The sequence below is a fragment of the Leptolyngbya sp. PL-A3 genome, from assembly GCF_039962325.1.
In the GTDB taxonomy this organism is placed as follows: Bacteria; Cyanobacteriota; Cyanobacteriia; order Elainellales; family Elainellaceae; genus Vacuolonema.
Map to the genome: position 1 here is coordinate 115,344 of NZ_JAMPLB010000009.1, position 82,003 is coordinate 197,346.

An 82,003-nucleotide genomic window follows, 5' to 3' on the forward strand; every position below is an offset into this window, starting at 1 on the left:
AACTTCATTGGTGCAGTGTAAAACACTACACCAATGAAAGTTGCAGACTTAGACAATCGGAAGTGGTAATACTGTCTAAACCTGTGTTTTGCAGCTATTGAGGGAAATAAGAGTACTAAGAAATGCTCGGGCCTGCTCTAAAGGCAAATGCCTGGGTTTTCCCTGGTAAACAATTTGATATTGGTCGGCATATTCCCCATCCCCATAGCCAGAGATTAAGTGCCGATGGAATGCTTCATTAGCCAAGACGTGGACCTGACTTCGAAGCAACCTATCCGTGATATCCATCACTTGCTCCTTAAACTCATCTACTATTTATTTAACCAAACTTGTATGCTTGTTTCACCCTGCCAAAGTTGTAACTTGCTCGGTAATTTTAAGACCAAAGCCCTATGCAGATTAGGAGTGCACAACGTAATCAATCCATTATTTTGAAAGGGTAAAGCTTTTATTAAGGCAATAGTTTCATGTCAGAATCCTTGCATGAAATATATCTGGTCTTTTGTAATCTGTATGTATAGTAGAGCTTGATTTATAGACATTTAACTAAATAGAAGAAATTACGTTTTTATATAGAAGACCATCACTTGGGTAGAGGAATTATAGGTTCTAATACGTTTCAATCGGTCCTGTATGATTTATTGCTGATTGTGCTTCCTCCAACACGGGACTGAGACATGGTAGTAGAGCAGGGTTCCGATACCATTCGCGTCAATGCTAGAAAAACGGACGCTTTTGACCTTTTTAACTTCCACCATTACGATGGGCCAAATCCCTACTTGAACACAGCGGCCTACGTGTTTGACTTGACGATGACGGGGCACACAACCCCGTTGCCCATTGAGGAGTACGTGGAGGTCATTAGCGATCGCTACCCTCACATGGCCGAAGAGACGTACGAAGACTATGCTCACCTATTTGCTCGCACAGTAGCCGAGGTGAGCAAGTTAGATATGGAGTTGTATGGTCATTGCTGGAGTGTTCATTCTGGCCCCAATGAACACTTTCGTGTCGCGGTGCAGTCCATTCATCCACGCACCAGCCGCAACGTCATTTATACCGTCTGGGACTGGATCGAAGCTATTACTGATGACCGTAGCTTTGCCTTAACAGAACAAATTACCCTTTTGCAGGATCTCTTTCGAGACTCAGTCTATGGTGGCCCCACGGTCTATGCCTTAATGAAGACCGCCGCCGACCAGGGCATCCCTGCCTTTTATCTGTGGGATGAGGGACTGATGCAGTATGGCTATGGCCGCAAACAAGTGCGGGGGCAGGCTACAACCTTTGATCCTGATAGCCATCTTGATTCGGATTTTACGACCCGTAAGGATGATTGCAAGGCATTTCTCCACACCCTCGGATTTCCCATTCCTCAGGGTGATATTGTTCGTACGCTGGAGGATGCCCTACTGACGGCACGGCAGATTGGTTATCCCGTAGCTGTGAAACCCGTAGTGGGTCACAAAGGGATTGGGGTTACCGCCAATGTCCGCACGTCTGATGAGCTAGAGCAAGCCTATGAGCGGGCATTAGAGGCGATCGCCCCCGACCAGGCCATTCGCATCATTATTGAGCAAAGCATTTCTGGGAAGGATTATCGCTTGCTGTGTGTGAATGGCAAGTTTGTTGCAGCGACCGAGCGGCGTCCTGCTTCGGTGACAGGGGATGGTGAGTCAACCATTGAAGAATTGATTGACCGAGAAAACCAGATGCCTGCGCGATCGGATACACCGACCTCGCCCATGGGTAAGATCAAAACCGATGATGCCATGCGGTTTTATCTAAAGGAACAGGGCCTGTCCCTGGACAGCGTTTTAGATGCAGGCGAAACGGTGTTCCTGCGTAAGGTGGCGAACCTGTCTGCTGGGGGTTTGAGTATTGATGCAACGCCTAATGTTCATTCCGATAATGTGATTTTGGCGCAGGATATTGCTCAGCATTTCCGGTTAACCTGTCTAGGCATCGATGTGATTGCCTCTGATCTGTCAAAATCCTGGCGCGATGGGAACTTCGGCATTCTGGAAATCAATGCGGCTCCCGGCATTTTTATGCATCTAAAGCCTGCAGTTGGGGATAGTGTTGATGTTCCCTCCCACATCTTAAAAACGTTTTTTGCGTCTAGTCAGGATGCACGGATTCCGATCATCAGTGTGAACCGGATTGATGAGAGAGATTTGTTGGAGCTGATTGACCATATTTTGTTTCAACATCCTAACTGTTCGGTTGGGGCTGTATGCCGTCAGGGAGTTTTCGTTAACCGATCGCGCAAAGTTTTTCATTCCAATTACAACGTGAATGTGCAAAACCTGTTGCGTAATCCGAAGTTAGATCTGTTGATTGTGGAGTATCCAGAGGATGTTCTTGAACGGGAAGGGATGTTCTACTACGGTAGCGATCTCGTCGTTTTAGACAATCCCACGGATATTGAAAACGTTCTCACCCGTGATGTCTTTGATACATCAACGGTGGTGGTCAGACAGCACGAGACAATCTCCATTCAGCGGAAGGGATTGATGGAACGGTATCAGCTAGGACCTGATGAACCCTTTAGCCGGGTTTATCTGAAGGAATTGTCTACAGTTCTGTAGTCTGTTTATATGCATTTCAAACGAGGATGAGTGCTTTGCGCTCATCCTCTGGTGCATTATTGTTAACCTCAGTTCGGGTTAAGGGCTTTTTCGAGTGCCGCGCTTCGCGCGGCACTCGAAAAAGCCCATTATTGCGTGCGCGTCGCGCACGCGATATAGCAATGTGCAAGTGCGTGAAGTACAGCAACGGTGGTGTGGGGCACGAAGTGCCCCACACCACCGTACTTAATCAACCCGCACAGCGCTATAATAGACGGTTCGGCTTATCCCGAACTGACGTTATTGTTATGTGTGGCGAAGCCCACTACACACAACAATAAGGAGATTTCCAGTAATGAAATTACCCCCAGGATGTTGGTGCTTTGCCCGCTTCGCGGGCAAAGCACCAACATCCTGGGTAAATTCTTATGCAGAAACCTCCTAAATGTATAAGTCCTGTTGAAATAGCGTTGTTATTGGGGGAGCGATCGCACCAGGCTAAACCGATAGGGCTCTTCGGTCAGTACCTGAGTGTAGTCCTGTTGCAACAGGGTGCGGTAACGCTCATCTTCTCGAATGTAAGTCTCAAAGAAGGCGATCGCCATAGCCTCCTGATAGGTCTGGGTGACATCGCGCAAGCGAGGCCACTCATCCGGGATGGGGGTCAATTGACGTAGTACATCCAGGGTTAGACGAGCGTGAGGTAACCCTCGGGAAATGGCAAGATAGCGATCCTCAGCGGTGATCCATCCGTAGGTAGGGAGGTGTTCCTCTAACAGGGGTGTCAGGATATCGAGATCGGTTGCCTGCCAGAATAGAGGAATTTGTACCTTGGCCATTCCGTCGGGGCCAAACAGGCTACGACCGAACGGAAAAAACAGATAAATGGCTGTGACGCGTTCATCGGCTAAGGGCATGGCCAATTGCTCAGGGGAGAGTTCTAGAGCACGACACTGATAGAGCAATGAGATATTGAAGATGGCGCTACGAGTATCGCAATCCCTTTGCAAATGCACGGGGTCGATGGTGGCTCCGGCCAGAGAGAGGGCTGTAACGCCGCCAAAGGAGTAGCCAAAAACGCCAACCTGGGAGAGATTGAGGCGATCGCCATAGCCCTGCCGTTGCAACTCGTCCAGCAAAAAGCTGAGGTCGTGGGGCCGTTCGATGAAATCCGCCGAGTCAAAGTTTTCTCGATAAAGCCCGGCATTGAAATCCTGCAGACGCTGGCGATCGCTTCCGGGATGATCGGGAATCACCACAGCAAACCCGTGGGATGCCAGGTGAGCGCCCAGGTCTGCAAAACGAGTACGCCTTGCTCCCAGTCCATTGGAGACGAGAATGACCGGGATGGGGCCAGCACCCTCAGGAAGGTAGAGATCGGTAAGGAGAGTGCGATCGCGACGCGCATCATAAAACTGAATGGTTTGCTTCGTAAAGGAAGTGCTGCCTTCGGCCCGAGGGTCGGGAAGGGCCTCTAACGATAAGGGTATTCCCGGCGTGCTGGTTTTCGCCTGGGTTTCGATGGCTGAGACGGCAGTATCAGTTTCCTGTAAGAATTGACGGACTCGCTGCCCCTGGCTGAGCAATGCTGCCAGATCAATGCGCATGTCAGTAGGCAGGTTTTTCAGAAAGTTTAGGGGAGTTACTCCATCGGGACTCGTGGCGGTGAGCAACATGGCCGCTCGCAAGCTCTGAAAGCCATTTTGCCCAGACTCCGTGCGAATTAACTCGCCGACTTCCGTCAGTAGTTGTTCACCGGGGCGAGTGTAGGTGAACTGAGAAAGCACGATTGGGTCGATTCCCTCTAACTTCCCTATTAGGGCTTGTTGGGCCTTTTGCTGCTGCTCAGGGCTGAATCGTTGCAACACAAAACCGGCTTCATTTTGCAACTCCCCTTTTTCGGCAAAGGCTTCCAGATCGGCTACGGCAATACGGCGCTCTATGGGGCCGAACGTGACAACCAGATTTTCGGCTGCGACAGCAGGCAAGGCATTGCAAAGGACGCTGGTGGCTACTACCCCACAGAGCCGCAGAATAAAGGTTTTTACAGGAACGCGAGGCATACAGAAGAAACGTATGAAATAGTGACGATACTGGATGATTGAACGTAACGTTTGAGTCTGAGGAGGATGGTAACGGCGTACTAGGCTATCTCAGAGGCTGAAAAGCCAGACAGCAGCCGCCTCAGCCGCCCAGCCGCAGTGCTGGAGAAGCGGCGCAGGTGCGTCATCGGGTTGAGGTAGCGTTCGAGCATGCCTGTCATATCGCTGCGCTCGTCTTTGGGCGATCGCCACTCCCCCAGGGTTTCCCACTCCCCTTTTAAGAAAAGCTCTCGACACCGACGCCGCTGAATCTTACCGCTGGAGGTCAGTGGTAGATCGCCCGGTTTCAGCAGCACAATACCATAGACATCAATAAAATGCTCCTGAAACACCTCCCACCGGATAGGTTCAATGACTTCGTCCAGGGTGAGCTGTTTGATGAACTGCCGCTCCACTTCCTGAGCGATCACCAGGCGGGGAACGCCGTCTACCTCGACCGAAAATGCCGCAGCACGGTTGGGGCGGAAAGCGGGATGGCACGCTGTCACCGTGGCTTCAATGTGGTGAGGATAGTGATTCAGTCCCCAAAACACCAGGACATCGTGAAGCCGCCCTGTAATGTAGAGCTGGCCATCTTGCAAAAAGCCCAGGTCACCCGTTCGTAGAAAGGGACCTTCTCCAGTGTCCTTCAGATGGGCGTTGAAGGTGCGATCGCTCATTTCTTCCATATTCCAGTATCCAACCCCCAGGCCGGAGCCCGATACCCAAATTTCGCCGACTTGGTTGGGCGCACAACGGGCCAGATTCTCTGGGTCAGCAATGACAATTTGTCCATCTAGCCAGGGGGTGCCGCAGCTAATCAGGGTGCGAGCCCGCTCGGACAATGGTTCAGTCGGGACAACACGATTTTCCTCCAGGGCATCATCGGCCACGGTAGAGAATCGGGGCGCTTGGCCTGATCGCCCACCTGCGATAAATAAGGTCGCTTCAGCCATGCCGTAGCAAGGGTAAAAAGCGGAGGAACGAAAGCCACAATCGGCAAAAGTCCTCGTGAATCGCTCCAGAGTATCGGTCAACACGGGTTCTGCACCAGAAAAAGCAACCTGCCAGCAGCTCAGGTCGAGCTCGGCCCGTTGGGCCTCGGTGACGCGGTTACATAAGAGGTCATAAGCGAAGTTGGGGCCACCGCTGGTGGTGCCCCGATAGTGAGAAATCATTTGTAACCAACGCACCGGCTTCTGCACAAAATCGATGGGAGACATCAGCACGCTGTAGCTGCCCAGGTAGAGAACCTGTAGCACGTTGCCAATGAGACCCATATCGTGAAATAGGGGTAGCCAGCCAACGCCAATGGTGCGATCGCTATGCCCAAAAGCCGCTTCAATCATCTGCTGGTTTTGCAGAATGGAACGGTGGGTGACCATCACGCCTTTAGGTTTTCCGGTGGAGCCGGAGGTGTACTGCAAAAACGCTAGAGTCTCAGGCTGGAGGGACGGAGCGATCCAGGCGGTAGGGTCAGTGGCCACTGGAGTATCGGTTGCCAAACCCGGTAGTGAGGCCGCCAGGCTTGCAGCGTCGGTGTTTTGAAGCTGAGGCTTGAGTTTGGGGAGGAGATTGGCGGTACTGAGCAGAATTTTGGCACCGGAGGAAGCGAGGCGATCGCCCAGATCAATCCAACCTGAGCGGTTGCGTGGTGCGGCGCAGGGAACAGCAACCACCCCAGCATATAAGCAGCCCAAGAACCCCGTAATAAAGGCTTGTGCAGCTTCATAAGGATAGACAAGCAAGGCCCGTTCTCCGGGGGCAAGGAAGGCCTGGAGTTGGACGGCGATCGCCTTAGCCCGTTGCTCTAGTTCTCCGTAGCTCAGGCGGCCAGATTCTGTCTCGCCATTCTTGAGGAAAACAAAAGCCGTCTGCTCTGGCTGTTGTTGGACGCGCTCCTGCAATAGTTCAACAAAGGCCTGAAAGCGGGTTTTTGGCAGGGGCATGGATCTATCCATCAACCGTTAGAGAACTCTGCTTCATCTAACGGCTTTGCGTAATTCCTGTCAAGTCAATATTATTTCTTTGGATATATAGTATTTTTCCATCCGATGAGGTAAGAGAGGGAACGTGAAACGAAGCCCCACAGCCTCTCTCGTACCTCATCAAATAGGAAAGGGGTTAAGAAATCTCCTTAACTGAGATGGCTATGCGTATAGAATTGTCTGCGTTGGTTCTTGTTCTGGTACATTGCTTTGTCAGCTTGCTCCAATGCTTCCTGTAATCGGGCTGTGGGCGATCGCATAGCCCAACCCAGAGAAGCGCTGATTTGAGCGCGGGCAAGGTTATGTTGAATTCGTTGTACAACCCTCTCGCTGTCTTCGCGGGATGATTCCACAATGAGAATGGCAAACTCATCCCCGCCGATGCGAGAGACAATATCGCAGGGGCGAACGTTGGTCTGGAGAGTGTAGGCAGTGCGTTGCAAAAGGCGATCGCCTGCGGCGTGCCCCTGTTGATCGTTCGTTTGTTTCAAATTGTCCAGGTCGATGACGACAATCCCGGCGGTCAGGCCATAGCGCGAACAGCGCATTTCTTCAGCTTCTAATAAGTAATGCCAGCCTCGACGGTTATAAATCCCGGTTAGAATATCTAGTTGCGCCTCAGCTTCGGCCTTTTGTTTAAGGCGTAAGTTTTCCTGAGCTTGTAACTCCTGGTGTAACAAACTGGAGAGGAGCAATACCAGAAGTTCCAGCATGGCGAGCTCGGTTTGCAGGTGTTCTGACTGCGGGTTGGGGTCAATGGCGCACAGCGTGCCAAATAACGACCCATCGGGAGAGTAAAGGGGAAGTCCAACATAAGCTCCGATAGGAATTTTTCTACCAATAGGAGCCGATGCATAAGCTGGAATTAATTGACAACGGGGGGCAATGTTAGGGCCATTGCCTTCCACCATCCGAGAACAGAAAGAATCAGACCACTGAAACACGTCGCCAGGCTTAACATCATAACCATGGTCGTTGGCAGACAGCACAATCCAATCATTGCCCTGGGTACGGGTCAGCATCCATAATTGAAAGCCCATACGCCTATGCAGAAACTGCAGGACGCGCTGTACTGCTGACTCAAAACTGGAAGATGCGATCGCGTTAATAGAAACCAGATCCAGATCACTCATAGCCCACAGGAACCCACAAGGAAGCACACAACGAACCCGAAAGCAATGTGCCCTTGAAGGTGACAATTTAAGCCATGTAGTGTGAGCGAGGTGATCAAACTTTACATGGGATGCAAGTGTGCAACAGGACTGTTAACTTTCGGAAGAGACATTATTACAAGAGTTTTTTACCGTTAAAATCTACAGGAATCGACTCAGTTAATACCTTCTGACAGGGAAATCAAGATAGGTTTAAATGCCAAGGGATTGCCTGCAAGATAAGTATTGTGAGTGCTTCTTCCTCCGTTTACACACGCTCCATAAGATGAGATTAACCTTGAAGGAAAAGGCAGTCTACCGGGTAAATTCGGTATTTTGACCCTGGTTAATTTCGCAAGAACTCGTTCCAAATAACATTTCTTATGCTCGGTACGCTGTACGTTGTTGCTACCCCTATTGGGAACCTGGAAGATATGACCTTCCGGGCAATTCGGGTGTTGCAAACGGTTGATGTGATTGCTGCTGAAGACACGCGACATACGGGTAAGCTGCTGCAACACTTTCAAATTAAGACACCTCAAGTGAGCTACCACGAGCACAATCGGACGCAACGTTTACCCGAATTGTTGGCACAGTTGCAACGAGGGCAGTCAGTTGCTGTGGTTACCGATGCTGGAGTGCCGGGGATTTCCGATCCCGGATACGAGCTGGTTAGTGCTTGTGCGGATGCAGGAATTACAGTGGTGCCGGTGCCAGGAGCCAGTGCAGTAATTACGGCTCTGATTGCTTCAGGACTACCGAGCGATCGCTTTACCTTTGAAGGCTTCCTGCCAACTAAGGGGAAGGAGCGGCGCGATCGCTTAGAAGCTCTTGCTTTGGAAAGCCGAACCATGGTGCTATATGAAGCTCCCCATCGGGTCCTGCAAACCTTAGAGGATTTGTCTCAGACCCTATCACCGGAGCGATCGATTGTGGCGGCGCGCGAACTTACCAAGATGCATGAGGAGTTTTGGCGTGGGACGATTGCGGAGGCGATGAAGGAGTTTGGCGATCGCCAACCCCAGGGAGAATTTACCCTGGTGGTTGCAGGGGCCCATGTAGAGCAACCGATTCTTTCCGAAACCGCTATTCTGGCGGAGTTGACGGATTTATTACGTCAGGGGCTTTCGCGATCGAGTGCCAGTCGTCAGTTGGCGGAGCGTACGGCATTGCCCCGTCGTCAAATCTATCAATTGGCTCTGAGTATTCCTGAGCAGGAGACTTAGTTCAGGCCTTACGCAAGTCCGCCAGCTGTAGTGCATTGTTGTGGGTGGGGTGCGGAGCATCCCACCCACAACAACACGTAAGTCCTATTAATTGCTAGGCGAAATAGAATTCTCAGCGTACTAGTTTTTTGAGGACAGCGATGACACCCGCACGAATTGTGGCATTTGAATTTTCTAGGGCACTCTGTAATGTTTTAAAGCTGATAGTGTTTTGAAGTAGGCGGGGAGAGGCTTTGGTGATGTCAAACGTTTCCAAAGCAGCGGCGGCAGCAGCTCCCAGCTCCTCACGGGGCCATTCGTCGTATAGATACACAAGTTGTACCAATCGAGGAATGGCCTCAACACCGCCTAATTTTCCTAGCGCCTGTCCTACACTCATGATGACAGAGGGATCTCGGATTTCAAGCGCTTTGACCAAACTCGGAATCGCTTCGGTCTGGCCCAACTCCCCCAATACCTGAGCTGACTCAACCGTGAATGGTCTCGATTCAAGTGCTGTGGTTAGGTGAGGAAGCGCTTCAACACGCCCCATTTTCCCTAATGCAAGAGCTGCATTCCAGCGTGCAGATTGGATGGGGTCTTCAAGAACGGCCAGTAACTCGGGAATCGCTTCAATGCAACCCAAGTTTCCTAATATTCGTGCAACATAGCTCCGCACAGCAGGATTCTCATGATGAAGTGCTTGCAGGAGAATAGGCGAAACAGTCTCACGGTTTAATGCCTCCAGCGCAGATGCAGCACTGCGACAGATATGGGGATTTTGATCTGCCAAAACTTGAAGCAGGTCAGAAATTGCTTCGACACAGCCCAACGCCCCCAACGCCCAAACTGCTGCCTCACGGACAGAAAAGGCTGGATCTTCCAGGGCACAGCGTAACCCCGGAATTGCCTCGACACTGCCCAAAGCTTTTAAGGCTCGGATTGTGCTCCTGCGTACCCTCTCATTTGGATCCTCCAGGGCAGTTAATAGCCCTGGAATTGCTTTGCGGCTGTCCAATTGTCCTAGAACCTCAGCGGCTTGAACCCTTACGAGGAAATTGGGATGGGTCAGGGCCTGTAGCAAGCCCGGAACGGCTTCGGTACTCCCCAGTTTCACTAAAGCCTCCAAAGCAAATCGTCGAATGCGCGATCGCTCATCTACAAAGGCTTTCAGTAAACCCGGGATGACTTCAACTCCCCCCAATTGCCCTAAAGCTTCAGTGGCTTTCATTCGGCTAGAGGCATCTGGGGACTCAAGAGCGCGAAGCAGTTCGGCGATCGGCTCTCCAGCGTAACTTTGCTGCCCAGAGGATGTTTCCATGGAGGATTTAGGACTTACGTATTTATGTTGTGTGTAGGATGCGAAGCACCCCACACATAACATAAATACTCTAGACAGGGCGGAATTGCCCCAGCCCTGTTGCTATTAATGGTAAGCCCCTGATTTACGGTGCTGAACCGCTGTGACCCCGACAGGTTCGAGGACTTTACCATTTTCTACAGTGGCGTAGACAATCCAGTGGTCGTTGCATTCCATCCGGTTCTGGACACGGCATTCCAGGTAGGCCAGGGCATCGTCCAACACCAAACAGCCGTTGCTCGCTTCGTGGGTGGGAAGTTCGGCAAAGCGATTTTCGCCGGGGGCGATCGCCCGCTGGAATACCCGCCGCACGTTCCGTCCCTCCTTCAGAATATTGAGGACAAAAGGAGCGTCGTTGTGGGGGAGCAATTCCTCGGCCTGCTCGCGGCTCAGGGCGATGGTAAGGCCGGGAGGGTTGAAGGTCGCCTGGGAGACCCAGGAGGTGAGCAGACCCGTATGGGTGTTGTCATTGTTAAGAGCCATGACACAGAGAGAGCCCACAATACGCCCAACGGCCTGTTCAGTGCGATCGCTCTGGGAATCCATCCCCGGTTGACGTGATGCGCGGGTTTTCTTCATCTTCCGTAGATTTTGGGCGAATTCTGCGCCTGCCGCTTCGCATTGCTCCAAAACTTCATCGGAAGGGGTGAACTTGACGCGCAGGGTGTCAAACCCGAGGGCAAAGCCTGCATCCTGTAAGCGGCTTTCCAGCAGATCCACCGCTTCACCGCTCCAGCCATAGGAGCCGAACACTCCGGCTAGCTTGGTTTTGGCAGCAGAAGAGAGCACCAGTCCCAGGGCTGTTTGAATCTGCGTAGGTGGGTGTCCAGCCAGGGTAGGCGAGCCAAGGATGAAGCCGTCGCTTTTTTCAACCGCCTGGGTGATTTCAGTGGAGTCAGCAAATTCGCAGTTGATGGACTCTACCGCGACCCCGGCTTTTGTGAGGCCCCGGGCGATCGCTCCTGCCATTGCCGCTGTATTGCCATAGGCCGAGGCATACAACAGCGTTACGTTCGCTTCCTGGGTCTTTTGCTGCTCACACCATTCACGGTAGTCAAAGGTAAAGCGGCTGAGGCTGAAGCGTACCAGAGGACCGTGGCCCGGTGCATAGATCTTGGGTTTGAAGACTGAGAGGCGATCCAGCGCAGTTTCAACCTGCTTCGACTGCGAGGCATGGATGCAATCGAAGTAGTAGCGGCGGTCTTCTGCTAAGGCTTTCCAGTTTTCGTCGAATATAGGGTCATCGCATAGATGAGTACTGAAGAGCTTGTCGGTGTAGAGAATTCGGGTGACCGGGTCAAATGTGACCAGGGCGTCGGGGTGGCGGGGAGTGGGCACGAAAGCGAATTGCAGAGTATGCCCCTCGCCCAGATCCAACACTTCTTCAACCCGTACGGCCAGGATGCGAATGTCCTGGTTGGGGAAGAGGGATTTGAGGGCGATCGCCCCCGTTTTCGAGCATACAAAGGTAATTTGTGGTGCCCTTTCCAGCAATGCTTTTAATGTCGCGGCCCGGTTGGGGTTAACGTGACCCAGGATGACGTAGTTAATTTTTTGCAGATAGGCCTGCTGTGCCAATTGCTCTAGAAAAATCTGTGTGAAGGATTCTCCCGGCGGATCAATCAGGGCAATTTTTTCGGCTTGAATTAGATAGGTGTTGGCGGTGGTCCCCTTCTGACGGGCGTATTCCACCTCAAACTTGAGCCGATCCCAGGTGCGCGATCGCAGCACTAATGTAGCGGCGCCTACTTCCGCCACCTGCACATCCCGTGGCCTGCTATCCGCCATAACGTTACTCCTAGATGAATTGAGGTATCAATGGTTTGATGGGCAAACCATGAGCCGGGTTAAAGGTTTAAGTTGCAGTTCGAGGATTTGCGAATACAAACCCTGAACCGAGTTTAAGGATGAATGGGGTCGTTCAAGGTTTGCAGCAACAATCTGCAAACCTTGAACGAGGTTTAGTAGTGGTTCCCAACTTTGCGGTGGTGTACGGCCGTCAGGGCATCAGGGTTAGACACCCGTCCAGCATCCACGATGCTATACACGATCCAGTGGTCACTGCATTCCATCCGACTGACTACTTCGCACTCCAGATAGGCCAGGGCGTCACCCAGAATGGGGGAACCATTGCTAGCGGAGTAAGTTTTGATGCCCGCAAAGCGATCGGCCCCCGGTGCGAACCGCTTCAGGAAGTGCTTCATCAAAGGCTGGTAGTTGCCTTCTTCCAGCACATTCAGAACGAAGTGATCGCCTGCGTGCATAAATGACTCAATGGCCCGGTCTTTCGCGACCGCAATGGTGATGCCCAACGGCTCAAGGCTGGCCTGAGTGACCCAGGAGGCTAACATCGCGCTAGAGGTTTCCCCTTTGCGAGCGGTGATAATGTAAAGCCCGCCGCTGATACGACCCAGGGCTTTGTCCAGGTCGCTGTTGAGGGCCTTCATTTGCTTGACCGTGCGATCGCGGGTCAGCCACTGCCCCAGGTCGGTACCCGCCTCATCACACAGCTGGTAGATAGAATCTTCAGGGGTTTGCTTGATCAGAATGGGCGGGAAGGATTCTACTGCGCCCAATTCTTGCATCTGGTTGCGGAGGGGATAGACGGATTCGTCGTCGCCGCCGCCGCTCTCAAACAGGCCTACCGCTTGCTTCGCGTGAACGGAGGCCAGGATCGTGCTGAGGGCGGTGTGAGTTTGATTGGCGCGATCGCCCGTCTGCGGCGGCATCCCAATGACAACTCCAGAGGACAGGACAACGGCTTCTCGAATCTCCTGAGGGTCAGCGGTGAACAGGTCTACCAGATCAACCTGCACATCGGTTTTGCGGATGCCTCGGGCGATCGCCTCTGCCAGGTGGTCACTGTAGCCGTAGCCTGCGGCATAGAACACTGCAACAATTTTCTCGGTTTTGACCTGATCTTCACTCCAGGTGCGGTACCGTCCTACGAGTTCCGGCAGGTTGAACCGCAACAGGGGGCCGTGGCCGGTGGCAATGGTACTAGGAGCCGTGGGCAGTGCTTCCATCCGCTTCAGGGCAGACAAGACCGAGCGGGCATTTGGCCCCATCAAGCAGTCGTAGTAAAGCTTATAGTCGGGCTCGATCAGCTCCAGGTCTTCGTCGTACACGGACTCATCGCAGTAGTGCATGCCGAAGGCATCGCAGGTGAACAGCGTATTCGTGCCGTGGTCGTAGGTGAAGATGGTGTCAGGCCAGTGAAGGTTGGGAGCCGAAAGGAATTCCAGCTCATGACCGTTGCCCAGATCAAGCTTGTCTCCCTGCTTCACCTGCAAGCGATTGTAGGGCTGATGCACCAACTCATCAAGGAATTGCAAGGCAACCTTAGCGGCCACAACAGTGATGTTGGGGTTAAGGGCCAGGACATCCTTGACCAGCCCACTGTGGTCGGGCTCGGTGTGGCTGACGATGAGGTAATCAATTTCCTGAGGGTCGATGAGGTCGGTTAACTCAGCCAGATAGAGATCCTGAAACTTTGCGTGGGAGGTATCGATCAGGGCAACTTTCTCGCCACGAATCAGGAAGGAGTTGTAAGTGGTGCCGTTCTGGAGTTCAAATTCGATGTCGAAGCGATCGCGATCCCAATCTTGAGATCGAATGGTAGTGGTATCGGGGGCGATTTCGGCTTGCTGTAGTGTCAGCCGTTTCTGAGTGCGCTCTGTCAGGGCAACCATTACCACACCTCCTAAAGCCATGAATGGTTTCTATGCTTTATTATCGCCCTAAAGAAGGGTATTTTGTAAAGTTTTGATAAGTAAAGTTACCTATTAGCCAGAATTATAGGTTCTGCCTTTTTACTTAGGTCAGACAAATAGAAGATTTTCTAGTAAAAGCATCGAAAATAACAGACCTATAACTCACGCTTACCGGATGAAGGTTTCTCAGCGTCAGATTTCTCAAAAAACTGAATTACAAAAACTAGAAAGTCTATCAAACCACGAACACGACCTCTATAGGCCAATGTTCGGAGTTTGATAGGCAAAATTAGCCTGAAGGCCAATTAAAAGAAGAGGGGCTTTCCACCCCTGGAAGGCCCCATCCCGCACTCAATTGACGTTTCTCTTCTCTAGGAGGTTGTCTTGTAGCTATTAGCTATCGAAGACGGAGACTTTAGTGTTAGTCGAGGGGAACAGCCTTGACTTCTACTTCTTCAGCAACAGTGGTATCGGCTTTGTCGTCCGTACGGTTCACTTTCTTGTTCGAGACGCGATCGATCAGAACTTGTGATACTTCAGCAACGAGCAAGGAAACCAGCAGGGCATCATCCAACTGACCAAAGAGGGGCAGGAAATCGGGAACTACATCGAAGGGCATGACTAGATAGGCCAGGGTTCCCAAAATAACCCACCAGCGGTATTTCGGATTGCGAAGCGTTTGACGATACCAGTTGTAGAGACCTTGCAGTGGAGATGTCATGGCGGTTCCTTCACTCAACATCCCTATTGTTCCAAATCTGCCCTGGGTTGGTCAGAGGCGAAAACCGTCAGATTTTAGGGGTGTAAACCTCACTGTAAATTACCGCATTAAGACTCCCTGCCTATGTGATGAATGTTTCGCTTGCGATACGCACAAAACATTGGGTGCAGCCCACTTTTGCAAATCTAGAAACCCACTTTTGAAAATGGGATGCACCCCAAAACATTAGCTTCATAAGTACCTAAGGAGATTTCTGAGAAACAATATCCCCATTATTTGGAAAAAAGGCGCGGCGAAGCCGCGCCTTTTTTCCAAATAATGGGGAAGTTCTTATCTGGAAATCTCCTAAGAGGCTGATTTTCTATGTCCAAAAGCACGAATATGTCCGAGGGGCACAGAAAATCAACCTTTTCAAGCGAGTTCTAACGGCTCGGCCTCTTAATTTGCTATAAAGAATCGAGTTCTCAGCGGGGCGGGGGGTATGAGCCGCGTCTTTTCATTCGAAAAAATGTCACTTAAAGGAGCGTTTCCCTGGTTTGGTGCGGGGATGGCGTTGCTGTTTTTCATTTCCCTAGGATTGCGGTTTTGGGGATTGGGCCGGTTTAATGCCCTGGTCTTTGATGAGGTCTATTACGCCAACTTTGCCAGAGGTTTTTTGCAGGGTAAGCAGGAATTTGGCGGTCACCCGCCCCTCAGTAGCTATTTCATTGCTTTTGGCATTTGGGTGGGTGAGCGTATGGGTTGGGGCGCTGACAACACCCGTAATACGCTGACAGGGATGTTTCTCTCGACCGTGAGTTACCGTTGGATGAATGCCCTGATAGGGGCGTTTTTCCCGCTCGTGGTGGGGGCGATCGCCCTACAACTGACCCATCGCCGCCTTTATGCCATCATTGCGACGTTCCTGGCAGCCCTGGATGGTCTGTTCCTGGTGGAATCGCGTTATGCCCTCAACAACATTTACCTGGTGTTGCTCGGCTTGCTGGGACAGTTGTTTCTGTTGCTAGCGTTGAACCACTTGAGGCAAAGGGCTTTAGCCCGAGAATCAGGGCTGCCACGGCCACAATCATTATTCCTGTGGTTGTGGCTCGTGTTAGCGGGCGTGGGGTTTGGTGGAGCGATCGCTATTAAATGGAACGGTGCAGCGTTTTTGCTGGGAGCGATCGCCCTCTGGGTTCTGGCCTGGGCAGTTGCATTGTTGAACCGGATATTATCCCCCGCTCGGCAAATTAACCTGGGTTCTGCCTCGCCTCTTGCTTATTTGAGCCGGCTGCATTTAGGACATGGGGCGATCGCCTTTGGGCTCATTCCTGCCCTCACCTATTGGATGAGTTGGTGGCCTTACCTGAATCTGGGGCCAAACTATAGCTTTTGGTCTTGGCAAAAGGAAATCTTGAGCTACCACAGCCGGGTTGGTGGCTTTGATGCTCATCAATATTGCTCTCACTGGTACACCTGGCCTTTGATGCAGCGTCCGGTTGCCTATTTTTATCAAACCGTTACTGTCGGGCAAACACCTCCACCGGAATTGAACGTAGTCCCCCCACCGCAATTAGCGGAGGCTATTTATGATGTTCATGCGATGGGGAATCCAATTCTCTGGTGGTTTGCAACGTTGGGAATCGTCTTATCCATAGGGGCGTTGGTGTATTTCTTGTGGCAACAGGTGCGGGTTTCTGCCAGGGAGCCCGGTGAAACTTTGGTGATGAATCCCTGGCAGTTGGATGCATGGCCGTTGCTATTTCTGGTGGTGAACTGGGGGGCTAATTTGCTGCCCTGGGTTAAGGTGACCCGTTGTACGTTCATCTATCACTACATGGGGGCGTTGGTGTTTACACTGCTGGCCATCGCCCTATGGATTGAGCGCGCCTTCTACAGCCCTTCGGTCTGGCATCGACGGTTTGCGATCGCCACTTTGATATTGATAGGGATGGGCTTCCTTTTCTGGTTGCCGCTATTTCTGGGGTTGCCCCTATCCCCCGCAGAAATCCAGATGCGTCGCTGGTTCATGAGTTGGATCTAAGAAATCTTGGCTCTGATGGGCGATCGCCTCAGTTTGTCGAAGTTAGGAGGTGGGGGTGAATTCTCCCTCACCTTGAAACACTACTGTGTATACGCAAGTTAGTAAGTTAGTCGCTCTGGCGATCAGCCTCTAACCCACACCCTAGTACGCTGAGGCGGAAATCCATCACCTATGTTTTTGTGTGGGGTGCTTCGCACCCCACACAAAAACATAGTATGTAAACTTAGGAGGTTTCTGCATAAGAATTTACCCAGAATGTTAGTGCTTTGCCCGCGAAGCGGGCAAAGCACTAACATTCTGGGGGTAATTTCATTACTGGAAATCTCCTTAGGCCGCAGCCTACTAGCCCCTTTCCAGGGAAAGGGGGAGACTGAGCCAGAGAGCCGGTTTTTGCCTAGAGTAGGCCCATTTTCCAGTTCCCCCTCGTTTGAAAAAGGAGGTTGGGAGACTTTTCCGTACAGCCAGGCACTTGTGTATGTACAATGGACCCTTAAACATAGAGTAATTTCTATTGCTTAACGCTAAGTTTGTGTATACAAGTTACACACAAACTTAAGGTTTTTAAAAATCACCTCGTATATTCTTCTGCAATAATTCTAAATAATCTAAAGATATTTCTAAAGTCTAATTTTTCAGAGCTAAAGCAAAGACAAGTTAGCAGAATTTCTATAAGAAACTCAAGTTAATACTTAAGGAATTCAAAAGAATAACAGATTGATATTTACCGGTCTTTCAATTGATAGAGGCGGGAAATTTTAGTTGACTTGTATAATGCTGCTTGATTTTTGCCGTTGCCTATGATCCCCATTTCTCATGCCTCGGAGCGATTTGATTCGTTAAATTTGTAAAAAATTAAAGATCTATCATTGGGCAGGTTTAGTATTCGGTAGCACTGGCAATTCCTTCGAAATCGGCTTAGATTGTCACCAGAAAACCCGGGTTTTTGCCCTGGCTGATGCTTCATGAGATTCTATTCTCTCTGTTCGGCATAATTGCGCCGTCATCTCCCATAAAATCCTCAAATTTCGACTTGCGATTTCAATGGATTCACACGATTAAGTCCGGCCAGATCTTTCGAACCGATGTGGCTATTGGGTAAGTGTTCATCCAGGGAAGTCGGTTTTACACACCGTCAGTCCCTTGCCTGATAGCCATGACATCGATATTCACAGCACAGTTGTCGTTGAGAGCAAACAGAATATGGTAGCTACTCCTGAGAGACCTACTCTTACTGGAAATCCTCTTTCTGAGGAAGAATTGCGCAAGACCCATGCCTACTGGCGAGCCTGCAATTACCTGGCCCTGGGCATGATCTATCTGAAAGGTAACCCGTTGCTGCGGGAGCCGTTGAAGGCTGAGCATGTGAAGAAGCGGTTGTTGGGACACTGGGGATCGAGCCCAGGCCTCAGCTTTATCTATGTCCATGCCAATCGCTTGATCAAAAAGTATGACCAGAACATGGTCTATGTGGCTGGTCCGGGGCACGGTGCTCCTGGATTTCTAGCTCCGGTTTATATGGAAGGCTCCTACTCGGAGATTTACCCGGATAAGAGCGAAGATATTGAAGGCATGTACAAGTTCTTCAAACAGTTCTCGTTCCCCGGTGGAATTGGAAGCCATGCTACTCCTGAAACTCCGGGCTCAATTCACGAAGGGGGGGAACTGGGGTACAGCCTCTCCCATTCCTATGGGATTGCGCTTGATAACCCCGATCTCATTGTTCTGGGGGTTGTTGGAGATGGGGAAGCCGAAACGGGGCCGCTAGCAACCTCCTGGCATTCCAACAAGTTTATTAACCCAGCTCGGGATGGGGCTGTATTGCCGATCCTGCACTTAAACGGTTACAAGATTGCGAACCCCACGATCCTGGCGCGAATTAGCCATGATGAACTGGAGAGCTTGTTCCGGGGCTATGGCTACAAGCCTTATTTTGTAGAAGGTTCAGATCCGCAATACATGCACCAGGCAATGGCTGCGGCGATGGAATCGGCGGTGCAGGATATTCATGCTATTTGGCGTGAGGCTCGTTCTGAAGGGGTAACGCGTCGTCCTGAGTGGCCGATGATTATTCTGCGATCGCCCAAGGGCTGGACGGCTCCTGCTGAAATTGATGGACGGAAAGTGGAAGGGTTCTGGCGATCGCACCAGGTGCCCATGGCGGATCTGCAAACCAACCCGGCCCATGTGCAGGTATTGGAACAATGGTTACGCAGTTACGGACCGGAGGAACTGTTTGACCAGAACGGGACACTCATTCCGGAATTGAAGGATTTGGCTCCCGTAGGTCATCGCCGCATGGGCTCCAACCCCATTACCAATGGCGGCCTGGTGCGCAAAGAGCTACGAATGCCGAACTTCCGTGACTATGCCGTGGATGTGCCGAGCCCTGGCACCGTCGAGGCGGAGAATACAAAGCCTCTGGGGATCTTCCTGCGTGACATCATGAAGAACAACCCCACTAATTTCCGGATGATGGGGCCGGATGAAACGGCGTCGAATCGCCTGACAGCACCCTATGAGGTGACGAAGAAGACGTGGATGGCGGAGATGCTGCCGGAAGATTTGGATGGCAGTGAGCTAGCTCAAGATGGCCGCGTGATGGAGATGTTGAGTGAGCATACCCTGGTGGGGTGGCTGGAAGGCTATCTGCTGTCAGGACGGCATGGCTTCTTCCATACCTACGAGGCGTTTGCCCATGTAATTAGTTCAATGTTCAACCAGCATGCGAAGTGGTTGGATATTTGCAAGCACCATGTGCCCTGGCGAGCTCCGGTGTCATCGTGGAACGTGTTGTTGTCGTCGACGGTGTGGCGGCAGGATCACAACGGTTTCTCGCACCAGGATCCAGGTTTTGTGGATGTGGTGACGAATAAGGATCCCAGTGTGGTGCGGATCTATTTCCCGCCGGATGCGAACTGCTTGCTGTCGGTTGCTGATCACTGTTTCCGCAGTACCAATTACACAAATGTGATCGTGTCGGATAAGCAGAAGCACATGCAGTACCTCGATATTGAGCAGGCAATCAAGCACTGCACGAAGGGTGTGGGTATATGGGACTGGGCCTGCAATGATGATTGTGGAACTGAGCCTGATGAACCTGAGGTAGTAATGGCTTGCTGCGGAGATGTGCCGACTCGTGAGTCTCTTGCTGCGACAGGAATTTTGCGGGACGAGTTTCCTTACTTGAAGGTGCGATTTATTAATGTGGTGGATTTGCTCACGTTGATGCCACAGGAGGAGCATCCGCACGGAATGTCGGAGCGGGAGTTTGATGCGTTGTTTACGCCGGATAAGCCGGTTATCTTTAACTTCCACGGGTACCCCTGGTTAATCCACAAGCTGACGTATCGGCGCACAAATCAGGATCGAATTCATGTGCGCGGTTATAAGGAGAAGGGGAATATCAACACGCCGTTGGAGTTGGCGATTCGGAATAATGTCGATCGCTTTAGCCTGGTGATTGATGTGATCGATCGGGTGCCGAGTCTGGGATCGCGGGCGGCCCATGTGCGGGAACGCATGAAGAATGAGATCATCGATAACCTGAACTACGCCCATGAGTATGGGGCAGATAAGGATGAGATCACGCATTGGACGTGGCCGCATGGCTCGTCGGCTTGCCCATAGGGTGGGTTTAGGCACCCGGTGTTTCTAAAAACACCGGGTGCCTGGAGTTTAGATAAGGGTTTTTTGATGCCCTGCTTGGGGGTGCGTCGCCCCTCACCCCCCTGACTAGGGGACGGGGTGACCCTCCCCTAGATCCCTTAGGTAAAAGGGGTTCTGCATGGGATGCGTTAGACCGCTTCGCATCGGTGGGGTTTTTGATCAGGTTTGGGTGGGGTAGGTGGGTGGCGATGATGGGGTGCCGTCTGGAAATGATGCATGGCAGAGGCACGCTAATTTCCGGAGAGGTGGCAATTTTGATGTAGGGGTGGGTTTAGCAGAGGTTCTTGGGTCACAGCAGCTATCTTTTGGCAAAACCCGCCCTTTTAGCCCGCCCTTTTAGATTTAGGCAGTAACAACAAAATTCCTACAAAGCGCTCTGTAGGATGCTTTTAGAAAGTGTTTAGAGATCTATTTACTTATACTTGGAGGTATTTTTATGCGGGTCGCGTTCTTTAGTACTAAGCGGTACGATCGCATCTCTTTTGAATCTGCAAATACTAACCTCGGCCATGAGTTCACCTTTTTTGAACCCCGTTTAACGAGCCAAACCGCTGCACTGGCGGCAGGCTTTCCCTGTGTCTGTGTCTTTATTAATGATGTGTTGGATGCCGAGGTGCTACGCATTCTGGCAGCGAATGGGACAAAGTTGATTGCGCTGCGGTCGGCGGGTTTTAATCACGTTGACCTGGAGGTAGCGGGGGAGTTGGGGCTTCATGTGGTGCGGGTACCGGCCTATTCACCCTATGCGGTGGCGGAACATGCCGCAGGCTTGGTGCTAATGCTGAACCGTAAGCTGTATCGGGCTTATAACCGGGTGCGAGAGGATAATTTTTCACTGGATGGGTTATTAGGATTTGATTTGAATGGCAGCACCGTTGGGGTGATTGGTACGGGCAAAATTGGTCAGATTTTTGCTCGCATTATGCATGGGTTTGGTTGCCATTTGCTGGGCTATGATGCCTATCCTACAGACGCATTTAGTTCAATTGGAGATGCCCGGTATGTAGATCTGCCGGAGTTACTGGCAAATTCAGATATCATTTCTCTGCATTGTCCACTGTTGCCGTCTACGCATCACATCATTCGGGCGGAGACGATCGCCCAAATGAAGCCAGGTATGATGCTGATCAACACGAGTCGGGGAGCGCTGGTCAACACGCGGGATGTGATTGATGGGATTAAGTCGGGGCAAATTGGCTACCTGGGTACCGATGTGTACGAGGAGGAAGCTGAATTATTTTTTGAAGATTTGTCCGATACAGTTATCAAGGATGATACTTTCCAGTTGTTGCAGTCCTATTCCAATGTGGTGATTACGGCCCACCAGGCCTTTTTTACCCGGAATGCGGTGGAGGCGATCGCCAATACCACTCTGCAAAATGTCACCGATATCGAACAGGGTCGCTCCTGTGCGAATGAGGTGAAGGCTGAGATGATCCCGGTTCCCATTTCAGCTTCCAAAGGGTAAGGGTCTACAACGTTATCTTTAATCTCCTCGACGGGTACGTGTCATGCTTTCATTGCCCCCTCTTCTGCTTGTCCTGCTGGCGCTTTTGCTCGCAGGAATTGTGGCGATCGCCCCCTTTTCCCCTGCTGCTGCTCAGGAAGAGCTCGCTGAACCGCCTACAGTGATTTTCCCGATGCCCTCGGCGGTGACGAATAGCACCACTGTGCGCATCGGCGGTTCGCCTCTGATGGCTCCTATCAATAAATCCTTAAAGCGCCAGTTTGAGGAGCAGTTTCCTGGCACGGAAGTGCAGATAGAGGACGGCCCCGACACAAGTACGGCCCTGCAGGCTGTACTCAATGGCGACCTGGATCTGGCGGCCATTAGTCGCCCGCTGACGGCTGAGGAGAAGGCTCAGGGGTTGCGCGTGATCCCGGTGAGCCAGGATAAAGTTGCCATTCTGATCAGCCAGGACAACCCTTTTAACGGCAGCCTGACCCTGGAGCAACTGGCCCAGGTTTTTCGGGGTGAGATTACAGATTGGGCGGAACTGGGCCGAGAACCGGGGTTGATTCGCATTGTGGATCGTCCTCCCATTAGCGAGACCCGTCTTGCTCTGGAGCGCTACAAGCTGTTTCCGGAGGGTGAGCTGCCCATAACTCTTAACCGGGTGCAGCTTGAACAAGATGACACTCAGGAGATGATCCGGGAGTTGGGGCGGAATGACATTGGCTATGCGATCGCCAATCAGGTTCGCAACCAACCCGCCGTTAAACCCATCAAAATTGCCATTCTGCAAACGACGCTTCCGGGCGATGCCCTTTACCCCTACTCTCAAGTGCGGGGCTATGCCTATCGCGATGAGACCGATTCCAATGTGAAGTCGTTCCTGGGCTTCACCTCGACAGATGTGGGGCGAGATGCGATCGCCACGGCCCGTAAAGAAGAGGCCCGTGTGGCAACCCGTCCGGTGGTTGCTCCGGTAGCGGAAGCTCCTAACGAAGACGTAGCCACGCTTCCCCCGAGCGAACCGGCACCCGGCTTTTCTTTAGAAAAGGTTCCCGTGTGGGTCTGGTTCCTGGTTCCCGTTTTTCCACTCTTCCTTTTCCTGGCAGGTCTGTTACGGAGGCGGCCCCGTCGCACGCCCCAGCGGCCTCCAATAACCCGAAGAGCGGCCCAGGAGCGCACCCCTGTAGCAACCCCCGTTGAAGACGACGACATTCTGGACAACTGGGAAGAAGACGAGGCTCCTGCTACGGCTGAGGCTGTAGTGGATGAGGATTTAGAAGACTGGGAAGAAGCCCAAATGGAGCCTTCGACCTCGGTTGAGGCTGCCGTAGATGAGGATTGGGAAAATTGGGAGGAATCCGAGGTTTTGGAACCTTCGGTTACGGTTGAGGCTGCCGTGGATGAGGGTTCAGGCGGTCGGGAGGATGAAGAAGCTCCGGAACCTGTTGTCGTGCTGGAAGATATGCCGGCGGCCCCAGGTTTATCTGTAACGTCAGAAACTCCATCGGTAGCAGAGGTAATGGGAGCTATTCCGGGCCTTTTCTCGCAGGGGATGGAGCTGTTTGAGGGCGATCGCTTTGAAGAAGCCCTGCCCTATTTCCAGCAAATCACTGAGCAGCAGCCCGATCGATCTGATGCCTGGGTGCTTCAGGGTCAAATTCTCCTGGCCCTGGAGCGGCTACCCGAAGCTCTCGATGCCTTTGAGCAAAGCCTGGGGTTAGATCTGTCTCTGGAAGCTGCCTGGATTGGCAAGGGAGATGTCCTGACGCGCCTGGGTCGGACTGAAGAAGCTCAGGCCAGTTATCAGCAAGCTGCAGAATTGGAAGCCGTACTGACGGAACCCAGCGAAGGGGAAGCTGTGGAGGCGATCGCCCCAACTCCCGAAGCTCCAGCTTCGCCTGTTCTCCACGACGCGATTGAAACAGCCGAACCCGCGTTGGCTCCCTCTGCTAAGGTGACAGAATTACTGACCGAAGAACCATCCCCAAGCACTGAATCATTAACAGAACCAGTGGATGGCGTCTCAGAGCCAGCCATTCCTGAAGCGGTTGTTGAAGAACTCGTATCGACAATTGAATCAACGACGGTCGAGGAATCATTGCCGACCCCCGACCCCATCGTGGTGGAGGCGAGCCAGCCTGAGGGGACGCCCATGATTTCGGAGCCTATGGCTGCCCCGAAAATTCCTGAACCTGTAGTTGAGGAGCCTGCTGCTGAGCCTGTAACCCTTTTACCGGTTGATTCAGAAGTGATCGCGGCGTCTGAAATCCCAGAGTCTGGGGTTGAAGAAGCAACTCCTGAAGCGGTTGTCGAAGAACTGGTATCGACGATTGAGTCAACGACGGTCGAAGAACCATTGCCGATCCCTGAACCCATTGTGGTAGAGGCGAGCCAACCAGAAGGGACGCCCATTATTTCGGAGCCCATGGCTGCCCCAGAAATTCCTGAACCTGTGGTCGAGGAGCCTGCTGCTGAGCCTGTAACCCTTTTACCCATTGATTCAGAAGTGATCGCGGCGTCTGAGATCTCAGAGCCTGGGGTTGAAGAAGCCGTTCCTGTGTGGGCGGCTGAAGCGATCGCCCCAGTTGCCCCAGCACCCCTAGAAGCAACCACGCTGCCCTCGCCAATCACAGCCGATGCGCTCAAACAGGCATTTCAGGAGCGGTTAAGAACCTATGGCAAAACCGTTCAGGGGGCTACTCCCAATGAGGCGTACCTGGCTCTGGCATCGGTTCTTTGCGATCACTTGCTAGAGCGCCGTACCCCTGAGGCTACGTTAATAGCGACCGATGGACGGCTGATTGCTCAACTCTCGGCAGAATACTTGCCCGGTCCTCATTTAAGAAATGCTCTCGTTAGTCTGGAATGTCTGGAAACCACCGAGCACGTTCTGGAAGACCTGGGGCTGCATCTAACCTCCCTGCTGCAACAGGAAGAAGAACCTGGCTTGGGGCGTGGCAACTTGGGACGGCTGATGATGGATTACCTGGATTCTCTGGCAACTCAGGACGTTCCTGCCATTGGTTATGGCCTGCGCTACGAGTACGGCATTTTTGACCAGGAAATCCGGGATGGTTGGCAGGTTGAGGTGCCGGACAACTGGCTGCTATACGGCAACCCCTGGGAGGTGGAGCGGGGCGATCGCACCCTTACCATCCAATTCGGGGGCTACACCCAGTCCTACACCGATGAACAGGGCCGTTATCGCGTCCGTTGGGTGGCCGCTCAGACGGTACAGGCCCAATGCTTCGATACGCCTGTTCCTGGTTATGCGACCGATACCGTAAACCTGCTGCGTCTATGGCGAGCCAACACCGACGATAGCCTCTGCAAAGTTCTCTATCCTGTGAATGGAGAGGATCATGGTGCAAATTTGCGCTTGCGGCAGCAGTTCTTCCTGGTGTCCTGTGCAGTGCAGGATTTGCTGCGGATGCATCAGGAGAGCGGCCAACCCTGGGATGCATTACCCGATCGCCTTGCACTTCATTTGAACGACACCGATACGTTGCTGGCGATTGCTGAACTGATGCGCCTCCTGGTGGACGTGCATGAGCTGGAGTGGGAGGCTGCCTGGGATCTCACTCAACGTACCCTGACCTACAGCAACCACAGCCTCTTGCCCGAAGCTCTGGATGATTTCTGGTCGGTGGCGTTGTTTGAGGCGGAGTTACCCCGGCACTTGCAAATTATTTATGAGATCAATGCACGCTTTCTGGATGGGCTGCGATCGCAATTCTTCGATAATGCAAAAATTCAGCGCATGTCTTTGATTGGGGATGGGGCTGAACAACGGATTCGTCTCACTAATTTGGCCTGTATCGGTACGCATGCCGTCAATGGCGTCTCTCGTTTCCACACCCAGTTGTTAGAGCAACGGATCCTACCAGATTTTTACAGTTACACCCCCGATCGCTTCCACACCATCACCAATGGCATGAGTCAACGGCGATTTTTGGCCGTAACCAACCCGCTGCTTGCGGAGCTGATTACGCGGGCGATCGGTCAGGATTGGTTGCGCAACCCTGAAGCATTGAGCCAGTTGGAGCCTCTGGCCAATGACGATGCTTTTTGTGCCCAGTGGCAACAGGTGAAACGAACCGGTAAGGAGAACCTGGCCGGTTGGATTCAGGAGCGTCTGGGACAGACCGTGAATCCAGATACTCTGTTTGATGGGCAGGCTACGGTGATTCACGAATATAAGCGGCAACATCTGAATGTGCTGCATATCCTGACCCTCTACCATCGGCTCAAGACGGACCCTAATTTAGACATTCTGCCGCGCACATTCCTGTTCAGTGGAAAAGCTTCCCCGGACTACACCATTGCCAAGTTGATGATCAAACTGATCACCACCGTGGCCGAGCGGATCAATACAGATCCAGATGTAGCGGGACGGCTAACAGTACTATTCCTGCCCGACTTTACCCAAAAACTGGTTGAGGTCATTTATCCAGCGCTGGATCTATCCGAGCATCTCTCCCTGGCGGGAACAGAAGCGGCAGATACGGCCAACATGGCAGCGGTTCTTAATGGGGCATTGCTTATTGGTACCCCCGACGGCTCCAACCTGGAGCTTCAGGAGATCCTGGGAGAAGGCAGTTTCTTCCCATTCGGTCTAACGGAGCCGGAAGCCCAGATGTTACAGGAGGAGGGCTATCGACCCTGGGAGATTTATGAGCGCAATACCGAACTGAAAGCCGCAATTGATGCCTTTGTAGATGGCTCGCTAACGCCCTCTGATCCGCAACTATTCCGCCCTCTGGTAAGTCAGCTCCTGTCTCAAGATCCCTATCGGGTACTGGCAGACTACACCGCCTATACCGCTGCTCAAGAGCAGGTTGGCGATCTCTACCGCCAGCCCCTGACCTGGACTCGCCAATCGATTCGAGCCGTGGCACGGATGGGTCGCTTCTCCAGCGATCGCGCCATCCAAACTTACCAACAAACCCTGTGGCAGGTGCAGCCTCGGGGCGATCGCCTGCACCTGCTTACCTCCCCCCCTTATGGCTGACTGGCAGAACCCCCCGCCCCCAAGGCACAACCGGCAGACGTTGCTGATACTCCCCTGCCCCTGCTCGAACCCCTTCCAGTAGAACCAACCCCGGCTTCTCCACCCTCTACACGCCTGACGATTAACAGTCAACAAAACTGCTACGTTCTAGAACCTGACCTGATGCAGCAGTTAGAACAAACTGCTGTATCCAAAAACCTATCTTCGGGCCGTTACCAAATCCGCATTCATGGTGGAGGGTTTGGGTATCGGGCTGGGGAAGCAAGCGAACCCATCGTGATGCTCTGGATCTATGGGGGGCGCTTTGTGAATCAGGATACGGGGGTTGAAGTGGAGGCTACCTGGGTTACCCTCAACGGCTATGACGATACACTTACCCTGGAGGTTCTGGAATCTATTACTGTCGCGGCCTTTTTCTTTGATGTTCATCGGGAGGATAATGAGGGCGAACTGACATTGGCCTTCACCCGGCTGTAGCGGTCTGTCAAGAATATTGGGTGGTCTTCGATCTACATGTTCTGAGAAGTTTGAGAAGGCGTTAGTCTTACCTGGGCACCCCTCGCGCTATGAAATCTCGTTCACTGATTGGTGTGTTTCCCCTGTTGATGACGTTGGCGATCGCCCCTGAACCGATGGGGTTTGCGCTGCAACGGGAATTCACCATTGCCCATGCCACCCGCAGTACCCCTGCTCCTGCACCCTTTCCGCCCCCCCAGGAGGTTCCCGAGGGGACAATCCTGGAAGTTGACGGCTCCCGCAGCCTGATTTTGCTGAACGAAACCTTGCGACGGCAGTTTGAAGAAGCATTTCCTGGCACAACTTTGAGGATGGCCGCTGACGGAACCCCGGATGCCCTGAATCGATTGCAGCAGGGAGGCGTAGATCTGGTGGCGATTGGACGGCCTCTGTCTTCGCAAGAAAAGGCCGAGGGATTGGCGGAAGTGCCCCTACGGCGAGAAAAGATTGCTCTGATTGTGAGTAAAGACAATCCGTTTCAGGGGCAGATTAGCTTTGATCAATTCGCCCGTATTGTTTGGGGTGAAATTACGAACTGGGAGCAACTGGGTGGCTCCGATCGCCCTGTACGCTTTATCGATCGCCCGGAAACTAGCGATACCCGTCAATCTCTCCGCTATTACGATATTTTCGCGGGCAAGGTGAGAACTGGGAAAACGGCGGTTCCGGTTGATGGGGATGAAACGGCCGGGGTGATCGAGGCCTTGGGGAAAGATGGCATCGGGTACGCCCTTTATAGCCAGGTGAAGGACAACCCGGATGTCCGAATTGTGAAGATGCATGGGGTTTCTGCCGATAGTTCCCTCTACCCCTATTCGCAGTCTCAGGGATATGTGTATCGCAAAGAGAATGTGAGCGAGGGGGCTCAGGCGTTTTTGGGATGGGCCACCTCAGATCCTGGGAAGGCAGCGGTGACAGCGGCACGGAATGTGACCTGGAGTCAGCTTCCGGCTGAGGTACTGGCGGCGAATGCGGCCCAGTCTTCGGGTGGCCCCAGAACCGCTGGCACAACAACGGCTAATTCTCCTCAGGGCACCGGCAGCGAGCCTGCCGTTACTGGTGCAGCCTCTTCCTCAGACCGCCCCGCCGAACCGTCTGGGGCTTTCACTACCACCGCCCCTAGAGGAGCGACCACAACCGAGCCTACAGCTCCCTCCTCCAACACTGAGGGGCCGGATGCGGCTTTCCCCTGGTGGATTTTCCTGATTCCGCTGTTGCTGGCCGGTGTGTTGTTGTTACTGCGCCGTCGCCATGAAGCCAGTGCACCGCCACCTCGCTCGCGGGCGATCGCCTCTCCACCTCCACCCGAAGCTTTGCCGGGCGCAACGGAGCCTGCTGTTAGCTTTGCTCCCAAGTCTGAGCCGCAGCCCTTGCCAGAAGTCAATCCATCAGCAGGAAATACCTTAAATACAGCAGAGCCACCTCTCCACAATAATGGGGCCGCTTTGCCAGGGGCGGCGATCGCCGGGCTGGCGGGAACGGCTATTCCCCGAAAGGCTCCCAAACCAGTTACTCCCTCCCCTCGGCGTTCCAACCCTGTCATTCCAGATCCCTGGGAAACGCCTTCATCGGTTGCCGCTGATGCTTCAGCCCCTGTGGCGGAGTCATCGGCTGCTGAGACGGGGCCTCCCGTTGAGGCAGGAGACGCAACGGCGGATCCGGCAGAGTCTGTGCGTGAGCAACCCGCAGCAGTTGTTCCAGATTCGGTCGATGCTGATCCCGCAGTGGAAGGCCCTCCGGTGGAGGCTGCACCATCTGAATTCATGGATGATGCCGCCGTTTTAACGGGAGCAGGAGCGATCGCTGCAGCCGTCATTGCAACTTCCCTTGCCTCTCAAGCGGGTACCCCTCGAACCCCTGGGGAGGGATCTGGTGCTCCCCTGTCAGAACCCAGCGAGGAGGCCGGAGGAGAGGAGCCGGAGGTGGTTCCTGCTGAAGTAGTACCTTCTATAGAAGCTTCGACTGAGAGCCCTTTGCCTGCTCCTGAGGCTGAAGTTGTGACAGCCGTGGCTGATGTGGCTGGCTACGAGGAAAACCACCTTCCTGTCGATGGGGATGCACTTGATGCCGCTGAACCCGTTCCAGAACCGTTGGATGATGCAGCCGATTTGACAGAAACCGCTGCCCTGGCTGGAGCGGCGATCGCCGCAAATGCGACAGAACCGACACCCGAAACGATGGTAGAGTTGCCATCGGAAGAGGAGGCGATCGCCCATCCCTCCCATGAAGAATTACCGCTCGTTCCGGCTGATGAGTCTGGTAATCCTATGGAGGAGCAGGATGCAAACCCAGCGCTTGCAACGGGTGCTACTGCGGCTGCATTAGCGGGGCTGGCAATTGCGGCTCAGTCCTCCGATGAAACTGAGACGGAGCCCTCTCACTCGGTTGAAGTGGCAGCAGAACGGCAGCGGGATGAGGACAGCTCGACGGAGGCCGATTTCATTCCCATGGATGAGGCACCCGAACCGCTAGAGCATGAGGATAGACTGCATCTGGTTCCGCTAGAAGCGGATGCTTCTGGTATACCAGAGCCCGCGACCGAATACCTCACCGTTGATAACCGGGCCCACTCCTTTGTGCTGGATCCTTTGCGGATGCAGCAGATGCAAGAGGTGGCCGTTCGGTACCCATTAGACTCTGGCCATTACAAAATCTTCATTGAAAGCGGAAACTTTCATTATCAGGCCGCTTCAGGTCATCCAGGTGAACCCTGGGTACTGCTATGGATTTATGGTGGAAGATTTATCAACCAGAAAACCCGTGTGCCAGTGTCGGCTACGTGGTCTACTTTGAATGGTTATCACGACAGCCTGACCCTGGAAGTGTTAGAGCCGACTACGCTCGCTGCGTTGTTCATCGACACTTATAAGGGAGACAACGAAGGAGAACTGACCCTGTCTATTGAGCAGCTCTCCCCTCCAGAAACCCCCTGAACAGCCGTCAGGCTCGCATACATGATGAGGTGACTTATGGACCCAACCCAACTGTGGCAACGTTACCAGGACTGGCTCTACTATCATTCCGGCCTGGGCATATACCTGGACATCAGCCGGATGCGGTTTGATGCCTCCCTGGTCGAGTCCCTCACGCCTAAATTTGAGAAAGCCTTCGCAGATATGGAGGCACTAGAGGCAGGGGCGATCGCCAACCCCGACGAAGAGCGTATGGTTGGTCACTACTGGCTGCGGGATTCTGACCGCGCCCCCTCTCCTGAGCTAAAGCAGGCGATTGAAGACGGCCTTATTCAAATCGAGGAATTTGCCCGCAAAGTTCACAGCGGCGAGATCAAGCCCCCCGAAGCCGATCGCTTCACCGATTTGCTCTCGGTGGGTATTGGTGGCTCGGCTCTGGGCCCTGAGTTCGTTGCGGAAGCCCTGGCTCCCCTGAACGCTCCCATGCGGGTTCACTTTATCGATAACACCGACCCCGCCGGGATCGATCGGGTCATGACCCTGTTAAAGGATCAGCTCAAGAGCACCCTGGTACTCGTAACCACCAAATCTGGCGGCACCCCCGAGACGCGGAACGGCATGTTGGAGGTCAAGAACGTCTTTGACCAGGCCGGGCTTAACTTCCCAGCCCATGCGATCGCCGTCACCATGCAGGGCAGCACGATGGACAAGTTCGCCAGCGATCAGCGCTGGTTGGCGGAGTTTCCCATGTTTGATTGGGTAGGCGGTCGCACCTCCGAAATGTCTGCTGTGGGTCTGCTTCCCGCCGTCCTCCAGGGTATCGACATCCGCACCATGCTGGCCGGGGCCGCCGAGATGGACGAAGCCACCCGCGCCAAAGACCTGAAGCAAAACCCTGCCGCTCTGCTGGCTTTGGCCTGGTATGCCTCCGGCAATGGCAAAGGGGAAAAGGACATGGTGATTCTGCCCTACAAAGACAGCTTGTTGCTCTTCAGCCGCTATCTCCAGCAGTTGATCATGGAATCCCTGGGCAAAGAGCTGGATCTGGACGGTAACAAGGTCTACCAGGGCATCGCCGTCTATGGCAACAAAGGCTCCACCGACCAACACGCCTACGTGCAGCAACTCCGGGAAGGCGTTCCTAACTTCTTCGCCACCTTCATCGAAGTGCTCGAAGACCGCGACGGCCCCTCCATCGAAGTGGAGACCGGAGCCACCTCCGGCGATTTCCTCTCTGGCTTCTATCAGGGCACGCGTCAAGCCCTCTACGAGAATGGCCGGGGCTCCGTCACCATCACCATTCCCACCGTCAACCCCCGCATCGTGGGCGCATTGATCGCTCTATACGAACGGGCCGTGGGCTTCTACGCTTCCCTGGTCAACATCAACGCCTACCACCAACCCGGTGTAGAAGCCGGCAAGAAAGCCGCTGCCTCTATCCTCGACTTACAGCGCAAAGTCGTAGACGTTGTGAAAGCGACTGGGCAACCCCTCGATCTGGCTACCCTGGCTGAGAAAGTGGGCGCAGGCGATCGCATCGAATCCATCTACCTGATTCTGCGACACCTGGAGGCTAACAAGCGCGGCGTGGTATTAGAGGGCGATCGCGCCAAACCCGCTACCCTAACCGTTAGTGCCGGTTAGCCGCACAGCCTACCTGCATCACCCAAACCTGATCCAAACCCCACCGATGCGAAGCGGCCTGACATCCTCATGCAAAACCCCTTATGCCCAAGGGGGTCTGGGGAAGGGGCAGCCCGTCCCCCAGTCGGGGGGTTTGGGGGCGACGTGCCTTCAATTCAAGCCTCCGCCAAAAACACTTTTCTCCAACCACCTCAACTTCCAGGGTTTACATAAACCCACTCTCACTGGAGTATTTGTGTTGTGGGGTGAGCAAAGCCTACCCCACAACACAAATGCGTAAGTTCTAATTCCCCTTTCGGATCGCAAAACAATCGAATTCGCTTTGGCTGACGGCCTTGCCCACGTCCATTCCAGAGGAACCCCCGATGACCGCATCCATCAACCCCTCCACCCTCACCACCGCTGGCATCCAAGACGATCGCACCGGCCTCCACACGGAAACCCTCAAACGCGCCTTTCTAGACAATCTTTACTACATCCAGGGCAAACTCTCCTCCGACGCCACCCCCATCGATCACTACTTGGCCCTCGCCTATACTGTGCGCGATCGCCTCATTCAACGCTGGCTCAGCACTGGCCAAACCATGTGCCGCTCCACTACCAAAATTGTTGGCTACCTCTCCGCTGAATTCCTCGTCGGCCCCCACCTCGCCAACAACCTGATCAACCTCGATATCTACGATCCCGTCAAGCAGGCGATCGAAGAACTGGGGCTAAGCCTGAAAGAAATCATCAACACCGAAGAAGAACCCGGCCTCGGCAACGGCGGATTGGGACGCCTCGCCGCCTGCTATATGGACTCCCTCTCCACCCTCCAAGTCCCCGCCATTGGCTATGGCATTCGCTACGAATTCGGCATCTTCGACCAGGAAATTAAGGACGGTTGGCAGGTCGAAATCACCGACAAGTGGTTGAAATACGGCAACCCCTGGGAGATCGCCCGCCCCCAGGAAGCCATTGAAGTTAAATTAGGCGGCTATACCGAAAGCTACACTGACGAGCAGCAACGCTACCGGGTGCGCTGGGTTCCAAAACTCACCGTCGCGGGCATTCCTTACGACACCCCCATTCTGGGCTACAAAGTCAACACCGCCAACACTCTGCGCCTCTGGAAAGCTGAATCTCCTGAAGCCTTTGACTTTAGAGCCTTTAACCAGGGAGATTACTGGGGAGCCGTTCACGCTAAAGTCATTTCAGAAAACATTACCAAGGTGCTGTACCCCAACGATGAGCAAATTCAGGGGAAACAACTGCGCCTGGAACAACAATTCTTCTTCGTCTCCTGCTCCCTGCAAGATGTAATCCGAAGGCATTTGAACTGTGGGCGCACCCTCGACACCCTGCCCGACAAATTTGCCTTGCAGATGAACGACACTCACCCGTCGATCGCCGTTGCCGAACTGATGCGGCTTCTGGTGGACGAGCACCTGATGAATTGGGACGCTGCCTGGGACATTACCACCCGTACCCTCGGCTTTACCAACCACACCCTGCTACCCGAAGCCCTGGAAAAGTGGCCCGTTGCCCTGTTTGGAGAAATGCTGCCCCGGCATCTGGAAATTATCTATGAAATTAACCGCCGCTTCCTGGATCAGGTGCGTATGAAGTATCCCGGCGACGTTGGGAAGGTCATGCACGTCTCCTTAATTGATGAAAGTGGCCCCCGTTACGTGCGTATGGCTAACCTCGCCTGTGTGGGCAGCCATGCTATCAACGGCGTTGCTGCCCTTCACTCGGAACTGCTCAAGAAAACGGTTCTGCACGACTTCTACGACCTGATGCCAGAGAAGTTTAGCAACAAAACCAATGGTGTCACCCCCCGTCGCTGGATTGCCGAGAGCAATCCCGGTCTGGCTCGTTTACTAACCCGTCAGATGGGGAGCGATCGCTGGCTCACCCATCTCAGCGACTTGCGCCAGATGGAGGGCTCTGCCGATGACCCTGGTTTTCGCAACGAATGGCGCGGAGTTAAACGTGACCTGAAGCAAAATCTGGCTGGCTACATTGCACAGCGTACTGGCATTGCCGTTAATCCTGACTCGATGTTCGACGTTCAGGTGAAACGCCTCCACGAGTACAAGCGGCAACACCTGAATGTGCTGCATATTATTACGCTCTATACCCGTCTCAAAGACAATCCCAATATGGAGATGACGCCGCGCACCTGTATTTTTGGTGGCAAAGCGGCTCCAGGTTATGCCATGGCAAAGCTGATCATCCGGCTTATTAATGCTGTTGGGGAAGTGGTGAATCGCGATCCGGATGTGGGCGATCGCCTCAAAGTCGTCTTCATTCCTGACTATAACGTCAGTTTAGGCCAACGTATTTATCCGGCTGCTGACCTCTCCGAACAAATCTCCCTGGCTGGTCTGGAGGCCTCTGGCACTGGCAACATGAAGTTCTCGATGAATGGCGCACTCACTATTGGCACTCTAGATGGAGCCAATGTAGAAATTCGCGAAGAAGTGGGCGAAGATAACTTCTTCTTGTTTGGCATGAAAATTGAGGAAGTCGCTGCTCTCCGGGCCCAGGGCTACCGTCCTCAGGACTATTACACCAGCAACCCTATACTGAAACGGGTTATTGATTTAATTGCCACTGGCCACTTCTCTCAGGGAGATAGCAGTCTGTTTCGTCCGCTAGTGGATAATTTACTCTCATCCGACCCTTATATGCTTTTGGCAGATTACCAGTCCTATATTGAGTGTCAGGATCGGGTTAGCGCCGCTTACTTGAATAACGACGACTGGACACGGATGTCAATCTTGAACACAACACGGATGGGTAAGTTTTCGAGCGATCGCTCCATCCAGGAATATTGTCATGACATCTGGAAAGCCTCTCCAGTCCCCGTCGAACTACACGACTGAACAAGTTCTACTCAACGTATCTACACGATAGCCCTCATAAACCAGATCCTTACCGACCGATGCGAAGCGCCACATTCACCTCCTACCGATAACCCCTTACGGAGGGTGCTGGGGACGCGTTTTGTCCTCAGTCAGGGGTTCTTGGGGCGCTTCGCCCCCAAGCAGAGCCTCCAAGACCCAACCCCAGAGCCAAAGGAACCCACCATGTCAACTCTCATCTTGACTCGTCATGGCCAAAGCTTGTGGAATGCCGCTAACAGATTCACTGGATGGGTTGATGTACCCCTGAGTGAACGTGGCCGTGCTGAAGCAACAATTGCCTCTACCAAGCTCCGGAACTATCGTGTCAACGTTTGTTTTACCAGTAAGTTGATAAGGGCGATCGAAACTGCGATCATCATCTTGACGGAATGTGATGACGTCTGTGGTGGCAAAATTCCTATTATCAAACATGAGGACGATGATTCTGATTGGCACGGCTGGGATAAATATGAAGGTGACCACCAACAAGAACTTCCCATCTATACCCATGCCTTTCTAGACGAGCGCTACTACGGCAAGCTACAAGGTAAAAACAAAGCTGAAACCGTTGCTATTTATGGTGCCGAACAGGTGCAACTCTGGCGTCGCTCCTATGATGAAGCTCCTCCCGGTGGCGAAAGCCTGGAAGATACCCAAGAACGGGTTGTTCCCTGTTTTAAGAGCCGCATTATGCCTCACCTGATGCAAGGCGATAATGTTTTAATTTCGGCTCATGGTAATTCCTTGCGAGCCATCATTATGCATCTAGATCAACTGACTCCAGAAGAAGTTGTTCAGCTTGAGCTCGGTACAGGAATTCCAATTGTTTATGAATTTAATCCTGACGGCTCTATTCAGGGCAAACAAATTTTGGTTGCCTAAAACATCCTCCTGCATAAATGGCAGCGCTGTGAAGCCAAATGCTGGATATTAACCTTGGGATATATGAAGTCGTTTGTCCTGTGATAGAACCTTAACAAATTTGAATCGCACACTATGGAGACAAGTTCTGCTTAAGCAAGGGAAAGCTAGGTGTGATTTGTAATGAAACGCCCAGAAGGATTTGAAACAAGATACATCGCCTTATTTACTGCCGATAGCAACGATGTTCGTGAACGGTTAAATAGCCTGAATCAGAAGCTTCAATCAGTTGTCGAAACGATTCCCCCTTCATGGCTTGAATCTTTCTCGATGCAGGCAATCGAGCCAAGCCAACAGACGATTGAGTAGCTATCATCTTGCACCTTTTTGGAGCCAAAACCCGGAAGGGCGATTTTTCTGTTTCTTCGCGACAGAAAAATCGCCCTTCCGGGTTTTGGCTCTAGAGCTGAGGATACGTGGAGACACGAAAAACTAATACTTCCAACAGTTATGGAGATCCCTCATCCAAAATTGTGCCCTCCGTATTAGCCTTCTCCAGGTTAGTACCGCTCAGATTTGCCTGGTTCAGTTCTGCTGCTTGTAGGTTGGCTTGGGAAAGATCGGCAATGGATAGGTTGGCGCCACTCAAGTCAGCGTGTTCTAGATTAGCTGCACGTAGATCGGCCTGGCTCAAATCGGCTTCATTCAGACTGGCTTCGGTTATATCAGCTAGAGCCATTTCGGAATGGCTCAGGTTGGTATTGTCCAATACGGCACCATGCAAAATAGCTCCATCTAAAATGGCGTCCTGTAAGTCTGCGCCCCGCAAATTGGCGTTGGTTAGATCAGCACCATTGAGGTCAGCATGGTGTAAACGAGCATTGCTGAGGTTGGCGTAACTCAAGTTGGCTCCATTCAAATCCGCCTCATCCAAGATGATGCCACTTAAATTGGCTCCTACTAAGCTGGCTTCGCTCAGGTTAATACCACTAAAGTCTCTTCTGCCTTTGGAATATTCATCCAGAATTTCTATGAGTTCCATGAATGAGTTTCCTTAATCTCTGTGCGTATAGCTCTATAGCAAAAACCTCTGGGCGTCTGTCCTTGTTTCGACTCCAGAGGTTTATGCATTTCGTACTCCTCACACCTCTTCATCATCCACCGAATTTCTTCCAAAAACCATATTCCTTGTGGCAGATCATAAACTGGTCGAGGCTTATCTCTCTCCCGCTTAAGGCTCATAAATAGGAAGTAACCACAGTAATCCTAAGTAATTTTTGAAAAGAAGGGTAAGCACAGCACTATTCCGATTTAATCTTTGCTTGGGCTGAGAGCACGAAGCACCTGCAGCTTGGATGCTTCAGCTTTGCAACTCATACAGGAATGCTGTCAAGCTCTACTATTGTTTATCTTCCAAAACTCAGGGGAGTGTTTTTTATTCCGCTATAGACAAAATAATTCTCTTCAAGTGGTGGACGGCAAGTTGGTTAAGTAAGTATTTGGCGGATGAGCTTGAGATTGGCGATCGCCACATTAACAGCCTTCCTAGGAAGACGGGGCTTTCGACGCGCCCAGGTTATGAGTAGGATACTATAACTTTCAGCGTTACCCATTACGTCCAATCGCGTGATTGTTGGCGATCCTGCAATGGGACAGCGATCGCTGTCCCATACTGCCGTTATTGCGGATTGGAGGGGTTATGTATGACTGTTACAACTGATAGTTTTACTTAAAGATGCCGAAGAGGCCGATAGTATCCCCTCGCAATTTTTTGAGTTAGTCACAGCGCACTGTCTTGCGCTGTTTGATAACAAGTAAGGTTAAATACCGATGATAAAAGTGGTACGACGATTTGCATCGCGCCACTTTTATCATCGGTATTTAATCCGGCATGCTATGAGGTGTTGATTGTGTCGATCTTGCTCCAAGTATTCGGTTTGGAGACGGCCTTAAGGTTTTGCTACAGGGTGTGCGTTTACTTGCAGTAAGCTAACCTACTTGTCAGTTTATATACATCGTCATTTGAATTGACTCAGTGTAGGAGTTGGTATGTGGCACCTGGCGCCATATACTAACTCCTACACTGAGTCAGTTTAGATACCAATATAGATAGAAATTAACGTTTAGATTGGCTCCATAAGAAGGTAAATAATGCAATTGTATAGTTTTGTATATATTTGCGTTCTAGATAGTTTTGTCTTTGAAGTATGTCCTATGAAACTGACATGAACTGATAACCGTTCTTGCACTTCATGCACGTCTAATTTTGTCGCTGTTTTAGTTGATTACTGGTGCTTAGTTGTAATTGAATCTAGCTGCTCTAATCGGCTCTATTACTGGCTTGCATCTAAAGGTAAACCTTAAATAGAGACTCAAGGATTCGTGCTGTCTGAATTTCTTTAGGTTACGTTTTCTCGGTTTTAAAGCTACTGAAAACTGTTTCTTCAGGGATGAAATCTATGACAGAACCTAATGACACCCTTCTTGAATCAAGTGCCGCTGAACTGACTTTGGAGACCCCCTTTGTCTCTATTACTGAAACTATTGGGGACAATGCCAATGCTGATCTTGATGTTGATATCTTTCAGGTTACTTTGAATGCAGGAGATCGGTTAACGATTGATATTGATACCTTTGGTTATCCAGAAGATCTAACCGATTCTGTTTTAAGGCTGTTTGATGAGAATGGAGTCGAAGTGGCATTCAGCGATGATGGCGCGGCTCCTGATGAGCTTTGGTCATATGATTCATTCATTAACTTTGTTGCCACTACATCAGGTACCTACTACATTGGCGTGAGTGGCTATGGCAATAGTTGGTATGACCCCGTTACTGGAGCAAGTGGTACAAGCGGTGCCACGGGTAATTACACCCTTGATATGACTCTCTCAGTCGATGCACCCATCATTGGTACGCCCGAAGCTGATAGCCTGACTGGAACAGAGTTTGATGACACAATTTCGGGTTTGGCTGGTGCTGACCTCATTGCCGCTCTCGGTGGCGGTGATGAGGTAAATGCGGGTGAAGGTAACGATGTAGTAAGTGGTGGGCTAGGAAACGATTCGATTGACGGTGGGCAAGGGAATGACCAACTCCTGGGAGAGAGCGGGGATGACACGATCTCCGGGGGAAGTGGTGCCGACCTGATCATCGGTGACGAAGACGAAAACTACGATTTTGGTTATGACCAATTATTTGGTGGAGGTGGTAGTGACACAATCTTTGGTGGAGACGCTGATGATTGGCTTACTGGCGGTGAAGGAGATGACCAGCTTGATGGAGGGTATGCCTCTGACTATCTCGAAGGGGGAAATGGAAATGACCTTCTACGGGGATGGGGGGGATATTACGAAATCGATTATTTAACCGGGGGGAACGGAAGAGATACGTTCATACTGGGAGACGAAGAAAGCGCTTTCTATGATGATGGAGATCCTTCCTCGACGGGCGATCTTGACTATGCTCTCATTACAGATTTCAACGTTTTGAGGGACACAATTCAACTACATGGCTCAGCCGATTCTTATACTCTGGATTACTTTGTTGATTACTCGGGAATCCAAAGCGCGGCTCTTGTTCTGGATGGGGCTAGCGGTAGAGCTGAAACGATCGCCATCCTCCAAAACGTTGTAGGTGCTCTTGATCTGACCAGCTCAGCGTTTCAGTACGTTTAGATATTCGTGATCATCTCTTGAACAAAAGAGAGCATTGGGCTAATCCCAATGCTCTCTTTTAAGCCAATGCGCTGTTTTCTGATTAACCGACTGGAACGGTTGGATCTGCTGGTTTTTCGCTGTTACTACCGTCAGGTTGAGCAGGAGCTACGGTGGCATTGACCGTTACATCCTTTACTCCCTTAATCTCTCGGGCCAGTGGATCAATGCGGTCGAACTGGGGCAGTGTCGGAACCGTTCCTGAAATCGTCACAATTCCATCCTGCGAGTCTACCGTTAACTGGCTGGCCGGCAAATTGGCTTCCAGTTTACTGCGAACCTCGCTCTCAAGATCTGCATCGGCCCGCTCGGTATCGCCGCCTGTGGCATTGTTCCGCTGCTCTCGGGCACGGATGTCAGACTCCAACTGCCGACGGCGGAGATCGCTCATGCCATCCCCTTCAATTTTCTGCGCTTCATTTGTTTCAGGTGGCTGACCAAGCTGGGAGGTTTGGTCAGGAGCATCCGGGGCTGTTTGAGCTGTGTTGCTACAGGCGACACCACCCAGTAGCAGGGTGCTACTTAATAACAACATCGGTAATGCTTTCATGGTGACTCCTTGAATGAATACGGATTGTTCAAATAACGCGATGGGCAACATTGCCGATCTTTCTGGGAGTAGCCTTTCCTGCCTGGCTCCAAGGCGGTAGCCTCATGCGTTGCCCATCGCGTTAATGAGAGTTGGGCTGAGCGGCTGCCCGAACACCGTTCTCCTATCCCTGCCGAGGATCCTGTCGGTTGTCCACAATGATCACCTCAGGATCTGTGTTGGGTCGGATGTTTTTCTGCTGTGTGCGATCGCGCCGTTCCGTAACGCTTCGTTCATCACGAATGCCCAACCGATCGCTTTCTCGGGCGGGAGGGCGCTCGACTACAGTACCGTCCCGGCGAACACCAGGGGTTGTTGCTCCATGGGTTTGCACTTTTGTAGCCTCAAAGCTTTCCCATTCGTGAATGTGGTGCCGCTTCAGAATCGGTTCTGCACGACGAATATCCGCCTCGTTACCATCGATGATGATCAGATCATCACCGCGATGAAATCGCTCATTGTAAATGCGAGCTCGATGTTCAGGAATACCCAGGCCAACCAGAGCCCCAACAATTCCCCCAGCGGCAGCACCAATTGCGCTGCCTGCCAGGGCAGTGACGATCGCCGTTGCGACAGCGCCCCCCTTAACAACCGGCCCGATGCCTGGAATGGCAAGGGCTCCCAGGCCCACTAGAAAACCTCCTAAGCCACCTACAGCAGCGCCCGTCGTGGCACCAGCCTTGGCACCTTCATCGGCTTTGTTGCCTGCGTGCTGGTTGATATCTACCCCGGCCACACTAGAGCCTCGGCCTGTATCCCGGGCCAGGATAGAAACCTGATCCATGGAGAAGCCGGAATTTTTCAGTTCAGAGAGGGCTGCTTCTGTATGTTGCCGTTTCGTAAATAGGCCAATAGCCCGGTAATGTTGGGACGGGCGAGCCGCAGCAGGCGACGGGTTCGCCGTAGAAGGTGGGGGTGGAACGGGTGCTGAGGATGACATAGCCGTTACGGGCGGCGGTGGAACGGGTGCTGAGGATGACATGGCCGTTACGGGCGGCGGCGGAACGGGTGCTGAGGATGATACAGGCGTAACTGGCGACGGTGGGACGGGCGAGGATGACACGGGTGCCGCAGGAGGTGGCGGGACAGGGGAGGATGACCTAACTGTTGGGGACGGCACAGGTGTCGAAGATGATGCCATCGCCGCGGGAGGTGGCGGAGGAGCAGGCTTACTAGCCGGTGGTAAGGGGCTAGTACCTGCCACACTGACAGGCGGCTGATCGACGACCGTATCTGGCTTGGATGGCCCTGTAGCCGGATGCTCAACGGTTGAGTCAAAAACATCCCAGGAGGTCATGCCACAGGTTGCCAGAATGGCGGCTGCACGGTGAATTTCTTCTTCAGTACCGCTGACAGCAACCAGATAATCTCCTCGATCTAATCGCTCATCATAGACGTGAGTGCGATTGCCTGGAATGTTGTAACGGGCTGCTTCTAAGCGATCGCGCAGATCCAACCCAGAAAATGCGTCTCGGTGCTCGATGCGTCGTGCAATCAAGGAAACACCGCTAAGGGGGAAGTTGGCATGACGCAGCCGAGTGATGGCCTCTTCTGCATTGTGGCGATTGGCGTAGCTGGCGATCGCGCGCTGCCTCACGCCAGTTCCTGAAGCCTCTGGCACTGGCACTGGCACTGGCACTGGTGCCCCAGTAACAACAGGTTGGTGAACCCCAGGGTGGCTATGGCGAGAACGCCGATAGAAGGGCTCCTCCAATGACCGGATTGGGAGAGACTCGTCATGAACATGAACGTCATGGGGGCCTGGTGTCTCATGCACAACCACAGAAGACCCAGCCATAGGATGATGGTTGGCGTGGTGATGGCGGGAGTGACGGTAGTATGGTTCCTCCAGAGTACGGGTTCCGGTATCGGGCGCGTCGTATACGTTGTAAGCATCAATCCTGCGATGGTGCAGAGCCTGCTCGACGCGGGCGATTTCGTCATCGGAACCATCTACGACCAGCAGGTATTCTCCCCGCATAATGCGATCGTGGTAGTGCCGCGCATCCCGTTCAGGAATACCTAAACCAATCAGAGCACCCAAGAGCCCGCCAGCAACGGCCCCAATTCCAGTGCCTGCGAGAGTGGTGGCGACAGCGGTTGCTATTGCCCCAGCCAACATGATCGGCCCTACCCCTGGAATGGCTAACGTGCCCAGGCCTACCAGTAACCCCGTTAGAGTTCCGAGTAGACCTCCGGTTATAGCGCCCGATATGGCTCCTTCATCCGATTTGTTGCCGACGTGGCTTGTATGGGCTCTCTCCTCCCGGGGCTGTGGACCTCGGGCAACGATAGAAACCCGCTCCATGGGAAAACCGGAAGCTCGCAGGTCGCTCAGAGCCTCCTCGGCCGCACGCTGGTTCGGAAATGCTCCAATCGCACGCCGATGTCTACCCATACCCGAATCAGAATGACCAAATACCATGTTTTCCACCTCTGCAATAACTACAAATTCATCTGGTGCTAAAAAATTAATGATTAACTTCTAAAATTGCTGTTCTGATGGGTTCGTGGGTCCAATCCATCGAGACGGGATAATGCTTGTTCAGCTTTTATGCGTTGTTTATAGCTATATGGAGTCTCCCCCTGCCGGTTTTCATTCCTGTAACCGATGTATGCAACCTGAGAGCCAACTTCTCGACCGCTACTGGCAAAAACGTCTGTAAGCCATAGAGGCCGATTGATGACATTGCATAACGCTTTGTTCAATAACAGCTCTTTTATGGCTGACCCTGCTTGTATTTTGTTGTACCTCTTTTAAGCTATCGGCTCAAATAGTTGTAATCCTCTATCTTTCGGGCTGTTTGGGGTGTTGGAGAGGTACGCCTCAAAAGGTGTTTAATAGAACAGTCCTTGAGAATCTGAACTATCTATTAGCCTTTCTGAGCTGGTGAGGTATGGGAAATGGATGTGGATTTTGTTCCACACCCATCCCTCACGGGAGCGGAAAATGCTGTATTTTCCCGTTTGTAAAGTGCTTGCAGAAACAAACGTTCTAAAGTGAACAAGCCAGATTTGCAACAGCCCTTATTGAGCTTGATTTCGATGATCAATCATGATTACTTCTGGCATAGGAGTAATCACTTTTTTGACTGTTTGAGGGCGATCGCCCTGATCATTCCAGTATGATTCACTCCCATCAATGCCCCGGACAGACTGAGCTCGTTCCTCAATACCGAGACGTTTATTACTATAGGGCTCAGGATGCTGGGGAAGCAGTCCATCTGGGTTTGCTTCCGAAGGTGGCATCACATTAGTACGAGGATAATTTGCGCCAAACGTTTCCCATGTATGAACATGGTGCTGTTTCAGAATGGCTTCTGCGCGCAGGATACTTGCATCACTTCCATCAATAATGACGAGAGCATTTCCTTTGTGGAAGCGATCGCCATACACCCGTGCAAAGTTCTCAGGGACCCCTTCCTGCATCAAGGCTTTAACCAAACTTTCATCCCCGTTGCCGATAGTACTGGTACTGACCAGAGTTGCAGCGATCGCCATAGCCGTCGCGCCTCCTGCAATAACAGGCCCGATTCCAGGAATGGTTAGAGTTCCCATTCCCACCAGAAGGGTGTCCAAACTTGGGGTTGCTGAATTTGTTCGAGTGTTTCTACTGGCTCTACTGCCTTTTTGGGGTTGAGAGTCAACATCGACACTCTGGGATGAACGGTTTTTCTCCTTCACAAGCAGAGAAACCTGTTCCATGGGAAAGCCTATAGTCCGCAGTTCTGACAAAGCGCTTTCCATTCCTCGCCGTTGATAAAAGACCCCCACAGCTCGATAGTGTTGCGGTTGTGTAGAGACTGGAGGTAGAACAACCCCAGCAGGAGGCGGAGGCGGAGCCGGTTTCGCGATAGCTGTATAGATGACTTCGATGGTTGGAATTGTGCGTTTTGAATGTACAGTTTCACTTTGAACTTCAGTAGGAGTTGGTAGCACTGGAGGCACTGGTGGGGGCACTGGTGGCACCGGGGGCATATTTGTAACAGGCTCTACCTCGGCAACAGCAGGTTGGGGGCGCTCAACCCTAGCATCTCCTCCCAGTGTTGCCGTTGAGTTAATCCGCATGGGGTCAAAGACCTGCCACGAAGTCACTCCATAGGCCGCCAAAACGTCGGCAGCATACTGGATCTCCTGCTCCCCTCCGCTGACAATCACCAGGCACTCTCCCCGCTCCAATTGCTCGTCATATTGTTGAGCGCGATCGGTAGGGACTCCGTAGCGAGCTGTTTCGAAGCGATCGCGCAAGTCAACTCCTACAAACAAATTGGGGTACTCTACCCGGCGTGTAATCACCGACAGGTTCGTTAGAGGAAACCCAGCTTGTCCCAGGGCTGCGATCGCTCCTCCCGCTATCTGATCATTTGGAAACGTGGTAATTCCATGCTTGCTACGGCCAACAGCAATGGTGCCATACCGCTGTATGGGTCTGGGCAGAAACGGTTGGGTTTGCATAGAGTGATGCTGTACCGGTGCTGTTACGGCGGGTGTGGTCGAGGCAGCCGCAGAGGCAGGCATGTCATAAATTCGATAGGCAGCTATCCCACGGCGATGCAGAATGTACTCGGCTTGGGCAATTTCGCGATCGGTTCCCTCTACCATGATGAGGTATTCGCCTCGCACGATGCGATCGTGATAGTCTTTCGCCTCTTCTTCCGGAATCCCTAAACCAACCAGTGCTCCCAACAAACTGCCGGTTACTGCTCCAATGGCCGTGCCTGCCAGAGTTGTGGCGATCGTCGTTGCTGTTGCCCCTGCCAGCATTACAGGGCCAATTCCCGGAATAGCTAGGCTACCCAGACCTACTAACAAGCCTGCAAGCGTTCCCAATGCACCACCGGCGGCAGCACCCAGAGCTGCGCCGTCATCCGCCTTCGTCTCGTGGGCAATTTCGCTGAGCTTTCCTTTGCGATCGCGATCGCGCGTAATGATGGAAACCCGCTCCATAGGAAAGCCGGAGTCTCGCAGTTCATGCAGAGCTTGCGTTGCTATGCGGCGGTTTGGAAACGTTCCAATGGCCCGACGATGTCTGTTACTAGTTGTATGGGAACGGCTGGCTACCATCGCGAATTACCTCTGCAATCACACCTAATTTCAAAAACTTAAAGGCTTTTCTATTACCTGTTTACCCAATAAGCCTGTTATCCGGGTTTACTTACAAGCTCAAACAAAATAAATTGAGGTAGTTATTTCAATCTGCTACGACCCAAAAATTACAGTAATAAACTGCAAAACAGAGCAAATCAGAAATAGAAAATACCTCTGATTGATAAACTCTCACAGAGTCGACACTATGACTTTTCCTTGCCCACTCTCTATTCCATAGACCTGTCCTGAATGGGATGATGCCTATTACTAGAAAACTTCAGTCTTTATAAATTATCGATTCAATCTGTTTTCATCCTCTACCTTTTGAGCCGTTTGCTAATTAGTAAATCTGTACCTGATGGATACACAGAATTTCGTACTCGACGGTTGAAGTTTGCCCATGAAGGTGTATGGGGCGAAGTATTTCCTACATGGGTAAACTTAAGCTGCTTATTGCTGAGTAAAGAGGGCATGACGATCGCCCATCCCGATGCCATAGTAGAAAAAACGTTGTGAGAGTCAGCAACAATGGTGGATTGGTTGGCGCTTTTGGGGATGAAGCGAACAGCAGAAGTGGTATTCCAACCAATCCCAGGAGACCTGGCAAAGGCATCTCCTCGACAGTTGCATCATGAGATTTTTGGTAAGCACTGGCAGGATGAAGCCTGGCATGACGCCCTGGGAGTTACCGCCGGTCTGATTGATGCCAGGTTGGCGGGAAAAATGATTGAGTTTCTGCTAACCCAAAACGTTAATAGAAGCCAGTTTTTAAAGCAACATGACTATTTGGAAAAAGCGGGACTTAGCCATCTGCTTCTAGCTGCAAGATGTTTTGCTGAAGTAAAGGATAAGACAGCGATCGCTCAGACCTCCATACGGTTGCGCAAAACCTTACAACGCGAAGTTGAACTAGAGTATCCCTACCCGTTCGATGCTGAGTTGGCGGCGACACTCGTAACAACCATTGCGGCCCTATGGAAGGATGATCCCGAAACATTACCCTGGCTGAAAGAGTGTTTCCGGTTTGATTATTTGTCATATATTCCGACAGCAGCGGTGCAGGCGATCGCTCAAACCTGGAAAGATGACCCACAGACCTTACCCTGGCTCAAAACCTGTGCCCAATTCCATGAGAGTTGGGCTGTGCAGAGTGCGGCAGTTCGGGAGTTAGCGCAAGGCTGGAGAGATGACCCAGACGTTTTACCCATTCTCGAAAGCTGCGTTCAATTCCATCAGAAGTGGGAAGTGCGAAGTGTAGCTGTGCAGGAGCTAGCGCGAGGCTGGAGAAATGACTTTCGCATCCTACTCTGGCTTAAGACTTATGCCCAAGCCCATGGTGAACCCAGGCTGCGGGGTACGGTGCTACAAGAGTTGGCCCAAGGTTGGAGAACTGACCTGGAGGTTTTAGCCATTCTCAAACGTGCCTGTTCTGATAGTGAACCCGTTGTGCGGGTTGTAGCAGTGCAGGAATTAGCACGAGGTTGGAGACACAGCCCGGAAGTTTTAGCCATGCTCAAAAGCTACGCTCAATCCAATGAGCATATGTATGTACGACTCGTGTTGCAGGAGCTAGCGCGAGGCTGGCAAGATGACCCAGAGGTTTTAGCCATTCTCAAAAAACACATCCAAACGGGTGAGGATGGAGCCGTTCGGATTGTGGCAATACAGGAGTTAGCACGAGGCTGGAGAAATGACCCAGAGACCCTAACCCTGATCAAAAACAGTATCCATACCGATGAGCGTGGTCTTCAGCATACCGTGGTGCAGGAGATCGTGCGAGGTTGGAAAGATGACCCAGATACGCTCCTCTGGCTCAAAAAACTGGCTCAATCCCATGAAGATAGGATTGCGCAGATTGAAGCAATCAAGGGTATAGCGCAAGGCTGGAGGAATGATCCAGAGATTTTATCCTGGCTCAAAAAACTGGTCCAACTGGACCAACGTGATTGGCAAAATGATTTCCCTTCAACCACTGTGGTGCAAGAGATAGCACGAGGCTGGGGAGACCGTTTGGAGACTTTATCCTGGCTTAAAAAGCTGACCCAGACCCGTTTCTGGACTGTGCGGTCTACCGCGATTCGGGAACTTGCTCAAGGCTGGAAAGACGACCCAAAAACCTTGGCTATTCTTAAAAGGTGTGTTCAGTTTGATGAAGATTCATTTGTACGGAATACAGCAGTGAGAGAGCTAGCGCGAGGCTGGAATGATGACCCAGAGGCCCTAGCAATTATCAAAAAACACGTTCAAGCCGATCAGGATAAGGTCATGCGGCATGTGGTTGTGGAGGGATTAGTACGAAGTAAGAGAAAAGACTTAGAAACCTTAGCAATCTTCAAAAACCTTGCTCAATCCGATGAAGATGTGTTTGTGAAATGCGAGGCACTTCAAGGAATGGCGCGAGGCTGGAGAGCCGATCCAGAAACCCTGGCGATTCTCAAAAAACTAGCCCAGTTTGATGAGCATGGGACTGTACGATGTGCGGCAATTGATGAGTTGGTGCGGGGTTGGAACACCGCCTCTGAGATGTTTGAGTTGTTATGCGATCGCGCCCAAGATGATCCCTTTGAGCCTAGACATAAGTGGCAAGAAAATCCTCGGAAAGCCGCCCTGAAAGCACTCGTCCATTATTACGTCAATCATCCTCAGACATGGGAATTATTGCGCGATCGCGCCCAGAATGATCCCCATGAACAAGTTCGAGAATACGCCACAAAACAATTAGCCGAGTTAGAACTAATACCTTCGCCATTCTTCTCAAGCCTTTGATTTTGCATGGGCGACGTGCACGCAAAATCAAAGGCTTGAGAAGAATGGCGAGCATGTTTAATCAGGAACATGACTACTCCCCCATCGCCAAGGCTTGATAAGGTTGTAATTACCCCAGTCGATTACTTCATGAAATACTACCGCCAGCAAGCCAACGTCTTTCCCGAAGGCTACCTCACCACCCTTCGTGGCGAAGTCTCTGCTTGCTCCTACTTTGCCACCAATAACCTCAACCGCGATTTTGTCAGCACCAAAGGCTTCTCGGTTGTGTTTCTGCGATCGCATATCCCCGAAGTTGAGCGGCGCTTTCCTTACTTCAAACCCTACCTCGATCAAGCTTTGTTGCCCGACTGCAACGCCTTTTATCTCAATCCCTTGCAACTCACCCAGGGTTCTCGCGTTGACCCCCACATCGATCGCTCCCTGCGCTCCTATTGCAAAACCATCGATCCACCCCAGGTTGTGAGCGTGTTGTATGTCACGGTGCCGTCTAATCTGCAAGGCGGGGAGTTAGTGTTGCAGCGCGATCGCCAATCCATCGCCCAAATCAAACCTCGCCCCAACACCTTGCTTTACTTCCAGGGAGACCTGACTCATTCCGTGAATGCGGTTACTTCCTCCGGCAGCCGTTTGAGTCTTGTTTGTGAGCAATACCATCTCAGTGACACTGAATTGCATCAAATTCCGGCCTTTACCATCGAATCCCGAGCCAGCCAGGGCAAGCCGGCCTCTACAAAACATCCCTCTCGGGGTAGGTAACGATATCAGCCTTACTCGGCATAATCGAAAGGCATATTACTGGAGCAGCATCCCACCTGCGGAAATTATCCTATCTACCCTAAGGGAACTCTGTGCGGATGTTGCCGTAGTCTTGCCCCTCTATACCAACAGCCCATGGTTGAGCAGTGGAATAAAAATAATCCAGTTCAACCCGAGGTCGACGGGTGGGGAGTTGAGGTGGCTCCTGTCCTGTCGTCGTATCCATCTCCGCCAGAACTGGCGCAGCAATGGGAGGGGCAAATTCATGCCCAATCTGAGGTTTTAGAGGCTATTCTTGCCGCCTCTGTCGACCATATTTATGTATTTGACCGTGCCGGTCGCTACCAGTATGTGAGTCAGGGCGGTGCGGAGATTATGGGCTATGACCCAGAAGAGTTGTTGGGCAAAACTTGGGGGGAAGCTGGGCTGCCCGTGGACCAGATGCACCGGGTTGATGCTCAACGGGAAACCGTCATGGCAACGGGGCAGCCGATCAAGGCCGAAATTCAATACACAGGAATCCACGGAACCCACGACTACGAGTACATTCTCACTCCCTGGCGCACCTCTGATCAGAGAACAGTGGGCGTCATTGCCATTTCCCGCGATGTGACTGATCGCAAGCGTGCAGAACGAGAACGCGAAGCTACTAAGCAGCAGGTCACTAACCTGCTCGAAAGTATTACTTACGGCTTTATCGCCTTTGATTATGAATGGCGCTATACCTATGTCAATGCAGCCGCAGCCAAGATGGCAGGGCGATCGCCCCAAGAACTTCTGGGTCGCCGCTGGCAGGAGGTATTTCCCGATGTGCTGAGCCAGAATGCTGACATGGCCCAGCATTTTGAGCGGGCGATGAGAGAGCGGGTTACGGTTCATTTTGAAACGTTTTCCACGCCTCTGAAACGTTGGGTTGAGATGACGGCGTTTCCTTCGCCTGAGGGGATTTCGGTGTTCTTTCGAGATGTGGGCGATCGCAAACAAGCGGAAGATAGTCTACGTCAGCGGGAACACGAGTTTCGCACTCTGGTTGAAAATACGCCAGATATCATCATTCGCTACGATCGCCACCTCCGCCACCTCTACGTCAACCCTACTATCGAACAAGCTCTGGGCCTGCCACGGCAGGATTTTATTGGTAAAACGGGAGCCGAGCTTGGGTTTACAAGTGCCACGTCTCAGAATTGGGATACCGTGTTGCGCCAAGTATTTGAGACCGGAGAGGCCAGTACCCTGGAATTTGAGTTTCCCAATCTCGCCCAGCAAATGCGGGCGTATCAGGCCCAATTTGTTCCCGAAATCATTGAGGGAGATGCTATTCAAACGGTGCTGGCAGTTGTGCGCGATGTCACCGAATACAAAGGCGTTGAGCAAGAGCTACGCGATAGTGAGGAGCGTCTGCGGTTAGCCATGGATGCCGGCCACATGGGTGCCTGGGAATGGAATCTCGACACCAATGTGCAGCGCTGGGATGTGAACCAGTACAAAATCTTTGGGGTTGATAAGGATCAAATTGAATTAGACGCAGACACGTTTTTTAACTTTGTTCACCCTGATGACTGGCCCCATGTTCAGGAAACCAACGCCCGTGTTCTATCAGAAGCCAGCAGCTATCGAACGGAGTTTCGCATTATTCAGCCCAATGGTCGGGTGCGCTGGTTATCCAGCCAGGGTATGGTGGTGCAGGGTCGCGACGGCAAGCCGGTGCGGATGATTGGGGTCAACTTTGACGTTACTGATCGCAAACTGGCGGAAGAAGCATTACGCAGCAGCGAAAACCGCTACCGCACTCTGGCGAATGCTGTTTCGCAATTAATGTGGACGAATGATGCAGCCGGCCAGGTGCAATTCTTCAATCAAACCTGGCTCGATTACACAGGAATGTCCCTGGAGGAAAGCCTAAAACAGTGGGCGAAAAAGATTCACCCCGATGATTGGCCCATCATTCGTGCTGCCAGAGCCCAATCCCTTGAAAAGGGTGAAGCGTATGAAATGGAAATGCGGCTACAACGGTTTGATCAAACCTACCGCTGGCATCTGGCCCGTGTGGTGCCGCTGAAAGATGAGGATGGGCAGGTGATCTCCTGGTTTGGCACCGCGATGGATATCCATGAGCGCAAACAGGCAGAAGAGGAGCGCGATCGCCTCCTCCAGTTAGAACAAGCCGCCCGTACCCAGGCCGAAACTGCCAATCGCATCAAAGACGAATTTCTGGCAGTGCTCTCCCATGAGTTGCGATCGCCGCTCAATCCTATTCTGGGCTGGACAAAGCTTCTGCAAACCCGTCAACTTGATTCCACCGCAATTCAACGGGCGCTTGATACGATTGAGCGTAATGCCAAACTCCAGGCCCAATTAATTGAAGATTTATTGGATATCTCCCGCATTCTGCGAGGCAAATTGACGCTGAACGTGGGAGTGGTCAACCTGACCAACATCATCGAAGCTGCGCTCGAAACAGTGCGCTTGGCCGCTGAGGCGAAGCATATCACTATCCAAACCCGCTTTTTACCCGATGTTGGGCCTGTATCGGGAGATGGAGCACGGCTTCAACAAATTGTCTGGAACTTGCTCTCTAATGCTGTCAAGTTCACGCCCAATGGTGGTCGCGTTGAAGTTTGCCTAGAGCAAGTCGGTACAGAGGCATGTATCATTGTCCAGGATTCTGGAAAAGGGATTAAGCCTGAATTCTTGCCCCACGTTTTCGATCATTTTCGCCAGGAAGACGGAACCACTACCCGTCAGTTTGGTGGGTTAGGTCTGGGCCTGGCGATTGTTCGTCACCTAACTGAATTACACGGGGGTAGCGTTCGTGCCGAAAGCCCTGGGGAAGGACTGGGAGCCACGTTTATTGCTCAACTTCCTGTACTGAGTCCCTCAGCCCAACAGGCTATTGCACGAAGCGCCCTCAGAGCACGCTCCCGTTGTCTAACCCCTCGTGCCTGTTTAGAAAACCTCCGCATTTTAGCGGTTGATGATGAAGCAGACATGCGAGAGCTCATCCATACAGTGTTGGAACAATCGGGGGCTATGGTTCAGATAGCCGCTTCGGCCCAGGAAGGATTGTCTGCTTTAGCAGACTTCAAACCCGATATTCTCATCAGCGATATTGGCATGCCGGAGATGGATGGCTACAGTTTTCTGCGACAAGTTAGGAATTTGCCCGAAGACCAGGGGGGACAAATCCCGGCGATCGCCCTCACAGCCTACGCGGGTGAAGCCAATCATCAACGAGCCCTGGCTGTTGGCTTTCAACGCCATCTCTCTAAACCCGTTGAACCGGAAGTTTTGATAGAGGCGATCACCCAGGTTCTAGAAAACCGTTAGGATCCTTATAAATTCTATGCCACCGTTTTTGGAGGTGTTGGAGGACACCAGAACAAATTTTTACTAGACACTCCCAGGGATTCTAAAATCCCTTGCATAATGCCGGTGCAATACATCCAGTGCCCCATATCTTCATACATCCGATCGGGGTTAAACTCCAGGTTATAGTGTAGGACACTGGTCAGGCCTGCAAACTCTTCTGAAGATTGCGGCGAAATGAGCAGCAGGTGAAAAGGCTTACCGTTACAGTGTTTCTCTAACTTTGTGATCAGATCAATCACACCGTTGCGGTCAGCTCTGCCCGTTCGCATGAACAGAATCTTGTCACTATGCTGAAGAGTATACCAAAAGCGTTTGGACCGTGCCGAATAACGCGTGCGCATACGCTCATACACGGGCTTTATATCTTGCAGTGGATCATCCGTTTCTTCAACTTCATGAGCAAAAGACAACCCCGACCACTTGCCATGGTAGATACGCCCTGCATCAAAGTTGTAATGCAAAAAGTCAGGGTTCCACATATCCTCAAACTTATTTTCGATCATGTCTGCTACATCACTAATCTGCGTGGTGCGCGTCAGATCGAAGGGGAAGGCAGGTCCGTCATACTCCATCTTGTAGAGCACCATGCGAATGGCACAGCGATCGCCCAATGGTACCAATGCAATCCGACTAATATCCGTTAACGAACATTGATACTGCAAGCGCAAAACGGACTTCGCAGGTGCTTTCACCCGGCTCTCCAAACCCTCATTGCCAACCATTAGTGTGCGGAAAGGCGCATCGGGATTCAGCGGATCACTATACACACCTTGGGGTAATGCCTTTAGGGCACTCCGAACCTGTTTCCACATGGGATGGATGTTGAAAGTATGGTCCGATTCATTGATGATTCGAATGTGATGCTCATCCTCCTGCAAAATCCCCAACTGACCGTCATAAAACAGTAGGCGAGTTTTGTCGGGTAGCCAAAAATTGAAAGCAGGACAATATTCCTGATCTGATTCCGGAGGGATTTCCAGAGTGGTCGCGATCGCCCCATCCTCGCCCACAGAAATACACGTCGGTTCCCCTGTTGTGGCATCCTCTGTCCAGTAAATACCTGGGCGTAATCCTGCCTTGCTTTGCAACTCCCGCTGTAAATTGTGCCAATGGGGGGCAATGGTATAAGGGTAAGGGGATGGGTTGGTGATCCGCAGTTTTCGCTCCAGCACTCGTGCCGAAATTTGAAAACCTTTTTCGTCCCGATAAATGAGAACCGCTTCAGGCTGCTGTTGTTCCTGGAGCCAGGTGTCACGGTTTTGCTGAAAAAAAGGGAGGGCGATCGCCTCAAACATGAGCTGATGCCCATAGGTATTAGGATGGGCTGGATCATAGGAAGCTCCACTCTTCCAACGTCCCTGGCCATCCTCCACCGCCTCCAACCAGTCGAGCACTGGGATGCCCCAACTCACCATCCGCTGCTGCGTCTCCTTCAGCAACCGATAATGCTCTGGAGAATACGCACCATGGGGATAAACGCCACCTAGAATAGGACGTGCGCCGATTTCCCAGGTCATTTTGATCAATTGCTGCAAGCCGATCTCAAAGTGCTGCTGCACTGCCTGTCGCTTTCCGGGAGGGCAAAAAGCAAACCCTTCATTTCCGAGGGAAAGGGCAATGACTACAATGTCGGGTCGCTCGGGTGTAACCACAGAGGGGAAACGGGCGATCGTACGACTGACATCGGCTCCCAACTCGGACAGGTTCACGAGTTGGTGACCATACTCCTGGTGAAGTGCCTGCTCCAATTTGGAGGCCCACCCGTCCATCATCCAGGCTTTATGCCCCAACGCAACCGAGCTACCCAAAACAACTACCTTTAAACCATCCGGCGCTTTATCAGGTAGCGGCCTCGTGTAATTTTCCAGATAACCAAAGGGGTAGGGCTGTACAAAGCCAAAGGCTCCATCATCCACAATTAGCGTTTGGCCCTCAGCCTGGGTGATAGATTCTAGCCCAAGCCACCGATTCCAACCCCAGGCCTCATAGTTCACCCGGCCATCAGGACCGAAGCGTACATATTTGTACTCAATGGCTTGACGCTCAGCAGTTTCCAGGGCAGGCTGAGGCCCAATTTCTATATCAGCATGCCAGATGGGGTATTGACCAGCACGAGTTTGTAGGCGGACACAGCGGTTAATATCCCATTCGCCCAATTCGGGAATAGAACCCACCAGACCGATCGATTCACCTACCTTGGTTTGCGCACTGATCTGGAAGTGAAACATAGTATTTTTTCCAGATAATCGAGACTAAGTGTGAGACAGGCAGATAAACCGCAAAACTGAATTGAACCTACCATGGAACAGGCCAAAGGTATGTCACAGAATTGACACCACAGAATCCCCCTATAGGCAGGTTAGCCCCAAAAAGCTTCTCCTTCCTTTCTAAAACAAGACCCTGGAAGCCCTACTTTTTGTGCGCAAAGTGCACAAAAAGTAGGGCTTCCAGGGTCTTGAATAGGGTGTGGAGGAGGGGTGTGTGGTTCCTTCTCTACACCCTATTCATAGGCTTGAAGAACCACCTGAAGGGGCAAGACTCGAATCAAAACGCATAGCGAATGGTGCAATAAGGCAGTGTCTGCTGTAGTAACCCACAAAATTGCTCAACCCATGTGCCCTTAAGCCCTCTTCTATAACGCACATTACGCCCTCCAGTTTCCGATATCTTGGCTTCCTGCAGTTCAGGTCGCCACAACATCGCTTCTGCTTGAGGATGCCAGTTCATATTGACGTCGTGCAACTGCTCGTTGTGAGTTAGAAAGATAATCTCACATTTTAACTGGGCCTTCGCTGCCGGGCTCAACACATCATCCAGTTCCTTAAATAGAGCTTCGTACTCCTCCAACCAATTCTCGTAGAAGATAACAGGGGAGAAATTGAGATGAACTTCGTACCCCGCCTCCACAAAGTCATTGATGGCAGCAATACGATCGCCCACGGCTGATGTTCGCACATCTACCACTTGAGCGATCGCCGCAGGCATCAAGCTAAATCGTATCCGCGTCTTCCCCTGTGGATCATAATCCAATAAATTACGATTTACCCGCTTTGTGGCAAAGCTTGCTTTTGCATTTGGAATGTCACGAAATAGATGAATTAAATCCTTCACGTTATCGCAGATCGCTGTGTCTACGGAGCAATCGCTATTTTCTCCAATGTCATACACCCAACAATCCGGATCAGCCTGATTCGGCTCCGTCTTCAATCCTTGCTTTGCAGCATGGCGTTGAATGTATCGTGTAATCTTTTCAATATTTACGAACGTTGTAATTGGATTTGCATAACCTTTGCGTCGAGCAACATAGCAGTAAGCACAAGCCATTGCACAGCCATTTGCATGAGAAGGTGCCACAAAGTCTGAGGAGCGGGTATTAGGACGTGCAGTCAAAGACTTCTTAACACCTAAAACAAGCACGGTATGTTTGATGCGGTTCCAATCATCTACAGAACCTTCATTACCATGCAGTTCTGGAATATTCCAGTGGGATGGCACTTCAATGCGTTGAGCATCAGGGTACTTTGCAAAAATCTCCTGCCCACGCTTGAACTCAAGCACATCGGGCTCATGGTAAATCAGCTTTATGTTTAGGAGGCGAACAAGATCGCGATCGCTCCCAATCCCCCTATTTTTCAGAGAACTAGCCAATGTCCAAAAACTCCAAAACGTCTATCAGGTCTGCTGATGCCACCCTAACGTCTTCCCCGCAGCAAAAGAACGAATCGTAAGGTGTAAAACTCTACTCCCCATGGGAGATTCTTGATGAACCCGTTAACCCGGCCATTGAAGAGTGGACAATGCTCTGCGGGCCTAGTAATGACAATATCGATAGGGTTGTTTTTTGTACGCGAAGCACATGAAAAAACAACCCTTAGAACAGGTTCTAGAACCCAGAGAAAATCGAGTGCAAAGCGTTCTTTCCTCTAGGTTCTGACACGTTTTGGGTGTACCTCGTACACCCAAAACGCTCGTTTACGATCTACTGAATCTAGAGATTTGGTGTTACAAAGCTCTACCGTGTATTCTCTACATACAGCATAACTTAAAACAGACTTCTACTTGGCTGTTCCCTTCTGAGAGGTAGAACCAGATTTTAAGTCTTGTGTGGGGGTAGCAATACCCGTAGTGGTGTACAGACGGGCATTTCCGGGCGGCAGAACAGGCTCTTCTCCCAGAGGTTGAGGATTTGCGACATACTCAAAGCCATTCTTCGCCCAACGGCCTTCTGCACTCTCAGTTCCTTCCGAGTTATTCCAGAACTGGTTGGCCGCTTCCGATTTTTCCAGCTCGGTGGGGAAACGGCTAGGTACAGGAGTCGACTCCAACCCATCAGCTTCTAACTCTTCAATCGCAGCCAACCACTGCTTCTGGTGCATGCTATCACGGGCAATCAGGAAACTGAGGGTGTCCCGAACGCCAGGATCACGGGTCATTTCATAGAGCCGCACAGCTTGCAACCGCCCCTGAGATTCCGCATGAAGATTAGAGCGGAAGTCTGCCATTAAGTTGCCGCTAGCTATGATAAAGCGACCATTCCAGGGAAAACCAACACTGTCTTGAGGCATGGCCCCTAGTCCCGACACAATGCTGTGCTGAGGGTTCATGGCTGCTCCCATAATATCCATGATGACGCCCTCAGGCTTTTCGCCACCCATGACAGCGCCCACAACAGGGTCTTTTGCTCCATCTTCCTGCATTTGGACAGGAGCATTATCAAGTAATTGGGCAATCATTGTGGACAGAATTTCGATATGCCCAATTTCCTCAGTACCAATGTCTAGCAACATATCACGGTACTTAGCAGGCCCCCGGCAATTCCAGCCCTGAAACAGGTACTGCATCATCACTGTCATTTCACCGAAAACGCCACCAATCAACTCCTGCATCTTTTTGGCATAGATGGGGTCGGGGCTTTCGGGTGGCGTGAAATACTGCAACCGCTTGGTGTGTAAAAACATGGAATTCTTCTCCTAGAAAGTGAATTACAGACAGACGATTCACGAGTGGATAAAGTATTCGGCAAATAACTTGATGCAGTGGAAAAATAGGTTGGAGACTCAAAAAAACGAACTCACAAGCCCAAACTGATGAGCCGTGCTTGACTGGGTAATGAGTGTAATTCCAGTTCTACAAGCGCTACTAATCATTTGTAGCGGCTACGTTCTGAAGAATCAGAAGGAGTCAAACTATTTCCATGAAGGCTCAGGTTGCTATGCCTATAAGGAATATCTATCCGCTCCAAATGAAGGCTTTTACTGCCTGAAGTCTTTTTTAATTTAAAAACTTCAGTGCTTCATCAAATCAATCAATAGGCGATACAGATACTCTATCAATAGAAACAATCCCTACTTCTGCTTCACAGTATTGCTGAGCAAAACGTACTCATCTTTGAACCGTGCTGTAGCATTCTGTTAATGATATTTTCAGAATCGTAAATAGCATTAGTTCGCACAGTTTTTGTGAAACCCTTGATTTTGCGTGCGTGAAGCGCACGCAAAATCAAGGGTTTCACAAAAACTGTCCAGAATATTGCGCCACCAACATAAGATGCTATGTGCCGCGTGAAACGAACTGCACAGCCTCTGTGTCTCCTAATTAATTGAGGTGAGCTACTTAAAAGCTACAAAAACATTTTTCTACAGCATTTTTCAAACTGATGAGGTGTGAGGGATAGGTGCGGTACGAAGTCCCACACCTATCCCTCACACCTCATCAGTTTGGAGAGGGGCATAAAGTATTGGATGTCAATTTGCTTGGATGGTATGTAGCGCAAAATAATATTGAAAATCAGATAAAGCCGATCGGGAAATACGGAGTCTAATTTTCCTGGCCTACAATTTTTACTTAATAATCCGCAAAAATATCGTATTCCTTACCAGGAAATGGGCACCATAGTAAGACGGGTGTTGTGCTTGCTGACTCCACAACTGCAAGCTTTGCAGAGTGAAGCCAGCCGTTCCGAACTTCTGTGATTTTCATCAGGGAAGCTCGGCAGGTTCATGAAATTACTACTTCTGGCAACGATCCCTCGCTGATCGGTCTATGCCTCGGTCGCATCTCAACTGTCATCACTCTAACAAACCATTGCTTGAGCCAGGAATGTTGGAGGTATTCCCAAGGTGATTTAGGCATCTGCCCTATTCCTTCTCAAACTGCCTCAAGAATAGGTTGAAAACATTGTGGGGAATAGTTTTCAGATGAGCCTGCCCGCATCTTCAAACGACTGCTCAAGCTTTACAGGAAACAAACAATAAGAGCCATTCGGTTTAGCTATGAGAGAGCAAAGTGTAGTTGTGAAGAAAATTCTGGTCATCGAAGACGACGCGATTATCCGGAATTCCATACTTAAATTCTTACAGATGGAGTCTATGGAGGCGGTCTCCGCAAAGGATGGTGAGTCCGGTGTGAAGGCTGCCCAGGAACAAGACCCAGACCTGATTATTTGTGATATCTCGATGCCAGGATGGGATGGTTATCAGGTACTAGAAGCTCTTAAGGGTAACCCTGCCACTGCCCGCATTCCATTCATCTTTTTAAGTGCTAAGAGCGATCGCTCAGATCTCCGCTTAGGTATGGAAATGGGGGCTGATGACTACATCACCAAACCCTTCACTCGTCAGGAATTGCTGGCCGCTATTGCGGCTCGCCTGAATAAGCAGGCCGCTATTACCCAACCTTATGTGGATGCGATGAAGCAGGCGGTCGATAACCTGAAGCAACTGGCTTATCGAGACGCTCTGACGGGTTTACCTAACCGCATTTTATTTCACCATCACCTGCAAGAAGCCATCAGCCGAGCTCAGGCAAACCAAACGTCTCTCGCAGTGTTGTACCTTAACATTGACAACTCCCGAGTGGTCAATGAGCGTCTAGGGCAGGAATTTGCCGATGAGTTGCTGCAGGCGATCGCCCAACGCCTCCAGAGCAATGTTGATCAGCCCTATACCCCTGCCCGTCTGGGCGTCCACGAGTTTGGTGTCATTTATGAATCAGTAACACGCCGTCAGGAAGTTGCTCGACAGGCTCAGAATTTGTTGAAACACCTGCTGGAAACCTACTGGGTTCGGGGGCAGTGGGTGAGTGTTCAACTTAGTGTGGGTATTGCTCTCTACCCCGACAATGGGACATACCCTAATGATTTAATCCATCATTCTCGTTTAGCCATGCAGCAGGCTAAGCGCTCGGGTGAGAACCGCTACCAATTTTACAACCTAGAGGTAGATGCCCAAGTTACTCAACGCCAATGGATCACCGGGCAACTACCGCGAGCACTGGAAAATGGTGAATTTCAACTCCAATTTCAGCCGCAACTACATCTAATTACTGGACGCATCATTGGAGCAGAGGCCTATGTTCGCTGGCATTGTCCGGAGATAGGCGTACTCTACCCTAGCAGCTTTCTGGCGATCGCTCAGGAACTCGAACTTCTAGATCGTATCGAGCATTGGATCCTCCAATCTGCTTGTCAGCAAGCAAAGGCCTGGCAGACCTATAATCAATTGCCTATCAAATTGCTGGTCAATCTCTCTAACCAACACCTGCACCACTTCAACTTGGTCGAATCAGCCTCTCAAATTTTGGAACAAACCGGGCTCAGTCCTGACCTCTTGGTCTTTGATGTGCAGGAATCTGACCTGATGGAAGACGTTGAAGCCGGCGTAACCCTACTCAACCAACTCAAAGATATGGGCATTCGCACCGTGATTGATGACTTTGGTATTGGGTTTACCTCCCTCAGCTATTTGCGGCGGCTTCCAGTGGAGGGAGTGAAGATCGATACGTCGCTAATTGCCGACATTGCTCATGATCCCGAGGCGTTGTCTATCGTGAGAGCGATTGTTGCCGTAGCCCAGAGTTTGCAATTGCGAGCGATCGCTGAAGGAGTGGAATCTGACGACCAGGTGAATCTGCTGCGACAGAGCGGCTGTTATGCAGCCCAGGGGCGATTCCTCTGCCCCCCCCTCTCTAACCAGGAGTTTGTGAATTACCTTCAGTCTCGCCGCCCTGAATTTTCCCGGTAACACAGTCATATTCCCTTTGGTCGCTTCGTGTCTTGCATTCAATTACGCACGATTGCTAGGTATGGTGTGTTTCGCACACCATACCTAGCAATCGTGCGTAATTCCTGCTTCCGTCCAAGCTATAACCCCGAAACCTTATATCACCTGTGCAGCAGGTAGCATAGGATTTGAGATTTTATGTTTCTATCCGTCGAGTACTTGTAGGCTTACACAATCAAACGAGGACGGGCCATCTTTAAAGCACCTTGTGGAGCACGGCTTCTCAAAAATAACCCTACGTGGGTCTGATTCTTTGAGGTAGAGCTATAGTGATAGAGCCCTGTTGCTCCCGTTATGCTGTACTGAGTCCAGTTCGTTTTCACGTTCAGAAGCAACTATGACAACCACGCCAGCGCCTTCCCAATCCTACCGGTTTTGTGTCGAGCGATCGCCCACTCGAATCTACCAACGGCTTATTGATGGGTTTGTTGAAGCACTGGCTCAGTTAGGGCATACGGTCGAGCTATTAAATCCATCGAATTTTACACAATCCAGTTACATAAACTACATCAATGATCAGGGATTTGATTTTGTTTTAATCACTAATTCTTCGTCCTCCTTATGCCGGTATATGGAAGCGGTAGAGGGTTATGGGTTTGAAGCCATTAATACAAAAATTATTTTCATTCATCATGATTCCTTATTTAGTGGTTTACTGGAGCTGAATGAAATTAAGCATTTGCTTACTGCCTTTTGTAACCACCGAGAGAGAACCTATCATTTTTGCTTGGAGTATTCCAATTATTTAGACTTGAGAAGTTTGGGAATATCTCATGCTTTTACAGTTTCTCATGTCTCTGAATACTCATACTTATCACCTCCCCATACTTATCAGTACGACGTATCTTTTGTAGGTCACGTCCTACCATCTTTGGGAGATGAGATGTGGGATATGCCATTTGCCCATCGGGTACGGGCAGATGTATGGCAACGGATTGCTGATTTAGATACGGCTTTAGAACCTTCAGCCGTCAAGTTTGCTACGACCTATGCTGATCCCAAAAATCCTATTGATTTTTTTAGTCTTAAACACTTCTATATTTCGTTGCTACATATTTATTCTCAGCATTCCAGAGGCGAAATCATTCGACGAATTCAAGATGTTGAGATGGACATCATCGGAGGCGATCCAGCCTACTTACATAAGGTTGATTTGAACCGTAGGATTGAAAAAGAAACGGTTCGCTATCATCCTCCCCTATCCGACTATGCACAGGCACGCAATCTCTATTGCAACTCCCAAATCAACCTTAATATCACCTCTCTACAATTTGATACGGCGGTGATTAATCGGGTTATTGATGTGGGGGCAGTGGGTGGTTTTGTGCTGACGGATTGGCGATCGGACTTGCAAAAACTCACTAGTGTTGCTGAGGAAATCTCCTACCGAAGCATTGAGGAATTGAACGGCAAGCTTCGCTACTACCTCCACCCTGACCATCAATCTGAGCGGTTAGAAATTGCAGCCGCTCTACATCAGGATGTAACGAAGAAGTGCACTTACTCTACAGTAGTCGATTACATTTTAAGAACTATTACGACTATGTCTACAGGAGCAACAGAATCTCTACGAGTTGACTTAGGCTGTGGCGGCTGGAAAGCCGAAGGGTTCATTGGGGTAGATATTTCTCCTGGCCCTGGTGTTGATGTAGTGGCAGATTTAAATCGCCGCTTTCCCTTTGCGGACAACAGTGTAGAAGTGGTCAAAGCTTACGATGTCGTGGAGCACCTACCCGATCGCCTCCACACGATGAATGAGATCTGGCGTATATGTCAGCATGATGCGATCGTTGATATTCGCGTTCCATCTACGGATGGCCGGGGAGCCTTTCAAGACCCAACCCATGTGAGTTTTTGGAACATTAATTCCTTCAAATATTACTGTGTTGAATATCCTCCCTACTGGAACCTTTGCCAGAATTACGGCTTTCGAGGAGCCTTTACCCTGGTAAGTCTAGAGGAGGAGTACTCAGAGGAAGAAGTTGTTCATGTTCGAGCTATCTTGAAGGCAATTAAACAGCCTGAACTAGGGGGCGATGGAAGTCTTATTTCTGGTGCCAGTGCCATAGATGAGGGCAGTTTAAGCTCCGTTAACTTGCTCCTATGCCCCAACTGGGAAGCCGACGAAGATTCTTTAAGTCAACAGCTTGCCCAGTTTTTACAAATTATTGTGTCGCATCCTAAAAAACGCTCAATAACGGCTCTCATTACTTCAGAAGATGTCGATATAGAGGCGATCGATTTACTGCTGGCTACGGTTATGATGTCCGTTCTGGAAGAGGTGGAAATTGATGAATCTGAAGGAGAACCAAATATTATATTAATCACCTCAGCTCAAGTTCCCCAACTGAAAGCTGTAGCGTCTCACATTACAGCCCATGTTCTCCTGGAAGATAGTCACCTAGCCCCTTCAGGTCTTGAATCTGTACCATCTATTTCTTTAAAGGATTTGGAAACCAGCGATTACTTAAGTTTTTAGAGGACAGACATCTAAACTTAGGAACTCGCAAGAAAATAGAATCCCAATACTTGAGGGGGAAGGCTGACGGAGTCAGCCTTCCCCCTCAAGTATTGGGATTCTATTTCTAAAATTATTACTGTTTCCCTATGCCTTTTCCCCTATTTCTTTTTGAAACTCGGGTAGTGTGGGATGTACCCCAGCCCAAGTTTCAAAAAGAAATGGGGAAAAAACTTCACAAATGCACTGCAGCATTATGCTCGTGGTGTGCGAATTAATCCAGCCCACCTTACTGAATTAACGTCCTTGCAAACGCTATATACAAAAACAACTGGAGTGCAAGACTCCAGTTGTGTAATGAAGTGGTAAAGCAAGAAGCTGTCTGTGACAGTGACAACCTTCTGCTAAAGATTACTGTCCAACAGCCGGAGCAGTAGCGGGACAGGCAGTTAGGCCAGTCATGGCAGGCGCGGCTTGAGGGCCAGTGGAAGCTGTAGTTTCGCAAACAATACCAGGGGTGGTATTACCGCTAACCCATACACGCCCACCATAAGCTTTCAGAGCGTTCTTCCGAGCAGATGCTTGGATAGTCCCTTCGGTGCTGTTGCCCGAGATGACGTAGGTGTAGTTCTGGGTGGAAGAAGCGATGCCACCTTCCAAGCTTGCTCCATCAGGGCTGAAGGTACCATACTCAACAAAGTAAGCCTGCTGGGCACGGTTGATGGAACCCACGTAGGTCTTCGCTTCAGACTGGCGAGCTTTGTTTGCCTGGTTCAAGAAAGAAGGTAGAGCAATAGCAGACAGAATACCAATGATCACGATAACCACCAGCAGTTCAATCAGGGTGAAACCGGAATCTTGACGCTTCTGTGCGAGGTGTTGGATGAATTTGGCTTTCAGTTCGGTTTTCATTAGAGTGTGTCTCCTTGAGTTGCGGGATATGGGTTTCTAACTCCTAGAGATAACTTGCCCACCTGCGATCAGTTTCATATCACCCCCTCAAAAAAATCTTTCGTCCTCTTTCTCCCAAGGTTGGTCTTGCCCTGAAATGGGCTTCTGGAGGGGCTGTAGTCAAATGTAGCGATCGCTCTATAACTACCTGCTCAGGCGTTGTATGAGATTCCACCTCCCTTTTTTGTGTTCTTGTTTCTAGCTCATGACTGGGCACCAGGCGATACTGTGTTCATGTTTTAAGGTGTGTTGTAAAGCCATAGTCATATCTAGACTTTGGACTAAATTGGGTTTCGTAAGCTGAAAAGCTCGCGTAGCTAGATTCTCAGCTTACGAAACCCAGAAAGCCTATCGAATTGCGAAACGCACTTCTAGAGTGCGTTTCGCAATTCGATAGGCAAATTTAGTCCGAACGTCAGTTAATACCGAGAGAGCTTTCTGGCTTTTTTTACCTGACTAACCGACTCTTTAAACATCCTTTACAGCAGTTCCCGCTTGAGTAAACCACAGCCATTTTTGTGGGAGCCGCGCTCCGCGCGGCTCCCACAAAAATGACCAGACCTCAGGCGATCGAAAATAGCTGTAAGCTGGGTCGAGGTTGAGGTTATGGGGATTGAAAAAAGCTATACCACCTGCTAACTGGACAGTGCGAAGTTCTCCTCCTAATTGAAGGTAGAAGATAAAAAAAGGACATTCCAGTCCCAAACCGGGCGGAATGTCGGAAACTGGCTGAAATACACAACAATCAGCCACGTTCATTATGAAACTCTATCAACGCATTGAGCAAATCTTGCTCCAGTTTCGTCCCGTCTTTCGTCGTGAAGCAACCTTCGAGTGGTTTGTCCTGTTGTTTTGGGGCGTGGTGTTGAGTACGCAACCACCTGCGGTGACAAGCTACCTCAATGCTTTGGGATTGAGCGAAGGCTATTATCATCAAGCCCTGCATTGGTTCCATTCCAGTGCATTTTGTATCGATAGCTTGTGCCAGGCGTGGGCAGAGTAGCTGGGCGAACATCCGTTTGTGAACCGTTTGCAGGGTGAGCGCTTGTACGTCGGTGATGGCATCAAAGTGGGCAAGGAAGGGCGCAAGATGCCAGGGGTGAAGGGACTGCACCAAGAATCGAGTGATGTGAGCAAACCCGAATGGATTCGCGGACACTATTTCAGTGCCTTGGGATTGCTGATGGGGTGCGGTACGGCGTTGTTTGCGGTGCCGCTCGTCTTCAAATTGCACGATGGGATTGAAGGGGCAGAGTCTGAATCGCAGGAGTTGACCCTGGTGGATAAGATGGCGCACTTGTGCGTCAGCTACATGAGTGTGGGGAGCTATGCATTGCTCGATGCCTACTATGCCTCGGCGAACGTTTTGCAATCGTTGCGTGCCCATGGACTGCACCTGATTAGCCGTGTGCGAATTTCTACTGTTGCCCGTGCCCCGTTCAGTTCACTTCCTGGCAAGTCCGGTCGGGGCCGCCCACGCAAATGGGGGAGCAAGATTGCCCTCCAAGACCTATTTGCCCCTCCAGAGGCGTGTCTCAAAGCTGTCGTCTGGCTCTATGGTCAACCCACAATGGTCTACTATCAGTGCTTTGAATTCTTCTGGGATAGCCCAGAGGCGAGCGTCCTATTTGTCTTGACCCAATTGCCCAACGGCAAGCGCATGATTCTGCTCTCCAGCGATGTCAAACTTACCGGAACACAGGTGATTGAGTCCTACGGCAAGCGCTTCAAGATTGAAGTTTGTTTTAGAACGTTGGTTCTGCTCCTAGGTGGCTTTGCCTATCAGTTTTGGCTCAAACTGCTCGACAAGACACCGCAGTTCCCGTCCAATCTTCGCCTCCAAGACTATGACCCGGCTCAACAACGCCAAATTAAGCAAAAAGTGGAAGCCTTTGAACGCTTTGTCAATCTCCATGCGATCACCCTCGGTGTGCTGCAAATCTTAGCGCTAGAATTGCCTCAATCGATTTGGAAGAATTTCCCTCGGTGGTTCCGAACCCTACCCGAACACGGTTATCCAAGCGAACAAATTGTGCGCCTGACGCTTCAGCATCAACATCCACTGATTTTTTCACGAAGTAGACCTACTCTACTTCTGCCTCAATTGCTCGCCGATAAAGCTGGGTAATCTCCATCACTGAATAAGCTTGAGTTAGCGCATTGGTGCCACTATCGAGGGGTACCAATAACTTTGCACTGTCCAGCTGCTAAGTGGTATAGCTTTTTTCAATCCCCATAACCTCAACCCTAGAGTACTTATTGTAATTCTGGAATGGTGTGAGCTAAAGGGTTAATAATGATACCAGGTGGTTGCGGTTTGTATGCGTAATCCTCCTCGTGAATTAGTACTAGGGGCAACCATGTCGGAAGAATATCCGATTCATCTTCTGCCCTAACCATTAAAACAGGGTTTCTACGAAGCCAGGAAAATGTAGATAAAGTCCTGAAGCATAAAGTTTCAAAGAGTAAGGGTACCCAACCCCTGGATGCCCACTGCTCCGCCCAAAATGCAAAGGGCTTACAATTTATGTGGCCATAACCTGGTTGGTCAGGAGCAGCGGCTGAGAAAAGGACTATATGTCCAGCATGCCTTTCAATGTTATCAAGTAAGACTGCTTCACTACCAGGGTTTAAATGCTCTGCCACCTCGCTACAAATCACCAAATCAAATTTTTGAGATAATTCTAATGGTTGGTGTAGATCATGAGTTAAATAATTGGATGCGGGTATATATAAAGCTTCAGGCTCTATTCCATCAATACCAGCTATTTGGGCTACTCCAAAATTATTTAGTAATTTCAAGTACTGACCTAGCCCACAGCCAATATCAAGAGCGCTCACCGGAGAAAATCGCTCGTATAGATATCGAAACGGAGGAATATCTAAGAAGAGATTCTTTAGATGCCAATCCGGCTCAAAAGCAGTATTAATAGACTGATTCTGTTCACTAAAGGTTCCTGGTTCGACATCTGTGTTGTATAGCTCATAAGGATTGAAATGAATTTCTGGGCCTTTAATATAGTTCTGAAAGCTTCTTACTGTTTCCATTAAGAGATTACTACTAACTACTTCATCATATTGGTTTTCCGAGCCAACCAGTTTAAATTTTCCACTCCGAATATTATCGGGCCATTGAGAATTGCCAGGAGTTTGTGCATAGTTGAGCGAAATATTTACCAATTCACTTTCTGAAAAATTTTCACCTGCTTTTAATCTTTGATATAAACTTCGCCATTGCCTAGTCTCGTTTGGATCATGAAAATTTTGTTTTTTATCCTTAAGTTGATAGGCAATTTCACCAAAGATCACTTTTTTAGTAATTTGAAATTTGCTGCGAACCGGGAAATGAGCGAGTGATAAATTTCTCAGCTTGATTTTTGAGATATCATATGACGAAGAAGTATTATGGTTTCCCTGAGTAAGTGTGAGATCATGAATGCAGAGTTCTGGATTTCTTAAAACTACTTTGTAATATTGAGGAATTTCTCTGTTTCTGAAAAAGTTGAACTGATCTAATTGAGCTTTTGGGCTCTGGTCATTGGCTAGCTTGGGGGAAATAACATATGTCTTCCAACCCCAAAAACCAACCCCAGGAGATTCAATTTCATTCAATGACTCTACAAAAACATCATAGCTTTCACAATCAATAAACTCATCAGCGTCTAGAGGAATGACATAGTCTATGGGACTGGTAAAACAAAGCCGTCTGAGTAAGTTTGTCATTTTTTCAGACTGAAAATAAGCATATTCATAATCATCAGATAAGCAAATTGGTAAACCTTCTTGCATTAACAGTTTAAGAATCAACCGTGTTGAATCCGTTGAACAATTATCAAAAACAATAATTCCGTCCAGAAATTGCAAGTTATGACGAATAAAGCTCTCTATGATATCCTCTTCATTCTTCACCATGGAAATTCCAATAACTTGCATCGTTTTTACTCCTCAACTAAAATATGGCTCAAGGTTCAAGAACTACTTCCTAATTCATCTAGGTGTTCCAAATGACTTAGAGTATTTAAAGAAGCTAGTGTATTTCTGTGTTAATAAGTTTATTTCATAGAGTTTTTTCCATCACTATTAAGATAGCGCTGCCACATTTGCTCAAAGGCGCTTTCCATATCGCGAGTAAATTGTTCGGCATTCCACAAGGGAGAGGTTTGGCGCGATCGCCATAATTCAGCTTGTACCTGTTCCCGTAGTCCCGCATCGGTGCCAAAGCGTACCCCCCACTCAATATACTCCGCCGCAGAGTGAGCAATACCCGCTTCGATTCCAGCATGGCGCAACATTGCATAGCTGTTACGACTGGCAAACTGTTGTCCTACCCGTGTCACCAAAGGAATCCCCATCCATAGGGTTTCCATGGTTGTCGTAGCCCCGGTATAGGGAAAGGTATCGAGAACAACGTCGGCAATACTCAGGTTAGCTCGATGGGTGGCTTCATCTTTGTCGAGTTCTAGAAACCGGAAGCGATCGCGACTGATGCCCTCCATCTCAGCCGCCTGAAAGAGGGCATTGCGGAGAGAGTTATTATCACCAATACCTTTCAGCAATAAGTAGCTATTGGGAACTTGCTTCAGGATTTGGAGCTGGCAGGACACAGTTTCAGGGTGGCGTTTGATTGCTGTTTGGGCACTGAAATAAACTACAGCATCTGATGGAATATTTAGGGCTTTTCGCTGTAAAGATGGCACTCCTACCTCAAAACCATCGACAGCAATATATGTTCGCGGCAAGCGCCAAAGTGCCTCAGCATAATACTCATTAGCATGGTCAGGCACCACCAATGGATCGACCAGGAAATAATCTACCGTAGGTAAACCGCTCGCATCGTAACCTAGCCATGTTACCTGTACAGGGGCAGGCTTAAGCGCCATGACAGCATAAGTATCTTCTGATGTGACGCTGTCTAAGTCCACCAGAATATCAATCTCATCGTCATAGATCTTCTGGGCTGTTTCATGGGGTTTCCCATAAACGGCAAAAGAGCGGGTTGCGGGTCGAGCAAACCATGTTTCGCTGAAGGTCGAAAGCCCATTAAGCGGCAATTCATGGCTCTGAAAATAGGCATAAAACTCAAAGCGACTTGCATCATAATGCTGAAAAATCCATCGGCTCAGCCAGCCGATGGAATGTTGATCCATAAATTCTGAAAGAAAACCAATTCTTAGCTTTTCTCGCTGAGTTGTCTGGCGATTTTGGTGAGAAAACACGGGAGAAGCGATCGCCGTTGCTCCTGGTGTGTTTTCTTGATTTTGGAGAGTCTTTAGATAAAAGGAGGATAACCGATTTTGCCAGACTCGACATTCCTTAGGATCATCCTGAATATATTGAAAGTAAAATAAGTTTCGTAGTAAGAAGGATGGGGCTATTTGGAAATCACTTTTTCCTTCATACTCTTGAATAAAACTATCTAGTAATAGCAGCAAGCTTTCTAGTTCTTCTTTTGCCTCTTGCCAACGTTCAGGAATATGAAATAACCCTTCAATTAAAAGACCTTTTGTACGGATTTTTGTCCGAAGATTTTGACACTCTAAAAATAGTTTTTCTGCAAGAGAAGCGGCTTTTTTAAAGTCTCTTCTCTTGATATAAATCATGATTCGTTCATGATTTAAGCCAAAATGTTTTGGATCCAATCTCAGCCCTGCCTCTGCATAAGTAAGGGCGATATCAAAGTCTTCATGAAGAATACTTCGTTGACGGAGCTGTACAGCTTTTTCGTTTAAACGATAGACAATTTTTGTTTTATCAGGCAGATAACTGGCTACCTTCTCAATCCATGGCAGAATTTCTGGATCTTCCACATCCCAGGCAAGTACATCTCCTAAGACAGTCTCCATTAAGGAACTGTCTATAGAGACGGACTGGTCGGTATGGCTGGTCAGTGCCTCAAGCAGCCCAGAGCAGATGAGTAGGTTCGAATCAAACTGATTCCCTTGCATAGCAGCCTGAATGCTTTGAAGAATTACATTTACATCGAGAGGATTAATTTCATGGAGATGTTGATATAGCAGGTAAGCTAATTCCCATTTCCCCTGCTGCTCAAGGTTCTGGGTTTTAGCCTGAATGAGTTTTATTAGCTCCTGAAAAAGTTCATTTTCATGGTTCTCATCCACTTCTGAAAAGGCGATCGCCCAAGCCAACTGAGCTGCTTCTTCCTGCCCAGCTAATAGATAAGCCAGGCCTAAAGCCAGATGATGTTGAGGTATTTCTGGTTCCTGCTCGACGAGTGCTTCAAAGCAAGCAGCAGCAGTCAGAAAATCATCACCCTGGAGAGCTTGCTGTCCTTTTTCCTTTAAAACTTCTGGTGAGTTCATAGTTGAAAAGATTGCATTAGTTAGACTGAGACGAGGTTTCTAGATATTGCTGCCACATTTGCTCAAAGGCATTTTCTAGATCCCGAGTGAATTGTTTAGCATTCCACAGTGGGGATGTTTGGCGCGATCGCCATAGCTGACGCTTCACCTGCTCTCGCAAGGCTGCATCCGAGCCGAGCCGCACCCCCCATTCAATATATTCTTCCTGTGAATAGGCAATGCCTGCTTCAATTCCAGCATGACGAAGCATGGCGTAACTGTTGCGGCTGGTGAATTGATTGCCAACCAGGGTGACCAGAGGAATGCCCATCCATAAGGTTTCCAGGGTAGTTGTGGCCCCTGTATAGGGAAAGGTGTCAAGGACGACGTCGGCAATGCTTAAATTGGCACGGTGAGTTGATTCATGCTTAACAGGGGGTAGAAACCGAAAGCGATCGCCTGCAATACCCTCTTCTTCTGCTGTTTGCAGGAATGAATTGCGAAGCGCATCTGCATCGCCCTTCCCCTTCAGAAGCAGGTAGCTGTTAGGAACTTGCTTGAGAATTTCTATTTGACATCGCACCGCATCAGGGTGGCGTTTTGCAGCGGTCTGTGCACTGAAATACACCACAGCATCCGCAGGGATATCCAACTTATCTCGTCGTAATGATGGGACACTCACTTCAAAACCATCAACGGCAATATAGGTTGTCGGCATTCGCCAAATGGTTTCCGTGTAGTAATCATCAGCATGGTCGGGTAGCACAAACCGATCTGCTAAGAAGTAGTCAACAGTCGGGAGACCAGTAGCGTCATACCCTAACCAGGTCACCTGGATACGAGCAGGCTTTAAGGCAAACGTAGCGTAATTTTTTTCAGAGGTAACGCTATCTAAGTCAACCAGAATATCAATGTCATCCTGTTTGATAATTTTTGCAATTTCCTCAGGATCTCCATACACGATACAGGCCCCTGTGGATAGGTCAGCAAACCACTCCTGGCTGAAATCGTCTAACCCTTCGGGGCGGGTCGTATAGATTTTGAAGTAACAGTAAAACTCGAATCGCTCACGATCATAATGTTGAAAAATCCATCGACTAAGCCACCCTACAGAGTGCTTTGTCATGCATTCCGAAAGAAAACCAATGCGTAACTTACGGGACGTACCTAAGACTTGGACCCGATCGGATATAACTGCTTTTTCCTCATGCTGTTTTTGAATGCTATCTACATAAATTTGGGCTAGCTGGTTCTGTAAACTTCGATATTCAACGGGGTTATCTTTAATATATTGATAGAAAAACAAAGACCGAGTTGCCAGTGCACTAGGCATATATAAACCAGGGTTTTCGCTGTATTCCTGAATCAGCTCCCTAAGAAGTTGCAAGATGTCTTCTAGATGGCTTTGACTATCATTCCATCGATCTGATAGATGAATGAGGGCATCAAGCAAAAGACATTTAGCAAAAACTTTTTCCTGTTTGTTTTCACAGTCCATCAAGAGTGCTTCAGCCATTGTGGCAGCTTCTTGATAACGTGCACTTTTAATAAAAATGAAAACTCGCTCATGCTTTAGACCGAAGTTTGTTCCGTCTAAGCGAAGTGCTGCATCAATATACGCTAAAGCTTTAGAAGAATTAGAGTTATAAGGGCTTCGCATCCGAACCTGGATCGATTTTTCATAAAGCTTATGAGTAACAGCTTCCGGGTTAGGTAAATAGCGAGCTGTCTCTTCAATCCAACTGAGCAAATCGCGATTCCCGTCATCCCGAATAATAACTTCCTGTAGCGTTGCGTCTAACAATTCTAAATCGATGGCTTCAGGTTGCTGAATAGTTGTTTCTAAAGTTTCCAGCAGCCCTGTGTTTTCCAAGCGTTCACGGCTCAACAATTCCCCTTTTAAGGCTGTTTGAATACCTTTAAGAATAGAGTTGGTATCTGTAGGTGTGAGTTGATGGAGATGCTGATAGAGAAGGTCAGCAAGTCCCCACTTTTCTTGCCGTTCATAAGCTTCAATTTTGGCTTGAAGGAGTTGAACGAGCTCTCCGAGAAGGAATTCTCCGTCAGCTTCATCTACTTCTGAAAAGGCGATCGCCCACGTTAACTGAGCCGCTTCTTCCTGCCCTATCAGCAAATAAGCCAAGCCCAGGGGTAAGCGGTACTGTATAGCCTGGGGTTGTTTCTCAATTATTTGTTCAAGATAGGTAATGGCTTCTTCAAAGTTGTCAGTTTGAAGAGCTTGCTGACTAGCACGTTGTAGCTCATCCAGGGAAACTATGTTTGAAGAGGGCATGATGGGTGCAGAAAGAGACTAAGCACAAAATGTCATTGATTAGAGTGCCCTGTATAATCCCGCATATTACAGGGGCAAGGCAGATTCTAATACTCATATCTTGCACCAAAAAACAGAACCCTTGACTTTGCATGTACGAAATGCGGGCAAAGTCAAGGGTTTCAGAAAGATCGTCTGAACGAATGTAACGTTGGTTTGGGGTGAGCTGACGTGCACTTTCCAACCGGTCAAAAATCACCATTCTCGATGCTTGCACTTTGGGCACCATCGAAAACGTTCTTAACCGGGCTCAGGCGACGAACTCAGGCCGAACTCAGGTTCGTGTTACTGGTTGACCCGGGGAAACCCGATTGGGCAATCAGGCCAATCAGCTGGATCCCAACTGGGTGCAGTCTGAACCGGTATATCAGACTCGCAAACAAGACTCTTTAAAAGATTGCCATCAACTTTCACCTGCCCTCCATAGGACTTTAGTGCTTCCTTCCTGGCTACTGCATCAATCACTGCATCTCCGTTACGGTTGCCGTTGATGGTGTATTCATAGTTTTGAGTTTCCAGGTCAATTCCTGCATCCAAACTTGCCATGCTGGCACCAAACTGGCCGTACTCAATATAGTAGGCCTGTTGCGCACGGTTGATGGAGCCTACATAGGTCTTTGCCTCGGATTGACGAGCCTTATTCGCTTGATTTAGAAAGGAGGGGAGCGCGATCGCTGACAAAATACCGATAATGACAATCACAACCAACAGCTCAATCAACGTAAAGCCTCTTTCAGAGGGATGTTGAATGAGGTGTTGCAGGAACTTCGCTTGAAACTCGGTTTTCATGGAGGGATCTCAGCTTCGGCGGCAATTGGACTTCTATCACATTGCAACACCCTGAAAATAGAGATACAGCCCTGAATACAAAAGCACTTCATAAAAGTACCCCTGTAACTTCATCGGGGCTTCATGAAAACACTTTCCTTATCTAATGAATTTAACCGAAATTACTGAAAAAAGGGATTATGTTTTGAAATATGTCCTGCCCATACCCACTCAAGCCCTCGTTTCCAAAAGGGTACGAAAACTTGAATGAGCAGAGATCACCCCATTGAGAACTAATTCTTTTTTTATAGCTGCTTATTGCTTAATTGGAATTTCAACCCGGAAGGTAGTTCCGTCCCCCTGCTCTGATTCGCAAACTAAACGGCCACCGTGGCGTTCTGTGACAATTTGGTAGCTAATAGACATACCGAGTCCCGTCCCCTGACCTACGGGCTTTGTGGTGAAGAAGGGGTCAAAGATACGGGACTGAAGGGTTTCGGGGATACCAAGACCATTATCGGAAATAGCGATCGCTACCCAATTCTCCCGGCATATACCAGTTTGAATTCGAATCTGTGGGATAAAGGCATTCCCTTCTTCCGCCCGGCTCTCGACCGCCTCTTCCAGGGCGTCGATAGCATTGCTCAAAATATTCATAAATACTTGATTGAGCTGGCTGGCGTAACACTCGACCAAAGGTAACTCCCCGTACTCACGCTGTAACTCCACTCCAGGGAAGCTGGGACGTGGCTTAATTCGGTTCTGCAGAATGAGTAAAGTACTCTCTAGCCCCTCGTGCAGGTTCACGGCCTTAAACTCGGCCTCATCCATGCGTGAGAAATTACGCAGCGACATGACAATTTTCTGAATCCGTTCGGCTCCTAAACGCATGGAGGATACCAGTTTTGGTAAATCGCCCATGACAAAGTCCAGATCCATCTGGTTGGCAAGGGTCATGATTTCTTTAGGAGGCGTGGGGTAAAAGCTACGGTACAGCTTTACCAGTTGCAACAAATCCCGAGTGTAGTTGCTGGCATGTAATAAGTTTCCATAAACAAAGTTGATGGGATTATTGATTTCATGGGCAATACCGGCAACCAGTTGCCCCAGGCTCGACATTTTTTCACTCTGCACCAATTGGGCCTGCGTATTTTGCAGTTGTTGCAGCGCTTGCTCTAGATCCATGGCCTGTTGGCGTAACTCTGCTTCTGATTGGCGCAGAGCCGCCTCAGCTTTTTGGCGATCGCTCACCTCAAACTGCAGCTTCGAGACTAGCTTCGCCAGGGCTGCCGTGCGTTGCTCAACCCGCTTTTCTAGTTCCTCATTAATGCGCTGAATATCCTCTTCAGCCTGCTTACGGACAGTAATGTCCATCGATATGCCCGTAATACCAATGATGTGTCCGGCTTCATCCCGTAATGGTGTTTTGCTGGTAGAAAACCAACGGGTTTCACCGCTGGCGATCATTACCTCTTCTTCCAGCGTCAATGGCTCGCCGGTCGTCAGGATAGCCTCATCTTCTTGATGAAATTTCTCGAGCTGCTCGGGTGGGACGATCTGGTGGTTGAATCTGCCGATAAGGGTTTCAGGAGTTTTTTGCCAAATTTGACAGAAGGCCTGATTAGCAGCCAGATAACGGCCTGCCTTATCTTGCAACCAGACTCGATGAGGAATATTTTCTAGAACGGACAATAAAATTCGTTGCTGCTGTCGAGTTTCAGCCTCGGCTAGCTTGCGTTCAGTGGTATCTCGTAGGATACCGATCGTGCGCCAGGGGGCATTGGGGGCAGCGGGTACGGCTCGGCCGATCGAGCGGAACCACCGGATTTCCCCCGTTTTGGTAAACATGCGATACTCCGCATCAAATGAGGTTTGGCCGGTGCGATCGCCCAGATGGGCTTGCAATTCTGTCAGCACCCACTCTCGATCGTCCGGGTGAATGATTTGAATCCAACTATCCAACCCATTTGGAAAATCGGTCTCATCGCTATAACCTAACAATGAGCGAAATTGCTGTGACCACCAGATCTCGTAGTAGGCATGGGTCGGCCGCTTTGCAGAAACCTCAATTTCCCATAGCCCTTCGTTGACAGCCTGGCTAATAGTTTCAGAGAGGTAGGTGAGCCGCTCCAGAGCACGTTCTTGAAGCTTTTGTTGAGTGATGTCGGTCAGGCTAACTAGCCAGCAGGGGCGTGCCGTGTCGGGTAGCGGTGTTGTGTTCAGCGTGACGATGCGAAGTTCGCCATTAGATTTGCAGATGGCCCGTTCTTCCGGACACCTAATGGGAGGAGTGGTGGGAGAAGGGGAAGATGGCTGTAATGCTTCAGTGGCAGGAATAACACCATGGGCCGGTTTGAGAATCTCAAAATCTGGCTGTTGCAGTAATGCTTCCAGCTTCTTTTCAACAAATTCGCAAAACGCATTGTTTGCCCACACCAGACAATGGCGGTCATCTTTGATATAAACCGCTTGGGGTATCTGGTTTAGGGCGATCGCCAGCAGGGGCTGTAACTCTGTCTGGGGTATGTTCGAGCTGGAAGGCATAAACTCAGGCAACAATTCCGACGAAACCTCCCCAACATCCATGGCAGTCTGATCCGGCTCTGAGGTACGCCAACTTAAGGACGGCACTTCGGTATTAGACGGTATCTAAAGTTCTCACCCGCCGTTTAACGATTCTATCCGGACTCTTTTAGAATTCCCAGTGTTGGAAGCTGAATCCCATAGAGATTTGGGTAACGGGGAAGAGCAAGGGACTACTTGCTTTGAAAAGAATTACGGCGCTCTGCGCTTGAATCAGCCACGGTTGTTTTTGTGAGAGTCGCACTCCCACGCGGCTCTCACAGAAACAACCGAGTTTTAAGCGCTTGAAAAGCGCTGTAAATACAGATAGAGCTTGAATGGAAGGAAATACCAATCCTTCATAAAGACACCCGATAGGGGGGGGTAGCCCCTTGTTCTTCAATAAGTTGTTGAATATGACATGAAAGTGAATGAGTCCGATACAGAGTCCGGTTTTGCGGCAACGTTTCAGTGCCAGAAATGGCATTCCTTCCTACGCAAGAGGTTCTCACATATTAGGAGTTCACTATCTAGCTTCCATGTAGTTGTAAGAGTACTGATGACCCTGAAATAGGGCGATCGCAAGCCTTATTGAAATACCAAGAAAGTAGGGGTGGAGTCCCTCGCGCTTGCTTCTGCTTTTTCTTAAAGTTCTATAGCTATAGTGAACAAGCTAATTCAGAAAAAATACGGTTTTGATTATTTCCTCTAATCACTTTATACTGTAATTTACAGATGAATTTTATCGAAAACTAATTCATCTCAGTATAGCTCTCAGTCTATCAGTATTTAACCTGTTGATTTCATGGATATACCAGGTTAATCAACATCTCAAGTACTGGCTAAAACAGGGTTGGCTTTACGAAAGTTAATCCGTTTAGAGCATCTCCAGGAAGTATTTTTCTATTAGGGTGTAGTAATTTAATAATCGTTGTTAAAAAAATAGCTTTTGGAACACGACTGGGAATCCTATACTTATAGAGCGCTTCATGTCCTAAGAGAGTGTTGAAAAGTTGATTTTGGGCTTCGTCCACAAGGACCATTCATTTCTAAGGCTTTTCGATACCTTCTACTGTGTTCCTGAGATGAAATTTTTCAAGCTTTCACGTCATTACCAATAATGTGTGACTTTTAAATTCTGGGCATGAGTCATTCCTCTTCAAATCGCCTCCCATCTCCAATCGTCTTGACCCTCAATTCGGAAGCAAATCCATTGCCTGATCTTGGTAGTAATTCTGGTCATCAAGAGCCAGAAATTCATAGAGTTTATCGTCTGCTTCGGGCCATCAGTGAATCACCCCATTGGGAATCGGCTTTAGATGCAGCGCTGATGGGGATTTGCCAGATGGTGGGGTGGGATTGTGGAGAGGTTTGGCTACGAGGAGCAAACTCAGCACAATTCATACTGAGAACGGCTTACTGTCACCGTTCGAACCCATGTACGCAGCCCGAGAGTTGCCTTGGAGAGTTTCTTGTGGCGCGAGTCGGGCGATCGCGCCACCTTGAATGGATTACAGATCAATCAGAACTTGAAGAAAGTTTACTGTGTGGTGCAACCAATCATCACGCGAAAATCCAGACAGCTTGTGGGGTTCCGGTTCTAGCATCGGATGAAATTGTGGCAGTGTTGGTGTTTTTCTCTGAACAGCTTCAGAAGGAAAATCTTACCTCTGTTGAGTTGCTGCAATTAATAGCCAGCCAGCTGGGACAAGTCGCGCAGCAAAAACAAACCGAGGCTGCCCTGAGGCAATTAAACCAGGAGCTTGAGGCGCGAATTGAACGCCGAACTATGGCCTTACAGGAGAGCGAGGAGCGCTGGCAACTGGCCGTGGAAGCTAGCAGTGCAGGTATTTGGGATTGGAATCTCAAGACTAACGAAGTTTTTCGCTCTCGACGATGGAAAGCAGTGCGGGGGTATGAGGACCATGAAGGTGGCACAGCACCTGATGAATGGAAAGCAAGTATTCATCCTGAGGATCGCGATCGCGTTCTGGCTGCTTTTGCCGATCACATAGCCCAAAAGACGCCTTATTTCCAGTCAGAGTATCGGATTCTGCACAAAGACGGAACGTGTGTTTGGATTCTGGATCGGGGGCAGGGGCTTTGGGATGACGCAGGGAATCTGCTCCGTATGGTGGGCTCAGAAGTTGATATCTCTCCCAGAAAGCGGGCAGAGTTAGCCCTTCAAAAGAGCGAGGCTCGGTATCGGGCTATTGTCGAAGATCAAACGGCGTTGATCTGCCGCTTTCTACCGGATGGCCATTTGACTTTCGCCAACGGAGCCTACTGCCGATCCTTCAACCTCGACCCTAACCAGTATGACCAGGTAAATTTCTGGGATGTGATTGCCGACACTAATTTAGTGATGGTGCAGGAGCAATTACGAGGACTGACCCCTGAAAAGCCAACAGCAACCTATGAGGAGTGCGACCCTCTTCCTGATGGCACCTGTTGCTGGCAAATCTGGACAGATCGCGCCATTTTTGATGCTCAAGGTACGGTTGTGGAATACCAGTCGGTTGGCTATGACATCACCCCTCGCAAGAAGATAGAGCTAGCATTGCAGGAAAATGAAGTCAAACTTCGGCTGTTTGTGGAATATGCCCCAGTCGCCGTGGCCATGTTAGATGAGCATTTTCGCTATCTAGTGGTGAGCAATCGCTGGCGACAGGATTATGAACTGGGCGATCGCCCCCTGATTGGCCATTCCCATTACGAAATTTTTCCCGATCTTCCGTTTCCATGGAAGCAGGCCCATCAGCGGTGTCTGGCGGGGGCTGTCGAAACACGAGAAGCCTACCCTTACCCCCGTGCCAACGGGCAGGTCGATTGGATTTATTGGGAAGCGCGTCCCTGGCATCGACCTGATGGAAGCATTGGGGGTATCGTGATCACAACCGAAATCGTCACGGAACAGCGGCAGGCCCAGGAGCAAATGCAGAATCTGTCCGATCGGTTGACTTTGGCAATTCGTTCGGGAGCTATTGGTATCTGGGAATGGAACATAGCTGAGGACGTGTTGATCTGGGACGATCGCATGTATGAACTCTATGGCGTTGAGCGAGCATCCTTTATTGCTAACGGCCAAAATTGGTTACAGATGCTTCATCCTGAGGATTACTCCCTGGTTGAGCATGCTCTTACTCAAACCATAAAGGGAGAAAAGGAATTTGATGAAGAATTTCGAGTCCAACAGCCTCATGGACAAATCCGCTACATCAAGGCTAGTGCTCGGCTTCAGCGGGGAGAGGCTGGCTGCCCAGAACGCATGATTGGCATTAGTTTTGATGTAACCGAGCGTAAGCAGGCAGAGCAACAACTGCGGCGAACCAATGAGCAGTTAGACCATACCAATCGTGAACTGGAGCGAGCCACACGCCTTAAAGATGAATTTCTAGCAAATATGAGCCATGAGTTGCGAACGCCGCTGAATGCCATTTTGGGTATGGCTGAGGGTTTACAGGAGCAAGTTTTTGGAACTGTCAATGAGCGGCAGAACCAGGCGATCGCCACTATCGAGCGCAGCGGTAATCATCTTCTAGAACTCATCAACGAAATTCTAGATCTGTCAAAAATTGAAGCTGGCAAGCTGGAATTAGATATGGGGCCAGTTTTAGTCCCCAACTTATGCAGCACCAGCATGACCTTTGTGCGTCAGGCAGCCCAGCAAAAACAGATCCGTCTAACAACCGAGGTTGCCGATGATATTTCCATGATTAGTGGGGATGATCGTCGCTTACGTCAGGTGCTGATCAATCTGCTGACCAATGCCGTCAAATTTACACCCGCCGGAGGGCAGGTGCACTTGCAGGTATGGAGAGAAGATACCTCAGCAACTCCCTATCTCTATTTCCGGGTGATAGATACAGGCATTGGCATTGCTTTAGAGGATCAGCACAAGCTATTTCAACCCTTTGTCCAAATTGACAGTAACCTCAACCGGCAGCAGAGCGGTACAGGTTTGGGCCTAGCTCTGGTGCAGCGCATTGTTGAGCTACATGGTGGGCAGGTGTGGGTGAAAAGTGAAGTGGGCCAAGGCAGCTGCTTTACGGTTTCCCTCCCCTGCCGGGATGCGCACGGCTTCAGCGACAAGGTGGAGATGGAGGATCCAGGTTTACTGCCAGATTCCGCTTTGATAGGGGGCGGTTTTTCCAGAGCTGGTACACAAGCTGCTGATACTTTGGAAAATGTTGGCATAAGCAGGCAGGAATTGCCAGTAATTCTCATTGTTGATGACAATCGAGCCAATATTGACAGCATTTTCGATTATCTAAAACACCAGGGCTACCGTTTGATCTTGGCTAAAAATGGGCAAGATGCTTTGGAGAGCATGAAAATCCAGATGCCTGATTTGATTCTGATGGATATTCAAATGCCCGGTATGGATGGCTTAGAAGTTATTCGTCAATTGCGGACAGATGATAACTATGCAACGGTTCCTGTTATTGCGCTGACCGCTTTAGCAATGCCGGGCGATCGCGAACGGTGCCTAGCTGCAGGGGCCAACGATTACCTGACCAAGCCTGTTCGTCTCAAACATTTGGCCAGTACCATTCACACACTTTTGCACGCCTAAAGGGAGCGTTGATGAACATGCAGGCATCTATCCTGGTGGTAGACGACCAACCCGAAAATTTTGACGTTATTGAGGTGTTGCTTCAGGGGCAAGACTATGACCTGAACTATGCCTCCAACGGTTGCCGAGCGATTGAGCGCTTAGAGCACTACTCGCCGGACGTCATTCTGCTTGATGTCATGATGCCCGAGATGGATGGACTGGAGGTTTGCCGCTATTTGCGATCGCACCCCCAATGGCGTACCATCCCGATCATTATGGTGACGGCTCTCACCGCCAAGGAAGATGTGGCGAAATGCTTAGATGCTGGAGCCGATGACTTCATTAGTAAACCGTTGGAACGCATGGAACTGCAATCTCGCATTCGTTCCATGTTGCGGATTAGTTTCCAATATCGGGAAATTCAGCAGTTGTGTGTGCAGTTGCAGGGAGCGAATGATGCTCTTGGCTGTTTTAACGAAGAATTAGAAGAAAAAATTCGTGAACGAACAGCTCAGTTAGAAAACATTATTCTCTATGACACCCTGACCCAGCTACCGAGCCGCACTTATTTATTGCAAGCCATCACTCAGGAGCTGCAGAATAACTGGAATGAAGGAAAGTGTGGCCTTATCTACTTGGATTGTGATCAATTCAAGCTGATCAACGCATCCCTCGGTCACGGTACGGGCGATAAGTTATTAACGAGCATTGCAGAGCGTCTGCAAACTCTGGTAAAGCCAGGAGATGTGCTAGCCCGTACCGGGGAAGACGAGTTTTGCCTGTTTCTCAAGGATGTCGAGAACCAGGACGCTGTTTTTAGCATGGCAAACCGGATCCTGGGGGATTTCAACTCGCCGTTTGAGGTGGATGGGTTTGAGATTTACACAACGGCCTGCCTGGGAATGACGATTCGTGAGGAGAAGCACTGCATGGCCGAGGAGCTGTTGCAGGAGGCGGATACCGCCATGTATCGGGCTAAGAAACAGGGTAAGGGCAGCTACCAACTGTTTGAACGACAGATGCACAGCTCGGCTTTCTGGCGCTTGCAACTAGAACAGGATATGCAACGGGCACTCAAACGACAAGAGTTTCTGGTGCATTACCAGCCGATTATGGATTTGAAGACACTGCAAGTTGCTGGGTTTGAAGCGTTAGTCCGATGGCAGCATCCCGAGCGGGGATTGGTGTCTCCGGCTGAGTTCATTCCCTGTGCAGAAGAAACTGGCCTGGTCGTGCCCCTTGGAATAGAAGTTCTACGGATGGCTTGTGAGCAGCTCCAGGTCTGGCGGAAGCATTCCTCTCATTTAATTATGAGTGTCAACCTGTCAGTGCGTCAGTTTGCCCACCCAACTCTACTCGAAGACATTGAACAAGTATTAGAGGAAACTCAACTAGACCCGCGTTATCTGAAACTAGAGATTACAGAGAGCGCCATTATGGAGAACCCGGAGACGGCGATCGCGCTCACTAAGGAACTGCGGGCCCGCGATATTCAGCTCAGCATTGATGATTTTGGGACGGGCTATTCATCCCTGAGTTACCTCAGCCAATTTCCAGTGGATAGTATCAAAATTGACCGTTCATTTGTCAACAAAATTACGAGTTGTGATGACGGCAAAATTGTGGAAGCCATTGCAACACTGAGTTGTGCATTAAGAATGACAACTGTTGCCGAAGGTATAGAAACTGAACAGCAAGTTTGCTATTTACAGGGGTTAGGTTGTGATTACGGGCAAGGGTATTTCTTTTCAAGACCGTTGCCCGAAGAACAGGTTCTACCATTTCTCTCCCAACATTCGGTATCGTTAGTCCCATAGAGGTTCTCAATCACGCTGAAATACGGGTAATAATACCGTTTTAATATGAAGCTGCGCCAAATAGGGCTTCGAGAATGAAATCGTAGGACGTCAATGACGCAACCCTTTCAGGGGAAATCTTGTCGAGTTCCGAGGTCAGGAGTTT

The 82,003-nt window shown here is 50.3% G+C and carries 45 protein-coding genes and 1 pseudogene; 24 read left to right on the forward strand and 22 right to left on the reverse strand.

Going from position 1 to position 82,003, the window contains the following annotated elements; translation table 11 throughout:
* Positions 1 to 75: 75 nt before the first annotated feature.
* On the reverse strand, positions 76 to 288 hold the full coding sequence (locus NDI52_RS09715; RefSeq protein WP_347280085.1) for a hypothetical protein: 213 nt from the start codon (positions 286 to 288) through the stop codon (positions 76 to 78).
* A 389-nt stretch (positions 289 to 677) separates the two neighbouring features.
* Between NDI52_RS09715 and NDI52_RS09720 the strand changes: the two genes are divergently transcribed.
* On the forward strand, positions 678 to 2,591 hold the full coding sequence (locus NDI52_RS09720; protein ID WP_190774246.1) for an acetate--CoA ligase family protein: 1,914 nt from the start codon (positions 678 to 680) through the stop codon (positions 2,589 to 2,591).
* Between the two features lie 452 nt (positions 2,592 to 3,043).
* On the opposite strand, the gene NDI52_RS09725 is transcribed toward NDI52_RS09720, so the two are convergent.
* The 3 genes from NDI52_RS09725 to NDI52_RS09735 form a co-directional block, all read right to left on the reverse strand.
* Positions 3,044 to 4,633 (reverse strand): alpha/beta hydrolase, encoded by a 1,590-nt coding sequence (locus NDI52_RS09725; protein ID WP_190773200.1) that lies wholly within the window; start codon positions 4,631 to 4,633, stop codon positions 3,044 to 3,046.
* A gap of 80 nt (positions 4,634 to 4,713) precedes the next feature.
* Positions 4,714 to 6,600: a fatty acyl-AMP ligase gene (locus NDI52_RS09730; protein ID WP_190773201.1), complete on the reverse strand. Its 1,887-nt coding sequence runs from the start codon at positions 6,598 to 6,600 to the stop codon at positions 4,714 to 4,716.
* Positions 6,601 to 6,788: 188 nt separating this feature from the next.
* A complete protein-coding gene (locus NDI52_RS09735) occupies positions 6,789 to 7,772 on the reverse strand; it encodes a sensor domain-containing diguanylate cyclase (RefSeq protein WP_190773202.1) in 984 nt (327 codons plus the stop codon).
* A 401-nt stretch (positions 7,773 to 8,173) separates the two neighbouring features.
* Between NDI52_RS09735 and rsmI the strand changes: the two genes are divergently transcribed.
* Positions 8,174 to 9,016 (forward strand): 16S rRNA (cytidine(1402)-2'-O)-methyltransferase, encoded by an 843-nt coding sequence (rsmI, locus tag NDI52_RS09740; protein ID WP_190773203.1) that lies wholly within the window; start codon positions 8,174 to 8,176, stop codon positions 9,014 to 9,016.
* Between the two features lie 112 nt (positions 9,017 to 9,128).
* Here the strand turns inward: rsmI and NDI52_RS09745 are convergent, their stop codons facing one another.
* From NDI52_RS09745 to NDI52_RS09760, 4 genes are all read right to left on the reverse strand, one after another.
* Positions 9,129 to 10,316, reverse strand: coding sequence for a HEAT repeat domain-containing protein (locus NDI52_RS09745; protein ID WP_190773204.1), 1,188 nt, complete (start codon positions 10,314 to 10,316; stop codon positions 9,129 to 9,131).
* Positions 10,317 to 10,421: 105 nt separating this feature from the next.
* Positions 10,422 to 12,143, reverse strand: a complete 1,722-nt coding sequence (locus tag NDI52_RS09750) for a diflavin flavoprotein (RefSeq protein ID WP_190773205.1) — start codon at positions 12,141 to 12,143, stop codon at positions 10,422 to 10,424.
* A gap of 173 nt (positions 12,144 to 12,316) precedes the next feature.
* Complete coding sequence (locus tag NDI52_RS09755; RefSeq protein WP_190773206.1) at positions 12,317 to 14,047, reverse strand: diflavin flavoprotein; 1,731 nt, start codon at positions 14,045 to 14,047, stop codon at positions 12,317 to 12,319.
* 442 nt (positions 14,048 to 14,489) lie between these two features.
* Positions 14,490 to 14,789: a YkvA family protein gene (locus NDI52_RS09760; protein ID WP_190773207.1), complete on the reverse strand. Its 300-nt coding sequence runs from the start codon at positions 14,787 to 14,789 to the stop codon at positions 14,490 to 14,492.
* A gap of 508 nt (positions 14,790 to 15,297) precedes the next feature.
* On the opposite strand from NDI52_RS09760, the gene NDI52_RS09765 reads away from it, so the two are divergent.
* The 10 genes from NDI52_RS09765 to NDI52_RS09810 all read left to right on the forward strand — a co-directional run bounded on the left by NDI52_RS09765 (position 15,298) and on the right by NDI52_RS09810 (position 36,138).
* Positions 15,298 to 16,812: a phospholipid carrier-dependent glycosyltransferase gene (locus tag NDI52_RS09765; protein WP_199308049.1), complete on the forward strand. Its 1,515-nt coding sequence runs from the start codon at positions 15,298 to 15,300 to the stop codon at positions 16,810 to 16,812.
* Positions 16,813 to 18,012: 1,200 nt separating this feature from the next.
* Positions 18,013 to 20,439, forward strand: coding sequence for a phosphoketolase family protein (locus NDI52_RS09770; protein ID WP_190773209.1), 2,427 nt, complete (start codon positions 18,013 to 18,015; stop codon positions 20,437 to 20,439).
* Between the two features lie 475 nt (positions 20,440 to 20,914).
* Positions 20,915 to 21,946, forward strand: a complete 1,032-nt coding sequence (locus NDI52_RS09775) for a 2-hydroxyacid dehydrogenase (RefSeq protein WP_190773210.1) — start codon at positions 20,915 to 20,917, stop codon at positions 21,944 to 21,946.
* 43 nt (positions 21,947 to 21,989) lie between these two features.
* The gene (gene glgP / locus NDI52_RS09780; protein ID WP_190773211.1) at positions 21,990 to 26,945 is read left to right on the forward strand and encodes a glycogen/starch/alpha-glucan family phosphorylase; all 4,956 of its coding nucleotides are present in this window, start codon (positions 21,990 to 21,992) and stop codon (positions 26,943 to 26,945) included.
* 162 nt (positions 26,946 to 27,107) lie between these two features.
* Positions 27,108 to 27,422 carry a hypothetical protein gene (locus tag NDI52_RS09785; protein ID WP_190773212.1) on the forward strand — a complete coding sequence of 105 codons (315 nt, stop codon included), beginning with the start codon at positions 27,108 to 27,110 and terminating at the stop codon, positions 27,420 to 27,422.
* A gap of 89 nt (positions 27,423 to 27,511) precedes the next feature.
* On the forward strand, positions 27,512 to 30,394 hold the full coding sequence (locus tag NDI52_RS09790; protein WP_190773213.1) for a substrate-binding domain-containing protein: 2,883 nt from the start codon (positions 27,512 to 27,514) through the stop codon (positions 30,392 to 30,394).
* Positions 30,395 to 30,430: 36 nt separating this feature from the next.
* A complete protein-coding gene (locus tag NDI52_RS09795) occupies positions 30,431 to 32,017 on the forward strand; it encodes a glucose-6-phosphate isomerase (protein WP_190773214.1) in 1,587 nt (528 codons plus the stop codon).
* A gap of 365 nt (positions 32,018 to 32,382) precedes the next feature.
* Positions 32,383 to 34,887 (forward strand): glycogen/starch/alpha-glucan phosphorylase, encoded by a 2,505-nt coding sequence (locus NDI52_RS09800; RefSeq protein WP_190773215.1) that lies wholly within the window; start codon positions 32,383 to 32,385, stop codon positions 34,885 to 34,887.
* A 204-nt stretch (positions 34,888 to 35,091) separates the two neighbouring features.
* Complete coding sequence (locus NDI52_RS09805) at positions 35,092 to 35,790, forward strand: 2,3-bisphosphoglycerate-dependent phosphoglycerate mutase (protein ID WP_190773216.1); 699 nt, start codon at positions 35,092 to 35,094, stop codon at positions 35,788 to 35,790.
* 162 nt (positions 35,791 to 35,952) lie between these two features.
* Positions 35,953 to 36,138: a hypothetical protein gene (locus NDI52_RS09810; protein ID WP_190773217.1), complete on the forward strand. Its 186-nt coding sequence runs from the start codon at positions 35,953 to 35,955 to the stop codon at positions 36,136 to 36,138.
* A gap of 139 nt (positions 36,139 to 36,277) precedes the next feature.
* Here the strand turns inward: NDI52_RS09810 and NDI52_RS09815 are convergent, their stop codons facing one another.
* Positions 36,278 to 36,811, reverse strand: coding sequence for a pentapeptide repeat-containing protein (locus NDI52_RS09815; protein ID WP_190773218.1), 534 nt, complete (start codon positions 36,809 to 36,811; stop codon positions 36,278 to 36,280).
* Between the two features lie 421 nt (positions 36,812 to 37,232).
* Here NDI52_RS09815 and NDI52_RS09820 point away from each other — a divergent pair.
* Positions 37,233 to 37,340, forward strand: a pseudogene (locus tag NDI52_RS09820) (helix-turn-helix domain-containing protein); the annotation flags it as partial.
* 888 nt (positions 37,341 to 38,228) lie between these two features.
* Positions 38,229 to 39,443, forward strand: coding sequence for a pre-peptidase C-terminal domain-containing protein (locus tag NDI52_RS09825; RefSeq protein ID WP_190773219.1), 1,215 nt, complete (start codon positions 38,229 to 38,231; stop codon positions 39,441 to 39,443).
* An 82-nt stretch (positions 39,444 to 39,525) separates the two neighbouring features.
* Here the strand turns inward: NDI52_RS09825 and NDI52_RS09830 are convergent, their stop codons facing one another.
* The 3 genes from NDI52_RS09830 to NDI52_RS09840 all read right to left on the reverse strand — a co-directional run bounded on the left by NDI52_RS09830 (position 39,526) and on the right by NDI52_RS09840 (position 45,135).
* Positions 39,526 to 40,032 (reverse strand): BON domain-containing protein, encoded by a 507-nt coding sequence (locus tag NDI52_RS09830; protein WP_190773238.1) that lies wholly within the window; start codon positions 40,030 to 40,032, stop codon positions 39,526 to 39,528.
* A gap of 163 nt (positions 40,033 to 40,195) precedes the next feature.
* A complete protein-coding gene (locus tag NDI52_RS09835; RefSeq protein WP_348256391.1) occupies positions 40,196 to 42,469 on the reverse strand; it encodes a hypothetical protein in 2,274 nt (757 codons plus the stop codon).
* A gap of 629 nt (positions 42,470 to 43,098) precedes the next feature.
* Positions 43,099 to 45,135 carry a general stress protein gene (locus tag NDI52_RS09840; protein WP_190773221.1) on the reverse strand — a complete coding sequence of 679 codons (2,037 nt, stop codon included), beginning with the start codon at positions 45,133 to 45,135 and terminating at the stop codon, positions 43,099 to 43,101.
* Between the two features lie 348 nt (positions 45,136 to 45,483).
* On the opposite strand from NDI52_RS09840, the gene NDI52_RS09845 reads away from it, so the two are divergent.
* The 4 genes from NDI52_RS09845 to NDI52_RS09860 all read left to right on the forward strand — a co-directional run bounded on the left by NDI52_RS09845 (position 45,484) and on the right by NDI52_RS09860 (position 52,011).
* Positions 45,484 to 45,675 (forward strand): hypothetical protein, encoded by a 192-nt coding sequence (locus tag NDI52_RS09845; RefSeq protein ID WP_190773222.1) that lies wholly within the window; start codon positions 45,484 to 45,486, stop codon positions 45,673 to 45,675.
* A gap of 12 nt (positions 45,676 to 45,687) precedes the next feature.
* Complete coding sequence (locus tag NDI52_RS09850) at positions 45,688 to 47,925, forward strand: HEAT repeat domain-containing protein (RefSeq protein ID WP_190773223.1); 2,238 nt, start codon at positions 45,688 to 45,690, stop codon at positions 47,923 to 47,925.
* 129 nt (positions 47,926 to 48,054) lie between these two features.
* Entirely contained in the window at positions 48,055 to 48,684 is a 630-nt protein-coding gene (locus tag NDI52_RS09855; protein ID WP_190773239.1) for a 2OG-Fe(II) oxygenase, read from the forward strand.
* Between the two features lie 135 nt (positions 48,685 to 48,819).
* Positions 48,820 to 52,011, forward strand: coding sequence for a PAS domain S-box protein (locus NDI52_RS09860; RefSeq protein WP_190773224.1), 3,192 nt, complete (start codon positions 48,820 to 48,822; stop codon positions 52,009 to 52,011).
* Positions 52,012 to 52,025: 14 nt separating this feature from the next.
* On the opposite strand, the gene NDI52_RS09865 is transcribed toward NDI52_RS09860, so the two are convergent.
* From NDI52_RS09865 to NDI52_RS09875, 3 genes are all read right to left on the reverse strand, one after another.
* Positions 52,026 to 54,281 carry a DUF1796 family putative cysteine peptidase gene (locus tag NDI52_RS09865; protein WP_190773225.1) on the reverse strand — a complete coding sequence of 752 codons (2,256 nt, stop codon included), beginning with the start codon at positions 54,279 to 54,281 and terminating at the stop codon, positions 52,026 to 52,028.
* A gap of 316 nt (positions 54,282 to 54,597) precedes the next feature.
* Positions 54,598 to 55,701 carry a spore photoproduct lyase family protein gene (locus NDI52_RS09870; protein ID WP_199308050.1) on the reverse strand — a complete coding sequence of 368 codons (1,104 nt, stop codon included), beginning with the start codon at positions 55,699 to 55,701 and terminating at the stop codon, positions 54,598 to 54,600.
* A gap of 407 nt (positions 55,702 to 56,108) precedes the next feature.
* Complete coding sequence (locus NDI52_RS09875; RefSeq protein ID WP_190773226.1) at positions 56,109 to 57,011, reverse strand: manganese catalase family protein; 903 nt, start codon at positions 57,009 to 57,011, stop codon at positions 56,109 to 56,111.
* Positions 57,012 to 58,325: 1,314 nt separating this feature from the next.
* Between NDI52_RS09875 and NDI52_RS09880 the strand changes: the two genes are divergently transcribed.
* Both NDI52_RS09880 and NDI52_RS09885 read left to right on the forward strand, forming a co-directional pair.
* The gene (locus NDI52_RS09880) at positions 58,326 to 60,074 is read left to right on the forward strand and encodes a GGDEF domain-containing response regulator (protein WP_190773227.1); all 1,749 of its coding nucleotides are present in this window, start codon (positions 58,326 to 58,328) and stop codon (positions 60,072 to 60,074) included.
* A gap of 376 nt (positions 60,075 to 60,450) precedes the next feature.
* Positions 60,451 to 62,592 carry a glycosyltransferase gene (locus NDI52_RS09885; RefSeq protein ID WP_190789541.1) on the forward strand — a complete coding sequence of 714 codons (2,142 nt, stop codon included), beginning with the start codon at positions 60,451 to 60,453 and terminating at the stop codon, positions 62,590 to 62,592.
* Between the two features lie 390 nt (positions 62,593 to 62,982).
* Here the strand turns inward: NDI52_RS09885 and NDI52_RS09890 are convergent, their stop codons facing one another.
* Together NDI52_RS09890 and NDI52_RS09895 are read right to left on the reverse strand one after the other, a co-directional pair.
* The gene (locus NDI52_RS09890) at positions 62,983 to 63,483 is read right to left on the reverse strand and encodes a type IV pilin-like G/H family protein (protein WP_190773229.1); all 501 of its coding nucleotides are present in this window, start codon (positions 63,481 to 63,483) and stop codon (positions 62,983 to 62,985) included.
* Between the two features lie 507 nt (positions 63,484 to 63,990).
* Positions 63,991 to 64,281, reverse strand: a complete 291-nt coding sequence (locus NDI52_RS09895; RefSeq protein ID WP_190773230.1) for a hypothetical protein — start codon at positions 64,279 to 64,281, stop codon at positions 63,991 to 63,993.
* A gap of 1 nt (position 64,282) precedes the next feature.
* Between NDI52_RS09895 and NDI52_RS09900 the strand changes: the two genes are divergently transcribed.
* A complete protein-coding gene (locus NDI52_RS09900) occupies positions 64,283 to 64,525 on the forward strand; it encodes a hypothetical protein (RefSeq protein ID WP_242035981.1) in 243 nt (80 codons plus the stop codon).
* Between the two features lie 18 nt (positions 64,526 to 64,543).
* Positions 64,544 to 65,650: a transposase gene (locus NDI52_RS09905; protein ID WP_347280086.1), complete on the forward strand. Its 1,107-nt coding sequence runs from the start codon at positions 64,544 to 64,546 to the stop codon at positions 65,648 to 65,650.
* Positions 65,651 to 65,778: 128 nt separating this feature from the next.
* Here NDI52_RS09905 and NDI52_RS09910 read toward each other — a convergent pair whose 3' ends face one another.
* From NDI52_RS09910 to NDI52_RS09930, 5 genes are all read right to left on the reverse strand, one after another.
* Positions 65,779 to 67,455 carry a glycosyltransferase family 2 protein gene (locus NDI52_RS09910; RefSeq protein ID WP_190773231.1) on the reverse strand — a complete coding sequence of 559 codons (1,677 nt, stop codon included), beginning with the start codon at positions 67,453 to 67,455 and terminating at the stop codon, positions 65,779 to 65,781.
* A 119-nt stretch (positions 67,456 to 67,574) separates the two neighbouring features.
* The gene (locus tag NDI52_RS09915; protein WP_190773232.1) at positions 67,575 to 69,842 is read right to left on the reverse strand and encodes an O-linked N-acetylglucosamine transferase, SPINDLY family protein; all 2,268 of its coding nucleotides are present in this window, start codon (positions 69,840 to 69,842) and stop codon (positions 67,575 to 67,577) included.
* A 16-nt stretch (positions 69,843 to 69,858) separates the two neighbouring features.
* Positions 69,859 to 72,114 (reverse strand): O-linked N-acetylglucosamine transferase, SPINDLY family protein, encoded by a 2,256-nt coding sequence (locus tag NDI52_RS09920; protein ID WP_190773233.1) that lies wholly within the window; start codon positions 72,112 to 72,114, stop codon positions 69,859 to 69,861.
* Between the two features lie 324 nt (positions 72,115 to 72,438).
* On the reverse strand, positions 72,439 to 72,942 hold the full coding sequence (locus NDI52_RS09925; RefSeq protein ID WP_190773234.1) for a type IV pilin-like G/H family protein: 504 nt from the start codon (positions 72,940 to 72,942) through the stop codon (positions 72,439 to 72,441).
* Between the two features lie 294 nt (positions 72,943 to 73,236).
* Positions 73,237 to 75,552, reverse strand: a complete 2,316-nt coding sequence (locus NDI52_RS09930; protein WP_190773235.1) for a PAS domain-containing protein — start codon at positions 75,550 to 75,552, stop codon at positions 73,237 to 73,239.
* 1,075 nt (positions 75,553 to 76,627) lie between these two features.
* On the opposite strand from NDI52_RS09930, the gene NDI52_RS09935 reads away from it, so the two are divergent.
* Together NDI52_RS09935 and NDI52_RS09940 are read left to right on the forward strand one after the other, a co-directional pair.
* Positions 76,628 to 80,059, forward strand: a complete 3,432-nt coding sequence (locus NDI52_RS09935) for a PAS domain-containing protein (protein WP_190773236.1) — start codon at positions 76,628 to 76,630, stop codon at positions 80,057 to 80,059.
* Between the two features lie 17 nt (positions 80,060 to 80,076).
* Positions 80,077 to 81,858, forward strand: coding sequence for an EAL domain-containing protein (locus NDI52_RS09940; protein WP_347280087.1), 1,782 nt, complete (start codon positions 80,077 to 80,079; stop codon positions 81,856 to 81,858).
* Positions 81,859 to 82,003 lie beyond the last annotated feature (145 nt).

What these genes read in the sequence shown, in the direction of transcription:
- NDI52_RS09715 (WP_347280085.1), bottom strand. Translation starts at nt 288, where the DNA reads ATGGATATCACGGATAGGTTGCTTCGAAGTCAGGTCCACGTCTTGGCT.
- NDI52_RS09720 (WP_190774246.1), top strand. Translation starts at nt 678, where the DNA reads ATGGTAGTAGAGCAGGGTTCCGATACCATTCGCGTCAATGCTAGAAAA.
- NDI52_RS09725 (WP_190773200.1), bottom strand. Translation starts at nt 4,633, where the DNA reads ATGCCTCGCGTTCCTGTAAAAACCTTTATTCTGCGGCTCTGTGGGGTA.
- NDI52_RS09730 (WP_190773201.1), bottom strand. Translation starts at nt 6,600, where the DNA reads ATGCCCCTGCCAAAAACCCGCTTTCAGGCCTTTGTTGAACTATTGCAG.
- NDI52_RS09735 (WP_190773202.1), bottom strand. Translation starts at nt 7,772, where the DNA reads ATGAGTGATCTGGATCTGGTTTCTATTAACGCGATCGCATCTTCCAGT.
- rsmI (WP_190773203.1), top strand. Translation starts at nt 8,174, where the DNA reads ATGCTCGGTACGCTGTACGTTGTTGCTACCCCTATTGGGAACCTGGAA.
- NDI52_RS09745 (WP_190773204.1), bottom strand. Translation starts at nt 10,316, where the DNA reads ATGGAAACATCCTCTGGGCAGCAAAGTTACGCTGGAGAGCCGATCGCC.
- NDI52_RS09750 (WP_190773205.1), bottom strand. Translation starts at nt 12,143, where the DNA reads ATGGCGGATAGCAGGCCACGGGATGTGCAGGTGGCGGAAGTAGGCGCC.
- NDI52_RS09755 (WP_190773206.1), bottom strand. Translation starts at nt 14,047, where the DNA reads ATGGTTGCCCTGACAGAGCGCACTCAGAAACGGCTGACACTACAGCAA.
- NDI52_RS09760 (WP_190773207.1), bottom strand. Translation starts at nt 14,789, where the DNA reads ATGACATCTCCACTGCAAGGTCTCTACAACTGGTATCGTCAAACGCTT.
- NDI52_RS09765 (WP_199308049.1), top strand. Translation starts at nt 15,298, where the DNA reads ATGTCACTTAAAGGAGCGTTTCCCTGGTTTGGTGCGGGGATGGCGTTG.
- NDI52_RS09770 (WP_190773209.1), top strand. Translation starts at nt 18,013, where the DNA reads ATGGTAGCTACTCCTGAGAGACCTACTCTTACTGGAAATCCTCTTTCT.
- NDI52_RS09775 (WP_190773210.1), top strand. Translation starts at nt 20,915, where the DNA reads ATGCGGGTCGCGTTCTTTAGTACTAAGCGGTACGATCGCATCTCTTTT.
- glgP (WP_190773211.1), top strand. Translation starts at nt 21,990, where the DNA reads ATGCTTTCATTGCCCCCTCTTCTGCTTGTCCTGCTGGCGCTTTTGCTC.
- NDI52_RS09785 (WP_190773212.1), top strand. Translation starts at nt 27,108, where the DNA reads ATGCAGCAGTTAGAACAAACTGCTGTATCCAAAAACCTATCTTCGGGC.
- NDI52_RS09790 (WP_190773213.1), top strand. Translation starts at nt 27,512, where the DNA reads ATGAAATCTCGTTCACTGATTGGTGTGTTTCCCCTGTTGATGACGTTG.
- NDI52_RS09795 (WP_190773214.1), top strand. Translation starts at nt 30,431, where the DNA reads ATGGACCCAACCCAACTGTGGCAACGTTACCAGGACTGGCTCTACTAT.
- NDI52_RS09800 (WP_190773215.1), top strand. Translation starts at nt 32,383, where the DNA reads ATGACCGCATCCATCAACCCCTCCACCCTCACCACCGCTGGCATCCAA.
- NDI52_RS09805 (WP_190773216.1), top strand. Translation starts at nt 35,092, where the DNA reads ATGTCAACTCTCATCTTGACTCGTCATGGCCAAAGCTTGTGGAATGCC.
- NDI52_RS09810 (WP_190773217.1), top strand. Translation starts at nt 35,953, where the DNA reads ATGAAACGCCCAGAAGGATTTGAAACAAGATACATCGCCTTATTTACT.
- NDI52_RS09815 (WP_190773218.1), bottom strand. Translation starts at nt 36,811, where the DNA reads ATGGAACTCATAGAAATTCTGGATGAATATTCCAAAGGCAGAAGAGAC.
- NDI52_RS09825 (WP_190773219.1), top strand. Translation starts at nt 38,229, where the DNA reads ATGACAGAACCTAATGACACCCTTCTTGAATCAAGTGCCGCTGAACTG.
- NDI52_RS09830 (WP_190773238.1), bottom strand. Translation starts at nt 40,032, where the DNA reads ATGAAAGCATTACCGATGTTGTTATTAAGTAGCACCCTGCTACTGGGT.
- NDI52_RS09835 (WP_348256391.1), bottom strand. Translation starts at nt 42,469, where the DNA reads ATGGGTAGACATCGGCGTGCGATTGGAGCATTTCCGAACCAGCGTGCG.
- NDI52_RS09840 (WP_190773221.1), bottom strand. Translation starts at nt 45,135, where the DNA reads ATGGTAGCCAGCCGTTCCCATACAACTAGTAACAGACATCGTCGGGCC.
- NDI52_RS09850 (WP_190773223.1), top strand. Translation starts at nt 45,688, where the DNA reads ATGGTGGATTGGTTGGCGCTTTTGGGGATGAAGCGAACAGCAGAAGTG.
- NDI52_RS09855 (WP_190773239.1), top strand. Translation starts at nt 48,055, where the DNA reads ATGAAATACTACCGCCAGCAAGCCAACGTCTTTCCCGAAGGCTACCTC.
- NDI52_RS09860 (WP_190773224.1), top strand. Translation starts at nt 48,820, where the DNA reads ATGGTTGAGCAGTGGAATAAAAATAATCCAGTTCAACCCGAGGTCGAC.
- NDI52_RS09865 (WP_190773225.1), bottom strand. Translation starts at nt 54,281, where the DNA reads ATGTTTCACTTCCAGATCAGTGCGCAAACCAAGGTAGGTGAATCGATC.
- NDI52_RS09875 (WP_190773226.1), bottom strand. Translation starts at nt 57,011, where the DNA reads ATGTTTTTACACACCAAGCGGTTGCAGTATTTCACGCCACCCGAAAGC.
- NDI52_RS09880 (WP_190773227.1), top strand. Translation starts at nt 58,326, where the DNA reads ATGAGAGAGCAAAGTGTAGTTGTGAAGAAAATTCTGGTCATCGAAGAC.
- NDI52_RS09885 (WP_190789541.1), top strand. Translation starts at nt 60,451, where the DNA reads ATGACAACCACGCCAGCGCCTTCCCAATCCTACCGGTTTTGTGTCGAG.
- NDI52_RS09890 (WP_190773229.1), bottom strand. Translation starts at nt 63,483, where the DNA reads ATGAAAACCGAACTGAAAGCCAAATTCATCCAACACCTCGCACAGAAG.
- NDI52_RS09895 (WP_190773230.1), bottom strand. Translation starts at nt 64,281, where the DNA reads ATGAACGTGGCTGATTGTTGTGTATTTCAGCCAGTTTCCGACATTCCG.
- NDI52_RS09900 (WP_242035981.1), top strand. Translation starts at nt 64,283, where the DNA reads ATGAAACTCTATCAACGCATTGAGCAAATCTTGCTCCAGTTTCGTCCC.
- NDI52_RS09910 (WP_190773231.1), bottom strand. Translation starts at nt 67,455, where the DNA reads ATGCAAGTTATTGGAATTTCCATGGTGAAGAATGAAGAGGATATCATA.
- NDI52_RS09915 (WP_190773232.1), bottom strand. Translation starts at nt 69,842, where the DNA reads ATGAACTCACCAGAAGTTTTAAAGGAAAAAGGACAGCAAGCTCTCCAG.
- NDI52_RS09920 (WP_190773233.1), bottom strand. Translation starts at nt 72,114, where the DNA reads ATGCCCTCTTCAAACATAGTTTCCCTGGATGAGCTACAACGTGCTAGT.
- NDI52_RS09925 (WP_190773234.1), bottom strand. Translation starts at nt 72,942, where the DNA reads ATGAAAACCGAGTTTCAAGCGAAGTTCCTGCAACACCTCATTCAACAT.
- NDI52_RS09935 (WP_190773236.1), top strand. Translation starts at nt 76,628, where the DNA reads ATGAGTCATTCCTCTTCAAATCGCCTCCCATCTCCAATCGTCTTGACC.
- NDI52_RS09940 (WP_347280087.1), top strand. Translation starts at nt 80,077, where the DNA reads ATGCAGGCATCTATCCTGGTGGTAGACGACCAACCCGAAAATTTTGAC.